Origin of the sequence: Pilimelia columellifera subsp. columellifera (assembly GCF_039532605.1) — a bacterium.
Lineage (GTDB): Bacteria > Actinomycetota > Actinomycetes > Mycobacteriales > Micromonosporaceae > Pilimelia > Pilimelia columellifera.
In genome coordinates, this window is sequence record NZ_BAAARY010000001.1 from 227,755 (window position 1) to 343,097 (window position 115,343).

The 115,343-nt window shown below is 71.2% G+C and carries 96 protein-coding genes, 2 tRNA genes, 1 pseudogene and 1 riboswitch (1 of these 100 running past the window's edge); of the genes and pseudogenes, 47 read left to right on the forward strand and 52 right to left on the reverse strand.

Going from position 1 to position 115,343, the window contains the following annotated elements:
- The first annotated feature begins 1,023 nt into the window (after positions 1 to 1,023).
- From ABD287_RS01120 to ABD287_RS01135, 4 genes are all read left to right on the forward strand, one after another.
- Positions 1,024 to 1,311 (forward strand): hypothetical protein, encoded by a 288-nt coding sequence (locus ABD287_RS01120; protein WP_344166847.1) that lies wholly within the window; start codon positions 1,024 to 1,026, stop codon positions 1,309 to 1,311.
- Between the two features lie 203 nt (positions 1,312 to 1,514).
- Entirely contained in the window at positions 1,515 to 1,949 is a 435-nt protein-coding gene (locus ABD287_RS01125) for a VOC family protein (RefSeq protein ID WP_344166849.1), read from the forward strand.
- Between the two features lie 501 nt (positions 1,950 to 2,450).
- Positions 2,451 to 2,717 (forward strand): LamG-like jellyroll fold domain-containing protein, encoded by a 267-nt coding sequence (locus tag ABD287_RS01130; protein WP_344166851.1) that lies wholly within the window; start codon positions 2,451 to 2,453, stop codon positions 2,715 to 2,717.
- Positions 2,714 to 3,316 carry a hypothetical protein gene (locus ABD287_RS01135; protein ID WP_344166853.1) on the forward strand — a complete coding sequence of 201 codons (603 nt, stop codon included), beginning with the start codon at positions 2,714 to 2,716 and terminating at the stop codon, positions 3,314 to 3,316. Before ABD287_RS01130 ends, ABD287_RS01135 begins: the two co-directional genes overlap by 4 nt.
- Positions 3,317 to 3,383: 67 nt before the next feature.
- Here ABD287_RS01135 and ABD287_RS01140 read toward each other — a convergent pair whose 3' ends face one another.
- Complete coding sequence (locus ABD287_RS01140; protein ID WP_344166855.1) at positions 3,384 to 3,785, reverse strand: cupin domain-containing protein; 402 nt, start codon at positions 3,783 to 3,785, stop codon at positions 3,384 to 3,386.
- Between the two features lie 37 nt (positions 3,786 to 3,822).
- Complete coding sequence (locus ABD287_RS01145) at positions 3,823 to 4,041, reverse strand: hypothetical protein (protein ID WP_344166857.1); 219 nt, start codon at positions 4,039 to 4,041, stop codon at positions 3,823 to 3,825.
- Positions 4,042 to 4,250: 209 nt separating this feature from the next.
- On the opposite strand from ABD287_RS01145, the gene ABD287_RS01150 reads away from it, so the two are divergent.
- Positions 4,251 to 5,765: a DEAD/DEAH box helicase gene (locus ABD287_RS01150; RefSeq protein WP_344166859.1), complete on the forward strand. Its 1,515-nt coding sequence runs from the start codon at positions 4,251 to 4,253 to the stop codon at positions 5,763 to 5,765.
- Between the two features lie 50 nt (positions 5,766 to 5,815).
- On the forward strand, positions 5,816 to 6,040 hold the full coding sequence (locus tag ABD287_RS01155; RefSeq protein ID WP_344166861.1) for a hypothetical protein: 225 nt from the start codon (positions 5,816 to 5,818) through the stop codon (positions 6,038 to 6,040).
- Positions 6,041 to 6,103: 63 nt separating this feature from the next.
- Here ABD287_RS01155 and ABD287_RS01160 read toward each other — a convergent pair whose 3' ends face one another.
- Positions 6,104 to 7,432 (reverse strand): polysaccharide deacetylase family protein, encoded by a 1,329-nt coding sequence (locus ABD287_RS01160; protein WP_344166863.1) that lies wholly within the window; start codon positions 7,430 to 7,432, stop codon positions 6,104 to 6,106.
- Positions 7,433 to 7,864: 432 nt separating this feature from the next.
- Between ABD287_RS01160 and ABD287_RS01165 the strand changes: the two genes are divergently transcribed.
- Positions 7,865 to 8,689 carry a class I SAM-dependent methyltransferase gene (locus ABD287_RS01165; protein WP_344166865.1) on the forward strand — a complete coding sequence of 275 codons (825 nt, stop codon included), beginning with the start codon at positions 7,865 to 7,867 and terminating at the stop codon, positions 8,687 to 8,689.
- Between the two features lie 7 nt (positions 8,690 to 8,696).
- On the opposite strand, the gene ABD287_RS01170 is transcribed toward ABD287_RS01165, so the two are convergent.
- Positions 8,697 to 9,752, reverse strand: a complete 1,056-nt coding sequence (locus ABD287_RS01170; RefSeq protein WP_344166867.1) for an ABC transporter permease — start codon at positions 9,750 to 9,752, stop codon at positions 8,697 to 8,699.
- Positions 9,749 to 10,642 (reverse strand): ABC transporter ATP-binding protein, encoded by an 894-nt coding sequence (locus tag ABD287_RS01175; protein ID WP_344166869.1) that lies wholly within the window; start codon positions 10,640 to 10,642, stop codon positions 9,749 to 9,751. The genes ABD287_RS01170 and ABD287_RS01175 overlap by 4 nt, the downstream gene beginning before the upstream one ends.
- Positions 10,643 to 11,129: 487 nt before the next feature.
- Between ABD287_RS01175 and ABD287_RS01180 the strand changes: the two genes are divergently transcribed.
- Positions 11,130 to 11,774, forward strand: coding sequence for a hypothetical protein (locus ABD287_RS01180; RefSeq protein WP_344166871.1), 645 nt, complete (start codon positions 11,130 to 11,132; stop codon positions 11,772 to 11,774).
- Here the strand turns inward: ABD287_RS01180 and ABD287_RS01185 are convergent.
- Positions 11,767 to 12,777 (reverse strand): YihY/virulence factor BrkB family protein, encoded by a 1,011-nt coding sequence (locus ABD287_RS01185; RefSeq protein ID WP_344166873.1) that lies wholly within the window; start codon positions 12,775 to 12,777, stop codon positions 11,767 to 11,769. The two genes, ABD287_RS01180 and ABD287_RS01185, sit on opposite strands and share 8 nt — an antisense overlap.
- A gap of 125 nt (positions 12,778 to 12,902) precedes the next feature.
- On the opposite strand from ABD287_RS01185, the gene ABD287_RS01190 reads away from it, so the two are divergent.
- Entirely contained in the window at positions 12,903 to 15,689 is a 2,787-nt protein-coding gene (locus ABD287_RS01190; protein WP_344166875.1) for a putative bifunctional diguanylate cyclase/phosphodiesterase, read from the forward strand.
- Position 15,690: 1 nt separating this feature from the next.
- The gene (locus tag ABD287_RS01195) at positions 15,691 to 17,142 is read left to right on the forward strand and encodes a diguanylate cyclase domain-containing protein (RefSeq protein WP_344166877.1); all 1,452 of its coding nucleotides are present in this window, start codon (positions 15,691 to 15,693) and stop codon (positions 17,140 to 17,142) included.
- Here the strand turns inward: ABD287_RS01195 and ABD287_RS01200 are convergent.
- Entirely contained in the window at positions 17,050 to 18,015 is a 966-nt protein-coding gene (locus ABD287_RS01200; protein ID WP_344166879.1) for a phytoene/squalene synthase family protein, read from the reverse strand. The genes ABD287_RS01195 and ABD287_RS01200 overlap by 93 nt on opposite strands.
- Positions 18,016 to 18,159: 144 nt before the next feature.
- On the opposite strand from ABD287_RS01200, the gene crtI reads away from it, so the two are divergent.
- The 6 genes from crtI (at position 18,160) to ABD287_RS01230 (ending at position 22,353) form a co-directional block, all read left to right on the forward strand.
- Positions 18,160 to 19,635 (forward strand): phytoene desaturase family protein, encoded by a 1,476-nt coding sequence (gene crtI, locus ABD287_RS01205; protein ID WP_344166881.1) that lies wholly within the window; start codon positions 18,160 to 18,162, stop codon positions 19,633 to 19,635.
- Entirely contained in the window at positions 19,632 to 20,171 is a 540-nt protein-coding gene (gene idi / locus ABD287_RS01210) for an isopentenyl-diphosphate Delta-isomerase (RefSeq protein WP_344166883.1), read from the forward strand. The genes crtI and idi overlap by 4 nt, the downstream gene beginning before the upstream one ends.
- On the forward strand, positions 20,161 to 21,099 hold the full coding sequence (locus tag ABD287_RS01215; protein WP_344166885.1) for a MerR family transcriptional regulator: 939 nt from the start codon (positions 20,161 to 20,163) through the stop codon (positions 21,097 to 21,099). Before idi ends, ABD287_RS01215 begins: the two co-directional genes overlap by 11 nt.
- Before the next feature lie 54 nt (positions 21,100 to 21,153).
- Positions 21,154 to 22,008: a polysaccharide deacetylase family protein gene (locus tag ABD287_RS01220; protein WP_344166887.1), complete on the forward strand. Its 855-nt coding sequence runs from the start codon at positions 21,154 to 21,156 to the stop codon at positions 22,006 to 22,008.
- Positions 22,009 to 22,177: 169 nt separating this feature from the next.
- A tRNA-Glu gene (locus ABD287_RS01225) sits at positions 22,178 to 22,253 on the forward strand.
- A gap of 23 nt (positions 22,254 to 22,276) precedes the next feature.
- Positions 22,277 to 22,353, forward strand: a tRNA-Asp gene (locus ABD287_RS01230).
- Between the two features lie 161 nt (positions 22,354 to 22,514).
- Here the strand turns inward: ABD287_RS01230 and ABD287_RS01235 are convergent.
- The 7 genes from ABD287_RS01235 to ABD287_RS01265 form a co-directional block, all read right to left on the reverse strand.
- On the reverse strand, positions 22,515 to 23,261 hold the full coding sequence (locus ABD287_RS01235; RefSeq protein WP_344166889.1) for a class I SAM-dependent methyltransferase: 747 nt from the start codon (positions 23,259 to 23,261) through the stop codon (positions 22,515 to 22,517).
- A gap of 5 nt (positions 23,262 to 23,266) precedes the next feature.
- Positions 23,267 to 24,880 (reverse strand): ABC transporter ATP-binding protein, encoded by a 1,614-nt coding sequence (locus tag ABD287_RS01240; RefSeq protein WP_344166891.1) that lies wholly within the window; start codon positions 24,878 to 24,880, stop codon positions 23,267 to 23,269.
- The gene (locus ABD287_RS01245; RefSeq protein WP_344166893.1) at positions 24,877 to 25,725 is read right to left on the reverse strand and encodes an ABC transporter permease; all 849 of its coding nucleotides are present in this window, start codon (positions 25,723 to 25,725) and stop codon (positions 24,877 to 24,879) included. Before ABD287_RS01245 ends, ABD287_RS01240 begins: the two co-directional genes overlap by 4 nt.
- Positions 25,722 to 26,696, reverse strand: a complete 975-nt coding sequence (locus ABD287_RS01250) for an ABC transporter permease (protein WP_344166895.1) — start codon at positions 26,694 to 26,696, stop codon at positions 25,722 to 25,724. Before ABD287_RS01250 ends, ABD287_RS01245 begins: the two co-directional genes overlap by 4 nt.
- Positions 26,693 to 28,267, reverse strand: a complete 1,575-nt coding sequence (locus ABD287_RS01255; protein ID WP_344166897.1) for an ABC transporter substrate-binding protein — start codon at positions 28,265 to 28,267, stop codon at positions 26,693 to 26,695. Before ABD287_RS01255 ends, ABD287_RS01250 begins: the two co-directional genes overlap by 4 nt.
- A gap of 160 nt (positions 28,268 to 28,427) precedes the next feature.
- Positions 28,428 to 28,610, reverse strand: a riboswitch (cobalamin riboswitch).
- An 86-nt stretch (positions 28,611 to 28,696) separates the two neighbouring features.
- Complete coding sequence (locus ABD287_RS01260) at positions 28,697 to 28,924, reverse strand: helix-turn-helix transcriptional regulator (RefSeq protein WP_344166899.1); 228 nt, start codon at positions 28,922 to 28,924, stop codon at positions 28,697 to 28,699.
- A gap of 13 nt (positions 28,925 to 28,937) precedes the next feature.
- Positions 28,938 to 29,345, reverse strand: coding sequence for a hypothetical protein (locus ABD287_RS01265; protein WP_344166901.1), 408 nt, complete (start codon positions 29,343 to 29,345; stop codon positions 28,938 to 28,940).
- Positions 29,346 to 29,478: 133 nt separating this feature from the next.
- Here ABD287_RS01265 and ABD287_RS01270 point away from each other — a divergent pair, with 133 nt between their 5' ends.
- The 8 genes from ABD287_RS01270 (at position 29,479) to ABD287_RS01305 (ending at position 37,475) form a co-directional block, all read left to right on the forward strand.
- Positions 29,479 to 30,198, forward strand: a complete 720-nt coding sequence (locus ABD287_RS01270; RefSeq protein WP_344166903.1) for a maleylpyruvate isomerase N-terminal domain-containing protein — start codon at positions 29,479 to 29,481, stop codon at positions 30,196 to 30,198.
- 84 nt (positions 30,199 to 30,282) lie between these two features.
- Complete coding sequence (locus tag ABD287_RS01275) at positions 30,283 to 31,311, forward strand: hypothetical protein (protein ID WP_344166905.1); 1,029 nt, start codon at positions 30,283 to 30,285, stop codon at positions 31,309 to 31,311.
- A gap of 131 nt (positions 31,312 to 31,442) precedes the next feature.
- Positions 31,443 to 33,035 (forward strand): ABC transporter substrate-binding protein, encoded by a 1,593-nt coding sequence (locus tag ABD287_RS01280; protein WP_425565475.1) that lies wholly within the window; start codon positions 31,443 to 31,445, stop codon positions 33,033 to 33,035.
- A complete protein-coding gene (locus ABD287_RS01285) occupies positions 33,032 to 34,054 on the forward strand; it encodes an ABC transporter permease (protein WP_344166909.1) in 1,023 nt (340 codons plus the stop codon). The genes ABD287_RS01280 and ABD287_RS01285 overlap by 4 nt, the downstream gene beginning before the upstream one ends.
- Positions 34,047 to 34,919 (forward strand): ABC transporter permease, encoded by an 873-nt coding sequence (locus ABD287_RS01290; RefSeq protein ID WP_344166911.1) that lies wholly within the window; start codon positions 34,047 to 34,049, stop codon positions 34,917 to 34,919. Before ABD287_RS01285 ends, ABD287_RS01290 begins: the two co-directional genes overlap by 8 nt.
- Positions 34,916 to 35,929, forward strand: coding sequence for an ABC transporter ATP-binding protein (locus ABD287_RS01295; RefSeq protein WP_344166913.1), 1,014 nt, complete (start codon positions 34,916 to 34,918; stop codon positions 35,927 to 35,929). The genes ABD287_RS01290 and ABD287_RS01295 overlap by 4 nt, the downstream gene beginning before the upstream one ends.
- Positions 35,926 to 36,657, forward strand: coding sequence for an ABC transporter ATP-binding protein (locus ABD287_RS01300; protein ID WP_344166915.1), 732 nt, complete (start codon positions 35,926 to 35,928; stop codon positions 36,655 to 36,657). Before ABD287_RS01295 ends, ABD287_RS01300 begins: the two co-directional genes overlap by 4 nt.
- A 62-nt stretch (positions 36,658 to 36,719) precedes the next feature.
- Positions 36,720 to 37,475: a hypothetical protein gene (locus ABD287_RS01305; RefSeq protein ID WP_344166917.1), complete on the forward strand. Its 756-nt coding sequence runs from the start codon at positions 36,720 to 36,722 to the stop codon at positions 37,473 to 37,475.
- 405 nt (positions 37,476 to 37,880) lie between these two features.
- On the opposite strand, the gene ABD287_RS01310 is transcribed toward ABD287_RS01305, so the two are convergent.
- Together ABD287_RS01310 and ABD287_RS01315 are read right to left on the reverse strand one after the other, a co-directional pair.
- Positions 37,881 to 39,116: a S8 family peptidase gene (locus tag ABD287_RS01310; protein WP_344166919.1), complete on the reverse strand. Its 1,236-nt coding sequence runs from the start codon at positions 39,114 to 39,116 to the stop codon at positions 37,881 to 37,883.
- Positions 39,117 to 39,301: 185 nt separating this feature from the next.
- A pseudogene (locus ABD287_RS01315) lies at positions 39,302 to 39,430 on the reverse strand (sugar transferase); the annotation flags it as partial.
- 227 nt (positions 39,431 to 39,657) lie between these two features.
- Between ABD287_RS01315 and ABD287_RS01320 the strand changes: the two are divergent.
- Entirely contained in the window at positions 39,658 to 40,008 is a 351-nt protein-coding gene (locus ABD287_RS01320; protein WP_344166921.1) for a hypothetical protein, read from the forward strand.
- 202 nt (positions 40,009 to 40,210) lie between these two features.
- Entirely contained in the window at positions 40,211 to 41,236 is a 1,026-nt protein-coding gene (locus tag ABD287_RS01325) for a serine hydrolase domain-containing protein (RefSeq protein ID WP_344166923.1), read from the forward strand.
- On the opposite strand, the gene ABD287_RS01330 is transcribed toward ABD287_RS01325, so the two are convergent.
- Genes ABD287_RS01330 through ABD287_RS01360 form a run of 7 tightly spaced genes read right to left on the reverse strand, consistent with a single transcriptional unit; the run spans position 41,229 to position 48,749 of the window.
- On the reverse strand, positions 41,229 to 42,110 hold the full coding sequence (locus ABD287_RS01330) for a carbon-nitrogen hydrolase family protein (RefSeq protein ID WP_344166925.1): 882 nt from the start codon (positions 42,108 to 42,110) through the stop codon (positions 41,229 to 41,231). The two genes, ABD287_RS01325 and ABD287_RS01330, sit on opposite strands and share 8 nt — an antisense overlap.
- A complete protein-coding gene (locus tag ABD287_RS01335) occupies positions 42,107 to 42,880 on the reverse strand; it encodes a flavin reductase family protein (protein ID WP_344166927.1) in 774 nt (257 codons plus the stop codon). Before ABD287_RS01335 ends, ABD287_RS01330 begins: the two co-directional genes overlap by 4 nt.
- A complete protein-coding gene (locus ABD287_RS01340) occupies positions 42,877 to 43,860 on the reverse strand; it encodes a formylglycine-generating enzyme family protein (RefSeq protein WP_344166929.1) in 984 nt (327 codons plus the stop codon). Before ABD287_RS01340 ends, ABD287_RS01335 begins: the two co-directional genes overlap by 4 nt.
- A complete protein-coding gene (locus ABD287_RS01345) occupies positions 43,857 to 44,522 on the reverse strand; it encodes a GTP cyclohydrolase II (protein WP_344166931.1) in 666 nt (221 codons plus the stop codon). Before ABD287_RS01345 ends, ABD287_RS01340 begins: the two co-directional genes overlap by 4 nt.
- The gene (locus ABD287_RS01350) at positions 44,519 to 46,360 is read right to left on the reverse strand and encodes a WD40 repeat domain-containing protein (RefSeq protein ID WP_344166933.1); all 1,842 of its coding nucleotides are present in this window, start codon (positions 46,358 to 46,360) and stop codon (positions 44,519 to 44,521) included. Before ABD287_RS01350 ends, ABD287_RS01345 begins: the two co-directional genes overlap by 4 nt.
- Positions 46,351 to 48,255, reverse strand: coding sequence for a hypothetical protein (locus tag ABD287_RS01355; RefSeq protein WP_344166935.1), 1,905 nt, complete (start codon positions 48,253 to 48,255; stop codon positions 46,351 to 46,353). Before ABD287_RS01355 ends, ABD287_RS01350 begins: the two co-directional genes overlap by 10 nt.
- Complete coding sequence (locus tag ABD287_RS01360) at positions 48,252 to 48,749, reverse strand: PepSY domain-containing protein (RefSeq protein ID WP_344166937.1); 498 nt, start codon at positions 48,747 to 48,749, stop codon at positions 48,252 to 48,254. Before ABD287_RS01360 ends, ABD287_RS01355 begins: the two co-directional genes overlap by 4 nt.
- Positions 48,750 to 49,071: 322 nt before the next feature.
- Between ABD287_RS01360 and ABD287_RS01365 the strand changes: the two genes are divergently transcribed.
- On the forward strand, positions 49,072 to 49,758 hold the full coding sequence (locus ABD287_RS01365) for a response regulator transcription factor (RefSeq protein WP_344166939.1): 687 nt from the start codon (positions 49,072 to 49,074) through the stop codon (positions 49,756 to 49,758).
- Positions 49,759 to 49,764: 6 nt separating this feature from the next.
- The gene (locus tag ABD287_RS01370) at positions 49,765 to 51,159 is read left to right on the forward strand and encodes a sensor histidine kinase (protein WP_344166941.1); all 1,395 of its coding nucleotides are present in this window, start codon (positions 49,765 to 49,767) and stop codon (positions 51,157 to 51,159) included.
- Here ABD287_RS01370 and ABD287_RS01375 read toward each other — a convergent pair.
- The 4 genes from ABD287_RS01375 to ABD287_RS01390 are packed head-to-tail and all read right to left on the reverse strand — an operon-like array spanning position 51,144 to position 57,523.
- Complete coding sequence (locus ABD287_RS01375; RefSeq protein WP_344166943.1) at positions 51,144 to 52,322, reverse strand: S8 family peptidase; 1,179 nt, start codon at positions 52,320 to 52,322, stop codon at positions 51,144 to 51,146. The two genes, ABD287_RS01370 and ABD287_RS01375, sit on opposite strands and share 16 nt — an antisense overlap.
- A 37-nt stretch (positions 52,323 to 52,359) precedes the next feature.
- Entirely contained in the window at positions 52,360 to 54,678 is a 2,319-nt protein-coding gene (locus tag ABD287_RS01380) for a galactose oxidase early set domain-containing protein (RefSeq protein ID WP_344166945.1), read from the reverse strand.
- Positions 54,679 to 54,686: 8 nt separating this feature from the next.
- Positions 54,687 to 56,288 carry an ArnT family glycosyltransferase gene (locus ABD287_RS01385; protein ID WP_344166947.1) on the reverse strand — a complete coding sequence of 534 codons (1,602 nt, stop codon included), beginning with the start codon at positions 56,286 to 56,288 and terminating at the stop codon, positions 54,687 to 54,689.
- A gap of 11 nt (positions 56,289 to 56,299) precedes the next feature.
- Positions 56,300 to 57,523, reverse strand: a complete 1,224-nt coding sequence (locus tag ABD287_RS01390) for a glycosyltransferase (RefSeq protein ID WP_344166949.1) — start codon at positions 57,521 to 57,523, stop codon at positions 56,300 to 56,302.
- Between the two features lie 623 nt (positions 57,524 to 58,146).
- Between ABD287_RS01390 and ABD287_RS01395 the strand changes: the two genes are divergently transcribed.
- Complete coding sequence (locus ABD287_RS01395) at positions 58,147 to 58,410, forward strand: hypothetical protein (RefSeq protein WP_344166951.1); 264 nt, start codon at positions 58,147 to 58,149, stop codon at positions 58,408 to 58,410.
- 472 nt (positions 58,411 to 58,882) lie between these two features.
- Positions 58,883 to 59,602, forward strand: coding sequence for a S1 family peptidase (locus ABD287_RS01400; RefSeq protein WP_344166953.1), 720 nt, complete (start codon positions 58,883 to 58,885; stop codon positions 59,600 to 59,602).
- Positions 59,603 to 59,710: 108 nt separating this feature from the next.
- On the opposite strand, the gene ABD287_RS01405 is transcribed toward ABD287_RS01400, so the two are convergent.
- The 6 genes from ABD287_RS01405 to ABD287_RS01430 form a co-directional block, all read right to left on the reverse strand.
- Positions 59,711 to 61,486 (reverse strand): DUF2334 domain-containing protein, encoded by a 1,776-nt coding sequence (locus ABD287_RS01405; RefSeq protein ID WP_344166955.1) that lies wholly within the window; start codon positions 61,484 to 61,486, stop codon positions 59,711 to 59,713.
- Entirely contained in the window at positions 61,483 to 62,661 is a 1,179-nt protein-coding gene (wecB, locus tag ABD287_RS01410) for a non-hydrolyzing UDP-N-acetylglucosamine 2-epimerase (protein WP_344166957.1), read from the reverse strand. The genes ABD287_RS01405 and wecB overlap by 4 nt, the downstream gene beginning before the upstream one ends.
- Before the next feature lie 70 nt (positions 62,662 to 62,731).
- A complete protein-coding gene (locus tag ABD287_RS01415) occupies positions 62,732 to 64,087 on the reverse strand; it encodes a glycosyltransferase (RefSeq protein WP_344166959.1) in 1,356 nt (451 codons plus the stop codon).
- Between the two features lie 514 nt (positions 64,088 to 64,601).
- Positions 64,602 to 65,534, reverse strand: a complete 933-nt coding sequence (locus ABD287_RS01420) for a PLP-dependent cysteine synthase family protein (protein WP_344166961.1) — start codon at positions 65,532 to 65,534, stop codon at positions 64,602 to 64,604.
- Between the two features lie 62 nt (positions 65,535 to 65,596).
- Entirely contained in the window at positions 65,597 to 67,066 is a 1,470-nt protein-coding gene (locus ABD287_RS01425) for a sensor histidine kinase (RefSeq protein ID WP_344166963.1), read from the reverse strand.
- 108 nt (positions 67,067 to 67,174) lie between these two features.
- Positions 67,175 to 67,939 carry a response regulator transcription factor gene (locus ABD287_RS01430; RefSeq protein WP_344166965.1) on the reverse strand — a complete coding sequence of 255 codons (765 nt, stop codon included), beginning with the start codon at positions 67,937 to 67,939 and terminating at the stop codon, positions 67,175 to 67,177.
- A gap of 235 nt (positions 67,940 to 68,174) precedes the next feature.
- On the opposite strand from ABD287_RS01430, the gene ABD287_RS01435 reads away from it, so the two are divergent.
- Together ABD287_RS01435 and ABD287_RS01440 are read left to right on the forward strand one after the other, a co-directional pair.
- Positions 68,175 to 72,209 carry a Pls/PosA family non-ribosomal peptide synthetase gene (locus ABD287_RS01435; RefSeq protein WP_344166967.1) on the forward strand — a complete coding sequence of 1,345 codons (4,035 nt, stop codon included), beginning with the start codon at positions 68,175 to 68,177 and terminating at the stop codon, positions 72,207 to 72,209.
- A gap of 25 nt (positions 72,210 to 72,234) precedes the next feature.
- The gene (locus tag ABD287_RS01440) at positions 72,235 to 72,357 is read left to right on the forward strand and encodes a hypothetical protein (protein ID WP_344166969.1); all 123 of its coding nucleotides are present in this window, start codon (positions 72,235 to 72,237) and stop codon (positions 72,355 to 72,357) included.
- A gap of 27 nt (positions 72,358 to 72,384) precedes the next feature.
- Here ABD287_RS01440 and ABD287_RS01445 read toward each other — a convergent pair whose 3' ends face one another.
- On the reverse strand, positions 72,385 to 73,257 hold the full coding sequence (locus tag ABD287_RS01445; RefSeq protein WP_344166971.1) for a cytochrome c biogenesis CcdA family protein: 873 nt from the start codon (positions 73,255 to 73,257) through the stop codon (positions 72,385 to 72,387).
- A gap of 318 nt (positions 73,258 to 73,575) precedes the next feature.
- On the opposite strand from ABD287_RS01445, the gene ABD287_RS01450 reads away from it, so the two are divergent.
- Positions 73,576 to 76,635, forward strand: coding sequence for an AfsR/SARP family transcriptional regulator (locus tag ABD287_RS01450; protein ID WP_344166973.1), 3,060 nt, complete (start codon positions 73,576 to 73,578; stop codon positions 76,633 to 76,635).
- A 15-nt stretch (positions 76,636 to 76,650) separates the two neighbouring features.
- Here the strand turns inward: ABD287_RS01450 and ABD287_RS01455 are convergent, their stop codons facing one another.
- The gene (locus ABD287_RS01455) at positions 76,651 to 77,067 is read right to left on the reverse strand and encodes a hypothetical protein (RefSeq protein WP_344166975.1); all 417 of its coding nucleotides are present in this window, start codon (positions 77,065 to 77,067) and stop codon (positions 76,651 to 76,653) included.
- 197 nt (positions 77,068 to 77,264) lie between these two features.
- On the opposite strand from ABD287_RS01455, the gene ABD287_RS01460 reads away from it, so the two are divergent.
- The 3 genes from ABD287_RS01460 to ABD287_RS01470 all read left to right on the forward strand — a co-directional run bounded on the left by ABD287_RS01460 (position 77,265) and on the right by ABD287_RS01470 (position 81,364).
- Positions 77,265 to 80,309: a TIR domain-containing protein gene (locus ABD287_RS01460; RefSeq protein ID WP_344166977.1), complete on the forward strand. Its 3,045-nt coding sequence runs from the start codon at positions 77,265 to 77,267 to the stop codon at positions 80,307 to 80,309.
- A 107-nt stretch (positions 80,310 to 80,416) separates the two neighbouring features.
- The gene (locus ABD287_RS01465; RefSeq protein WP_344166979.1) at positions 80,417 to 80,905 is read left to right on the forward strand and encodes a hypothetical protein; all 489 of its coding nucleotides are present in this window, start codon (positions 80,417 to 80,419) and stop codon (positions 80,903 to 80,905) included.
- A 15-nt stretch (positions 80,906 to 80,920) separates the two neighbouring features.
- Positions 80,921 to 81,364, forward strand: a complete 444-nt coding sequence (locus ABD287_RS01470; RefSeq protein WP_344166981.1) for a DUF421 domain-containing protein — start codon at positions 80,921 to 80,923, stop codon at positions 81,362 to 81,364.
- On the opposite strand, the gene ABD287_RS01475 is transcribed toward ABD287_RS01470, so the two are convergent.
- From ABD287_RS01475 to ABD287_RS01485, 3 genes are all read right to left on the reverse strand, one after another.
- Positions 81,361 to 82,218, reverse strand: coding sequence for an SDR family oxidoreductase (locus tag ABD287_RS01475; protein ID WP_344166983.1), 858 nt, complete (start codon positions 82,216 to 82,218; stop codon positions 81,361 to 81,363). The two genes, ABD287_RS01470 and ABD287_RS01475, sit on opposite strands and share 4 nt — an antisense overlap.
- A 67-nt stretch (positions 82,219 to 82,285) precedes the next feature.
- On the reverse strand, positions 82,286 to 84,391 hold the full coding sequence (locus ABD287_RS01480; protein WP_344166985.1) for a catalase: 2,106 nt from the start codon (positions 84,389 to 84,391) through the stop codon (positions 82,286 to 82,288).
- Between the two features lie 95 nt (positions 84,392 to 84,486).
- Entirely contained in the window at positions 84,487 to 86,103 is a 1,617-nt protein-coding gene (locus tag ABD287_RS01485; RefSeq protein WP_344166987.1) for a phytoene desaturase family protein, read from the reverse strand.
- Between the two features lie 124 nt (positions 86,104 to 86,227).
- On the opposite strand from ABD287_RS01485, the gene ABD287_RS01490 reads away from it, so the two are divergent.
- Complete coding sequence (locus ABD287_RS01490; RefSeq protein ID WP_344166989.1) at positions 86,228 to 87,112, forward strand: SDR family NAD(P)-dependent oxidoreductase; 885 nt, start codon at positions 86,228 to 86,230, stop codon at positions 87,110 to 87,112.
- Positions 87,113 to 87,161: 49 nt separating this feature from the next.
- Positions 87,162 to 87,572 carry a DUF2795 domain-containing protein gene (locus tag ABD287_RS01495; protein WP_344166991.1) on the forward strand — a complete coding sequence of 137 codons (411 nt, stop codon included), beginning with the start codon at positions 87,162 to 87,164 and terminating at the stop codon, positions 87,570 to 87,572.
- Between the two features lie 16 nt (positions 87,573 to 87,588).
- On the opposite strand, the gene ABD287_RS01500 is transcribed toward ABD287_RS01495, so the two are convergent.
- The 8 genes from ABD287_RS01500 to ABD287_RS01535 all read right to left on the reverse strand — a co-directional run bounded on the left by ABD287_RS01500 (position 87,589) and on the right by ABD287_RS01535 (position 93,668).
- Positions 87,589 to 88,710 (reverse strand): baeRF2 domain-containing protein, encoded by a 1,122-nt coding sequence (locus ABD287_RS01500; RefSeq protein ID WP_344166993.1) that lies wholly within the window; start codon positions 88,708 to 88,710, stop codon positions 87,589 to 87,591.
- Positions 88,711 to 88,856: 146 nt separating this feature from the next.
- On the reverse strand, positions 88,857 to 89,402 hold the full coding sequence (locus tag ABD287_RS01505) for a DUF1360 domain-containing protein (RefSeq protein WP_344166995.1): 546 nt from the start codon (positions 89,400 to 89,402) through the stop codon (positions 88,857 to 88,859).
- Positions 89,403 to 89,409: 7 nt separating this feature from the next.
- Complete coding sequence (locus ABD287_RS01510) at positions 89,410 to 90,006, reverse strand: hemerythrin domain-containing protein (RefSeq protein WP_344166997.1); 597 nt, start codon at positions 90,004 to 90,006, stop codon at positions 89,410 to 89,412.
- Between the two features lie 131 nt (positions 90,007 to 90,137).
- Positions 90,138 to 90,641: an SRPBCC family protein gene (locus tag ABD287_RS01515; RefSeq protein ID WP_344166999.1), complete on the reverse strand. Its 504-nt coding sequence runs from the start codon at positions 90,639 to 90,641 to the stop codon at positions 90,138 to 90,140.
- A gap of 60 nt (positions 90,642 to 90,701) precedes the next feature.
- Positions 90,702 to 91,880, reverse strand: coding sequence for a zinc-dependent alcohol dehydrogenase (locus tag ABD287_RS01520; RefSeq protein ID WP_344167001.1), 1,179 nt, complete (start codon positions 91,878 to 91,880; stop codon positions 90,702 to 90,704).
- Positions 91,881 to 92,017: 137 nt separating this feature from the next.
- Positions 92,018 to 92,656: a DUF3618 domain-containing protein gene (locus ABD287_RS01525; protein WP_344167003.1), complete on the reverse strand. Its 639-nt coding sequence runs from the start codon at positions 92,654 to 92,656 to the stop codon at positions 92,018 to 92,020.
- On the reverse strand, positions 92,656 to 93,093 hold the full coding sequence (locus ABD287_RS01530) for a phage holin family protein (RefSeq protein WP_344167005.1): 438 nt from the start codon (positions 93,091 to 93,093) through the stop codon (positions 92,656 to 92,658). Before ABD287_RS01530 ends, ABD287_RS01525 begins: the two co-directional genes overlap by 1 nt.
- Positions 93,090 to 93,668, reverse strand: a complete 579-nt coding sequence (locus ABD287_RS01535) for a hypothetical protein (protein ID WP_344167007.1) — start codon at positions 93,666 to 93,668, stop codon at positions 93,090 to 93,092. The genes ABD287_RS01530 and ABD287_RS01535 overlap by 4 nt, the downstream gene beginning before the upstream one ends.
- Positions 93,669 to 93,792: 124 nt before the next feature.
- On the opposite strand from ABD287_RS01535, the gene ABD287_RS01540 reads away from it, so the two are divergent.
- Together ABD287_RS01540 and ABD287_RS01545 are read left to right on the forward strand one after the other, a co-directional pair.
- A complete protein-coding gene (locus ABD287_RS01540; RefSeq protein ID WP_344167009.1) occupies positions 93,793 to 96,171 on the forward strand; it encodes an ATP-binding cassette domain-containing protein in 2,379 nt (792 codons plus the stop codon).
- 74 nt (positions 96,172 to 96,245) lie between these two features.
- Entirely contained in the window at positions 96,246 to 98,396 is a 2,151-nt protein-coding gene (locus tag ABD287_RS01545) for a sensor histidine kinase (RefSeq protein ID WP_344167011.1), read from the forward strand.
- Here ABD287_RS01545 and ABD287_RS01550 read toward each other — a convergent pair.
- A complete protein-coding gene (locus ABD287_RS01550; RefSeq protein WP_344167013.1) occupies positions 98,357 to 99,613 on the reverse strand; it encodes a glycosyltransferase family 4 protein in 1,257 nt (418 codons plus the stop codon). The genes ABD287_RS01545 and ABD287_RS01550 overlap by 40 nt on opposite strands.
- A gap of 119 nt (positions 99,614 to 99,732) precedes the next feature.
- Between ABD287_RS01550 and ABD287_RS01555 the strand changes: the two genes are divergently transcribed.
- The 3 genes from ABD287_RS01555 to ABD287_RS01565 are packed head-to-tail and all read left to right on the forward strand — an operon-like array spanning position 99,733 to position 102,947.
- Positions 99,733 to 101,001, forward strand: coding sequence for a lipopolysaccharide biosynthesis protein (locus ABD287_RS01555; protein WP_344167015.1), 1,269 nt, complete (start codon positions 99,733 to 99,735; stop codon positions 100,999 to 101,001).
- A 6-nt stretch (positions 101,002 to 101,007) separates the two neighbouring features.
- On the forward strand, positions 101,008 to 102,315 hold the full coding sequence (locus tag ABD287_RS01560; RefSeq protein WP_344167017.1) for an O-antigen ligase family protein: 1,308 nt from the start codon (positions 101,008 to 101,010) through the stop codon (positions 102,313 to 102,315).
- Complete coding sequence (locus ABD287_RS01565) at positions 102,312 to 102,947, forward strand: acetyltransferase (RefSeq protein WP_344167019.1); 636 nt, start codon at positions 102,312 to 102,314, stop codon at positions 102,945 to 102,947. Before ABD287_RS01560 ends, ABD287_RS01565 begins: the two co-directional genes overlap by 4 nt.
- A gap of 51 nt (positions 102,948 to 102,998) precedes the next feature.
- Here ABD287_RS01565 and ABD287_RS01570 read toward each other — a convergent pair whose 3' ends face one another.
- Positions 102,999 to 104,156: a DegT/DnrJ/EryC1/StrS family aminotransferase gene (locus ABD287_RS01570; protein WP_344167021.1), complete on the reverse strand. Its 1,158-nt coding sequence runs from the start codon at positions 104,154 to 104,156 to the stop codon at positions 102,999 to 103,001.
- 92 nt (positions 104,157 to 104,248) lie between these two features.
- Between ABD287_RS01570 and ABD287_RS01575 the strand changes: the two genes are divergently transcribed.
- Positions 104,249 to 104,824: an arsenate reductase/protein-tyrosine-phosphatase family protein gene (locus ABD287_RS01575; RefSeq protein WP_344167023.1), complete on the forward strand. Its 576-nt coding sequence runs from the start codon at positions 104,249 to 104,251 to the stop codon at positions 104,822 to 104,824.
- Here ABD287_RS01575 and ABD287_RS01580 read toward each other — a convergent pair.
- The 4 genes from ABD287_RS01580 to ABD287_RS01595 form a co-directional block, all read right to left on the reverse strand.
- The gene (locus tag ABD287_RS01580) at positions 104,808 to 106,265 is read right to left on the reverse strand and encodes a tyrosine-protein kinase domain-containing protein (protein WP_344167025.1); all 1,458 of its coding nucleotides are present in this window, start codon (positions 106,263 to 106,265) and stop codon (positions 104,808 to 104,810) included. The genes ABD287_RS01575 and ABD287_RS01580 overlap by 17 nt on opposite strands.
- A gap of 107 nt (positions 106,266 to 106,372) precedes the next feature.
- Positions 106,373 to 108,481 carry a PhoX family protein gene (locus tag ABD287_RS01585; protein ID WP_344167027.1) on the reverse strand — a complete coding sequence of 703 codons (2,109 nt, stop codon included), beginning with the start codon at positions 108,479 to 108,481 and terminating at the stop codon, positions 106,373 to 106,375.
- Positions 108,482 to 108,621: 140 nt separating this feature from the next.
- Complete coding sequence (locus ABD287_RS01590; RefSeq protein WP_344167029.1) at positions 108,622 to 109,629, reverse strand: diguanylate cyclase domain-containing protein; 1,008 nt, start codon at positions 109,627 to 109,629, stop codon at positions 108,622 to 108,624.
- Positions 109,630 to 109,754: 125 nt separating this feature from the next.
- Complete coding sequence (locus ABD287_RS01595; RefSeq protein WP_344167031.1) at positions 109,755 to 109,958, reverse strand: hypothetical protein; 204 nt, start codon at positions 109,956 to 109,958, stop codon at positions 109,755 to 109,757.
- 225 nt (positions 109,959 to 110,183) lie between these two features.
- On the opposite strand from ABD287_RS01595, the gene ABD287_RS01600 reads away from it, so the two are divergent.
- From ABD287_RS01600 to ABD287_RS01610, 3 genes are all read left to right on the forward strand, one after another.
- Positions 110,184 to 110,552 (forward strand): hypothetical protein, encoded by a 369-nt coding sequence (locus ABD287_RS01600; protein WP_344167033.1) that lies wholly within the window; start codon positions 110,184 to 110,186, stop codon positions 110,550 to 110,552.
- A gap of 262 nt (positions 110,553 to 110,814) precedes the next feature.
- Positions 110,815 to 114,702, forward strand: coding sequence for a Pls/PosA family non-ribosomal peptide synthetase (locus ABD287_RS01605; RefSeq protein WP_344167035.1), 3,888 nt, complete (start codon positions 110,815 to 110,817; stop codon positions 114,700 to 114,702).
- Positions 114,672 to 115,343, forward strand: the 5' end (the start) of a protein-coding gene (locus tag ABD287_RS01610) for a M1 family metallopeptidase (RefSeq protein ID WP_344167037.1). It continues 684 nt past the right edge of the window; 672 of the gene's 1,356 nt are visible here — the first part of the coding sequence; its start codon is at positions 114,672 to 114,674; its stop codon lies off the right edge, out of view. The genes ABD287_RS01605 and ABD287_RS01610 overlap by 31 nt, the downstream gene beginning before the upstream one ends.

The window sequence follows — 115,343 nt, forward strand, 5'->3', positions numbered from 1 at the left end:
GCCAAGACGAGGAAATCCGTCTAAAAGATCTCCGTCCTGGCTGGCCAAGCCAACACGCTACTTCGGTTATAGGCCCATAGGCTCAACATGTCGGATACCCGACACAAGAGAACGGCCCCTCCGTACATCAGCGAAGACCAATCTACTGTACGTTGCCGTCCCCGATCGTAGCAACGAGGTGATTCACCGAGTAGCCGCCAACTGGGGTTGAGGCGATCGGCGTGAGATCAGCAGACGACAAATGCCCCGTCGGAGGTCAGCTGGCCGCAGGTTGGTCGAATCGGTCCCCAGTTGACTGCCATGCCTACGGATTCCAATCCCAGAGGAGCCTCGGGGCGGCTCAGGGAGAACCATCAGCTGTCGCTGGCCTGTCGCCATACAGCAGCGGAGTACAGCAACCGTGGCCACCGCAACGTACTCGACCCTGCCAAGCGAAACCGCCTGACCAGGCGCGCGGCCGTGTTGGACCAAACGGCCGGCAATCCATTGGTTCGTGCGGTCGAGCATGCGGGAGCATGCTGTCGTCGACAGGTGCCGCCGCGACGGGATCTCCGTTGAAGATCATCGGGCACAAGTTCGGCACAAATGAGCCCGAACGAGGTCGGCAAACGATGTAAGGCGACACGAACGTTGGCCCAGCTCAGCACGGCGATCCGCCGGATTCAGCCCGACCTCGCAGAAGCGCGAGGCATTTAGGGTTCGAGTCCCTGGCGGCCCACCATTCATAGCCTCTGACCAGGAATACGTCGGCGGTTGGGCATTGCACAACGACGCCTCGCGATGGGCCGCCACGCCGGGGCCTGGTACGCGTCATGACGGACGTGGATGGTGAGACACCGACCGAGTGGGCCGGGCTGCCGGCCGCCGATCCTTCAGGATCCACAACCCGCGGTTTGCCTCAGGCGCGCCGACGCACGGCCGGCTACGGCGTGAGAGCAGAGAGATGGCCGTTCCGAAGCCGTCCTGCTCGCGGCGCCGTTGTCGTGGCGCGGTGGAGCTCCGTCGGGGGTAACCTTGCCGAATATGGCTACCTTTCGCAGCGCCGCAGTGCTTCTATCCACGGACGGCACCAGAACCCCCGGCACCGCCGGGCTGTTCGCCGAACCCGCCCGCAAGGGTGGGCTTCCGTCGTGGGCAGGAGACTTCCGACCCGCTAACAGCGCCGGCAGCGGCCCCAAGGACGCGGTCGGGAAGACCTTCACGTTGGAGCTACCCGACGGCAGCACCGGCAAGGTCGTGGTCCAGAGCCTCAAGAGCGGGAAGGGAGGCGTGGTGTTGGCGTTGATGGGCGAGGACGCACCCCCGTTCTGACCAGGAAGCATATGCCCGCTGGGCCCACCGGCTGGACGGCCGGTACGCGAGCCTGGCAAGTCGCGTAGGTGGACGGCTTGGGGTGAGCGTGCTTGTTCTCTTCCCAGCCCTCGGCGAACCTGCCTCGATCGGGTGACTAACCCATGTCAAGGGAAACCGCGACTCGCGCGGCGACGGTTGGGGTCCGCCTCTATGATGGACTGATGGAGTCGGCAATGCAGTTCCAGGTCACCTTTGACTGCGTAGAGCCTGAGCGCGTCGCTCGTTTCTGGTGCGAGGTGTTGCGGTACGTCGTACCACCGCCGCCGGAGGGCTTCGCTACGTGGGACGATTTCGATCGTGCGCTACCGCCTGAGCGCCAGGGCTCAGCCTTCGCGTGCGTGGATCCCGCGGGCATCGGCCCGCGACTGTTCTTTCAGCGCGTTCCCGAAGGCAAGGTCGTCAAGAATCGGCTGCACCTTGACGTGCGGGTCGGCGCTGGGCTCGTGGGCGAAGAGCGCATCGCCGCGCTTGAGGCCGAATGCGCCCGCCTGGTTGCGCTCGGCGGCGTCCGCGTGCGACTGCTGACTGCCGACGGCTATGACGAGTCATGTCTGGTGATGCAAGACATCGAGGGCAACGAGTTCTGCCTCGACTGAGTGGCTTGACGGCGGATCCTGGCCGGACGGCGAGGGCATGCGCGCCCTCGGTCCAAGGCATCCGGGTGAATCGGCGGCGCCGGGCCGTCGCCTTGGATGAAGTTTGTGCCGGACAGGTCGGCGTACGCGCTGGCGGCGTCAATCGGGCTGACAGCGCCACCACCGTTCCCCCGATGGCGAACCCCAGGACCGTGCGAGCCACCAGCGTCCAGTCGATGTCGCCGGCGGGGAATAAGAAGGGGAAAGCCCACCAGATCGCGACCAGCGCGGTCAGGGTCAGCAGCGTGGTCACGACGTCACCTGCGGCTTCGAGGCAGGATGACGTTCACCGTGGCGCTGATGGAGTACCCGAACCGGCGGACGAGGGACCGGAGCGCCATCGCCATGACCGCCATCGGAGCCCCTCCCTTCGCACCCGTGCGCATGGGACACGCTAGGCCCGCCTGATCCGCGCGGCGAGGGCCGAACGTCCTCGGCGCGATCGGGATTATCCAGTCAGCCGTGGCCGTCAACAACGGCGCCTGGCGCCATGTCGCCGCCAGCCTCGGGCCCGCGGGGATGAAGCTTTACATCGACGGCACGCTCGTGGGGTCGAACCCGACGACCACGACCGCGGCGAACTTCACCGGATACGTCCGCGTCGGCGGAATGAACCTCAGCGGCTTCCCGGACCGCCCCAAGCCAGCGGTGGAGGTCCGACCATGGTCCACTTGCGAGCGCCGCCTACCTTTCGATTGTCAGCTGACATCGAAGAAGGAGCAGCAGTGACCACTATGCCTCGCCGGATGGCGACCGGAGCCGCCATCATCGTGATCGCCGTCGGCGGCCTGGGCCTTTCCGGTCCGGCAGCCGCGGCGCCGACCGACCACACCGTATCCGTGCTCGGCGCGACCGGCAGCGGGTGCGACGGCGACGTCGCCGCCGCCGTGAAGGGCAGTTCCATCGACGTCCGATACGGCAGCCTCGCGGCCCGCGCCCCAGCCGGGCAACGCACGACGGCGGAGTGCATGGCCTCCCTGAAGATCAAGCCCAGGGCGGGTTACGGATACCGCGTCTCCTCCGGCTCGCAGCAGTGGTGGTCGCACCAGCCTGACGGCGCGAAATCCAGGGCGGTCTACCACCTGGCGCACCGGGGGAGCCTGGGGACGATCGACGCGCTCGACTTCGACGGCGCGGCTGATGGCCACGGTGTTCTCCACTGGTTCGAGATGGACAAGAACCTCCACGGCTGCGAGCAGCCGGCGCCGCCGCTGGACCTGGCATACTCGCTTACCGTCTCCGCGTCGTCGAGCCCCGCCCTGCTCAGCCTCAGTCCGGGCGACGGCGCCTGGTCGCACCTGAACGTCGAGTTCGTACGCTGCGCCTGACCACCAGGTGACACCAGCGGGGCGGACGCCGGGTGGGGCGTCCGCCCCGCTGGGCTTGACGCTGACCTCAGGCCGGCGGCGGGACGTCCAGCTCGTCGCGTTCGGCGTCGGCCCGGGTGTGGTGCACCGTGCCGGGCCGGTGATCGGGCGGCCCGTACACGGTGACCAGTCGCAGCGGGCGGTCGCCGGTGTTCACGATGTTGTGCTCAACGCCTTCGGGCACCACGACCGCGTGGCCCTCGCGCATCGGCCGTTTGACACCATCCACGACGGACTCGCCGGCGCCGTCGACAGCGATGAGGATCTGGTCGATGCCATGGTGCACCTCGGCGCCGATCTCGCCGCCTGGCGGCAGGGTCATGATGACGAGCTGGGTGTGTGCGGCGGTGGCCAGGACCTGCCGGAAGTCGTCGCTGGCGCGCGCGGCGCCGAACAGGTCACCGTGGTAGCCGCTGTTCGAGGTAGTCATGGTCCGACGCTATCCCAAGCCCGGGCGACGCGGCGGATCAGACCGCGACCGGCTGCCACCGGGACGGTCCGCCCATCCATGCCTGGGCGAGAATCTCCGCGGACTGCCGGCCCGGGCACTGGTGCACCGTCGACCGACCGGAGTCGCCGCCGACCTGCGCTTCGACCTCCCACCGCTCACCGTCGGTGCGGATAAACACGTCACGACGGCTGCGCGCGCTGCGCTCGCCGTTCCACCACTGCCGTTCGACTCTCATGCGCCGACCGTATAGCACGCATCCGGGCGGGTGTCCGGCGCTCGATCAGCGTGGTGAATGCTCAGGTAGACTAGGGGAAGCGCCGTCTTGCCGTTCTGCCTTGAGGCGCTTTCACGTCGACCACGGCGTCTTCACGTCGACCACCACGCGCCGCAGCCGACATGGGCTGCGCCGGGCAGGACGACCCTTTTCGTGTACGGAGAATCCTTATGGCGGCACGCCGCCCTCATGCCACTGCACCCATTCAAGCCTCTTTCGCATCGTTCGGTGTGAATGCCGCGCTCATCCGGGCGCTTGCCCGCGAGGGCGTTGAGGCCCCGTTCCCCATCCAGGCGGCCACGCTGCCCGACTCCCTGGCCGGACGTGATGTCCTCGGCCGGGGCCGGACGGGATCGGGCAAGACCTACGCGTTCGTGCTGCCGGTGCTCGACCGGCTCGCCGCGAGCGCCTCGCCGCGCCGGCCGGGCCGGCCCCGCGCGCTGATCCTGGCCCCGACGCGCGAGCTGGCGACCCAGATCACCGCGTCGATCCGCCCGTTGGCGGACGCGTTGTCGCTACGCACGCTCACGATCTTCGGCGGGGTCAGCCCGGCCGGTCAGATCCGGGAGCTGCGCGCGGGCGTCGACATCGTCGTGGCCTGCCCAGGGCGGCTCGACGACCACGTCCGGTCCGGTCACGTCCGCCTGGACGCCGTTGAGGTGACGGTCCTGGACGAGGCCGACCACATGGCCGACCTGGGCTTCCTGCCGGTGGTGCGCCGACTGCTCACGCTGACGCCCCGCGGGGGCCAGCGGCTGCTGTTCTCGGCCACCCTCGATGCCGCGGTCGACGCTCTGGTCCGGCAGTTCCTGGTGGACCCGGTCGTGCACAGCGTCGACTCGTCGCTGTCCCCGGTCGCCAAGATGACCCACCACGTGCTACACGTCGACCGGTTGGACCGGCTCCCGGTCCTGGTGGACCTGGTGGCGGCCCCGGGCCGCACGTTGGTCTTCACCCGCACCAAGCGCGGGGCGAAGATGCTGGCCAGGCGGCTCTGCGCCGCCGGGGTGCCGGCCACCGAGCTGCATGGCGACCTGGCCCAGAACGCCCGCACCCGGAACCTGCTCGCCTTCTCCGAGGGCACGGCCCGGACGCTTGTCGCCACCGACATCGCCGCTCGCGGCATCCACGTCGATGACGTGACGCTCGTCGTGCACGCCGACCCGCCGGTCGAACACAAGGCGTACCTGCACCGGTCCGGGCGTACGGCTCGGGCCGGGGCGGAGGGCACCGTGGTGACCCTCATGACCGACGATCAGGTCGCCGACGTGCGGGATCTGGTCCGTAAGGCGGGCATCGCCCCGACGACGACCCGGCTGAGGTCGGGCGACCCGTTGTTGGCCCGGATCGCGCCCGGCCAGCGGTCGTTCGTGGCCCCGTCACCGGAGCCGCAGACCGCTGCCGAGCCGACCGCGCGAACGCGGACCCGTCGGCCGACGCAGCCGAGCCAGTCGCGGGGTTCCCGTGGCTGGTCGGGTTCGGGTCTACCCGCGGTCGCCACCGACCGCGGAGGGGCGGACGGCCGGGCCGGCGCTGGCCGGGCCGGGGCGGCCAGCGGCCGCGGCAGCGCTGGCGGTACCCGGGCCGGGGCGGGGTCCGCTCGCGGCGGGGCTGCGGCGGCGCCGTCGAGCGCCGCGGCGTTCTCGGGGCGGGCCAGGGTGGGGACGCGTCACGGCGGGCGCTGAGCCTGCCTGATCTGCGGTGATTGCGGTGATTCGCGGCTAGGCTGAGGATCATGGCGACCGTGGTGCTCAGGGTTCGGTTGGTCGATGGCGACCGGCTGGATATCACTTACGACGCTCCCGGCCTCGCCGATGCCGACGACGTCGTCGAGCAGGCCGTCACCGCCCTCGCCGACAGCTCCGGCTCGATCCGGGCGTTGCACGGCGAGCGCACATTCATCTTGTACGGGCGCGGGGTGGCGGCCCTTGAGGTCGCCCCCCGCGGCGCCGTTCTGTAGCTCCGGGCCACGGTCCAGGTCGGTTGACCTGGACCGTGGCCCGGAGCTGTGTCGCCTACGCCGTTATCGGGCGTCCATGGCGCTGTAGTCGTCCGTGGTCAGCGTGCCGATGCCGTTGATGGCGACACCGAAGCTGATCGCGGTCGCGCCGGCCGGCAGGGCCGGCGTGGTGAGCCGCGCCTGCTGGTAACGCAGGGACGAGGCGAGCATGGGACCGCTGGTCCAGTCGACCCATTCGCCCGCCTTGTTGCGGTACTGGACGATCATGCGAACCTTCGAGCCCGGCAGCCAGGTGCCCTTGTACCAGACGCTCAGGTCAGTGCGGCGACCCGACACGCCCGGAACCGCGCAGCTGCGGGTCTTGGCGGTGAGGACCATGCTGTCCCGACCAAGGCCGGTGGTGAGGACGGTGACGCCGAAGTCGCCGGTACGCGCGTCGGGAGTCCGCGAGATGCCGAACCGGCTGATGCCGACGGCGGCGTTCTCGAAGCAGGTCGGCAGCCGACCGGCGGCGTTCTCCATGGACGGGTTACGCACCTGGTTGCCGACGGGCGGGGCGGGCGTGCCCGGAACACCCGGCGCGACAGCGCCGTTGATGACGGCGTTCACCGGCCGCACGACGGTCTTGTGGGAGGTTTCCCGGGCGGCGAGCCAGCCCAGGAACTCACTGAACAGCGTCGGGGAGACGGCGAAGGTGTCGTCACAGCTGTTGCAGACGTGGTGGATCGGCAGCTGCACCCACCCGCCCCCGGCGGCCTCGGCCCGGGTCACGTAGCTCTTCATGTCGGCGAGGGTGGTGCTGGCACGCAGCGACGGCGTGGTGGCCGTGTAGTACGGGTCCCGCGGCGGGATCGACTCGGCGACCGGGCAGTCCTTGCAGGTCTCGGTGCTCTTGAGACCGCCGACGCCGCGGGCGCTGCTGTAACCGCACTCCTGGGCGATCTTCCCGGTCACGGCGCTCGCCGATCCGAACGGGAATGCCAGGTTCCGGATCGCGAAACCGCGCTTGAGCAGGGCGGTGCGGTCGTCGCAGATCTCCTTTCGTTGCTCCTCCGGGGTGAGCTTGGGCAGGTCGGGGTGGGTGAGCGTGTGCCCGGCGATCTCGTGGCCGCCAGCGGCCAACGTTTTGAGATTGGCCTCGGTCATCCGGTCGGGCTGGTCGATCCGTTCGCTGTTGATGAAGAAGGTGCCCTTCATGCCATGCCGGTTGAGCACCGGCACCGCCTCGGTCATCTGGTCCATCGTCCCGTCATCGAAGGTGAGGGAGACGACGGTGACGCCGGCGGGGAATGTCGGCGCCGTTGACGCCGACGCGACGGCGGCCGTCGCCACCAACGCGGCGCCGGCAAGGACGGCGCTGGAAAGTCGCAGGAGATGCTTGCGGGTGAACATTATTTCCTTTCGATTAATCCGCTGACGAACGCGGCGAACCACAATTGGACCGCACATTCGCGCTCAATGCGCGCGGCCACGGCGGTTGCTCGTCAGCCTTCACCCGCCTGTGTTCAGCCCAGATCCGGCGCGGTTCAGCCCAGATCCGGCGCGCCGAAGCGCTAACACGCCACACCGTCCGTCCAATATGGAAACAATTGCCGGCGTCTGGCCTGGCTGCGCTGTTGCAATGACGCCGCTCGCGCATTCGCCGCAACCGCGTCGGGAGCCTTCACCAGAGGTCGGACGCGCTCAACAGGCGCTAGGCGGGTCGATCCTCGGCGGCGACGGGGGCGGGGAATTTCCCGGTAACGCTACCCCTGCGCGTCGACGAGCGGATGCTTCTCACAAGGGAGGCCCCTACATACGTCAGACCGACGAGGAGGACTGTCGATGACAGCCGCAGCGATCCACCTTGATTTGTCCCCCATAAAGACGCGCCAACAGATGACCTGGGCCAGCGGCGACTTCTCTGTCGTCGCATCGCGCCTCGTGCTCGTCAGCGAGCTACTGGCCGAGAAAGCGGACCTGCGGGCCGGATGGCACGTTCTCGACGTGGCGTGTGGAAGCGGCAATGCCGCTATCGCGGCTGCCCGATCGGGCGCCGTCGCCGTGGGCGTGGACTACGTCCCGGCGCTCCTCGACCGGGGCCGATCCCGGGCCAGCGCCGAGGGCCTCGAGATCGAGTTCCGCCTCGGGGACGCCGAGCGGCTGCCAGCGGACGACGCGTCGTTCGACGCGGTGCTGAGCGTCTTCGGGACGATGTTCGCCCCGGACCACCGGCGAACCGCCGACGAGCTCGTGCGCGTCGCCAAGCCGGGCGGGGTCGTCGGACTCGCTTCCTGGACCCCCGACGGGTTCATTGGTCAGATGTTCCGGGTCATCAGCCGCCATGTGCCTCCGCCGGCGGACCTGCCGTCGCCGTTGCTGTGGGGAACCCCGGAACACCTGGCCGAACTGTTCGGCGGCGCTGCGGTCGAGATCCGGTCCGTCGAGCGGGCGTGCACCTTCCGGTTCACCTCGCCGGAAGAGTTCGTCGCGTTCTTCCGGCGCTGGTACGGACCTACCATCAAGACGTTCGAGGCGCTCGACGAGCCGGGCCGAGCCGCCCTCGCCTCCGAACTGACCGATCTCGGGCGTCGTTGGGACCGACAGGCCGACGGCGGCAGCGTGGCCATCCCGGCCACCTACCTCGAAACGGTCATCACCCTGCGCTGAGCGGGCGTCAGTCGCCCGACGACCCCCACGCGGCCGCCAGGCGGACGCGGCCACCGTTACGCAGCAACCCGCCCCGGTAGACGCGCGCCCCGGCGAGCAGAAACCCTGCCGCGGTGGCCGCGAGCAGCGCCAACGACAGCACCGGCTCCCACGCCGCGACGTCGCCGGCGAACAACCGTGCCGGCATGACCGTCGGGGACGACAACGGAAAGTACGACAGGACTGTCATGGCGACGGCGTTGTCCCGCATCGTGAGGACCGCCACCAACGGCGCAAGGACGATCATCTGCAACGGCATGGACGCCGCGCCGACGTCCTCCACCCGGGCCACCAGCGCTCCCGCCGCCGCCCACAGGGCGGCCAGCGCCGCGAACCCGAACAGGAAGAACGGGATGAACCAATCGAGCGCCGGGCCGATCAACGGCCAGACCTCGACGCCGACGTCCGTCATGGACAGACCGACCAGTGCCACCGCCACCACCAGCGTGATCTGGGCCAGCGCAAGGATCCCGGTGCCGATGATCTTGCCGGACAGCAGCGCCCGCACCGGGACGCTGGCGACGAGGATCTCCACCACCCGGGTCTGCTTCTCCTCCGTGACGCTCATCGCGATCTGCATCCCGAAGCCCAGCGCGGTCATGTAGAAGAGCATCGCGATGGCGAACGGCGCCAGAAACGCCAGGCCTGGGTCGACGGCGTCCGGGGCGAGCAGGTTGATCGGGGGCGACGAGCTCAGCGCGGTCACCACGTCGGTGGGCGCCTCGTTCATCGCCAGCACCCGGCCATCGACGACGGCGGCGTCCACGTCTCCGGAGCGGACGAGCTTCTCGGCCTCGGAGGCCGAACCGACGACCCGCACGTCGGCCCCGGCCGCCCGCAGCGGCGGGGCGGCCTCCGCTGAGACCACCGCCACGCTGGACGGACCACCGACGAGGCCCGGCAGGATGGTGAGGCCGGCGACCATCAACAGGTAGACCGCGGTGCTGATGAGGTACGCGCGATCGAGGAGCCGGACCCGGATCTCCCGGGCGGCCACCAGCCGGGTGGCTTGGAACGTATTCACTGGCTCACCTTCCGGAAGATCTCGGTCAACGTCGGGATGACCGGCGTGAACTGATGGACCGGCCCCCGGTCGAGGGCGGCCCGCAGCAGTTTCTGGGTGGCGGACGGGTCGGACAACACGACGACTGCCCTCGGCCCGTCCAGACTCACCAGGCGGACCCCGGGCAGCTCGCGCAGCCATCCGGCATCTTCGTCGACGACGATGAGGTGCTGGTCGGCGGCGTGCGCGCGTCGCAGTTGTTCCCGGTCGCCGCTGGCGCGGATCTGCCCGCCGGCGATGATGACCAACTGGTCGCAGAGCCGCTCGACCAGGTCGAGCTGGTGGCTGGAGAACAGCACCGGGACCCCGGTGGCCGCCCGTTCCCGCAGCACGCCGGCCACGTCGTCGACAGCGCCCGGGTCGAGACCGGAGAACGGCTCGTCGAGGACCAGGGCCACCGGGTCGTGGGCGAGGGCGGCGGCGAGCTGGGCCCGCTGCTGGTTGCCGAGCGACAGCTTCTCCAGCGGCTCCTTGGCACGCGCGGCCAGTCCGAGCCGTTCGAGCAGGTCGGCGACGTTTCGGCGGGCCCGCGCCGGGTCGAGCCCATGGAGCCGGGCCAGGTACACGAGCTGATCGGCGACACCCATCTTGGGATACAGGCCGCGCTCCTCCGGCATGTACCCGAACCGGCGCCGTGCCAGCGCGTCGATGTCGGCGCCCTGCCAGCGGACCCGCCCGCCGTGGGCAGCCAAGACGCCCAGGACGATTCGCATCGTGGTGGTCTTGCCGGCGCCGTTGCCGCCGATGAAGCCGGTCAGTCGGCCGGCGGGGACGGTGAAGGACACCTCGTCGAGGGCGAGCCGCTCGCCGAACCGACGGCTGATTCCTTCGATGCGGAGCTCTGGTGTCATGGCCCAGACGTTAGCCGGGCCCCGCTTCGGGCCGGTCCGAGCGTCGATTAATAGGGTTGATACCCGACTAATCGGATTAGCAACATTTACCAGATGACGCGAAGGGGGCCAACTACGTACGGTGATAGCTGATCAACTGGACCTCTCCACCCAAAGGACGGTGGTCACTCAACCGTTCAGGGGAACTCACCCCTGCTGATCTCAACAAATAGGACGACTACCTGATCGAACCGGGCTGCGAAGCAACCGAAAGAGGACCTTCTCGCCGCGCTCTCCACGCTGCCCGGTCGCCGCCATTGGCCGCCAAAAGTCAAGGGGCCACCCGGCACTGACCGAGCGAACCATTGGACACGTCACGGACGGCGCCTAATCTCCTTGCATGCCCCGCGAGCGCCCGACTCCCCTGCGCGTGCGATCTGGGCCAGTGCAGCGCCACAGGCGCGCTGGCCGAGGACGCCACCGCGCTGCCGGTAGCGGACGTTCGGTCGTGATCGGAACCATGATCGGTTGTGTGCTCGGCCTGGTTGCTGCGGTGCTCATCTCCGGAGTTCTGCCGGGCGGGCCGCCGCCCGAACGCGAGCTGGCCATCTCCGCTGAGCTGGAGGCTCGCGAGAGCGCGGCCGGGTCCAACGTCTCCCGCGGCTCCCGCGGCAAAGATCGCTCCGCGCCGAAACCGAACGCCACGCCGAGCGCCGCCCCGCGGTCCGTGGCCGGGCTCAGCCGGGCCCAGACAGCCAACGCGCTGGTCATCATCACGGTCGCCCGCAAGCGCAAACTCCCGGAGCGCGCCGCGCTGGTGGGGATGATGACCGCCATGCAGGAGACCTACCTGCGGAACCTGGCGAACGACCGGATCCCCTCCTCGTTGGCGCTTCCGAACGAAGGCGCCGGCCGCGACTTCGACTCGCTGGGACTCTTCCAGCAGCGGTCCAGCCAGGGCTGGGGCTCCACCGCTGAGCTGATGGACCCCGAGTACGCCACCAACGCCTTCTTCCGCAGCCTGGAACGGGTCGAGGGCTGGGAGCGGATGTCACTGTCGCAGGCGGCTCAGACGGTGCAGAAGTCCGCTTTCCCGGACGCGTACGCCAAGCACGAGCCCCAGGCCAGGAAGATCATCGCCGCGCTCACGTGACGGCGCTGTCGTCGCGCATCTGGAGGAACGGCTCGCGGCTCGGGTGGTATCCGGCCGCCGCGATCCTGGCCCGCTCCAGCCGGGCGTCCAGTTCGACACCGACCAGCAAGGCGATGTTCGACAACCACAGCCAGACCAGGAAGACGATCACACTGGCGACCGCGCCGTAGGTCCTGTTGTACGAACCGAAGTTGGCGACGTACATCGAGAAGCCGGCGGACATCAGCACCCACACCACCACGGCCATCACCCCGCCGGGGCTCACCCAGTGGAAACCGCCCTGCCGGGCGTTCGGCGACGCCCGGTAGAGGGTGGCCACGATGACGCTGACGAGTCCCAGTAGCACCGGCCACTTGGCGATATTCCAGAACGTCACCGCGCCGCCGCCCACCCCCAGGAGCCGGCCTACCCATTCGGCGACCGGTCCGCTGACGATGAGCATGCCGGTGGCCACGACGGCCATCGTCCCGACAACCACGGTGACGACCACCTGGAGGAAGGCCGTCTTCCAGAAGGGCCGGCCCTCGGGCGTCCGGTAGCTCTGGTTCGAGGCCCGGATGAAGGCGCCGACGAACCCCGAGGCCGCCCACAGAGCGCCGAGGACACCGACAACGGCCATGAGGCCGGCGGTCTGGCTGGCCCGTAGCTCGGTGAGGGAGTCGTCGATGAGGCTCTTGACCTCCGCCGGCGCCACCGCCGTCGCCTCCCGGACGACCGCGTCCGCGGCCTGGTCGTCGAGGAGTCCCAGGACCGAGACCAGCACCAGCAGACCCGGAAAGATCGAGAGCACGCCGTAGTAGGTGAGCGCCGCGGCGCGGTCGGTGAGCTTGTCCCGGGGCACCGCCATGAAGGCGTCGCGGGCGGCCGTCCACCAGGCCCGACGGTCCAACCGCGTCGGGGCGTCGGGGCCGATGTCCGGCCCGGGCAGGCCGTCCCGTCCGGGGGTCGGCCTGGGACCGGTCGCGTCCTGACGACTGGTGGCTGCGCTGTGGGTGTCGGTCACTCCCCTGAGCTGCCCGCGCTGGCCGGCCGGCTAAACCTCCCTGCCTCAGATTCGACCCCCGGCTGTCGACAGGTACGACGAACACCCCTTGTTTCTCTGACGCGATTGGCTGGTGCGGCAGGCCCGTGGCGGTATCTCCGGACGAGCGTTCCCGCCTCCTCGTGCTCACGAGCACGCTGGTGGTGGTGCTCGCGCTTGGCCTTCAGGGGCTGCCGGCGTTCCCCGGCGAGATCCGGGTCCTCGGCGGGTGGGGGCTGTCCGCGATCGCCGCCCTGGTCGCGGCCCGCGCTTTCGCCCAGGCAGCACGGCTCGCCGACGGCCCGCTACGGCTACGCAGATTCTGGGGCCGACTCGCCCCGGCCGCCGGACTCCTGGCCGCGGCGCTGGCCGCCCGGGGTGCGCTCGCCTACGGCGTGCCATACGCCGACCTCGCCGCCACCGGGCTGCTGGGAGCGACGATCGTCGCGGCGGGCGTGGCCGTATGGGTGCTGCCGACGACGCCCCGCGCCGGCTACGACTGGCTAACCTTCTGCCTCGACTCGGCCACCGTTCTGGTCGCCGCCGCCGTCTTCGCATGGCACTTCTCGATCCGGTTCCTGGTGAGCGGGCCCGCCCAGGTCGGATCGGTGGGTCTGGTGACGTTGGGCCTCAGCGCCGCGCTGTGCGTCTTCGTGGTGGTGAAGGTGGGCCTGGCCTGGGCCGGTCCGGTGGATCAGCTCGCCGTCTCGTTGCTGGGACTGGGTCTGCTCGGCGGCGTCCTGGCCGGCGCCCTGACCACCCTGCCTTTCCTGGACGGATCGACGCATGTGCTCCAGGTGTCGGTCCCGGTGGCCGCGGTCCTGTGGGTGGCGTCGGCGTACCGGCAGCTCGGGGTGGTCCCGGGCCGGCACCACCGGAAGCACTCCGCGCACCGGCCGTTCAGTCTGCTGCCCTACGCCGGGGCGGTCGCCGTGGGGACGCTGCTCCTGGTGGCGGGGCCGGACTCGTCACGGGAGGGCCGCATCATCGTCACCTGCGCCGTCGTGCTGGTGACCCTCATCCTGGTCCGGCAACTGTCGGCCTTCTACGAGAACGCCCGCCTGCTGCGACAGTTGGACGCCAGCGCCCAGGAGACCCGCAACCACGAGCGTCGGTTCCGTTCGATGGTGCAGCAGGCTTCCGACATCATCGTGATCACGTCGCCGAGCGGCGAGGTCAGCTACGCCTCCCCCGCGCTGCGCCAGCTGCTGGGCGTCGAGCCGGACGCTGAGCTGAACATCGGCCACCACTTCCACCCGGACGACCTGGACGACGTCCGCCAACGGGCCGTCGAGGTGGCCTCCGCCCCGGGCAGCGTGTCGACGTTCCGGGCCCGGCTGGCCGACGCCAGCGGCCAGTACCGTTGGCTGGAGATCGTCTCGACGAACCTGTTGGCCGACCCGAGCGTGCGCGGCATCGTCAGCAACGCCCGCGACATCAGCGACATGCTCCACTACCAGCAGCAACTGGCCCACCAGGCCACCCACGACGAGCTGACCAAACTGCCGAACCGGGCGCTGCTGTTGGACCGCTTGGAGCGGGCGGTCGGCGCCGACGGTGGCCTGGTGAGCCTGGCCCTGGTCGACCTCGACGACTTCAAGGCGTTCAACGACCGGCTCGGCCACCCCGTCGGCGACGGGCTGCTCATCGGCCTGGGTCGCATCCTCACCCGGTGCGCCGGCGAAGGGCACACCGTAGCGCGACTGGGCGGCGACGAGTTCGCGGTGCTCATGCCGGGCAGGACGCCCGAGCAGTCCACCGCGATCATCCAGTCGATCATCACGGCGTTGGAGACCCCGATGGTCGTGGACGGGTACGAGCTGCTCGTGGGCGCCAGCATCGGCCTGGCCCACGGCGCCACCGGCGAGGACCCGTCCGAGCTGATCCGTCGGGCTGACGTGGCGCTGTACGCGGCCAAGGACCACGGCAAGGGTCGCTTCGCCACCTACGACCAGGAGTTGGACCGGCGCAGCGTCCAGCACGCCGAGTTGGGCGCCGAGCTGCGGCAGGCGATGGGCTCGGGCGAGCTGCGGCTCATGTACCAACCGATCGTCTCGCTGCCGGAGGGCCGGGTCAGCGGCGTCGAGGCCCTGGTGCGCTGGCACCACCCGGAGCGCGGAGCCATCCCCCCGACGGAGTTCATCCCGGTGGCCGAGCGCACCGGGCTCATCGTCCCGCTGGGTCGTTGGATCATGCGCGAGGCGGCCAACCAGGCGGCTCGTTGGACGACGAACCCGCTGACGTCGTCGGTGACGATGAGCGTGAACGTCTCAGCCCGACAGCTGCGGGAGCCGGGCTTCCCGGAGGAGTTGGCGGGCGTCCTCGCCGAGACGGGGGTCGAGCCGCGGATGTTCACTGTGGAGGTGACCGAGACAGCGGTCTTCGAGAGCGACGCCGGTTTGGCCGCTCTGCGCGGGGTGCACCAACTGGGCGTCCGGGTCGCCCTGGACGATTTCGGCACCGGACACTCGTCGCTGGGGCTGCTGCGCTCCTGCCCGGTCGATGTGCTCAAGGTAGACAAGTCGTTCGTCGACGGTGTGACCGGCACAGCCGAGCAGGCCGCCATCGCGATCTCACTGGTGCAGATCACCAACACGATGCGGCTGGCGGCCGTGGCCGAGGGGGTTGAGACCCAGGACCAGGCGAATACCCTGTTCGAGCTGGGATACCAGCTGGCGCAGGGCTTCCACTTCGCCCACCCGCTGACGCCCGAAGAGGTCACCGGGCTGCTCATCCGCACCGCTGCCGAGGATGCCAAACGCGCGGCCGGGTACCCACATGGCAACTATCTGCCCGCTGGCGTCCTTCCCGACGTTCCCGGACCCGGCGCGCTGACGCCGGCCGTCGAGCGCGGCGCCCTGCCCACCCGCGGCGCCCGGCACCGGGCGGCCTGACATGGACGAGACGACCAGAGGCAGGGTGCTCGTCGGCTACCTGTCCGTCGCCGCCGTCGCGATGATCGTCCACGCGTTCCTGCCGGCGGGCGTCCGGCCGTGGAGCTATCTGGTCATCAGCGCGACGGCCGTCCCGCCGCTGGTCTACGGGCTGCGCCATCAGCTGCCCGCAGCCCGGCCGGCGACCGGGCTGCTGCTGACGGCGATGTCCACACTGACGCTCGGCAACGCTTTCTCGGTGGGCGCGGCCCAGGGCAGCGCGGTCCTTGGGACCGCCGCGGCGGTGACGATCAGCGTGGCACACGCGTTGGCGTTGGCGTCGGCGTTGAGTGTGGTCGCCATCCGCGGGCGGGACGATCTCGGCGGGCTCATCGACATCGCGGTGCTGGCCTTGGCCGGCGGCGGGTTGTTGTGGACGGCGATGCTGGAGCCGAGGCTGACCGCGGACGGGGTGTCCCGGGCCGCCCAGGTCGGCATGATGATCAACATCTTTGTGGTGACCGGGGTCCTGGGCGCCATCGGACGGCTCGTCCAGACCACTACCGAACGGTTCGTCGCGCTCTGGATGATCCTGGTGGCGCTGATGGTGACGCTGGCGGGCAACATCGCGTTGGCGATGACCACCGGATCGCTCACCGCGAACCGGCCGGCATGGGGCGAGTTGATCTTCCTAGCCGGGTACGCGCTGTTGGGCGGCATCGGACTGCACCCGTCGCTGCGGATGTTCGCCGAGGCGGCCCCGCCGCAGCGGGAGACCCTGGGCGGCCGGCGGCTGGCCATGCTGGGTCTGGCGTTGGCCGCCGGCCCGGTGGCGGGCGGCGCCCGGCAGCTGTTCGGGCTGGAGGTCGACGGCGTGCTGCTGGCCGGCGGCACGCTGGCGACCGTGCCACTGGTGATGCTGCGGATCGGCTACCTGACCAGGCAGCGGGTGCGCGCCGAGCAGACCCTGGTCCGCCAGGCGACGCGCGACCAGCTGACCGGCCTGGCGAACCGCGCCGAGCTGCTGACCCGCCTCGATGCGGCGCTGGCCCGCCGCCGGCAACGTGACGGCGCCGATGTCGTGCTGTTCTTCTGCGATCTCGACGGCTTCAAGGCCGTCAACGACACCCTCGGCCATGCCGTAGGCGACGAGTTGCTCATGGCAGTCGCCGGCCGGCTGCGCCGGACGGTGGCCGCCGACGACCTCCTGGCCCGGTACGGCGGCGACGAGTTCCTCCTGGTCTGTCAGACCCAGAAGGCGGTGGCGGCGCAGGCGAGCCTCGTCCGCCGGCTGAAAGCGGCGGTGGCCGACCCGTTCGAGCTGGCCGGTCAGCAGGTGCGGATCGGCATCAGCATCGGCTGCGCCGTCGCCGACGAGGGGTCAGACGCCGACTCCCTGATCAGCCACGCCGATGCCGCCATGTACGCCGCGAAGGCCCGCTCCGCCGCCGAGCGGCTTGCTGCGAGCGCCTAGGTCCGAGCGCACCGCCCCCCGGACGGCCAGCGCGAGCCGGCGCCGGCGGGACACGACGGCCCGCCGGCTGAAGACGTCGTGGTCGGCCCGCGCGATCTCGTCGAGGATGCCCCCGTAGACCAGGTAGGCGACCCGGACGCAGGGTCGGGACACCCAGTCGAGCATGGCGACGCCCGGGGCGGCGGCCACATAGTGCGCCCGGGCCCGTTCGATGGCGTAGGCGACGAGTTGCCGGGTCGGGGCGCTGGCCGTCCCGGCGGCGGCGTCAGCGGCCATGCTGGCGGCGGTGACACCGAACCGACGCAGGTCCTCGCGGGGCAGGTAGATCCGCCCGCGGTCGAGGTCTTCGCCGATGTCCCGGATGAAGTTGGTGAGCTGGAAGGCTAGGCCGAGCTGGCGGGCCGGCTCCCGGGCGGCGGCCCGGTCCCGGGCGCCGAGGACGGGCAGCATCATCGTGCCGATGACCGCGGCCGAGCCTTCCATGTAGTCGAGCAGGTCGTCGTAGGTCTCATAGCCGGTGACGGTGAGGTCCATGGTCATGCTGCGCAGGAACGAGGCGAAGTCGGCCCGGTCGAGCTGGCACTCGCGGATGGTGTTGATGACGGCCGGCAGCAGCGGGTCGGCGACCGGGGCGCCGTCGAGCCCGGCGAGGAAACGTTCGGACCAGTCGTCTAGGTACGCCGCCCGTTCCTGGGGGCTGCCCACGTCGGCGGCGTCGACGATCTCGTCGGCGTAGCGGGCGAAGCCGTAGAGCGCGTGGACGTGGGGTCGGCGGGCCCGGGGCAGCAGCCGGGTCGCGAGGTAGTAGGTGCGCCCGTGGCGGCGGTGCAGCTCACGGCAGCGCGAGTAGGAGTCGGCGAGGTCGCGGTGCACGATCGTCCCCTTTCCGCAGTGGGGTCCTGCGGCTCGTCGCGCGGGCACGCGCGGCCGGGCCGACGTCCGACCGGGTCAGTCTGCCCCCTGAACGAATTCGACGCAAGAATCGACTCAGTACCCACCCTGCGATAGGGTACCCAGGTGCGAACCGTGAGCGGGCCAACCGACCGGGTGGTGATCGTCGGCGCCGGCCTCGGCGGTCTGGCCACCGCCCTGCATCTCGCCGGCGCCGGCCGGCAGGTCACCATCGTCGAACGCGAGGCTGTCCCCGGCGGCCGCGCCGGCCGACTCAGCCGGGACGGGTACGAGTTCGACACCGGCCCCACCGTCCTCACCATGCCCCAGCTCATCGCCGAAGCCCTCGACGCCGTCGGCGAACGCATCGAGGACTGGCTCGAGCTGACCCAACTGGAGCCCGCCTACCGGGCGCACTACCCCGACGGATCAGCTCTAGACATCCACAGCGACGTCAATCGGATGGCGGCCGAGATCGCCGGACTGTGCGGCCCCCGCGAAGCCGACGGCTACCTGCGCTTCGTCGACTACGCCGGCGAGCTGTGGCGCATCCAGCGCGACGAGTTCATCGGCCGCAACTTCGACTCCCCCGCCGACCTGCTCGGCACCGGGCTGCTACGGCTGGTCGGCATGGGCGCCTTCCGCCGGCTCGACACCAAGATCGGGCAGTTCTTCCGCGACCCCCGGACCCGCCGGATCTTCTCGTTCCAGTCGCTGTACGCCGGCGTAGCCCCGCACCAGGCCCTCGCCGTCTACGCGGTCATCTCGTACCTGGACACCGTCGCCGGGGTGTACCACCCGCGCGGGGGCATGCACGCGGCGCCGAAGGCGCTCGCCGCCGCCGCCGAGAAGCACGGGGTGCAGATCCGCTACTCCACCACCGTCAGCCAGGTCGAGACCCGGTCCGGGCGCGCCACCGCGGTGCTCACCACCGACGGCGACCGGATCCCCGCCGACGTCGTCGTGCTTAACCCCGACCTGCCCGTGGCGTACCGCGACCTCCTGCCGCCCCCCGCCCCCCGGCGTCGCCTCCGGCACTCCCCGTCCTGCGTCGTCGTGCACCTGGGGTCCTCGCAGGAGTACCGGAAGATCGCCCACCACAACATCCATTTCGGTCGGTCCTGGCGCGGCGCCTTCGACGAGGTCATCCGGGACGGCGCCCTCATGAGCGACCCGTCCCTGCTGGTCACCAACCCCAGCCGCACCGACCCCGACGTCGCCCCGACCGGGAAACACACCTACTACGTCCTCGCGCCCACCCCGAACCTGGACCTGGCGCCGCTGGACTGGCGCGGCGGCCTCGGCGAACGGTACGCCGACCAGCTCGTCGCCACTCTTGAGGAGCGTGGCTACCGGGGCCTGGCCGCCAGCGTCGAGACCAGAGAGGTCGTCACCCCCGCCGACTGGGCCGACGCCGGAATGGCCGCCGGCACCCCCTTCGCCGCCGCCCACACCCTGGCCCAGACCGGCCCGTTTCGACCCGGCAATCTGCACCCCGGCCTGGAGAATGTCGTCTTCGTCGGCTCCGGCACCCAACCTGGCGTCGGCGTCCCCATGGTGCTCATCTCCGGCCGGCTCGCCGCCCAGCGGGTGACGGGATGAACGACCGCGAACACCACCTCGTCGAACTGGTCGACGACACCGGTATCGCCGTCGGCGCCGCCACCGTCGCCGACGCCCACGCCGCGCCCGGCCGCGCCCACCGCGCGTTCTCGGTCATCCTCCGCGACGGCGACCGGGTGCTGCTCCAGCAACGCGCCGCCGTGAAGACCCGGTTCCCGCTGCGCTGGGCCAACGCCTGCTGCGGGCACCCCACCCCTGGCCAGACCGTCACCGACGCCGCCCGGGACAGGCTCATCGAGGAGCTGGGCGTCACCGGCGTGCCGCTGCACGAGGTCGGGGTATATGTCTACCGCGCCGTCGACCCCGCCACCGGACGGGTCGAGCACGAACACGACCACGTCGTCGTCGGTGATGTCGCGGCCCTGAACGCGACGCCCGACCCGGCCGAGGTCGCCGCCCTGCGCTGGGTCACGCTCGCCGATCTGCGCGCCGACCTGGAGCGACGACCGGACGAGTACGCCCCGTGGCTGGCCGGCGTCCTGGGCTGCCTGGTGGAGCAGCCAGGTGGCCGATGACGGCCTGAGCGCGGGCGCCGTCGCGCGTCAACTGGGCGTGGCGGTCACCACCCTGCGCACCTGGCACCAGCGCTACGGGCTCGGACCCAGCCGCCACCAGGCCGGGCGCCACCGCCGGTACACCGAGGGCGACGTGGCCCGGTTGAACCTCATGCGCCGTCTGCTCGACCAGGGCCTCGGCGCCGGCGAGGCCGCCGACTGGGCCCAACGAGGCGCCACACCCCCCACCGGGCGCCCCGGCGCCACCGACAGCGGTTCTGCCGCGGCGCCCGCCGCCCGCCCGACCGGCCCGCCGCCACTGGCCGTCCGTGGCCGTTCCCCACTCGCCCGCAGCCTCGCCGACCAGGCGTCGGCCCTCGACGCCGCCGGCGTCCGGGCGACCGTCTGCGCGGCCATCGCCGAACACGGCGTCGTCACCGCATGGGACGACGTCCTCGCCCCGGTCCTGCGCGAGATCGGCCGGCGGCACGCCGTCACCGGCGGCTACGTCGACATCGAACACGTCGTCTCCCGGTCCGCTGGCGAGGCGCTCGCCGCCGTGCCCCGTCCCAACATGCCCCCGACCGCCCTGCTGGCCTGCGTCGCCGAGGAACAACACACCCTGCCATTGGAGGCGTTGGCGGCGGCGCTCGCCGAGGACGGCCTCAACTGCTGGCTGCTTGGCGCCCGGGTCCCGCACCACGCTCTCCAGGCAGCGGTCCGCCGGCTACGACCAGCGGTGGCAGTGCTGTGGGCCCACCATCGGGAGCTGGCTGACCCGGCAGGGTTGCAGGACCTCGGTCCGAAGATGCCGGTGGCGGCCGCCGGCCCCGGCTGGGCCGGCGCCACGCTCTCGCCGACAATCATCAGACCAAATACCCTGGTAGAGGCGTTGGCGCTGGTGAAGGCCTGTTCGGTCGACCCGCACCTGGGCCAAACACCCGCTTAAAATCCGGCCAATATCCGGCTACGGTGGTGCTCCCCTTGATGCTCGGAGCCTCCCGTGACTCGTCGTCTCACGCTAGCGACCGGAGCGATGCTGTCCGTCCTGCTGCTCATCGCCCAGGCTGTCGACGGCTGGGCGAGCCGGCCCGGGCAGACTCCGGTTCCGGCCGCGATCGCCCAGCCGGTCGATACCGGCCAGCCGCAGCAGCCCAGCACCCCCACCACCCCTGCGACGCCGAAACCGCCGAAGAAGCCCGGGACCGTCCGACCGGTGACGCCCAAGGTCCCGGCCGCCAAGCCCGCCGGACGTCCGGCGAGCGGTCCGTTCGCCCGCGGCGTGCAGTTGGCCACCCGCGGCAACGGCGTGGCCCTCACCTATGACGACGGCCCCAGCGCGCACACCCCGCAGGTCCTGGCGCTGCTGCGCGCGAACGGCGTCAAGGCGACCTTCTGTCTGGTCGGGACCGCGGTCCAGGAGCACCCCGACCTGGTCCGGCAGATCGTGCGCGAGGGACACACGTTGTGTAACCACAGCTGGAACCACGAGTTCAAACTCGGCCGGCAGTCCGCGGAGGCCATCCGCGCCAACATGACCCGCACCAACAACGCGATCCGCCAGGTCGTCCCCGGCGCCAAGATTCCGTTCTTCCGTCACCCCGGCGGCAACTTCACCCCCGACGCCATCAGCATCGGCAAGGAGCTGGGAATGGCCTCGGTCGGCTGGACGGTCGACCCACGCGACTGGGAGAAACCCCCTGCCAAGAAGATCCACGCGACGGTCCTGCGGGACTCCCGCCCCGCCGGGATCATCCTGCTGCACGACGGCGGCGGCGACCGCAGCAACACCGTGGCCGCCTCGAAGACCCTCATCCCGGCGCTCAAGAGCAAGCTGCGCATCGTCCCGTTACGGTGATCGCAGGCCGATTGGCCACCGGCACAGCGATCACGTATGCTGGCCGAGCCTCCGGCAGCGCCGGGCGGGAGCAAGGCTGCCAGGAGCAACACAAACCACCGGTTATCCGGTGGGACGTAGACCTCCTGGTGCACATCGCCAAAATCGCATATGCGATGATGACGAAGCCGCCCTCATCGTCTAGCGGCCCAGGACGCCGCCCTTTCAAGGCGGTAGCACGGGTTCGAATCCCGTTGGGGGCACCACCGGTAAAGTATCCGGTCAGCAAGGTCCTGTGGAGCAGTTGGAGTGCTCGCCGCCCTGTCAAGGCGGAGGTCGCGGGTTCAAGTCCCGTCAGGACCGCCAACGTAACACCCCTCTGAGCAGTGCGCTGTCTCGGTCACGGCACTTTGGTAGCCAGTTTGACCTGCGCAAATGTAAATTGCTGCCTCTCGTTCTGACGCCAGCGGTTCTGACGCCAGCGGCAGGGCGCGTGCGCCCTGCCGCCCAGGAGCCGGCTGACGCTGTTACCGAACCGCGGCCAGGACGGTGTCGTTGCCGTACTGCCAGACGACGCCGACCTGGGCGAACCCGGCGGCGCGCAACAGGCGGGCGTGGCCGGCGGCGCTGAGTCTGTTGCCGGTGTGTCCACTGTTGGTGTGCCGCTCCCGCTCGGCGACCAGACCGGCCAGTTCGGGGTCAGCCGCCGCCGCGGCCCACCAGGACTCCCAGTTCTCGTTGGCGGTGACGCCGGCACGCTCGGCGCGGGCCTCGGAGATGGCTTCGGCGAGGTCCCCGACAGTCGACTGCTCGTCGTAGAGGTGGTCGGCATTGACGAAGATCCCGCCGGGGCGGATGAGATCGGCGAGTTCGCGGTAGATGCCGGCTAGGTCGTCCTCGGCGATCCAGTGCAGCGCGGTGGTGGATACGGCGGCGTCGATCGGATCGGCGAGGCCGGCTACGGCCGGCCAGCCGGGGGCGGTCAGATCGGCGTCGACCCAGCGGGCGTCCGGGTGCGCGGAGCGGGCCAGCGCGAGCAGGAGCGGGTCGGTGTCGACGCCGACGATGGTCGCCTTCGGAAGCCGTTCGGCCAACCTGGTCGACAGGGAGCCTGGGCCGCAGCCGAGGTCGACGACGCTGGGCTGGGGCTGGTTCGCTGTGGCGGAGGCGACCAGGTCGGCGATGACGGTGAACCGCTCCTCGCGGTCGGCGATGTAGTGCTCCTGCTGGGCGTCCCAGCGCGCCAGCCAGGCCCGGGCGGTGTTGGTGTCCACTATGGTCAGCTCCGTTCGTCGGTGAGGTGGGGTGTGGCGGCAAGCAGCCGCCGCACCAGAGGGTGCGGATCCTCGTGCAACACCTGCCGGGTCGGGCCGTGTACGGCGATCCGGCCATGGCGCAGCAGGGCGACGGTGTCGGCGACTGCGGCGACCACACCGAGGTCGTGGGTGATCAACAGCAGCGCCAGTCCTCGTTCGCGGCGCAGGTCCCCGAGCAGTTCGAGGACGCCGCCCTGGACGGACACGTCCAGGGCGGAGGTTATCTCGTCGCATACGAGCACTCGCGGCTCGGCGGCCAGGGCCCGGGCGATGGCGGCCCGTTGCAGCTCCCCGCCGGACATCTGCGCCGGGTACCGATCGGCCATGGCCCGCGGCAGGCGGACGCTGTCGAGCAGCTCGCCGATCCGGCCGGGGATCGCGGCGCGGGCGGCGACACGGTGGTGGCGAAGGACCCGGGCGAGTTCGGCGCCGATGGTGCGCCGCGGGTTCATCGACTCGCCGGGCGACTGGCACACCAGCTGGATGTCCCGGCGGTGGGCGGCGGTACGGCGCCGGGCCTCGGCCGCCAACGGCTCGCCGCCGAGCGTCAGGGCGCCGGCGTCGGGGCGGTGCAGGCCGGCCAGGCACCGGCCGATGGTGGTCTTTCCGGAGCCGGATTCACCGACCAGCGCCAGGCAGGAGTGGGCGGGCAGATCGAGGTCGATGTTGTCGGCGGCGACCACGCCCCGCCGGCCGTCCCGGTGACCTGCCGTCAGACCTCGAACCCGGACAAGCGCCGCACCGTCGCCCGCCGGCCGGTCAGGCACGCGGCGCGCGTCAGGCACGGCGGCGAGCAGACCTCGGGTGTACGCGGCAGCGGGCCGCCGCAGGACGGTGGCCGCGTCACCCTGCTCGACGACCCGGCCGGCGTGCATGACCACGACCTGGTCGGCGATGCCGGCGGCGGCCGCGACGTCGTGGGTGACGTAGACCAACGCGGTGTTGGTCTCGGCGCGGAGCCGGTCGAGGTGGGCGACAACCTCCTGCTGGGTCAGCGCGTCCAGGCCGGTGGTCGGCTCGTCCAGCACGATCACCGCCGGGTTGAGCAGGAGCGCCTGGGCGATGACGACGCGCTGCCGCTGTCCGCCGGACAGCTGGTGCGGGTAGCGGCGTAGGAACCGCTTGTCGGTTGGCAGCCGGGCCTGTGCCAGTGCGCGGCCAATCACGGCGCCAGCGTCGGCGCGATGCCCGTGGGCGCGCAGGATCTCCGCGAGCTGCTTGCCGACGCGGCGGGCCGGGTTGAGCGCCTGCGTCGGATCCTGCGGCACGTAGCTGACCAGCGTCGAACGCAGTCGTCGGGTCTCCCGTTCCGGACGGCCCGAAATGACCCGGTCGGCGACGATGACCGTGCCGGCCACCACGACGGTGCCCGGGTTGGCGTAGCCGAGCAGCGCGAGCGCGGTCGTCGTCTTGCCCGAGCCTGATTCGCCAATGACGGCGAGGATGTTCCCGGCGGCCACCGAGAACGACACGTCGGTGACGATCGGCCGGCCGGCGGCGGTCTGCACGCAGAGCCCCTCCACCGCCACAGCGGGCCGGGTATCGACCCGGTCCGGCACGCTTGTCGCGGCCCTCATCGCGCCGCCGCCGGGACGTCGTCGGCGGCGGGCCGGAACCGCCGCCGCCCAGCGGCGCCACGCAGCCGGGCGGCGAGCTGGTCGCCGCCAATGTTGACCGCGATGGTGAGGACGGCGATGGCCGTGGCCGGGGCGAGCACCGCCCACGGCTGCAATGCCAGCCCGGATCGGTTCTCCGCCACCATCAGCGCCCAGTCCGCAGTTGGCGGCTGTAGCCCGAAGCCGAGGAAGTTGGCGCCGGCCACCATCGCGATGGCGGCGCTGACACGCGAGCCGACATCCGACAACATGGTCGCGGCGATGTTAGGCAGGATGTCCCGGCCGGCCACCGACAGCCACGACTCACCGCGCGCCAACGCCACCTCCACGTACCCCCGGGTCCGTGTCTCCAGCACCGCGGCCCGCACGACCCGGGCGATGCCGGGCACGTTCGCCAGCGCGGTCGCGCCGACGACGACCAGCATGCCGCGACCGGAGCCGGCGGCCAGCACCGCCAGGACCAGGAACGGAGGGACGGCCAACAGCACGTCGATCGGACGCATGAGCGCGGCGTCGGCACGGCCGGACAGGCCGGCCGCGACGCCGACGGCGGCGCCGGCGAACAGGCCGAGCGCCGTGGCCGCCAGGGCCAGACCGATGACCGTCCGGCCGCCGTGGAGCAGCCGGCTGGCCACGTCGCCGCCGAGGTAGTCGGTGCCCAGCGGGGCGCCCGGTCCCGGCGGCGCGAAAGGCGCGCCGACGACGTCGGTGGGCGGGTACGGGGCCAGCCATGGGCCGGCGATGGCCGCGGCGACCAGCAGCCCCAGCACGCCGAGCGCGCCCCGGGTCACCCAGGATCGGGTCACCGGCGCCACCCGGGCGTCGTGCGCAACCTCGGCGCCAGCGCCACCACCGCGAGGTCGGCCGCCAGGTAGCCGGTTGCCGTGACCACGGCGAACAGCAGGGTCACCGACTGCACGTACGGCAGGTCGCGCTGTGCGATCGCTCGCACCAGGTCCTGCGAGACGCCCGGGTAGTTGAACACTGTCTCGACGACGACGATTCCGCCGACCAGCCAGGTGATGCTGCCGGCCAGCAGCGGCATCGCCGGGGCGAGCGCGTTGCGCAGGGCGTGCCGGGTGACGATGCGCCGCTCCGGGATGCCGTGCAGGCGGGCCATCCGCACGTACGGCGAGGTCATCGCCTCGGCCATCTGCGCGCGCACCATGCGGATGGTCTGCGGCGCCATCACCGCCAACAGGGTGACGACCGGCAGCACCAGAACCTCCGGCGTGAGCAGCGGGCTCGTTCCCGGCGCGACCAGCGACACCGCCGGCAGCACCGGCCACGCGAACGCGAACACCGCGATCAGCAGCGTCGCGGTGACGAACTCCGGCAACGAGCCGAGCGTCACTGACCCGATGCTGATCACCCGGTCGCGGGCCGCCCCGGCGCGGGCGCCGGCCCACGCGCCGAGAGCGATCGCCAGCGGCGCCAGGCAGACCGCGGCCACGGCGGCCAGCGCCAGCGTGTTGGGTAGGCGGGCGCCGACGATCTCGGTGACCTCCCGACCGGAGAACAGCGACCGGCCGAGGTCGCCGCGCAGCACGCCCGACATCCAGTCGACGTACCGGTCGACGACCGGCCGGTCCAGGCCCAGCTCTGCGCGTAGCTGAGCTTTCTGCTCCGGCGAGACCGTTCCCGACCCGGCGCCCTTGGCGTAGATGACGTCGACGGCGTCGCCGGGAAGCAACTGCATCGCGGCGAAGATGGCCACCGACGCCGCCCAGACCACGCCGGCCGCTGCGGCCAGCCGACCGAGAACGTAGCTGGTCACAGCCACACGCCGCGGTAACTGCACCAGTCGTCAGTGGCCACCGTCGCCGGGACGTACCCGCCGACCCGCGGGCTCACGCCGTCGAGCCACTTGGCGTACGAGTGGATGATGTACCCGCCATCGGTCCACAGCTCCTGCTGGAGCTGGGCGTACCGCTGCCTGCGCAGCGCCGGGTCGAGCGTGCCGCGCGCGGTGGCGAACGCCCTGTCCCAGGCGGGCCGCCGCCACGCGGTCTCGTTGCTCGGGGCGTCGGCCAGCAGCGCCTGACCGTAGAACCACTCGAGCGCGTAGCTGCCCCAGCCGGTCTGGGTGAACGGCTGCTTCCGGTAGACGTCGCTGAAGTACGAATCCGGGGCCGACTTGGCCACCTCGACGGTGATGCCGGCCTTCTTTGCCTGCTCGGCGAACAGCAGCGCCGACTGCACGTACCCAGGGTTGACTTCGGCGGTGTGCAGGGTGACCGTCAGGTTCTCCTTGCCCGCCTCGCGCAGCAGGGCCCGCGCCCGCTCGGGGTCGTACGGGCGCTGCGGAATGCCGTCGGCGTAGTTGGGGGCGCCCTTGCCGTAAAGATCGTTGCCGATTTCGCCGTATCCGAAGAAGACCGAGTCCACGATGGCCTTGCGGTCGACGGCCAGCTTGAGCGCCTCGCGCACCCGCGGGTCGGTGAACGGCTCCCGGTCGATGAGCATGTTGAACGAGTGGAACGTGCCGACCGGCGACGGGTGCAGGGCCATCGCGGAGCTGCCCTGCTGCGCCCTGGCCTGCACGTAGGACAGCTCGTGGACGATGTCGGCCTGCCCGGACAGGAAGACGTTCAGCCGGGCGTCGGCCTCCACCGCCAGCAGGATCTCGACACTGTCCACGTACGGCTGGCCAGGCTCCCAGTAGTGCTCGTTGCGCACCAGGCGGGTCCGCTCGCCCGGCGACCAGCTGTCGAAGCGGAACGGTCCGGTGCCGACCGGGGGGTGCTGCCTGTCGAACCTCCTGGCGCCGTTCTGGACGACGTAGACGTACCAGCCGGCCAACAGCGCGCCGAGGTCTGCCGTCGGCTGCTTCATCCGCAGCTCGACGGTCAGGTCGTCGACCTTGCGGGACTTCGCGATGTCGACCATCTGGAGGTCAGCGGCGGCGGGAAGCTTGTTGGCCGGGTCCAGGATCCGCCGGACGCTCCACAGCACGTCGTCGGCGGTCAACGGCTTCCCGTCGTGCCACCTGACACCCTTGCGCAGGTGGATGGTCCACACCGTGCCGTCGGCGTTGGGCGCCAGCTGCTCGGCCAGCCGCGGCCGCAGCGTCAGCTCGTTGGTGTGGGCGACCAGCCGGTCGAAGACGTTCTTGGCCACCGCGCCGCCGCCCCACGAGCCCGCCAGGTGCGGGTCGAGCACGTCGTCGGTGGTGCTGGCTCCCGAGACGACGACGCGCAGGTTCCCGCCGCGGCGTGGGGGTCCGCCGGCGGGCCCACCCGCGGCGGCGGTCGTGGACCGGCAGCTGGCCAGTCCCGGTGCGCCCAGGATGATGGCGCCGGCGAGGGCGCCCCGCAGGAGGGAGCGGCGGCTGGGTCGGCTTGTCATGGCATCTCCCGGAAGCGTGAGCGGGCGCACGGACGCGGCGCGCCGGCGATGGCGCGACCGGGGCGTGGTGGGCGGCGGGACGGGGGGTGAGGCGGCGAGCTCAGGCGCGGGTAAGCACGGGCAGACTGGCGACCATGTGATCCATCCTTCGTGGAGTCAGCAGCGGCGAATCACGATGGGAGGTTTCCTGACTCCGCATCAACGCGTGCCCCGCCTTCCCGGCCGCGCGGCCAGTGGCGATGGTGGGGCTCACTCCACGGTTACAGTGGCGAGGACCGTGCCGGACTCACACCGGCTTCCCTGCCTCATCGTGGCACTGACCCTAACAGCCACTCCCCGACATTCGGGGACCCCGAGGTGTGTCACCCGCCACCGGGGTGATGATCCCTTCGCCGCGGCATCATCACCCGACGTCTCGTTCCGGCGGTCTTATCCGGACTGTGAGGGATCGCCGGGGGCGCTGGTCCGCTCGGGTTGGAAGACCTCTTCGACGCTCAGGCCGAACACGTCCGCGATGGTGAACGCCAGCGGCAGGCTGGGATCGTGCCGCTCGGTTTCGATGGCGTTGATGGCCTGCCGGGAGACCTGGCATCGGTCGGCCAGGTCCGCCTGGCTCCACCGACGGCCTGCGCGTAGTTCACGTAATCGGTTTCGCACTGGTTAACTCTTCTCAGCGGCGCAGGCGGGTGCGTAGGTCGGCGATGCCCAGCCAGATCGCCAACCCGCCGATGATGATGAGCTGGGTTACCTGGTGGATGGCGACAACGCCAGCGGCGTCGAGCAGAGTCGCCACCTGCAGACTCACGAGGACCGCGGCGAACGCGACGGCCATGCTCTCCAACTGGACCCTGCGTAGGTACTCGTCCGCGCGACGGAACGCCCGCAGCAGAACCCACACCACGGCGAGGCTGAACGCGGCGGTCGTCGTGATCCACCACGCTCGCTGACCGGGGCTCTGGTCGGGGTTGCTGCCAAGCGCCAGGGCCACCGCGCCCAGGGTGGCCACTGGCAGTCCGTCGACGAGGACAGCGCGGCGGGCCGCGCGTGCCACCTGACCTTGTTGTGTCTCTGCCTTCATGGCTTGAATGTAAGGTTCTCCTTCCATTACGTCAAGCACACCTGACACGATCGGAGGAATCCTGACACCGCCACCACTGGAACGGGCAGCGGGGCGCCTTGGCGCGGGCCGCGCGATACGGCAGGCTGGCGCCATGCCCGACGCTAGGCCGACCTCCGTAGACAACCCACTCGGCGACCTGTACCTGAGCTGCGTCGGGCGAGTCGACCGCCTGACGCGCGACCTCGACGACGCACGCGGCGCCGTCGAGGTGCCCGCTCTTCCGGAATGGACGGTGCGGGACACCGTCGCGCACCTCGCCGGAGTGTGCGCCGACGTGCTGGACCGCCGGCTCGACGGGGCGCCCGGACCCACCTGGACCTCCCGGCAGGTAGACGAGCGCCGCAGCCGGTCAATGTCCGAACTGCTGGACGAGTGGCACGGCAGAGCGTCGGCGATGGCGCAGGCCCTGGCCGACGCCCGCTTCGCGCGGGTCGCCATGGACGCCTGGCACCACCTGTACGACCTACACGGCGCGCTCGGCGAGAGCCCCGCCCCGGACCCGCGCGGCGCGGTGGCCGTGGTGGAGGTGCAGGCGCGGGCGCTGACCCGCGGGTGGATCAGCGGCCAGGGCGAAGGCTGGCCGGCGGACCTGCCGGCGCTCGTGGCGCGGGCGACCGACGGCGGAAGCTGGGTGCTCGGCGCCGGTGAGCCCACAGCGGAGGTTCGAGCGCCTGTCTTCGAGTTGGCTCGGGCCCTGATCGGCCGTAGGTCGCTGGAGCAGCTCCGCGCCTACGCCTGGTCCGGTGACCCGGAGCGATTCCTCCAAGCGATGGTGGTGTTCGCCCCACCGGCCCGACCGTTGGCTGTGTGAGACCGGACGTGCGGACCGCTCCACCTCGCCGGGCGAGGTAGCGTCCCGCAGCACTGATGAGGGTCGATGGCTGGGGGTCGGTAGATGACTGGTGTGGATGGCGGCGGCGTTGTGGCGGAAGAAGCCGCGCGTAGCTCGTCCGTCCTCGTCCGAGTTGCCTGTGGGGTGTCGCTCGCTGCGTTGGCGCCGTGGATGGCGGAAGCGTCGTGGGGCGGCTACCCAGTGACCTACTACCCCACCCTCGTCCTCTTTGGCGCCACCTTCTACGGGATGGCCGCGTTGATCATCCGTGAGGTCAGCCGACGGTGGAGCGGCGGGTGGCCGGCGATCATTCTGCTCGCCGCGGCCTTCGGCGTCATCCAGGCGGGGGTGGTCGACCAGAGCCTGTTCAACGTCGACTACCTCGACGACACACAATTCGACGCGACGCAGTCAGAAGCCGCCCGGACCAGCGTTCCGGTGATCGGCGTCAGCCTCTCCCAGGTCCTTGACTATGTGGGCAACCACATCGCGCTCAGCATCGCCGCCCCGATCGCGCTGGTCGAGGCGTTCGCCCCGCCGGCCTACCGTGATCGGCCGTGGCTCAGCCGAGGCGCGCTCGTGGCGATGGCGCCGGTGTACCTCCTCGGCAGCGCCATGATCTTCCTGGACGACGACGGTCGCAAAGGCTTCACTGCCGCCCCGGGTCAACTCGCCGGCGCGTTGGTGATCGCAGCTGTCGTGATCACGCTCGCCCGCCTGCCGCGCTGGCGGCGGTCGCCGGCCGCGCTGCCCGGACGTGTCCCCGCGCCCCTGGTTGTGGGGCTCGTCGCACTGATTCCCTTCTTCAATAGCCTGTCGAGCAACTGGACCGGACAGCTGCTGCGTATCGCCGTCTGGATCGCGTTCGTGATCGCGGTGCTCCGGTACAGCCGCCGAGCAGGATGGAGCAGGCGGCACACCCTGGCAGTGTGGTCGGCTGGGCTGGTGAGCGTTGCCGCCAGCGTCCTGGCCGTGCCCACATACTTTCCCGTTCCCCCGTCGATCGCCCTGCTCAGCGACATCATCGTCATGGCCCTGGCGGCGACGTTGATCAGCGTCGGATTCTGGCGACTGAGGCAGCGACCGGCCTGAACAGAGCCCTACCCGTGGGCTCCCTTATTGCAAAATACTTGCAGTTACGAAAAGATGGCGACGCTGTTTGATCGTGGCGACGCCCCTCATCGGTCCGCGGCTCGCCAGCTATAGGAGGACCTGTGTTCGGGGTGCGTTGCTTGTCGGTTCGTCGGTCGGTCGCGGTTATGGCCGCGGCGGGCGTCGTCGGCGTGGCGGGTTGTTCAGCGGGGTCCACCCCGGCGTCATCGGGTGATGCCGCGACGCTGGTGGTGGCGACCGCGGGTGAGCCGGAGGCGTTGAACCCGCTGCTCAACTACGGGGTGGACGGCGCGTCGCTGATCTTCGACGGCCTCGTCGCCCGGGAGGGGAACAACAACCTCGTCGGGGGCCTGGCACGTGAGACGCCGGCGGTCTCTGCCGATGGCAGGACGGTCACGGCCCGGCTGCGTGAGGGGGTGCGTTTCCACGACGGCGCCCCGTTGACCTCGGCGGATGTGGTGTTCACCTACCAGGCGGTGCTCGACCCGAAGGTCGATTCGACGCTGCGGTCAGATCTGGACATGCTTGCCGCCGTCGAGGCGCCGGACCCGGCGACGGTCGTGTTCCGGCTCAAGCACCCCTACGCCCCGTTCCTGCAACGGCTCACCCTCGGCATCGTCCCGGCCAAGGCCCTCGCCGGGCAGGACATCAACAAGGCTGCCTTCAATCGTGCGCCGGTGGGCACCGGCCCGTACCGGGTGCAGTCGTGGACGCCCGGTGACCGGCTTGTGCTGAAGGCGAACGAGGCGTACCACGGCGGCGAGCCGAGCAACGCCACGGTGGTGGTGGCGTTCGTCGCCGATGACAACGTCCGCGCCCAACGCTTGCGGGCTGGCGAGTTCGACGCGGCCGAGCTGCCGCCGAAGCTCGCGGCGGGGTTCGACGCCGGCGGGCACAGGGTGCAGAAGACGCCCACCGCCGACTACCGGGGTGTGATGCTGCCGATGGGTGGCCCGATCACCGGCGACCTGGCCATACGGCAGGCGCTCAACGTGGCGGTGGATCGGAGCGCGATGGTCGCTGGCGTCCTCGGCGGGGCGGGCGAGCCGGCGTTCGGGCCGGTGCCGCCGTCGTCGCCGTTCGCCGAGCCATCCATAGTGGGTAGGCCCGGAGCCGACCCGGTCGCCGCCGCGGCGGTGCTGGATGCGGCCGGCTGGGCGCCGGGGCCGGACGGCGTACGGGGCAGGGACGGACGCAGGGCGGCGTTCACGCTGATGTATCCGGCCAGCGACAGCCTCCGTAAGGAGTTGGCGCTGGCGTTCACTGCGGACGCGAAGAAAGTCGGTATCGCCGTCACCCCCCAGGGTCTGACCTGGGACGCGATCACTCCGAGGATGCGGAACGACGCGTTGATCATGGGGTGGGGCACCCCGTACGACCCGGATTTCGTCTCCTACAAGCTGTTCGGCTCGGCGTTCGCCGGGAAGGGGTTCTTCAACCCGGGCTTCTACAAGTCGCCCGCGGTCGACCAGGCGTTGCAAACCGGTCGCGGCTCCGTCGACCCGGCCACGCGCAAGGCCGCCTACGCCACCTTCCAGAAGCAGCTCGCCGCCGACGTGCCCTGGGTGTTCCTCACCTACCTTCAACACACCTACGTGGTCCGCGACACGATCGTCGGGGTCGTCCCGCGGGTCGAGCCGCACGAGCACGACGTGGCCAACAGCTTGTGGTGGAACATCAACACCTGGACCAAGAAGCGGTGACCGCCGGCCACGCGAATCCGACACGACCGGTTTCCCGGCGCCGGTTGGCCGGAGCGGGGGTGGTCGTGCGCCGGCGGTTGCTGGTCGCCGGCCCCATCCTGGTGGCCACCAGCATGGGCATGTTCGCCCTCGGCGCGGCCTCGCCGATCGACCCGGCGCAGCAGTACGCCGGAGCGGCCGCGTTCACCGCCACCGAGGAGAACCTTGCCCAGATCCGCGCCAACTGGGGCGTCGACGATCCGTTGCCTGTGCAGTACGCACGCTGGGTCGGCAACCTGTTGCAGGGCGACCTGGGCTGGTCGACCAGCCGCCACGAACCCGTGATCTCCGTGCTGGCTGCCCGTGCCGGTTGGACGCTGCTGCTGGTCGCGACCGCGCTGGCGCTCGTGCTGGTGGTGAGCCTGCTGCTGGGCGTCTTGGCCGCGTACCGGCGTGGCGGCGTCTTCGACCGGACGCTGCGGGCCGCGGCGCACGCCGTGCAGTCGGTGCCGGTGTTCTGGCTCGGACTGGCCGCGATAGCGGTGTTCGCCCTGCACCTGCGCTGGCTGCCGGCCGGTGGGCTGACCGACGTCACCGCCACCACCACGTCCTGGACTGACGTTGCCCACCACCTGGTGCTGCCGGTGGCCGTGCTGGCCGTGGCGCAGGCCCCGTGGTTCGTGCTGTTCGTCCGCGATGCGGTCGCCGACAGCCTGCGCGACGACCACGTCCTGGCCGCCAAGGCCCGCGGCCTGCCCGGCCGCACCGTCCTGGCCGGTCACGCGCTGCGCACCGCGCTGCTGCCGTTCCTCACCCTGATCGGCACCCACCTGCCCGAGCTGGTCGGTGGGGCCGTCCTCGTCGAGACCGTGTTCTCGCTGCCAGGTCTGGGAGCGGTCACCGTGCACGCCGCCCTCGGCAGCGACTTCCCCCTGTTGGCGGCCACGACGCTGCTCACCACCGTCGTGGTGCTGGCCGCGAACCTGGCCACCGACCTCGCCTACGCCATTGCCGACCCCCGGGTGCGACTGCATGACTGACCTCGCCCAGCGCCCCATCCGCCGTGACCGGCCCCAATGGCGGGCAGGACAGGCCGGCGCCGCTGTCGCCGGCGCCGTGTTGCTCGCCGCGCTCGTCGCGTGCCTTCTCGCGCCGCTGCTGTGGCCGCTGGACGAGGCCGCTGTCCACCTCGACCAGACTCGGCAGCCGCCATCGTGGGCGCACCCCGCCGGCACCGACGACCTCGGTCGTGATGTCGCGCACCGCAGCGTCTACGGGCTGCGCGTCTCGCTGCTCGTCGGCGCCGTAGCCGCCCTCGTCGCCACGGTCATCGGCGGCCTGGTGGGCGCCGTCGCCGGCGCCCTCGGCGGCCGTATCGACCGCGCCCTCATGCGGGTCGTGGACACTGTCGCGGCGCTGCCGCACCTGCTGCTGGGAATCTTCATCGTCGCCATGCTGCGACCCAGCCTCGGCGCTGTCATCGCCTCGGTCGGGCTCACCCACTGGCTGTCCACCGCCCGGATCGTGCGCTCCGAAATCCTGAGCCTGCGCACCCGGCCATTCATCGACGCCGCGATCAACGGCGGCGCCAGCCGCGCCCGCGTCCTGCTACGGCACCTGCTGCCGCATGTGCTGCCCCGCCTCGCCCTCGCCACCACCCTGATGGTGCCGCACGCTGTCTGGCACGAGACCGCCCTGTCCTTTCTGGGCCTGGGCCTGCCCCCGCACCTGGCGTCCCTGGGCAACATGATCAACGACGGCCAGCGGTCGCTGCTGACCGGCGCCTGGTGGGCCAGCCTCGCCCCCGGCGTGGTCATCATCGTCGTCACGCTCGCGCTGGCCGCTGTCGCCACCCGCTGGCGGGAGCGCCTCGACCCCCGCGTGCGAGCGGAGCTGCACCTGTGACCACCAACCCGGCGACCACCATCACCGACGCCAGCTCGGGCGCCGGCCGGACCGGCCCGGTGCTCGACATCACCGGACTCACCGTCCGGTTCCAGCTGCGCGACTCTGTCGTCAACGCCGTCACCGACCTCACCATCGCGCTGAGCCGCGGGGAACTGCTCGCGGTCGTCGGCGAATCCGGGTGCGGCAAGTCCGTGCTCGCCCACGCCCTGCTCGGCCTGTTACCGGCGAACGCCACCATCAGCGGCCACGCCCGGCTGACCGACAGCCACGCAGGCCAGCCGGTCGCCCTGCTGGCCTGCGGCGAACGCCAACTCGCCCGCAGCGTCCGGGGACGACGCCTCGGCCTCATCCCGCAAAGCCCCGCTACCGCCCTGACACCGGTACGCACCGGCCGCCGCCTGCTCGAGGAGACCCTACGGGCGCACGGGCACACCCGCGCCAGCGCCCCGGCGGCCGCAGCGCAGGCGGCCACAGACGTCGGCCTCGACCCCGCCGACCTCGACCGGTACCCGTTCGAGCTGTCCGGTGGCATGGCGCAGCGTCTCGCCACCGCCCTGGCCGTGGCCCCCGACCCGGCCATTCTCATCGCTGACGAACCCACCGCCGGCCTTGACCGCCCGCTGGTCGATCACACTCTCGACCTGCTACGCCGCCGCTGCGACAGCGGCGGCGCGGTCCTCCTCATCACCCACGACCTCAGCGCCGCCCGTAGGGTCGCCGACACCGTCGCCGTCATGTACGCCAGCCGCATCGTCGAACACCAGCCCACCGAACAGCTGTTCACCGCGCCGGCCCACCCCTACAGCGTCGCGCTGCTCGACGCCCTGCCCGAACGCGCCTTCACCCCGATCCCCGGACACCCGCCCATGCTCACCAACCTGCCCGCCGGGTGCGCGTTCGCGCCCCGCTGCCCTCGGGCCGACCAGCGCTGTGCCACGGCCCCGGCCACCACACGAGCCGGCCACGGCACGGTGGCCTGCCACCACCGACAGCGTGCAGCCGCATGAACGACACCGCACGCCTGGCCGCCGAGAACGTCACGGTCAGCTTCGGCCAACGACGCGTCCTGTATGAGGTCACCCTGCACGTCGGACGCGGCGAGACCGTAGGACTGCGCGGACCCTCCGGCAGCGGAAAGTCCACCCTGGCCCGCGTCCTTGCCCTGCTGCGCCGACCCGACTCCGGTCAGGTCCACCTCGACGGCGCCCCGGTCACTGCCGCACGCCACCGCGTGCCGGCGCTGGTACGGACCCGCGTCGCCCTGCTGTTCCAGAGCCCCCGCGCCGCAGCCGACCCCCGCCTGAGCCTCGCCGACCTCATCGCCGAACCGCTGCGCGCGACCGGCGCCGACCGGAGCCACACCCGTCGCCAGGTCGCCGAACTCGCCGAGCGTGTCGGGCTCACCGCCGACCTGCTCACCCGCCGTTCGCACGCCGTCAGCGACGGCCAGCTCCAACGCGCCTGCCTCGCCCGCGCTCTCGCCCAGAAACCCGATTACCTGCTCTGCGACGAAGCCACCGCCATGCTTGACGCCTCCACCCAGGCCCAGGTGGCCCACGTCATCACCGACTACCAACGCGAACACAACATCGGGGTCCTGCTCATCACCCACGATCCCGCCCTGATGACTCGATGGGCCGACCGTGTCGACCACCTTCCGACCATCGCCGGCATGCCCGAAGCCCTACCCGTTCAACAGGACCGAAGACTGCTGTCAGAAACCCGACAGCTGTGACCTTCTTCATAGGACTGAGCTCTATCGTAGGTGGCTCGGGCTCCAAAACGGGAGGAACTCTCATGGCGCTTTCTCGTACCGCGTTGGCCACCGCCGCGCTGACCACCGCCGTCCTGGCCGCCAGCCTGCTGGCGCCGACCGCCGCCGCCCATGCCGGTCCGGCCGGACGAGCCGACGTCGGGTCTCCGGCAATGGGTTACCTGCTCGGCGCCGGGTCGGGACTCGCCCACAGTGCTGACAGCACCGCCCGCTGCACGGCAGGTTTCCTGCTGCGGGTGAACGGCGAGCGTCAGGTCCTCGCCTCCGGGCAGTGCGCCGGCCCGGCGGGCGGCGCGGTGCTGAGCCTGGTGGCGCACGCGGGCCTCAACATCGGGACGGTCACCACGAACGGACTTCTCCCCGATGCCGGCGCCAGGCCCCTCGACGCGGCGATCTTCGCACCGCGCCCTGGGATCTACAGCGGCAGAGAGTTCCTCACCCGGGAAGGCCGGGTTTACGGGCTGGTCACCAGCGTGGCATCCGAGGGCGCCCTCGTCGGGTCGCGGTACCTGCGCAGCGGCAAGGGGACCGAACTGACCGAAGGCGTGGTCACCGACAGCCGCCTCATCGACGGCCAACGCCACTTCTGCGGTGACGGGCCGACGATGGCGGCGGGCGACCTGGGCGGGCCGGTCGTCCTGCGTGGACCGCGAGCCGGCTACTTCGCTGCTGCCGGCATGGCCACCACGGTGGGTGACGATGGGCGGATGTGCTTCCTGCCCATGGGCACGCTGCTGACGCGCTTCAACGCCGAACTCGGCCGGCCCGGGAGCGACTGAGCCCGGGCGGCGACGCCCACCGGCAGGTTGGCGTCCGGCTGGGGGCGCCCAAGCCGTCGCAGGCGATCGGACGGTCGGAAGGGGCGAAGCGTCATCCTGGTGCGTGGCGGTCGTCACCGGCTGACCGGCATTTCCCGGCGTGAACACAGGCAAGAGTCGGTCGAATTCGGCGGCACCGGGCAGGAAGCTACGGCCTGGCCGTCGCCGGGGAGCTGATCACCCCCGGGGTCACCGGCCAGTTGTGGACCAACAAGCACGACCTGCTGCGGATCCTCGGCCAACGGCCGCCACTGACCAGACAGCTACCCGACCGCTTCGCAGCGATGAGCGTCCGGCCCCGCGGTGACCGGGCGCCCGGCGTGCGGCGGCGGCCGGCCGGTGCCGGTGTCGCCGCCGCACGGGCCGTCAGCGGGCGGACGGGCCGATGTAGAGCAGCTTGTTCGGCGAGTCGGTGCCCACGCCGGTGATCGCGTCGCTGGTGGCCGCGTCCGTGAGCAGTGTGGACATCTGCGCCGGGGTCGTCTCCGGCTTGTCCGACAGCACGACCGCCATCACGCCGGCCACGTGCGGGGTGGCCATCGACGTGCCGTCGATCGTCCGGGTGGCCGTGTCGCTGCCGATCCACCCCGACTTCACCGACACGCCGGGCGCGAAGATGTCCACGCACTTGCCGTAGTTGGTGAACGACGCCGACCGGTCGCGGCTGGTGCTCGCTGCCACCGTCACGGCCTCGGTGACGCGCGCCGGAGTGTGGTTGCACGCGTCCTGCGGGCGGCCGAGGTCGTCGCCGTTGCCGGCCGCCACCGCGAACGAGATGTTCTTGGTGGCGACGGCCTTGCGGATGGCGTCGTCGATCGGCGAGAACGGGTCGCCGCCGATGCTCATGTTGACCACGGACGGGCCGCTGGCGTTCTCGATGATCCAGTCGATGGCCTTGGCGACGCCCGGGTCCGGCCCGGAACCGTCGCAGTCGATGACGCGGACGCCGACGAGCTTGACGTTCTTCGCCACGCCGTAGGTCTTGCCGCCGACGGTGCCGCCCACGTGGGTGCCGTGCCCGTGGCAGTCGACCGCGCCGCCGCCCTCGGTGATCGCGTCGAGGCCGGCCACGGCGCGGCCGCCGAACTCGGAGTGGGTGTACCGCAGGCCGGTGTCGACGATGTAGGCGGTCACGCCGGTGCCATCGTTGGGGTAGGTGAACTTCCGGTCGGCAGTGACCTTGCGCTGGTCGATGCGGTCCAGGCCCCAGACGGGGTTGTTCTGGGTGCCACCGCCGTCGACGTGGCGCATTCCCGACTGGGCGACGTACCGGACGGCGGGGTCGGCGGCGATCGCGGCGGCGTCCCGCGCGTCGCCCTTGAACTGGAAGCCGTGGAACGCGTGCTGGTAGGTGTAGCCGACGGCGCCGCCGTGCGCGGCTGCCATCGACGCGGCCACGTCGGGCACGGCAGCCGCGCGGACGGCCGCGTCGTGGAACACGACGACGTAGTCGTTCGTGATCGGGTGGCTGGCGGTCGCGAGGAGCTTGCCGGGAGCGGGGGTGGCCGCGGCGGCCGCCGGGGCGGCCTGGGCCGCCAGGGCGGCGGTGGTGGTCAGGGCGGCGATCAGGGGTAGAATCCGGCGCCTGCGCAGCAGCGTCATGTGCCGTACCTCCGGTGTGAGGGGTGGTGGTGGCATCGGCGCCGTCCAGGTTCATCCGATCGACGGTCACCGATCCGTATACACTAGAACGTCACCGTGCGCACCACCAGGGTCACGACGCGCAGACACCCGACACCGGCGCCTCTCCCGAGGCCTCCAGCGGCATGCCAGGAACGCCCGTGCGCTCAGTAGGCGCCGGAGGACCGCAGCACCGCGGTCACGGTCCGCAGCAGAATCACCAGGTCGAGGGTGAGCGACCAGTTCTCGACGTGCCGCAGGTCCAGCCGGACCGCCTCCTCCCACGACAACCCGGAGGCGGACGGCGATTGTCCAACCGAAACCGCAGCGCAGACGATCACTTTCTCCTATGACAGCGTGATCGCATCACCGGCGGCGGCTACACGTCTGACGACCTGAGCCGGACGACCACGGTTCCAGCCAGCGGCCATCCGATGCTGATGACCGTCGCCGCCGACGGCGCACTCTGGTGCGCCCAAACCGACGATCGGCTGAGGCGGCGAGACGCCTCCGGCGGCACACGGTGATCGACCTGGAACCGGGATCGGCGACCTACGGCGTCGCCGCCGCGCCCGACGGTGGAATCTGGTTCACCGCACCGGGGCTCAACCAGATCGGCAGGGTCACCGCAGCGGGCGACCTCGCTCTGGTCGGCCCGATGGTTCCGGATGCGCGCCAGCGCGTGATCCAGATCGACGCGGTTCCACAGCGTGATGTAGTTCAAAGCAAGGCCGAGCGCGTCGGCGGTTGGCGAAACCCGGCAGGCCGGTCGTCCTGCGTGGACCGCGAGCCGGCTATTTCGCGGCTGCTGGCATCGCCGCCGCGGTGGGTGATGACGGGCGGATGTGCTTCCTGCCCATGGGCACGCTGCTGACGCGCTTCAACGCCGTCCTCGGCCGGCCCGGGAGCGACTGAGCCCGGGCGACGACCGCCACCGACAGGGAGGCGTCTGATTTGTCCGAACTGCACGCTAGCGCGGCTTCCCACCCTCAACCGGTATCGTTCACCGGCAGGTTGGCGTCCGGCTGGGGGCGCCCAAGCCGTCGCAGGCGATCGTACGGTCGGAAGGGGCGCTCGTGGCACAGTTCTACGTCAGCAACGAACCCCGGGCGTTCCACGGCGACCCGGACGCAGGCTGGCAGGTCGGCGCCCGGTTCGCCCCCGCCGGCTTGGACGTGGCGTCGCTGGACGAGTCAGCGGATTGGTTCGGTGGCGTCAAGAATTCCCGAAGCCTCATCCTGGTGCGTGGCGGTCGTCTCGTCTACGAACGCTACTTCCACGGCGGCGGCCCGCAGCAGAGCAACAATGTGCACTCGGCATCGAAGAGCGTCCTCCAGGCGGTCTACGGCATCGCGCTGTGCCGCGGCGACATCGCCAGCTACGACACGCCCATCGGCCACTACCTGCCCGCCGCCGTCGCGGCCGGCAGCACGAAGGCCGGCATCACCATCCGGCACCTACTAACGATGCGCTCCGGCCTACAGTGGTCGGAGGACGAGACCGAGTACGCCATCGAGAACGGTAACGACTGGGTCAAGGCGATCCTCGACCAGCCGCTGGCGGCGACGCCCGGCGCCCGATTCCACTACAGCACCGGCGACACCCACCTGCTGTCGGCGGTGCTACAGGCCGCCACCGGCGTCACCCTCGAACGGTACGCGTCCGTCCACCTCTTCGCGCCGCTCGGCATCGGCCACCAGGCCTGGGGCTGCGACCCGCAAGGCGTCGCGTCCGGCGGTTGCAACGTCTTCCTGCCCGCCCGGGCGCTGGCCCGCTTCGGCGAGCTGTACCTACGGAACGGCGTATGGAACGGGCAGCAGGTAGTGCCGGCCGAGGCCATAGCGTTCTCCCGCGCCTACTCCGGGCACAAGGAGCAGGACCCCCGCTACCAGTACGGCGCGCTGTGGTGGCTGGCGACCGTGCGGGGACATCCGGTGCAGTTCGCCTGGGGCTGGGGCGGGCAGTACGTCGCCGTCATCCCCAGCCTGGACCTGGTCTTCAGCTCCACCCAGGACACCACCGGCAAACCCAGGAAGGTGGAGGATCGGGAACTCGACCTCCTCGCCTTCCTCGACGAGGACATCCTGCCCGCAATCAGCTGATGGAGAAGCGGCGCCGTTGCTGGGGACTCTCCGCCACGGACGGGTCAGTCGGCGCCGCGGACTGCCGGCGGTGCTCGGCGAGCATCCGCAGACCCTTTCGGGCGGCTGTCATCTGTCCCGGGTCCAGGTCAGTCAGCAGGACGCGTTCGATGTCGCCGCCGGCATCGGCCAGGCGGGCTCCGCCAGGTCCCCAGACGGCGGTGCCGCCACGACAGGGCCGGTGCTCGGGTCCGCCCACCGGGTTGATGAAGGCGCAGTAGATGGTGTTCTCCAACGCCCGGCTGGCGAGGTAGATGGCGGCGCGGTGCTCGGCCCCAGCGGCGAAGGCGCTGGCGGCCACGTACAGGTGGGCGCCGCGGACGGCGGCGGCGCGGGCGTGTTCGGGGAAGGACATGTCGTAGCAGATGCCGAGTCCGATTCGCCACGGGCCGACGTCGAGGTCGGCGGCTGTGCCGCCCGCAGTGAAGAGCGTGTTCTCGTCGTGCCAGAGGTGCGCCTTGTCGTACACGACCTGGCACCGGCCCTCGACGCTGAGGATCAGCGAGTTCGTCAGTCGACCGTCAGGGCGGCGTACGGCGGCGCCGAGAAGGACCGCCACGTCGGCGCCGCCGGCACGGGCGGTGAGCGGACGTAGCCGCTCGTCGCGGACGTGTCCGTGCTGGTCGGCGGCGACCTCGGCGGTGTGGTCGGTGGCGAGCGCGGCCAGGTGGTAGCCGCACAGGTGCAGCTCGGGGAACACGACGAGTTGGGCGCCGTCGGCGGCCGCGGTGGCGGCGAGCGTCGCGGCGTGGGCGGCGTTGTGGGCGACGTCGCCCGGGACGGCCCGCGCCTGGACGGTGGCCACCCGCAGGGGGATGGACGGCACGGGGCTCATCGACGTGGTCCGGGTCCGCTGACGCGGGCGGTGCCGGTCGCGGCTTCTCCCCGGGCGACAGTGACGGACGAGCCGACCACGTCGGCCGCGGTGAGATGCCTGGGCAGCGCGATGTCGGTGAGCAGGTCACCGTGGCCGCTGGCGTGGTGTTCGCCCAGGTCGACGTTCGTGCCGTCGGGCCGGTTGAGGGTGACCCGCCAGCCGGCGCCGTGGGTCGACGGTGGCGCGGTGGCGCCCACCCGCAGCGCTCCCCGCGGGGTGATCGCGGCGGCCGCGATGACGGCGCGTCGGGCTGCCGGCGGGCCGAGGGTGAACATGCCGCCGTGCTTGACCAGGGGGTGTACCGGCTGGTCGGGTTCGTGCGCGGCGACGACTTCACCGATGTACATGCGGTGTACGGGCATCGGCACGACCTGCCGCAGCACGCACTCGACCGCGAGAACGCCGCCGGTGACCCACGGGACGCCGTCGGGGGTCGGTTCGCCGAAGGCGAGACCCTGGCTGGAGGTCTTGTCGAGGTCGCGGGCGGTGAAGCTGCCGGCGAAGTCGGCGAGGTCTGCCTGGTGTTCGCCGCAGAACGTGACGGCGAAGCGCCCGGCGGTGGCGAGGAGGACGTGGCTGACGGCGCGGGGGCCGAGGACGACAGCGACGTAGAGCGGTTCCTTGTTGACAAAGTAGGACCACTCGGCGGACATGACGTTGAGGCCGTCGCCGTCCGGGACAGTGACGAGCCCGACGGTGCTGGTGAGTTTCTTCCACAGCTGGGTCATGGGCGTTGTCCCGGGTCGTGGCTGGTGGCCAGCCGGAAGCCGATGGGGTACAGGGGGCTGGGGTAGGGGCCGTGGCGGCGGCTGGCCCGGGTGAGGTCGCCGTAGCGGCAGAAGCTGCCGCCGCGCGCGACGCGGTACGTGCCCACAGCGTCGGTGAGGTCGTCGCTGACCGCCTCGGCGCCGGGGTAGGGGCGGTACGTGTCGGCGACGAACTCCTCGACGTTGCCGCCCATGTCCATCGCGCCGCACCAGGAGCGGCCGGCGGGGAACGCGCCGACGGGTGTGGTGGTGTGGACGCCGGTTTCGCGGGTGTTCGCCGCGGCCGGGTCGAAGGCGTCGCCCCAGGGGTGTTCGCGTCGGTCGGGGCCGGCGGCGGCGTGTTCCCACTCGGCTTCGGTGGGCAACCGCCACGGGTGTCCGGTGCGAGCGGTGAGCCAGTCGGCGTAGGCGTCGCCGTCCTGGGGCTCGACGCCCGCCACCGGGTGGTTGGACCGGTCCCACGGGTAGGCGCCCAGCTGCCAGGTGCTCGGCCGCCGTGAACGGCCGGTGTCGTGCAGGAACCGGGCGTACTCGCCGTTGGTGACCGGGTAGCTGGCGATCCAGTAGGGGGCCAGCCGTACGGTGTGCGCCGGGGTCTCCTTGGCGATCCAGGCCGGCTCGACACCGACGTGGCGCCACGCCGCCACTACCGCGGCGACGCCTCCGGGCGCCAGGCCCATTGTCACCGGGCCGCCCGGCACCGGGCACACCGGGGGCGGATCGGTGAGGCGCGGGTCGCCACGCACGGCCAGGATCTGACCGGCGGCCAGCCGCGCGGCCAGCGGGACCCGCGCGTCCTCCACTGTGGCCGCCAGTCGGTCGACGTCGGTGTCGGGCAGCGCGCCGGGCGGCACGGCGAACGCCGCCGGCTGGGCCGGCGCGGCGTGTTCGGCCAGATGCGGGCTCGGGTCCTCGACAAGTGGCGCGCTCGGGTCGATCATGCGGTCCCCTCCGGTGGAAGCGGTAGGTGATGGCCGGCCCGGACCGCTTTGGCGGCCAGGTAACGGGCATTGTGGGTGGTCAGATGCACGGCGGTGGGCAGCACCTCGACAACGTCGATCCCGTGCTCGCGAAGCTGCCGCACCTTGTCGGGGTTGTTGGTCAGCAGTCGCACCCGGGTCATGCCCAGGGCGTGGAGCATGACGGCGGCGACCCGGTAGTCGCGGTGGTCATCGCCGTAGCCGAGCAGCCGGTTGGCGTCGAAGGTGTCCACGCCGCCGTCCTGCAACAGGTAGGCGTCGAGTTTGGGGTAGAGGCCGATACCGCGGCCCTCCTGCCGCAGGTAGAGCACCGCCCCGCCCTCCGCGCCGATCCGGCCCAACGCCTCGGCGAGTTGCGGGCCGCAGTCGCAGCGGGTGGAGCCGAGGACATCGCCGGTGAGGCACTCGCTGTGCAGCCGCACCAACGGCGCCCCGGCCGGACGGACGCCCGGCAGCAGACAGGCCAGGTGCTCGCCCGGGTCTGGCAGGCCGTTGAAGGTCACCAACCGCGCGGCTGGCCCGCCCGGACCGTCCAATGTGACGGGAACGCTGGCACGGACAGCCGCCGACCGGGACGGCGTGCCCGCGCCGGCCGGTCCACCGGGACGGCTGGACCGGCTCATGCCGGCGCCTGACCGATGCGGGCCAGCAGGTCGGCGACCCGGTACCGACGCCCTATGCGGACTCCGCCGTCCGCCCCGGCGTGCAACAGGACGAGCTGGCCGTCCCAGCCGGCGACCACGGCCCGGTCCCGATCCAGGCGGACCATGCACGACACCGCCTGGTCGAGCTGCGTGACAAGATCCCCGCCGCGCAGCGCGCCGGCCGGTTGGGACCAGTCGACCCGCCAGGCGTACACGCCGAAGTCGTAGGAGCCGGCCAGCACCGTGGGGGCGCCCGGGTCGCCGAGCACGGCCACACACTTGACCGACTCGTCCGGCCCCAGCAGGGACAGCACCGGCCCGGTGACCTTGCCGGCCGCGTCCCGGCGGCCGACCTTGACCGTGTGATCGCGGGACGCCGTGGCAACCACCTCCCCACGACGATCGGCGGCGACGGCGTTGACCAGGTTGCCGTGCTCCCACAGTGTGGTCCGCCGGCGCCAGTCGCCGCCGGCGACGGTGCGGTCGGTGGCCGCCGACAGGAAACCTCCGGGCGTCGCGGTCAGCGATTTCACCGAGCCGCCGTGGCGGCGCAGGCGCTCGCGGACGGCCAGGGTGTCAGGATCCAACAGCAGCAGGTCCCCGTCATAGGTGCCGACGACCAGCCCGTCGGCGGTGAGGCACATCGACGGCGCCGGCGACCCCACCTGCGCGCTCGTTCGGGCGCCGGTGTCGGTGACGGCGTGGACACGACCGTCGTAGCTGCCGGCGTACCACTGTTGGCGGCCCGCAGCCACGGACAGCACGGGGCTGTCACCGAGCCGGTGCGCGCCCACGTCGGGCCGGCGGGGGTCGCTGTCGAGATTGAGGGTCAGCACCGTGCCGGAGTCCAGGCCGATCAGCAGTTCGCCGCCGCGGCCGGCCACAGCGTTGGGGCCGTAGGTGGCGGTTGCGGGCTCGGCGAGCGCCACGCCGGAGAGCCGGTCCAGCAGCATCGGGGTGGCTCCGAACGTGCCGGCGGCGACGATGTCGCCGTGGGTCGCCACCGAGCGGGGCCACACCCGCGCATCCCGGAAGGTCGCGAGGAGACGGCCCGCGACGTCGAAGGTGCGCAGCGTCCCGTCGTAGGCGCCGACGACCAGGGTCGACTCGTCGGCGAAGGCGACGGAGCGGGCGGCGCAGTCGGCAGCGCTGATGCTGACCAGGTGGGCGCATCCGGCGGTGAGCAGGTCCACAGCGCCGTCGTCGCGGGCGACGGCGAGGAGGTCCCCGGACGGGGACCAGGCACAACCTTCCACCGAGGAGTCGTAGCGGCGGCTGGCGACCGTGCTGGCGGCGTCCGGGTCGGTGACCACCACCAGCCCGTCCTCGCCGACGGTGGCGATCAGACCCTGCCTGCTGGTGGCGACCATCATGCAGTGGGCGGCGTGGGCGCCGATCTCGCGGCACAGCGCGCCGGTCCCGGCGTCCCACATGGTGGCGCGACCGTCCTCGGAGACACAGACCAGGTGCCGCCCGTCGGGCAGCCACGCGACGGCGTTGACGTCGTCGGTGTGCCGGGCCAGGACCGTCACCGGCACGGGGCCCTCGTCGTCGAGGCGCCACACCGCGACGGTCTTGTCGGCCGAGGCGGTCGCCAGCCGGCGCGGGTCGGTGGGGTGCCAGGCGGCGGCGTTGACGAGCCGCCGGTGCCGCATCGTCGCCAGGCGGGTCGGATCCTTCGGATCGGTGGTGTCCCAGATGATGACGGTCCCGTCATAGGAGCAGGTGGACAGTCGCCGCCCGTCGGGGCGGAACGCCACGTGGGTGATGGGTGCGGCGTGGCCCTCGCGCTCGGGCCCCAGATTGATCACGCGCATGCCGGTTCCTTGAGTGTGAAGGGGAGTTCTTGCAGGGCGATGTGGGCAGGGGTGCGGGCGAGCCAGTGGTCGCGGAGTTTGGTCAGCGGACCGCCGGGCGCCGCGCGGTCGATGTGGTAGGTCGACAGCAGCCCGCCACGGCAACCGACCAGCAGATAGCGCCGGCCGCCGTCGCGCGCCACGGCCAGGGCCTTGGGGTAGTCGGGCAGGTCTTCCACCAACGCGAGCAGCTTGGCGCTGCGATAGTCGTAGACGCCCAGTTGCATGCCGTAGGAACTGGCGACGACCAGGTCGCCGGTCACCACCGCGTTCTCCACCGTGTTCGACATCAGACGACTCCACCGGCACCGGACGCCGCCGCCGATCGCGATCTCCTTGAGCCCGCCGTCGCCGACCACGTACAGGAGCCCGTCCTGCAGCCAGGCCCGTTTGGGGTAGTCGCCCTGGTCGAACCGCCACCGTTCGACGCCGTCGGAGTCGACGACCACGATCACCCCGTTCCGGGTGATCAACAGCCGCTCGCCGGAGGGCAGGTACAGACCGGCCCAGACCGGTAGGCCGCCGACGTCCAGGAGTGCCAGTCGGGCGCCGTCGGCGGTGTTCAGCTCGACGGCGCCGCCGTTGGTCGCCACCAGCGCGCGCCGCCCGTCGCTGTCGACGGCGACGGTGTGCGGCAGGGCCGGCAGCGGGGTCTGCCACAGCACGGCGCCGTCACTGTTCATCCGGAAGGCGTGGCGATCACGACTGATCCCCACGACGCCCCCGGCGAGGGCGGCGACGCGGCGGGTGAATCCGAGCCCGGTGCGGTGCTCGGCGGCGACGACCGGCAGCGGACCCCGCGCGTCGATGCCGATCGCGACCGTGGCGACACCGGTGTCGGTGGCGCAGTAGACCGTCGCGGGGTCGGCGCGGTCGGCCTGGATGTCCCAGACGGCCTGCCTCGGGAATCCCATCGTCGCCGTCAGTTCGCCGTCAGAATCCAGCCGCGTCACCTCACCGTCCTGGCACAGCACGTAGAGGCTGCCGTCGGCGGCTACGGCGCAGTCGATGAGCTGGTGGCTGAACCCGGTCACCGTCCGGTGCAGCCGCAGCTGTCGGTCGGAGTTGTCGAGAACGTGAAGCTCGCCGTCGAACCCGCCGGCGTACGCACGCCGTTGATCCGGCGCGAACACCACGAACTCCACGTCGTCACGGGCGAACAGCAGCCGGTCCTCTACCGTCCCGTCGGCGTCGAGGACGAGCACCCCGTTCGCGATGTCAGCGTCGGCGCCGGCGCCGAAGTCCTGGGTGGCCCAGAACCTGTCGTGGCGCGCGTCGTAACGCACCCGGTGGATGTTGCCCTCGTCGAGCTTGACCGCCGGACCGAACTCCATGGTGGCGAACGACCCGAACCGCAGGTTGCCCTTCTTGTCCGACACCGCGTGGACGCTCGGGTGCTCGGTGCAGGCCCACTCCATCGGCGAGTCCCCGGTGGGGTTCGGCCGCACCTGCAACACCTCGAAGGTGTGCAGGTCGAGCACGAGCATGTGCCGGTGGTAGCCGCTGGAGACGAACACCCGGCCGTCCCAGACCCCGATGCCGCGGGAGCTGGCCGGGGCCGGTTCCTCCCGGGGAAGCAGCAACGCGCGGTCGACGGCCGCGGCGGGATCGAGGCGGTCGGCCAGCTCCAGCGTGTCCAGCCGCCACCGCAGGATCGCGCCGCCCCTGTCCTTGCCGATCACCCAGCCGTCCGCCACGGCAAGCCCGTACACGGGCCGACCGTGGCGCACGAACGGCGAGGACCGGACCACCCGAAGGCCGTCATCCAGGAGGTGGATGCGCCCGTAGACGTCGGCAGCCAGCAGACCGTGACCGTCGACGTGCAGGATGCGGATCAGCCGGTCGGAGACGATCATTTGTTCGGCTCCGTGCCCGGACGAACCGGCCCGTCATCGTCGTCATCGTCGTCATCGTCGTCATCGTCATCGTCATCGTCATCGTCATCGTCGTCATCGTCGTCATCGTCGTCATCGAAGGTCGAGCCGCTAGCGGCGCCAACGCCCCCCTGCCCGTCAGAGCTCTGCCCCCTGCCGGCCGGGGCTCCGAAAACCTGGCCGGTGACCGCATCGACCATCGCCGTGCGCAGCCGGCTGCCAGAGACGAACCGCACCTTGTAGAACGCCTGACCGCCGACCTCAGTCAGCTCCACGCCCACGACCCGGCCCCCGCCGGCCGCCCGTAGAACCTGGTTACCTGCCTGCGCGGACGTCATCGCCGCCGTCGGCTCGCCTGCCCGGGCGGAGCTCACGCCGGTCCCGGTTGCCGGCTGGGTGCTCTGGTCGGCGAACGCCAGGCTGGTGCTACCCAGCACCAAACCCGCGGTCGCCGTGACCAGGACTGCTTTTCGCATCAGTACCTCCACTGTCGCTGTTGCCTAACCACCAGGCAGTACGGACAGCACGAGCCGACAGGTGGGGACATGGCGCAACCCTGACCAACCTTGGGAAGTCCTGGCCGTCTCCTGGCCATGTCCTGGCTTTCGCGCCCGGCCACGCGTTCCGATGGCTGTGTCTGCCGAAGCGGCCAGGCTGGCGAGACGGTCCGGCGCGTACCAACGAACGAGCCTGGTTTGGTTCAGCTGACGTCGTCCGCTGCCGAAGCGGTGGACGATATCCCTAGCCCTCCGGTCGCCTCGGCGAGCTGGTCCGGCCAGTCGAAGGAGCCCGCGTACGATGAAGGTGCTGCTCGTCGAAGACGACGACTCGATCGCCGACCCGCTCATCGACGGGCTGGCCCGCTACGGCATCACCACCCAGTGGGTCACCACGGGCGCGGAGGCCCTGGCCGCCCCACGGCCCGACATGGTGCTACTGGATCTCGGCCTGCCGGACATCGACGGCATCGAGGTATGTCGCGCGATCCGGCGCACCGACGACGTCCCCCTGATCATGCTGACCGCTCGCGGCGACGAGGCCGATCGGGTCGCCGGGCTCGAACTCGGCGCCGACGACTACCTATCCAAGCCGTTCAGCGTCCGGGAGCTCGTGGCACGGATGAACGCGGTTTCTCGCCGCGCCCGATCCGAAACGGCCGCCGCGCCCACCCCGGCCCCTGCCGGCGGGGACACCAGACGGCAGGTCATCGGCGACCTCGTCATCGACACCCGGGTGCGGGAGGTGCGGCTGGCCGGCCGACTGTTGGTCCTGGCGCCAAAGGAGTTCGACCTGTTGGCGTATTTGGCTCGCGACCCTGGCGCAGTCCTCCGGCGGCGGCAGATCCTGGAGACGGTGTGGGAGCCGAACTTTTTCGGCCGGGGCAAAACTCTGGACTTCCACGTCGCGAGCCTCCGCAGGAAGCTCGGCGACCCGGCGTGGATCGAGACCCGCCGCGGCGTCGGTTTCCGACTGGTCCCCCGGTAGACCGCCATGGTCCGGCGGCTGCTCTTCACCTACCTGTCGTTCGCGCTGCTCATCCTGCTCGGCCTGGAAGTACCGTTCGGCTACCTGTACGCCCGCAGCGAGGAGCAGCGCGAGTTCGCCAGGCTGGAACACGACGCCGAGGTGCTGGCCGTGTTCCTCGACGCCGCGCTGCGCGAACGCCAGCTCGGCCAGGTCCACCTCCTGGCGCGGGAGACCGCCAAACGGCTGAAGGGCCAGGTCGACGTCGTCGACGCTCGCGGCGAGATCCTCTCCAGCACCCATCCGGGCCAGCACCGACCCGGAGAGTTGGCCGCCGCGGAGGACATCCGCACCGCCCTGACCGGCCAGGGCCGGGTGAGCACCCGCACCGCCGAGTCCGGCGGCGAGAGGTTCATGTCCGTGGCCGTGCCCGTGCGGCCCGGCGAGCCGGGCCAGGGCGCCATCCGGGTCACCGTCCCCATGGCGACCGTCACGGACCGCATCTACCAGGTGTGGTGGATCCTCACGGCCGCGGGCCTGGTGGTCCTCGCCGCCGCCGCCGCGGTCGCTGTCGCCCTCGCGCGCTGGATCAGCCGCCCCGTACGCGAGTTGGAGACGACCGCGCGGCAGCTCGCCGACGGCGCCCCGCCACCGCCGACCCCCGTCACCGGCCCCCCGGAGCTGCGCCGCCTGGCCGCCACCGTCTACGCCACCGCCGCCCGTCTGCAAGCGCTCACCCAGGCGCAGAGGTCGTTCGCCGGCAACGCCTCCCACCAGCTGAGAACGCCGCTCGCGGCCATCCGGTTGCGTCTGGAAAACCTGGAGAACGACATCGACACGTCGGGCCGCAAACACCTGCACGCCGCAGTCCGGGAGACCGACCGGCTGGCGAGGATGGTCCAGACACTGCTCGACATGGCCCGCTCGGGACACCCCAGTAGCCGACGGGAGGCCATCAACCTCCGCGACGCCGTGACCGAGAGAGTGAGCCTGTGGCAGCCGCTGGCCGTCCAGCGGGGGGTACGCATCCAGCACACCAACATCGCCGACGTCAGCGTCTCGGTCGTGCCCGGAGCGCTCGACCAGATCCTGGACAACCTCCTGTCGAACTCCATCCGACACGCGCCCACCGACTCGCCCATCACGATCAGCACCCGCCCCACGGCCAGCCCCGAGGACGCCGCGGTCGAACTGCACATCGCCGACAGCGGACCCGGGCTGCCTCCTGACCAACGTGATCAGGCTTTCAGTCCGTTCTGGCGCGCGCCGGGCGCGCCGAAGGGCGGCACCGGGCTGGGGCTCTCACTGGTGAAGCAACTCGCCGAGGCGAGCGACGGCGAGGTGCGTCTGGAGCCAGTCGAACCCACCGGCATCGACGCGACAGTGACGCTGCCGACGGGGCCCGTTCAGTCTCCGGTGTAGAGCAGCCGGTTCGGCGTGCTGCTGGTGTTGGTCACGATGCCGGGCGTCGCCGAGGTCTTCAGCCTCTCGGCGATCTGCGCCGGAGTCAGCTGCGGTTGCCGCGACAGGAGCAGCGCCGCGGCGCCGGCCACGTGGGGAGTGGCCATGGAGGTGCCGGTCAGCGTCTTGATCGCGGTGTCGTCGGCGCTGGTGGCCGACACGATGTTGATTCCCGGGGCGAGGATGTCAACACATGACCCGTAGTTGGAGAAGTCGCCCATCCGGTCCTTGTGGTCGGTGGCCCCCACGGTGATCGCGTCTGGCACTCGCGCGGGCGAGAACTTGCAGGCCACGTCCATGATTCCGCGGGGACCCCCGTTGCCGGCGGCCACCGCGGCGGTGACCCCGGCGGCGATGAGCTTCTTGACGGCGTCGTCGACGGTCGTGGAGGCGGGCCCGCCGAGGCTCATGTTCGCCACGGCCGGCTTCTTGGCGTTGGCGATGACCCAGTCGATGCCGGCGACGAACTGCGACGTGGTGCCCTTGCCTTCGCAGTCGAGTGTTCGCACCCCTACCAGCGTCGTGGTCTTCGCCACGCCGTAGGCGGCGCCGCCCAGGGTTCCGGCGACATGCGTGCCGTGACCATGGCAGTCCGCGGCGTCGCCGTCGTTGTCGACGACGTCCGTGCCGCTGACCGCCCGGCCGCCGAAGTCGGTGTGGGTGGTACGGATCCCGGTGTCGACCACGTAGGCATGGACACCGTTGCCGCCCGGGGTCTGCTGATACCGCTTGTCCAACGGCAGCCGGCGTTGGTCGATCCGGTCGAGCCCCCAGGACGCCGGGTCGCTACGGGCCCCGGACACCTGGAACAGCTGGTCCTGCTCGACGTAGGCCACCGTCGGGTCGGCGGCCAGCCGGCGCGCCTGGGCGGGCGTGGCGGAGATCGTGAAGCCGTTCAGGGCATGCTGATAGGTGCGGGTGACCTGTCCGCCGAAGCTCCGGACGAGGGTGGCGGCTTGCTCGGCGCCGGCGCCGGGCGACCACGCGACAATGTAGCTGCCGGCGACGGCGAGCGGGCTGTCGGCGTGGCGGATCGGTGCTGTCGCCGCCCCAGCGGGCGCCGCGGGGGCCGAGACCACTGCCAGCAGGGCGCTGAGAGTCACAGCCAGCGGGAATCGTGTCATGGTGGCCTCCGGATCAGGGTCAGCGGTGGAGCGGTGGTCAGTCGCCCTGGCCGCAGGCGACGCCGTCGCGGTTGCGGTCGAGAGCGTGCGGGTCGCCGGCCCGCACCGGCAGGCTGGTCAGGCCCCGCTCGCGCAGGTACCCGCACCGGTCGACGACCATCGACGGGAACGTCCGCGGGACGCACTGACTGCCGTCGCCGTAGCTGCGGACGCAGCCGTCCACCCCGGCCGGCACCGTCACCGCGCGCGGGCGGGGTGCGGCGTCACGCCGGGCCGGCGGCACCCGCGTGGCCGGCGCCTCGATCCGCACCCACTGGGCCGCCGACGGCACGCCGCGCTTGTCGGCGGCGTACAGCATGTACCAGCCCGGCGGCGCCAGGTTCGGGTTCGGGGTCAACGCCACATCGATGTTGCCGTCGTCGTCATCATCGACGATCGGCAGTCGGACGTACCGCTGGTTCGGGTCCGAGGAGTGGGTGACCGCGGCCGGCCGGATGAGCGCCACCTCGGCGATGTCACCCTCGACCGTCAGCCGCTGCGTGCTGCCCACCTTCCACGTTCGCGACGCGACCGAGGTGATGGCGGGCCGGTTCTTCTCGAACAGGTACCAGGGTGAGTACACCGAGATCCGGTTGTCGAACGAGCCGTCGCCCGGGTTGTCGCCGACCGCCATCACCCGACCGTCCGGGAGCAGGAACGCCGACGAGTGGTACCCGCGCGGCACCGGGTCACGCGCCATGCCGTCGGTGAACCGGTTGGTCTCCGGGTTGTACATCGAGGCCTCGAACACCGGGTCGGCACGGTTGTGCACAGCGCCGCCGGTCTCGAAGACCTTCCCGTCGGGCAGGATCACAGTCGAGACGTACATCTTGCCCTCGTGGGCCTTCTGCCGTGCCCCGTCCTCGCGGAAGCCGGTGGGCAGCTTCGGCCCGGCCCGGTACCGGGGCCGGTTAGCGCTCAGGTCGACGACGTCGGTGTGGCGGACGGCGTCCAAGTTGGACACCACGTTCCCGCCGCCGACAGTCAACACCCGCTGGTCCTGGGCCGGCGGCAGCAGGACGCTCATGGACTGGTCACGCCGGTCCTTGTCCTGGAGGCCCGGAACGTCGGTGATCTTGCCGGTGGTGTGGTCGTAGAGGGACGCGCCGGCGCCGGGCAGACCGTCGCCGAAGACGTGGCTGCCGGAGTAGAACAGCCTGCCGTCAGCGGTCAGGATCATCGCGGGGTACAGGCCCCAGAACCGGTAGGTCTGGGTGACCTCGTTCGGCGCGAGCCAACGCCGCTGGGTCGACGAGAAGTACTCGGTGCCCACCGCGCCCTCGGACCGCTCGTTCAAACCGCCGACGGACAGCACGTCGCCGTTGCCGAGCACGGTCGCCGACGGGTACCAGTGCCCCTCGTTCATGTCGTTCATGCGGGTGTAGGCGTTGGTCTCCGGGTCGAAGATGTACGACGCCCGCAAACCCTTGTAGCCGTGCGATCCGTCAGCCGCCGGGTACGAGGCATTGCCGCCGAGAACGAGCAGCCGCCCGTCGGGAAGTTGGGCGTGACCGCCGCAGAACAGGTCGTCCGGCGTCGGGACCGGCGTGAACGAGCCGGCCTCCGGGTCGTACAGGGTCGTGCTGAACTGGCCCTTGGCGAACTCGCCCGGGTCGTTGCCGGAACCGGCGATCAGGAGCACCTTGCCGGTGCGCAGCACCGCCGCGTGGATGCCGCGGACCGGCGACTGGTACGGCATGACCTCCCAGGCGCCGCTCGGGCACCGTTCGCCAGGCGCGCAGATCGGATTCGCCGGGGGCTTGCCGGCCTCCTTCATCCGGTAATCGTCGGTGGTCACCACGCCGGCCCCGGCGAGGCTGACGCCCCACTGGATCCGGGTCGTGCCCGCCGGGACGACCGGCGTCCGTGCGGTGGCCTCGGTGTACGTGGCGGCGGCGGGCAGGTTGGCCAGGTCAGTCCAGTAGTGCCACCCGGCGCCGTCGTGCCGGAACAACGTGATGGAGCCGCCTGGCGCGTTGCTGCGGTACCAGACCGACAGGTCGTAACGAAGCCCCGGAGTGACCGCCGGGGCGCAGCCGGCCCGTTCGGCCATCATCGCCTTGGCGTCGCCATCGGTGTACGCCGTCACCCGCAGCGTCATCCCGCGTCTGCCGGAGTGCTCGTCCGAGGTGCTGACGAGCGCCGCCGTGTTGGCGCCGCGCTGGTAGAGCTGCCAGCACGCCGGTCGCCCGTCGTCCAGCTCCTCCACGCCTGGATTGACCACCAGGTTGGAGGGTGGCGCCGACGAGGCGGGTGGAGGAACGCCCTCGGCGAGAGCCAGAGTGAGACAGAGCAGGCCCAGTGTCAGGCCTGCCATTCGACGGATCATGGCGTCGCCTCTCTCAGATCGGCGTGGACGCGGCGGACCTCGATCCGCTCCTCTCCTTCGCCGAATGCGGCCACCACGTCGGAGCGCGTGATGGCCTCGGTCAGGGTCGGCAGGCCGGCGGGCCGCTGCCGCATCATCGGGGTGACCACGACGTAGTGCAGGTCCCGCCAGCCGCCGGGCAGGTGGATCATCACCGCGGGGTCGAGGTCGAGCTTGTAGAACCAGATCGCCCCCGTCCCGGGGTTGAAGCCGGCGCGGACCATGTCCGGCCACAGGGCGTCATCGACGACGATCCGCGTCCCGTCCGCGTGCACGTGGTCGCGGACCCACCGACCGGCGGCGGCGTACTCGGCGTTGGCGTCGTCGCGCCACAGTCGTCGATTGCCGTCGTGCCAGCTGACCCCGACGGCCAGCGCCAGCGCGCCGGCCAGCGCCAGCGCCGCGAGCCGCACCGGAAGGCGCAGCCGCGGCGGTGCCCAGGCGCCGCGGCGGAACAACACCACCGCGGTGTGCGCGAGGCCGGCGAGGCACAGCGCGTAGAAGGGCAGCGCCTGCGCGATGTGCATGGCCGGCAGGTAGCCGCCCGGGCGAAGCCCCATCAACGAGATCACCATCGCCGCGACCGCCGGCGCCCGCAGCCGCCGTACGGTCAGGGCGAGGGCTGACGCCGCAGCGCCGGCCAGCACGATCACCGGGTCCTGGTACAGCCAGGCGTCGACCGTGCGATAGGAGTCGCTACCCACGTCGAAGACGCTGCCGGAGGAGTGCCGCCCCGCGACCTGGTGGAACGCGGCGCCCAGCAGCGACACGTGCCCGTCGCCGGGCATCAACTCGCCCTTCAGCGCGGCGTACAGCGGGTACACCGACAGGGTCAGCACGAACGCCGCCACGAACCCCGTCAGGCAGAACGCCCGGGTGCTGCGGTGGCTGCACCGCCAGATCGCCAGCGCGACGGCCGGCACGGCCAGGAGGATGGTCTCCTTCGACAGCACCGCGCCCGCCGCGCAGCCCCCGGCGCCGATGTAGTGCCACAGGTGCCGGCGCCGCGACAGGGCCAGCAGCAGAGCGCCGAGCAGCCAGGTCACCGCGATGTTGTCCAGATAGACCTGCCGGTGCAGGGCCAACGCCAGGGGCGACAGAACGAACAGCGCCACGGCCGTCGCCGCCGCCCAGGGCGCCAGCCGCAGCCGCCGCGCCACCAGATACAGCAGGACGACGCTGGTCAGCGCGAACACCATCATCGCCGCCCGTCCGGCCACGAGCGCCGGACTCCCCGACAGCACCAGGTCCGGCAGCCAGCCGAGCGCCGCGAGCTGGATCCAACCGAATGGCGGGTGGTCGTACCAGTAGGTGTAGTGGGCGAGTCCGATCCCCTCGCGGACCGCCCACGCCTGCGCCAGGTAGGTGCCCTCATCGGCGCCGAACACGGGTCCGGCGCCGAAGTTCACGCCGTGGGCGAGCGCGGCGAAGGCGGTCAGGCCCAACAGCAACGGGCGGTCAGCGCGGACGCGGCGGCGGGCGAGCACGGCGGGCGCGGTCGGTGGCTCCGGCCGGGCGGGCGGAACTGCGGCAGCCGGCGCCTCGGTGACTACAGTCATCAGGCGTTCCTTCAGGCGTCCGCGGCGGCGGGTGTGGGCACGTCAGGCAGCAGGTGGGCGCCGACGTGCCTGGTCAGCTCCCAGTCGCGCCGGCCACGCCACTCACGGAAGACCGCACGGGTCGCGGCCCCGGCCAGCAACAGCATGTAGACGGGGGCGCCGGCGATCAGCTTGGCGTAGTCGACGGCGCGGATGCGTAGGCCGTACTGGCGTCCGAAGTCGTGTAGCCCGATGACCTCGAAGAACAGGTTGCCGACGGTGGGCAGCAGCGGCAGGTAGGACAGCAACGCGATGCCCGCGGGCAGGTTGAACAGAACGGCCATCGTGAACCCGGCAAGCGTCGTCACCCCGGTGAACGCCTGTACGAACGGGGAGGCGAGCGTGTACCGGGCCAGCAGCCGCTGACGGCGGCTGGGCAGCTGCCGCCAGTCGCCCTTGCGCAGCACCTGGAGAAAACCCTGGTTCCACCGTGTCCGCTGCTTGAACAACGCCGTCGCCGTGTCGGGCGTCTCTTCCCGGGTGACAAGCAAGGCGTCGTAGGCGACGACGACCTTGCAGCCGATACTGGACAGGCGCACGCCCAGGTCGCAGTCCTCCGCGAGGCATTGCGGGTCCCAGCCGCCGACCTCGCGCAGCGTGTTCGCCCGGACGAAGACGGTATTACCGCCAAGCGGGATGAATCCGCGTTGGGCCTGAAGGTGTAGTCGGCTGCGGAACCAGAAGAAGTACTCCAGGCAGTTGCGGACGCTGAACCAGTTCGAATGGAAGTTGATGAGTTGCACGCCGCCCTGGACGACAGTCGCGTCGGTCGTGCGGAACGCGTAGTCAACGTGGGTGAGCAGGTCGGGGTGGACCTGGTCCTCGGCGTCGAAGACCCCGACGATGTCGCCGGTGCAGCTCGGCAACGCGGTGTTGAGCGCCTTGGGCTTGTTCTTCACCGCGTGGTGATCGACGATCACGCTGACCTGCGAGTGCTCGGCGGCCAGTTCGTGGGCGACCGTTGCGGTGGCCGGATCGTCATGGCCCACGATCAGAATCAGCTCGAAGCCCTGGTGCCGGGACTGGAGCAGTTTCCGCACGGTCTGGGCGAGCACGGCCTCCTCGTGCCGGGCCGGCAGAAGCAGGGAAAAAGTGTGCCCATGACTACCGTCGGGCGGCGCGAACCGGGTCGCGTACAGCGTCTGCGGGGTTCGCCAGGCGTGCAGCGTCCACCAGAGCGTGATTGTCGCCGCCATAAATAGGATTCCCGACATTGCTACGGCAAGGCCAGTTAGAACCACCGTGCACCCACCCGTTCGCGGACTAAGGACGGATACGGCCCCACACCGTCCCGCCATCGAGCGCGTCCGCCGTCGCTACGAAATGCGCAGCGTCACATTCCCCGAATGCCGCGCGGACCCGCACGTCGATGGCATCCCCAGTCACCGACGTGTGAGGCCATCCTTGTGGACCGGCCCGACCGCTGGCAACAGCCATCGATGGGTAGAGGAGCGCGCTCGCGACGCGATTTCCTACACATTGGCCGGAGGGGTCGAACCACTGTGGCGTCACTACCTGGCCCGACGTCCGCGCGCCTGACTATCGGGCCGACGTTCCACTGTGGCGTAAAACACAGTTTAGCCAGCGACCCACGACCACCCCAGCTACCGGGCGATCACCGAGTAGTGGGCCCGCAAGGTCCGCCTCCTTGAAACGGATGTCGGGGACGACTCAGGACTTTCTGCAGGTAAGACCGTCGGTGTCGGCAGGCAACGGGGTGAACCCGCAGCGCCGCAGCGTAGGACGGCAGGCAGGTGTCCAGAACGTTGTAGACCTCACGCGTCGCGGGGAACGCCCCGGTGATCACCGTGGCATCCGGGTGATACGCGCCGACGCCATCCGGGCCCGAGACCGGCTGCTGGCCGTCGATGGCGCCTACGACCGCGCCACCTCGGCGGTCGACCCCTGCCCAGTTGGCCTGAGCCACCCATGCGGCCACCGAGTACGGCAACACCGCGTTGGGCCGGTCGGCGGCCGGCACGCCTGCCCCGTCGTTCTCGGTGGTCGCCCTGATCTCACCGCAGCTGGTGGCGGGCTCGGCGCCGAGGACAGCGCCGCCGAAGAGACGTTGGCGCCAGGCTGAGCACCAACGCCACAGCAACGGTTCGGGAGTCGTGTCGCATGACAGGTCAACCCTTTCGACAGGCACCCCATTCAGGCGTGCGCCCCCAGTTACGCCGGCTCAGGTGTCCACAGCCGAGGCTGAAGATGAAGGCGTAGTGACGCTACGGCGGGCGGGACACCGGCGGAAGGCTGGTGGCCCGTCCGGTGGTTCGCGTCCCTGGTTCCTTGCGGTGACCGAGTACGTGGGTCGCGTGATTCTTTGACAGATTCGTCGCGACCCACCCTGACAAGCGGCCGCGACGGAGCGCACGGACCACTTGTGGGCGCGTCAAGGGGAGTCATATATTGATGCCCATCACTGCTTGGTGAAGGTTGCCGCGGAAGGCCCGCTGTCCCGGCTCCCGCTGCGCAGCGTGCGACGCATCCCGGCGCCCGGGCTGGCCCCACGGCGCCGCCCCCCCCACCCACGCCAACCGATCGGAGCGCCGTCGATGAATCGCAAGCACAGCGCCGTGGCAGTCGCCGTCCTGGCCGCTCTCAGCATCCCCGCACCGGCCCAGGCCGTACCGGACCCGCATTCGGGCGGTGAGCGGATCGTGGACGGCAAGGTCACCGAGAGCGCTCCGTGGGCGGCGCAGTTCTACCGGGGCAACGGCAGCTCCGGCGGGCCGTCCTGCTCCGCGTCGGTCATCGCGGTGGACTGGGTGCTGGTGGCCGACCACTGTCTGACCTACGGCCACAGCGGCAAGGTCTTCTCTGTGAAGGTCGGCAGCCTCAAGCGGGGCGAAGGGACGGCCTACCAGGTCGAGCGGTACCTCAGCAAGTACGACGTGACCCTGCTGAAGCTCGCCACGCCGATCCAGGACCCCGTGATCGCCCCACTCGCCGACGCCATCCCGGCGAAGGGGTCCCAGGTGGAGATCTACGGATGGGGTAAGACCTGCATCGTCAGCGCGCAGTGCCCCCCGTCGCCGGTGCTCAAGCAGGCGACCCTGCGGGTCGACGGGACCACCAGGGACCACAAGGGTGGGCCGGCGCTCCAACTCACCCACGTCACCGGAAACGCCTCCAACGGCGACTCCGGCGGCCCGGCGTGGTTCGACGGCAAGGTCGTGGGGGTCGCGTCGACCGCCGGCGCGCGCAACGCGCAGTACTCGAGTGTCGCGGTCGCCGGAACCCGCGAGTGGATCCGGACCAACGCCGGCGTTTGAGCCGCTGTCCCACGGAGCCAGGCACGCACTCCAAGGCAAGGTCAAACGGCGGGCGGCGGTGGGGCGCGTGAATGCGCCCCACCGCCGCCCGCGCGGCTAGCTCCCCCGTCAGCCAGAGATCATCGACTGCGCGGAGACGAAGCTGTACCCCTTGGACCTGACCCCCTCGACGACCTGGTCCAGGTAGCCGGTGCCGAGGTACGGGTGGTAGAAGAAGCTCGCCACGCCGTCGCGGATCACCAGGTTACGGTCGGCTGAGGCCACCAGGTCCGCCGGAAGCCGCGCCGGGTGGTTGTTGAACGCGTCCGGCTCGACGTTGCCGATGTTCTCCGGAACGATCACCGTGCCGTACACGTCGCGGACGGTGTAGGGGAAGAACTGTCCCGTCGCGCGGGTGTAGTCCGGCTTGCCTCCGGTCAGCAGGCCCGGGAAGTACAGGGTCCGGTCGTACCGCTTGCCGAAGATGTCGTCGATCGCCTTGTAGTCGACCGCGCTACCAGCGTAGTGCGGGAACTCGAAGATCGTCGGCTGCTTGAGCCCGGAGAACGCGAACTGCAGTTTCGCCGCGTTCACCCGGCTCGCCACCATCGTCGCCGAGTCGCCGGGCACGGGCCCGTCGTAGATCACCGAGTCGTTGGCGTCGACGTGGGCCTGGTAGAACTCGAAGTCGTTTCCGCTGGTGCCGTCGTACGGGTTGATCAGGCTGGCGAACTGGTGGGTGTAGCCGTGCATGATCATCGTGCCGCCGCGGGCCTCCATGTACTTCAGCGCCTTGATCACCTCGGGCCGCTGGAGCAGCGTGTAGTCCTGCGCCTTGCCGTTGTTCTGCTTGCCCAACGGGTCGCGGTACCGGGTGTAGACAGCCACGCTGAACGGGACCTTCTTCGCGTACAGCAGGTCGGCGATCGCCCTCAGCTCGCCCGGGTCGGAGTCCGGGCCGGCGTCCTCGATCCGGACCAGCGCCCGCTTGCGGTCGTTGCCGCCGGGCGGCGTGCCGAGCGAGTCGAACAGCAGGTCGGCGTAGGCCAGGTAACGGTCGTCGTGGGTGACGTACGAGAACGGGATCTCGCCGAGGTAGGTGAAGTTGCCGGAGCGGACCCCCCACGGGAACCGGCTGCCGTCAGCGCGCACGGCCTCGGCGATCGCCTTGGTCTTGGCCGCGTCGGTGATCTCCACATCCATGATGCCGCCGCCGTTGCGGGTGTCGCGGGTCAGCTCGCGACCCTTGTAGTCCACCTGGGCGACCGGCGAGACGTCGAACTGGCGGTAGGTGAAGCCGCGCTTGGCCGCGAAGTCGGCGTCGCTGGCGGCCAGTTGCCAGATGTTGTTGTACATCCAGGTCACCGACTTGGTGGTCTTGGTCACGTCGTCAAGGAAGGCCACCGGCAGCGGCTCGTCGTAGGTCGAGCCGACGTAGATCACCGCGGTGTAGGCGTTCAGGTCGCCAGCTTTGTACCCGGTCACCGGAGCGGCGGCCCAGGAGCCGAAGTGGGAAGCCAGGTTCACGGCCTCGATCGCGTAGACCTCGCCGAGCCAGCCGAACGGCCCGGTGCTGTCGTACAGGACCAGGGTCTTGGCGGTCCCGCCGCCCGGCGCGGCAGCGCCGGTGCGCTTGGTCGTGGTCGTGGTCGTGGTGGTGCGGCTAGTGGTAGTGGACCCCGTCACGCTGGCCTTCACCGCGCTGAGGATCTGCTGGATCGGCCGCAGCCGGGTCGGCGCCGGCGGGGCCGGCAGGTTCGAGCTTTCCGGGGTGGCGGCGGTGGTGGTGCTGCCGACCAGGCTGATGCCCGATGTGACGGTGGTGAGCCCGATAGTCGAGGTCAGGCCCAGACTGAGAGCGGCGGCGAGGACGACCGCGCCGCGGGACAACTTCTTGCGGATCATTGGGCAGCTCCGGGGGTGAGGACGAACGGGGGCAGGGCGACGGGGCGGGTGTCGAGGCCGAGCAGTGCGGCCGTGGCGCGGGCGGTGCGGGCGGCGGCGTGGCCGTCGCCGTACGGGTTGCCGGCGGCGGTCATGGCGTCGCGTCGGCCGCGGTCGTCGAGCAGCGCCGCGGCCTCCTTGACGATCAGGTCCTCGTCGGCCCCGACAAGCAGGGCGCAACCCGCGTGCAGCGACTCGACCCGCTCGGTGACCTCGCGAAGGACCAGCGCGGGGACGCCGAACGAGGGCGCCTCTTCCTGGATGCCGCCGGAGTCGGTGAGCACGAGGTACGCCTCGGACAGCAGCCGGGACAGGTCCGGGTACGACACCGGGTCGGTGATCGTCACCCGCGGCAGTCCGGCCAGCGCCGCGTCGACCTGCGCGCGGACGGCCGGGTTCGGGTGGCTGGGCAGGACGACCTCGATGTCCTCGTACCGCTGCACCAGCGTCCGGACGGCGGAGAGGATGCGGTCCAGCGGCTCGCCCCAGGACTCACGGCGGTGCGCGGTGACCAACACCAGCCGACGGCCGGCGACCGCCGGCCGGGCGGCGAGCGCCGGGTCGGCGAACGGCAGCCGGCGCCCGGCCACAGCGAGCGTGGCGTCGACGACGGTATTGCCGGTGACCAGCACGTCGGCGGCCGGGATGCCCTCGTCGAGCAGGTTCTGCTCGGCCAACGGGGTCGGAGCCAGGTGCAGAGCGGCGACCTGCGCGACGAGCCGCCGGTTAGCCTCCTCCGGGAACGGCGAGTCAAGGTCGCCGGAGCGCAGGCCGGCTTCGAGGTGCACGACCGGGATACGCCGCCAGAACGCGGCGAGCGCACCGGCAAGGCTGGTCGTGGTGTCGCCCTGGACGATCACCGCGGCCGGCGGGCGCTCGGCGAACAGGGCGTCGAGCTGCGCGACCATCGCGGTCAGCAGCTCGGCCTGGGCGCCGCTCTGCCGGCTGACGGTGAGGATGACGTCCGGGGTGAGGTCGAAGGCCGCCAGGGCCTGACCGACCATCGTGGGGTGCTGGCCGCTGGCGACCAGGACCGGCGTCAGCAGACCGGCGGCCCGCATGGCGGCGACGACCGGGGCGAGCTTGACCGCCTCGGGCCGGGTACCGGCGATGAGGTGAATCTCGGGGAGCGACATGTGTCCTTCACTTTCTCCGTCTGCTGTGCGGGGGCACGGCCGGCGGTCCGGGGCGCGGGGTGAGTGCAGGTCAGGCGGCGATTGCCAGGGGCGTTGCGACGCCGATGACCTGCGGTGTCAGCTCCTCCGTGAGCCTTTCGGTCTTGGCCCAGGTCTGGCGCCCGGCGGCGTGACGGAACACGGCGCGGTAGGTGGCGACCAGACCCAGCAGTAGGAATGCGGGGTAGGCGAAGGCGGCGACGATGAGCCGGATGAGCGACTCGTCGCCGAGGCGGCGGCGGTGCACCAGCGCCCAGACGAAGCCGGGGAACAGGGTGGCGGCCAGCCACACGCCGGCCATGCTGGCCAGGGACCCCCAGGTCGGCAGGAAGCTCATCGGCTGGTCGGCGAGCAGGCCCGCGACACCGGCGCTGGTCATCACCGCGAGGACCAGCGAGATGACGGCGTTGGCCCACGGCGACAGCAGGTAGTGCAGCATCTCGGCCAGCGCGCGCGCCCGGATGACCGGCGAGGTGACCAGTTGCGGCAGGTACCGGGCGCACTGGATGTTGCCCTGCGCCCAGCGGGTCCGCTGCCGGGTGAGCCGGCGGACGTCCACGACGGCCTGCTGGGTGACCGAGGCGCGGGTGGTGTACCGGATGCTGAGGCCGGACAGGTGCATCCGGATACCCAGTTCGAGGTCCTCGACCAGGCATGCCGACCACGGCGAGTGGCCGAGGGTGAGCAGGGCGCCGAGCCGGGTGAACTGGCCGTTGCCACCGAGGCCGACGGTGTCCAGGTCATCGCGGACCCGCTGGAACGCGTTGACGACCGCGCCGAACTCCAGATCCTGGACGGCGCCGAGCAGCCGGGACCGGTTGCGGATACGGACCTGGCACTGGAGCGCGCCCACCTTCGGATCGCGCATCCGGCGGCTCACCTCGATGAGCAGGTTGGGGCTGCCCTGGCCGTCGCCGTCGATGATGCCGATGACCACGCGCTCGGGGTCGATGCCCTCCTCGGCCGCCCTGGCGGCGATCAGGCGGTACGCGGCGTTCAGCGCCTCGCCCTTGCCCTGACGGGCCAGCGGCAGGTCACGGCGCAGGATGTGCAGACGGGGGTGCCCGATGGAGGCGAGGATCTCCGGGGTGCGGTCGTCGGAGCCGTCGTCGATTACCAGCACCCGGACCTGAGTGTTGACCGGTCCGCGCAGGCCGAGGGCGGCGCCGACTGTGGCGGCGACGACCACTTCCTCGTTGAGGGCTGGGATGACGATCCAGAACTGGCTCGGCGATGCGCCGCCGGCGGGCAGTTCGTTGACCGCGGTGACGCCACGGACCGCGGTGTACCGACCGGCTACGCCGGCGAGGATCACGGTGAGGGCGGGCCACGCCAGCAGGATGGCGTGGCTGACGACGATGAGCAGCCAACCTTGTGATGCCGACATCCGGTCCTCCCCCACTGGTTGCGGTGACTGTTCGTAGTTCGGTACGCCCGAATTGCCCGTATGAGCGGCGCAAGTTCGACGTTAGGGAGTCACCGAGCGTCACACAATGGGGGCTAACCGACCGCCGTCGAAGACCGACTCGATGGGCGACGTGGAACCGGACGCCGGGCACATCCGGCCACCCTGCTGGAAACGAGCTGGGTCTACGTTCCGTACAGGTCAGCACCGAAAATAAGGAATAGAGGCCCGAAACCGGGCACGATTCTCACCACGAGTGAGGTTCGAGGCTGGCTCTTCGCCAGCGCCTACCCGACTGTCGGGCGATGGCCGGCGGACAGGCTCTCTCGACTACTAAAAGTGACGAAAGAATGACCCTAGTTGCAATCACTACGAGTGACCAACTGAGGTCGTTAGGTAAGGGGTTTGCGGAAGGCTGCGCCAGCGATGGCGCCCGCCGGGCAGCTCAGCCCGTGGCCATGACCTCGAAGGCCCGCGCGTGGCAGCGGGCTGACCGTCACGGGGTAAACAGCCGACCAGAGAGGTACTTCAGGCCGCTGTCCACCTGGACGGTCACCACCCGCCGGCCGGGGCCGAGGCGTTCCGCCAGGCGCAGCGCCGCCACGAGGTTCGCCCCCGTCGAGGGACCGGACAAAATGCCCTCCGTGCGCGCCGCGGCCCGTGCCATCGCGAACGCATCCGCCTCCGACACGGTCACGACCTCGTCATAGTCCGCGGCCGTCAGGAGCGGCGGCTCGTGCCCCACGCCGCCGCCCTCGATGTTGTGGCTGCCCGCCGGGCCGCCGGAGAGTACGGCCGACTCCACCGGCTCCACCACCACCCGCAGCAGCTCCGGGTGCTCCTTGCGCAGCGCACGCGACGTCCCCAGGAAGCAGCCCGCCGTGCCTACATAGCTGCAGAACGCCGCCACCGGCAGCCGCCCGTCGAGCTGATCGAGCAGCTCCTCGCCCAGTCGTTCGTACCCCGTGACCATGTCGACGTTGTGGAACTGGTCCACCAGGAACGCCCCGGTCTCCGCGACGATGTCCCGCGCCCGGCCCAGCATCGTGGGGATCAGGTCCGGAGTCATCCCGTGCGGGCTCGGCACCAGCTCCACCTCGGCGCCGAACGCCCGCATGGTCCGGATCTTCTCCTCGGCCGCGGCCGAGGAGGAGACGATGCGCAACGGGTACCCCTTCACCGCGCACACGAACGCCAACGCCGATCCGGTGCTACCGACACTGGCCTCGACTACGAGCTGCCCCGGGCGCAGGCGCCCGTCGGCCTCGGCCGCCTCGATCATGGACAGGGCCATGCGGTCCTTGTACGAGCCGGTCGGGTTGGCGCCTTCCAGCTTCACCCACACCTGCGCGCTACGGGCATCCGCCAACCGCGCTAGCCGGACCACCGACGTTCCGCCGACGGCGGCCAACCCACCAGGACGTTCCACGGCGCTCCCCCTCCGCATGCTCGCACAGGACGAGCACATCATCGCACCGCCACCCGGCGCCCTCAGGCCCGCCCGGCGGTCACCCGCGGATCAGGCGGTGAGCCGGGTTGGGTCGGCACCAGGACCCGGAAGGAGGCGCCGCCATCGGCCGGACCGCGCAGCTCCACCCGACCGCCGTGCGCGGTCACGATCGCCGCGACGATCGCCAGGCCGAGTCCCGTGCCGCCGCCGGAGCCGCGGCCGCGGCTGGCGTCGGCCCGGTAGAACCGCTCGAAGACCCGCGCCGCCTGCCCCTCGGGCACGCCGGGCCCGGTGTCACTGACTTCCAGAACCGCCCACGGGCCGTCAACGCGCCGATCGTTCGCCGGAATTCGCGCCTGCGGGGCGCCGATCGCCGCCCGCTGGACCTGACCGACGCGGACCGTGACGGTGGCCGGAGCCGGCGCATGGTGCAGGGCGTTGGCGACAAGATTCGCCGCGACCTGCCGCAGGCCCGATTCGTCGCCGGAAACGGTCACCGGCTCCAGGGTGGCGTCGTCGTCACGAAGCGCTGTCAGGCGGATGCTCCGCCGCGGCGCCCGGACGTGGGCGTCCCGCACGGTGTCCGCGGCGATCTGCAGCAGATCGACCGGGCCGCGCAGCGGCTCCAGGCGCTGGTCAAGGCGGGCCAACAGCAGCATCTCGTCGGCGAGCACCGCCAGCCGGGTGGCCTCCTGCTCGATGCGGGCCATCGTGTCGTCCAGCGTCGGGCCCGGTGGCGCGCCGCCACGACGGTACAGCTCGGCGAAACCGCGGATCGAGGTCAGCGGGGTACGCAGCTCGTGCGAGGCGTCGGCCACGAACCGGCGTAGTCGTTCCTCCGAGGCCCGCCGCGCGGTGATCTCGGACTGGATCCTGGCGAGCATCGAGTTCAGCGCGTCGCCGAGCTGGCCGGCTTCGGTACGTGGGTGGAGGTGGTCGACCCGGCGATCAAGGTCGCCGTGGGTGATCGCCTCGGCGACCTCGACCATCCTGGTCAACGGTCGAAGGCCCAGCTTGACCACCGTCCGGCTGACCAGGCCGAGCCCCAGCAGGATGACCAGGGTCACGCCGATATCGATGCTCAGCAGCTGGTCGGCGGTTTGGTCGACCTCGTCGAGCGGTGTGCCGAGGACCACCACGCCGCCGGTGGAGGGGACCCGTACCGCGACCACCCGCCAGCGGGTGTCACCGTGGGTGGCTGGGGCGGTGTACGGCTCGCCACGGTTCGCCCGCCCGGCGAGCGCGTCGAACGGCTCCAGAGCCGGCGGCGACACGCCGCTGGCTCCGTTCTCGGCCGCCCGGCGTTGCCCGTCGGGTCCGAAAGCCACGACGATGCGATTCGTCCCGAGCCGCTTGGCGAATCGGCGCCCGCCGTTGCGTGGCGGCGCATCGGCGTGTCGGGATCCGCGGGCGTAGCTCTGGCCCAGACCGATGAGCTGTTCGTCAATCTTGTCGGTGAGGGAGTCGCGTAACAGGACGAGGCCGACGATGTTGGCGATCAGCAACGCCATCGCCGTTAACACGACGGTGACCAGGACAAGCCGTCCGCGCAGGGTCCACTGTCTCCAGCGCCGGCTGGCCGACACAGCGCGCCAGGCCGGCCAACGTTGCGGCACCTCTCAGCCCCCGTCGCGGGGCAGCCGCAGGGTGTATCCGACGCCCCGGACGGTGTGGATCAACGCTGGGCCCTCGACGTCGACCTTGCGGCGGAGGTAGTAGACGTACGATTCCACGATCCTGCCGTCGCCGCCGAAGTCGTAATGCCAGACACGGTCCAGGATCTGCGCCTTGCTCACCACCCGCCCGGCGTTGAGCAACAGGTAACGCAGCAACTTGAACTCGGTGGGGGACAGGTCGATCCGACGGCCGCCGCGGTGGACCTCGTGCGCGCCGTCGTCGAGCTCCAGATCGGCGAAGGTCAGCCCGGACGCAGCGGGAGCGCCGCCAGCGGGTTGGCTGCGGCGCAGGACCGCCCGGATACGCAGCACCACCTCCTCCAGGCTGAACGGCTTGGCGACATAGTCGTCGGCGCCGACATGCAGGCCGCTGATGCGGTCCTCCACGGCGTCCCGCGCGGTGAGGAAGATGATCGGCAGGCGCCGACCGTCGGCCCGGATCCGGTCGGCGACCTCGAAGCCGTTCAGGTCAGGCAGCATCACATCCAGGACGACGAGGTCGGCGGGGAAGGTCTCCAGGGCCGCCAGCGCCGCTGCGCCGCTCGCGACGGTGCGGACGTCGAAGTCGGTGAGCCGCAGCGTGGCTGACAGCAGCGCGCAGATGTTCGGCTCGTCATCGACGACGAGCACCCGGGCGCCTCGGGCGAACGGCGCGGTCCGGTCGGCCGCCAGTGCAGTGAAGTCTGTCCCGTTCGTCGCGAGGCGCATCCGTCTTCCCGTAGCGATCGTCATGAATGTCTGCCACTGGAACTCTACCGTTCGCTCCACACGTCACGCCCCTATCGATATATGCCCTTCAATGCTGATTAGGTGGCCAGGAAACTGTTCCGAGGTTTCTCCTAGGTTGCTTTGAGGTTTCCCGGAGAGTGGCTCGGTTAGATATTCAGCACATCCATCCCGCCTCCCCGCGGCAGCGTGATCCACAATGGAGGAAGGCTCGCCGATGACGGATCTCTGCCTGCACGAGATGTTCGAGACAACCGCGTGGAAGACCCCCGACGCGCCCGCGGTCGTCTGTGGCCCCCGCACGACGACCTACGCCCAGCTGGATGCCGCAGCCAACCGGCTGGCCCGACGCCTACGCTTCCTCGGCGTCGGCCGGGGTGACTATGTGGCGCTATTTCTCACCCGCTCCGACCTTGCGATAGCGGCCATTCTGGCCTGCCACAAGGCCGGCGCCTGTTACGTGCCGATCGATCCCGGCTATCCCGACGACCGCATCCGTTACATCACCGGCGAGCTGGGCGTCGCGTTGGCCCTGACCGACGTCCACCTGGCCGCGCGAGCGCCGCAGGCGTACCCGCTCACGCCGGTCGAGGTGCTCACGGCGGAGGACGACCATGTGGCGCTCGACGCGCCGGCGCCGGCGTTGGCCGACCGGGAGCCGTCGATCGGTTACGTCTCTCCGCACGACCTGGCGTACGTCATCTACACCTCCGGCACCACTGGCCGGCCCAAGGGCATCATGACCGAGCACCGCATGGTGACCCGGTTCGTGAACGCGTTCAACGAGGTCTGCGCCACCGGTCCGGCCGACCGGGTGTACCAGGGCTTCTCGCTGTGCTTCGACGGGAGCATCGAGGAGATCTGGATGGCGTTCTCGAACGGCTCCACGTTGGTGGTGCCGGAGCCGCACGCGCCGAAGTTCGGCGACGACCTCGCCGCGCACCTCGGCGAGCTGGGCGTCACGTACTTCTCGACCGTCCCGACCGTGCTGGCCACCTTCGGCGAACCGACGCCGAGCCTGCGCACCGTCGTCCTGTCCGGCGAGGTGTGCCCGCCGGACCTGGTCGCGCGCTGGGACCGGCCCGGGGTGGCGCTGTGGAACGTCTACGGGCCGACCGAGGCCACCGTCAACACGACCGCGCTGCGGTGCCGCGCCGGCGAGCCGATCACCATCGGACGGCCGCTGCGCGGCTACCACCTGGAAGTGGTCGACGATGACCTCCAGCCGGTCGACGACGGCGAGTGCGGCGAGCTGGTCATCCGTTCCGAGACGCTGGCCCGCGGCTACGTCGGCCAGCCCGAGCTGACCGCGCGAACCTTCGTCAAGGCCGGCTGCGACGACTCCCGGCGGGTGTACCGCACCGGGGATCTGGCCCGGCGCACCTCCGCTGGTGACTACGAGTTCCTCGGCCGGATCGACGGCCAGGTGAAGATCCGCGGCAACCGGGTCGAACTGGGCGAGATCGAGTCGGTGCTGACCGAATGGCCACAGATCCGGACGGCCGCGGTCCGGGTTCTGGAGATCGACGGCATCCAGCAGATCGCCGCATACGTGGTAGCCGACGTCGCGCCCGACGAACTGGACCGTGACGGCGTCCTGCGACTGGCCCAGGACCGGCTGATGCCCTACATGCTGCCGGCCTACCTGGACGTGCTGCCGGAGATGCCGCGCACCACCAGCGGCAAGGTCGACCGCAAGCAGCTTCCGGCGCCCGCCATCCCGCTCACCCGGGAGCTGACCGACGTCGTCCCGCCGGCAACCGCCATGGAGGCGCGGCTGGTGGAGGTCTACGCCGAGGTGCTCGGCCTGCCGGCGGTGAGTGTGACCGCCGACTTCTTCACCGACCTGGGCGGTCACTCGCTGCTGGCCGCGCGGGCGGCCACCCGACTGCGCGACGTCGCCGGGCACCCGGTGACGGTCCGGGAGATGTACGTGCACCCCAGCGTCCGGGCGTTGGCCACGCACCTGGACTCGCTTGGCCCGGTCGACCCGGGCGGCCCGGGCGGCCCGACGGCCGGCCCATCGGCGGGTGAGGTCTACGCCGGACAGTCCCGTTGGACGCGTGGAACGACCTGGGCGTTGCAGGCGCTCTCGCTGTACGTGTTCGGCGCCCTGTCCTCGATCGTGCCGGTGCTGCTGTTCTTCGTCACCGTCGGGTGGGTGCTCGGCTCGACGAGCACCGGCCGGTACCTGGCCATCATCGGACTCGGCGCGGTCGCCATCTGGCCGTCGCTGATCCTCCTGTCGATCGCGGCCAAGTGGGTCCTCGTCGGCCGGTACCGGGCGGGCGAGTACCCCCTGTGGAGCTTCTACTATCTGCGGCACTGGCTGGTCGGCCGGTTCGTCGCGACCAGCGGGATCGGATCGCTGTCCGGGACCCCGGTTCTGCCGCTGTACCTGCGGCTGATGGGGGCCAAGGTCGGGCGCGGGTGTCACCTGATGACCACCGAGATCGGCGCCTACGACCTGCTGACCATCGGCGATGACACCAGCGTCGGCGCCTCCACCCACCTGCTCGGCTTCCGGGTCGAGAACGGCCTCCTCAAGGTCGGACGGATCGACATCGGTGACCGCTGCTTCGTCGGCGTCCACTCGGTGCTCGGCCTGAACGCCGCCATGGAGGACGACAGCGCGCTCGACGACCAGTCCCTGCTCCCCGACGGCGCGGTCATCGCCGCGGGGCAGGCCCGCCGGGGCGCGCCCGCGGTCGTCGCGCCGGTCGAGCTGCCCGCGACGACGACGCACGCCGGCGCCGCGCGCCGGTTCTGGTACGGGTGCCTCCACGTGGCGACGATCTACTTCATGTTCTCCGTGGGCGTCGCCTCCTTCGTCGGCCTGGCCTTCGGGTTCCGGCGGGTGCTGCTGGAGCAGGGGCTGCCGTTCGCATTGGGCGTGCTGGCCGCGACCATCCCAGCGCTGATCGTGCTGGGAGCGCTGATCGGCGCCGGCGGCAAGCGGCTAGTCCTGTCGCGCATCGCTCCTGGCGAGTACCCCACGGAGAGCCTCATCTACCTGCGCAAATGGCTGTCGGACGGGTGGATGGCAGGGGTGAAGCAGGCCTTCCTGCCGATCTACACCACGATCTACCTGCCGCCGTTCCTGCGCCTGTTCGGGGCCCGGATCGGCCGGCGGGCCGAAATCTCCACGATCCTGAGTATGCAGCCGGAGCTGACCGAGATCGGGCCGGAGAGTTTCTTCGCCGACGGCTCGATCATCGGCGGCAAACGGGTGCACCGCGGCGTCTTCGCCGTCGGCTGGAACCGCATCGGCGCGCGCAGCTTCGTCGGCAACTCGGCGATCCTGCCGATGGGCAAGAGCATGGGCGACAACAGCCTGCTCGGGGTCCAGTCGCTGCCCCCGGCCGGCGTAGACACCACCCCGGACGGCTGGGAGGGCCTGGGCTCAGAGGCGTTCACCCTGACCCACCGGGTGAAGGTGGAGTCGTTCGACCCGACCGTCATCTACCGACCCACCTTCTCGCTATACCTCCAGCGGTGCCTCATCGACGGACTGCGGGTGCTGATTCCCTACTACATCGCCCTGGGCGCTCTGGTCGCGTACCTGCACGGCGTGTGGTGGGCGTACACCACCGGCGGTCTTCTTCGCGTGGTGCTCGTCGTGCCGCTGATGGCGTTCGCGGTGGCGACCGCGGCGATGCTCCTGGTGGCGTTCCTCAAGAAGACCATCATGGGAACCTTCCAACCGACCGTCAGGCCACTGTGGTGCCGCTACGTCTGGCTCAACGAGATGATCAACGGAATCTACGAGTCGGTCTTCGCGCCGGCGGTGGCGTCGCTGCTCGGCACCCCGTTCTGCGCGCCGTTCTTCCGCCTCATGGGTGTGCGCATCGGACGCCGTACGTACCTGGCCACGACGCTGTTCTCCGAGTTCGACCTCGTGGAGATCGGCGACCATGCGGCGCTCAACCATGGCGCGGTCCTTCAGAACCACCTGTTCGAGGACCGGGTCTTCAAGTCGTCCAGCCTGCGGATCGAGGCCGAGTCCGCGGTGGGGAACATGGCGATCGTCCTCTACGACTCGGTGCTGTCACGGGGCGCGTCGCTGGGGCCGCTGTCGCTGCTCATGAAGGGCGAGACGCTACCGGAGCGCACGACCTGGCACGGCATCCCCTGCGAGCGCGTCGGCACGCCCGTCGTCGCGACCCGGCCTGGTCTGAGCCGCCCCGTCCCCAGCGCTCGCACGCCCGAGCCTGGGCCCTTTGACCGGGCACTGGCCAGCGCCGGCCGCTGACGGGGCAGCTCCACGCTGCGCACATGTGCCTGACCGCGTCCACATCTCCCTGGCCCACCAGGGCGCCGCCAAGTGGATCACTGACACGACCGGGATCGCGCCGACGCGGGCCGGCAGCGCCACCAACGTGGCCCGCGCCAGCCGGTAGACCCACCTGGCGTGAGGGCGCCACGACTCAGCCGGACCCGTCGCGGGGATTCCCCGACCCGCTACGACGCCTCAGCGCGGTCGCGGTGGCCACGGCGCTCGCCGCGGCCACCACCGCCACGAACACCGCCGGACCGGCGCCGCCGACGACCGTCGCCAGCCACCGCTGGGCCGACGAGGCGGCGTCGATGACGGGGTCCTGTGGCTGGTCGCCGCGCAGCAGTCGAACCTCGTGCCAGCCGTAGTAGGTGACATAACCGCCGACCAACGCCAGCAGACCACCGCTGAACCGTCCCAGCACCGGCCCGATTCGGCGCAGGCGGGCCACCGACGCCGGCCGGGCCAACGCCACCGCCACCGCCGCCGCCCCGACGACCAGCCCCATCCCGACCGCGTACCCCAGGAACGCGCCGCCGGCGGTCAACCAGGACGACGACCGTCCGGCGGCCACCACGATCGCCAGGAACGGAGCGATCGTGCAGCTCAATGACGCCAGCGCGTAACCGGCGCCGTAGCCGAACATTGAAACAGCCGTCTGACGCACCGGCGCCGTGCTCACCGCGCCGGTCGTGGGCAGACCGGGCAGGGACCGGCCGGCGAGCACCCAACCACCGGCAGCCACCAACGCCACCCCCAGCCCGACGGTCACCCACGGCAGGTGGCGTTGGATGCCGCTGGCGGCCGGACCGAGCACGAGTCCGAAGGCGCCGAACACGGCCACGAACCCGCCGGTCATCGCGGCGGTGGTCGCCACCGCCCGGCCCACCGCCCGGGCCCGCGCGGTCGGCTCGTCGCCGAGGACCAGCAGCGACAGGTAGGCCGGCAGCAAAGCGAATCCGCACGGGTTCACGGCCGCGAGCATGCCCGCCGCCAACGCCAGCCCCCAGGTGCCGGGCTCCATCAGATGACGAACACGTCGGCTGTGCGAACAAGCATGGCGGGGCCTCCTGAACGAACCAGCGGCGAGGTGATCCTCCCGGCCGGCAACCAGCGCGACAGCGACTGCGCCGCTCACCCATGGTGGCACTACTGCCGGTCGGCTGACGCCCGCCCACCTCGAAACGAGGCCCCATGGCGCCCGTCGCTCACTACCGCATCCAGAGTCGTCGTTGGAGTTCGAACGAAGCGTGGGAGACTCGTACCGAACCTTGAGAGCTCCTTGAATGCGCTGGTACGGGAGCGGCAGATCCGATGGCGGAGCCAGGCGGCGGAGGCTGGATTGACGGCGGAGTTCGGTGTGCTCGGCGTGGTGGCGGCCCAGGTCAGCGGCCGGTCCGTCGACCTGGGGCATGCCCGGCAACGGTCCGTCCTCGGCGTGCTGCTCGTGGAGGCCGGCCGCCCGGTTCCGGTCGACCAGCTCATCGACAGGGTGTGGGGAGAGAGCGTCCCCCAGCGGGTGACCAACGCGCTCTACAGCTACATTTCCCGACTGCGCCGTGCGCTCGCCGACGCCCCGACGGTGGCGATCCAGCGACAGCCGGGCGGTTACCGGGTGACCGCCGATCCCCAGACGGTGGACCTGCACCGGTTCCGTCGACTCGTCGCCCAGGCCCGCAACGAGGCATTGGACCAGCGGGCCACCGAGCAGTACGCGCAGGCGCTCGGCCTGTGGCGCGGCGAGCCCCTGGCTGGCCTCGAATCCCCATGGCTGACCTCGATGCGACATGTGCTGCTCCGCGAGCGGTTCGCCGCTGAGCTGGACCGCAACGACGTCCTGCTCCGACTGGGCCGGCACGCCGAGCTGCTCCCGGACCTCGCCGCCGCCGTCACCGACCATCCGCTGGACGAGCGCCTGGCCGAACAGTCGATGCTCGCTCTCTACCGGTGCGGTCGCCAGGCTGACGCCGACGAGCAGTATCGGCGGATTCGCCGTTGCCTCGCCGACGAGCTCGGCAGCGACCCCGGCCTCGCCCTGCGCAGCCTGCACGAGCGGATCCTCGCCGCCGACCCGGGCCTCATGGCCCCGCCGGCCGGCGCCAACGCCAGCGGGGCGCGGCTCGCCGCCGTCGCCGCCGCAGCGCCCGCGCAGCTCCCGGCCGACGTGCGCGCGTTCACCGGACGGGCCGAGGAGTTGGCGGTCCTGGACCGGCTGCTGCCGACGGCCGGCGGCTCTGACACGACCACGTCGACGGGCACGGCCCCGACGATCGCGCTCCTCTCCGGCACCGCCGGGGTCGGCAAGTCCGCCCTGGCCGTGCGGTGGGCGCACCACGCCCGACCGGCGTTCCCGGACGGGCAGCTGTACGTGGACCTACGCGGCTACGACGCCGAGCAGCCCGTGGCCGCTGCCGATGCGCTGGCGTGGTTCCTGAACTCGCTCGGTATCCGGGGGCCGGAGATTCCGCTGGAGGTCGAGGAGCGGGCGGCCAGGTACCGGTCCGCGTTGGCCGGTCGACAGATGCTCATCCTGCTCGACAACGCGTCCTCGGTGGAGCAGATCCGTCCGCTGCTGCCCGGCAGCGGTTCGTGCCTGGTGCTGATCACCAGCCGGGACTCGCTGCCCGGCATGGTCGCGGTGCACGGGGCTGAACGGGTCAACCTCGATCTGCTGCCGTTGGCCGAGGCGGTCGGGCTGCTACGCCGGTTGATCGGCGCCCGGGTGGACCGCGAGCCGTCCGCCGCCGCCGAACTGGCTGCCGCGTGCGCACGCCTGCCGCTGGCGCTGCGGATCGGCGCCGAGCTGGCCGCGACGCGCACCGACGCCACGCTCGCCGAGCTGGTTGTCGAGCTGGGCGACCACAGCCGGCTCGATCTGCTCGACGCCGGCGGCGATCCGCGCGCTGAGGTCCGCGCCGTCTTCTCCTGGTCGTACCAGAACCTGCCCGCGGACGCGGCGCGGGTGTTCCGGCTGTTCGGGCTACAGCCGGGGGTCGACGCGCACGTCGATGCGGTGGCTGCGCTGACCGGCGTCCGCGCCGCCGAGGCGCGGCGGCTGCTCGGACTGCTGGCCCGGGCCAGCCTCATCAACGCCTGCGGCCCGGGGCGGTACGGCATGCATGACCTGCTACGCGCCTACGCCGGCGAACTCGCCGCCGAGCACGACCCCGCGCCGGACCGGCGGACAGCCCTGACCACCCTTTTCGACCACTACCTGGCCAGATCCGTCGCAGCGATGGCCGCGCTGTACCCGACGCCGACGGCCGAGGTCGGCGACCCCGATGCCGCCCGGCGGTGGATCGCAGCCGAGTGGCCCAATCTGGCCGCCATCTGCCTTCACGGCGCCGCCCACGGCTGGCGCCGGCACGCCATCGCGCTCGCCGAGACCCTCTTCCGCTACCTCGACGAGGGCGGCCCGGTCGCGGAGGCGGTGACCGTCACCAGCGCAGCGGTGACGGCTGCCAGGGCCGAAGGCGACCTGCGCGCGCAGGCCCAGGCGCTGAGCAACCTCGGCCGACTGCACCGACGGCACGGCCAGCTGGACCGGGCGGCCGAGACCTACCGGCAGGCGCTGGCCCGCTACGTGGGCCTCGGCGACCGGGCGGCTGAGGCCGGGGCGCTCCGCAACCTCGGCAGCGTCCGCTGGCGGCAGGGCCACTACCGGCAGGCGGCCGAGCACTACCAGCAGGCGTTAGCGCTGTACCAGGGGGCCGGCGACGAAGCGGGCCAGGCCGACGCGCTGGTCAGGCTGGCTCTGGTCGACGAGCGGCTCGGCGACCAGGAACAGGCGGTGGAGCGGCTCCAGCCGGCCCTCGAACTCTTCGCCCAGCTCGACGATGAGTACAGCGAGGCCTACGTCTTCTCCCTCATCGCCCGGCTGCGCCGCCGGGAGGACCAGCTTGAGCTGTCCGCGGCCCGACTCGAGCTGAGCCTGGCCGCGGTCCGCGAGATGGGCGGCCGCACCGGGGAGGCATACGTCCTGACCGACCTGGCCGCGGTGTACGCGTGCCTGGGCCGGCCCACCGACGCCGCCGGTCACCTGCGGCAGGCCCTGCTGCTGCATCGACGGATCGGCGACCGCGCCAGCGAGGCCGAGGTCCTCAACGACCTCGGCCGCGTCCTCGGCGCGGCGGGTAATCCGGCGGGCGCCCGCGCCCAGCACGCCGAGGCCCTCGCCCTGGCCAGCGAGATCGGTGACCGGTACGAGCTGGCCAGGGCCCACGACGGCATCGCCGCCACGTACGAGAACACCGACGAGCCGGACCTCGCCCGTCCCCACCACGAGCACGCCCGCGAGCTTTTCTCGGCCCTGTCGGTGCCAAACGTGCCGGGCCACGCCGGTCCGGGCGACACCGGGGCCGTGAACCGGCAGCCCACCGACCAGAGCCAGCATGCCCCGTAGCCCCGCCCCGGACGGTCAGGCCCGGAGCACGCCGTCCACCCACAGCACGGTCACCGGGCGGCCGCAGGAGCGGGCGTACGCGACAACGTCCGCGGTGCCGCCCTGGCCGCGGGCTGGCTGGCCGTCCCAGACGGCGAGGAGGTGGTCGCATCGGTCGACCAACACCTGGCCGGCCGTCAGAAACGCCTGCCCGTCAGGCTTCGAGGACGGCAGCGTGATCACGGTCGCGGCCGCGCGACGCAGCTCCTCAAGCCGGGCGCGGCCGCCGTCGCTGCTCAGCGAGCTGGCGTAGCCGGCGGACGGCAGGATCGCCTCCAGGGCGCCGCCGACAGCCAGGACGTGCGCGGCGAACAACTGATCGGCGCCCTCGGCGAGGCTGGATACCCCGTACAGCTGCGGACCCGTCGGTAATTCCCTGCGCCAATGCTCCATCGCGTGGTCCACAATCCTTAGTGGGAGGACCCGATGACCTGTGATGCCGAATCGCACTGTAACCCCCGTACAACGTCACGAAACTCTTGAAACACGATATTCCCGTCGCCGTCCGGGGCAATGGTCCCACCACTATTCGGGTTGGTGACGGTGTGGAGAATCGGTTGACCGACCATACCGACTTCGGAGGCCGTGGCATGACCTTCAATGGGTTCATTTCGTACAGTCATGCCGCCGATGGGCGGTTGGCGCCCGCGCTACAACGTGGTCTACACCGGTTAGCGAAACCCTGGCATCGACGCCGCGCGTTGTGGATCTTCCGGGATCAGACCGGGTTGGCGGTGACCCCGGGCCTGTGGTCATCCATCCAGAACGCTCTAGACAACTCCGACCACTTCGTGTTGTTGGCCTCACCAGCGGCGGCCCGCTCACAGTGGGTGAACCGGGAGATCGAACACTGGGTAGCCACCAAACCCCACAACAGGATCCTGCCGGTAGTCACCGACGGGCACTGGCAATGGGACCCCACCCGGGCCGACTTCGCCGACGACTGCACCGCCGTGCCCGCCGCCCTACGTGGGGTGTTCGTCGAAGAGCCGCTGTTCCTGGACCTACGGTGGGCCCGCCAGGAACAGCAGCTGAGCCTGCGCCACCCCAGGTTCAGGGACGCGGTCGCCCAACTGGCCGCCCCGATGCACGGAGTCAGCAAAGACGACCTCGAAGGCGAAGACGTACACCAACAACGACGCGCCCGACGCCTACGGTCGGTAGCCGTCGCCGGCTTGCTGTTCCTGTCAGCGCTCGCCTCCCTAGCCGGCCTGCTGGCCGACCGCAACGCCGACCGGGCCGACCTCAACGCCCAGGAAGCCCAACGGCAGCAACACGCCGCCTCCCAGGAACGCGACAGCGCCGAACGCTTCGCCCAGGAAGCACAAGCCCAACAACACCACGCCCGAACCCAGGAAACCAAAGCCAGGAACGCCGCCGCCGAAACCCAACGCCAGGAACAACTCGCCCGCACCCAACAAACACTCGCCACACAAGCCGCAGCCGAAGCCACCCGCCAACAAGCCAACGCCCGACGCCAGCAAACCATCGCCACCCAAGCCGCAACCCAAGCACACAGACAACAACAACTCGCCACCAAAGCAACCACCGAAGCCCGCCGCCAAGAACACCTCGCCAGACAACACCAACAACGAGCCGAGAAAGCGCGGGAACAGCAACGGCTCGCCGAACAGCAGCATCGCCTGGCGATCAGCCGGCGGCTGATCGGCCAGGCCAAGGCCGCCGCCGTCCAGGACCCCAGAATGGCGCTCATGCTCGGCCTGGCCGCCCAGAAAATCCAACCCGACGCCCAAACCCGGAGCGAACTGGTCGGCGTCATGACCTCCACGCACTACACCCGCACCCTCAGCGGAGCCTACGGATTCGCGTACGGCAAGAACGGTATTGTGGCGGTCTGCGACAGCCGCATGCGCGCCACCTTGTGGGACATGACCGACCCGGCCAAACCGGTCCGACTCCCCCGTCTCGACAGCGAGTGCCGGGCGGCCGGTTCCCTGACCTTCAGACCTGACGGGCGTATTCTCGTCGTTATCACCGACGGCGGACCCGTGCTCTGGAACGTGTCCGTTCCGCGCAGCCCGGTCCGCCTCGCCCCGCTATCCGAAGGTAGCGAGGTCTGGCAGGCCATGTTCAGCCCTGATGGGCGCACCTTGGCCACGATCACCGCGGATTTCAAGGCGACCCTGTGGGACGTAGCCAACCCGAGTCAACCGATGCGTCTCGCCACGCCCGCGCTCGATGGTGCCACTGTGGAACACTTCGTGTTCAGCCCTGATGGACGGACAGCGGTGACGCAAGGCCTTGGGACGATTCAGGTTTGGAGGATCACTGATCAGCGGGGTCTGGTCCGTCTCAAGACACCGGAGATTGCGGCTCAAGCGGTGGCCTTCAGCCCAACCGAAACCATCCTGGCCGCCGGGGAAGGGGACGGAGCGATGACCGTCTGGGACTTGACCAACCCAGCACAGCCGCAGCGGCGCGCCAATCTGACAGGCGCCGCCGAAGCCATCCGATCAGTCGCGTTCAGCCCCGACGGCCGGTTCGTGGCCGGCGGTGGTGTAGAAGGAGCCGTCATGCTGTGGGACACAGCCGACCCTTCGCAACGACGGCGACTTACGACCGGGCACGGTACATCTGTCGATTCCTTGGCGTTCAGCCCCGATGGTCGGAACTTGGGCACTCAGGACAGCTATGGAACGGTGACGATGTGGAACGTGGGCGGACTTCGTGGCACCCCCCAATCGCTCAGCGAGCTCACCGGCGGTTCCAGCAAGGTGTGGGCGGCGGCCTACAGCGCCGACGGACGCTGGTTGATCACAGCCGACGCTAAGGGGTGGGTGACATTCTGGGACGTCACCAACCCAACCCGACCCGTTCGCGACGCGATATCGCCCACCACCAACACCCCGATCACCTCAGTTGCGTTAAGCCAGGACGGACAGCGCCTGGCCAGCGGAAACTCAGCCGGAGAGATCATGCTGTGGGATTTGAGCGACCGGGCACGCCCCAAGCAGCTCGCCACGTTCAGAGGGTTCCTCGGGCGGGTGGTGAAGCTCGCGTTCAGCCTCGACCGAAGAACCCTCGCCATCGGCGACGAGGGCGGCCAGAGGGTAGGGCTGTGGGAGTTGAGTGGCGCCTCCACCCCTCGCCGGCTCGCCCCCTTGGCCGGCTACACCGGGCAGTTGAAATCGGTGGCATTCAGCCCTGACGGACGCACCTTGGCAACGATGAACCTCGTCGGCACAGCGACTCTGTGGGACGTCGCCGATCGGTCCAGACCCGTCCGGCTCGCCACCCTGGTTCGCTGCAGCATCTGGGGAAAGTTGGTGGCGTTCAGTCATGACGGGCGCACCCTGGTGACAGGGTCCTCAGGTCACATCTTAGTTCTCTGGGACATCACCAACCGCGCCAAGCCGATCCGACTGGCCAGCGTCAACCACAGCAAGCTCCAGACCGACGCAGTCGCGTTCAGCCCCGACGGACGCACGCTGGCAGCTGGCGGGGATAACCGGATTGGGCGCCCCGATGTCGCGCTCTGGGACTACACGGAGTTGAACGGCCTACGCGCCGACCCCACCAGGCAGGCATGTGCAGCGACGAGCCGTGGCCTCACCCCCGCCGAGTGGGCTTTCCACATTCCGGAACTCACCCACCAACCGACCTGCGGCCACTGACTGGTCCGTCTGCGGGCTAACCACCACAGGCCCGGCGTTTTCGGACTGCCACCAATGGGCATCAGGGCACGAGGGGCGGAGTGGCGAGGCTAGCCAGGAGGTGCGGCGTGGGGCTTGAAGCGCACCGAGACCGCAGGTTCCGACATCGCGAGCGCCGGGCGCAGCTCGTCGGCATCTGGCTGGTAGCGGCGCTCCTGGTGGCAGGCGTCCTGGGCCTGTTCGGGGCCACCGGGCCGCTGAGCGCCCGCGTCGTCGGCTCCGCTGACCGAATGCTCTCCGTGGAGTATCAGCGATTCCCGCATCAGCACGCTGAGACGTCGATCCGGGTGACAGTCCCGGACGAGGCGGTCCGTTCAGATCGGACGGCCGTCGGTTTGAGCGCGTCGTGGATGGACGCGACGCAGGTGTCATCCGTCAGCCCGGAGGCGGTGGAGCAGATCGTCGGCGCCGACGGCATCTGGCTGGCTCTGGCGACCACGCCCGGCGCGTCGCTCACCCTGACCATCAACTACCGCCCGACGGACGCTGGATCGCGGCCCGGATGGGTCCAGGTCGGGACTTCCCGGGCAGCGTTTCACCAGTTCGTGTATCTGTGACGAGGGGGTGCCGCAATGGACGCTGTGCTGCGGGCAGTGGTGGTCTTCGGCATCCTGCTGGTCGTCTTCCGGATCTTCGGAAAGCGGACGCTCGCCGAAATGTCGCCGTTCGACTTCGTGCTCATCCTGGTGGTCAGCGAGGCCACCCAGCAGGCCCTCCTCGGCGAGGACTTCTCGATCACCCAGGCCGCCCTGGTCGTCGCCACGCTGGTCTTTCTCGACAAGGCTCTCGACTACCTGTCCTGGCGGTTCGCCTGGTTCCGGGCCGTCGCCGAGAGCCGTCCGGAGATCATGATGTGGGACGGCGAGCTGGACCGGGACGCGATGCGCGCCGCCCGGGTCACCGACGAGGAGATCCTTCAGGCGGCGCGCAGGACGCAGGGTCTGGAGCGGATGGAACAGATCAAGCATGTGGTGCTAGAGACCTCCGGCGGTCTCAGCGTCATCCCCCGCGGTTAGCCGGGATGGGTCTCCCCGCCGACGGGCGCCAGCACCTCGCCGCTGTAGTACGACGACATCCGCTCCGCGGCGAAGAACACGTACGACGGAGCGATCTCATCCGGCTGGGCGGCCCGTCCCATCGGGGCCTGCTCGCCGAACGAGGCCACCTTGTCGGCCTCGAAGGTGGCCGGGATCAGCGGCGTCCAGACCGGGCCGGGCGCGACGCAGTTGACCCGGATTCCCTTGTCGACCAGGGACTGGGCCAACGAGAAGGTGAGGACGTGCACGGCGCCCTTGGTGGCCGAGTAGTCGATGAGGTGGGCGTTGCCTCGGATGCCGTTCACCGACCCGGTGTTGATGATCGCGTCGCCGCGGCCCAGGTGCGGCAGGGCCGCCTTCGTCACATGGAAGTAGCTGCCGACGTTGACGGCGAAGGTGTGCTCCCACTGTTTGCCGGAGATCTCCTCCAGCTGCTGCGCCGGCTGCTGGTAGGCGACGTTGTTGACCAGGACGTTGAGCCCGCCCAGCTCGGCGACGGTCCGCTCCACCACCTCGGCGCAGTGGTGCTCCTCGGCCAGGTTCCCCGGCAGCAGCAGGCAGCGCCGGCCCTGGGCTTCCACGAGGTCGGCGGTGTGCCGGGCGTCGTCGTGTTCTGACAGGTACGCGATCGCGACGTCGGCGCCTTCCTTGGCGAAGGCCACAGCGACCGCACGGCCGATCCCGGAGTCGCCTCCGGTGATCAGCGCGATCTTGCCTTTCAACAGGTCTCGACCCTGATAGTCGGCCATCTCGTCACGGGGCTTCGGAGTCATCGCATCAGTGCGGCCCGGGTACTCCTGCGTCTGGGGCGGTTGCTCGCTCTGCTCAGTCATGGCCTGGCCGTTACCCTGCTGCCACCCCGACAAACCCATCGCCTGGGCTGACCTGCCGGATCGGGCGTCACGCGACGACCTGGTCCAGCGGGCGGCCGTGGAACCGTGGTCCAGCGAGCGCCGTCAGCACACTCTCGATCCAGCCGGGGCCGGGGGCGCCGTCGCCATCGTGCCTGAGCACGCCCAGAGCGACATCGCCGCCGTTGGGTAGGTGGGCAGCCGCCAGCAGCAGCTCGCCGGCGCCTGCGACGGCGATCGGCTTGCCGTGCTTGTACGCCTCGGCGACGAAGTGGACCGCGTGGCCATCCGCGGCGAGATCCGGCACGCCCTTGCCCCCCGGCAGCACCACCGCGTCGTACAGGACCGAAGCCGTGGTGAACAGCGCCCGGGTGGCCGGCAGCTCACCGCCGCCGGCGACCGCGACCGGCCCGTCCACCGGGGCGAGCAGCTCGACTACGGCTTGCTGGCCGTGCAACGCCTCGGTGAGCGGGGCCAGGAACGCGGCGTCGACCCCGTCCGCCGCCAGGACGGCGATCCGCATGCCCGCGATGCCGCTGCCGGTCAGGGCAGTCTGGCTCAGCCGCGGGGAGATCCGGGGCTTGTCCGTCTTCGTCGCCGCGGGGGCGGGCACGCCGATTCCGGCCGCGACCTGGGCCGCCAACTGGTGGTCAATCTTGTTGAGCTGTTCGACTGTCCGGGACCGGATCTCGGGCCGGACGACCTTGCCCAGCTCGAACCGGTACGCGGCGACGATGTGCTCGCGCTCCCACGGGGACATGCTGTGCAGGAACATCCGGGCCTGGGTGTGGTGGTCGCCGAAGCTCTCCGGACGTTTGCGCAGCTTGGGGCCCTCGACCGGCTCGGGGAAGTGCCGGTAGGCGTTCGCGCCGTCGGCCAGGACCGGGCAGCCGCCGGAGATCGAATTCGGGTGGTAGTTGGCCTGGGCGGCCGGGACGCTGACGTTGTGGAAGCCGTCCTGCTGGTGGTTGTTCACCTCGGCCAGCGGGCGGTTGATCGGGATCTGGGCGAAGTTCGGGCCGCCGAGCCGGGTGAGCTGGGTGTCCAGGTAGGAGAAGAGTCGGGCCTGGAGCATCGGATCGTCGGTGAACCCGATGCCCGGGACGACGTTCTGGACGCAGAACGCCACCTGTTCCGTCTCGGCGAAGAAGTTGGTGGGGTTGCGGTCAAGCACCATCCGGCCAACGGCGGTGACCGGGACCAGCTCCTCAGGGACGATCTTGGTGGCGTCGAGCAGGTCCAGCTCGGGGGCCTCGGTGGCGAGCCGGGCCACGTCCGCCTCAGTGATGAGTTGCAGGCCCAGCTCGTACTCGGGGAAGATCCCAGCCTCGATCGACTCCCACAGGTCGCGCCGGTTGAAGTCGGGGTCCTTGCCGGCGATCTTCTGGGCCTCGTCCCACACCAGGGACCGCACGCCGCGCCTGGGCGTCCAGTGGAACTTCACCAGGGTCGACTCGCCGGCGGCGTTGACTAGCCGGAAGGTGTGCACGCCGAAGCCCTGCATGGTGGCGTAGGAGCGGGGCAGGGCGCGGTCGGACATCAGCCACATGACGTGGTGCATCGTTTCGGGCTGCAACGAGACGAAGTCCCAGAACGAGTCGTGCGCCGACGCGCCGGTCGGCATCTCGTGATGGGGCTCCGGTTTCACCGCGTGCACGACGTCCGGGAACTTGATGCCGTCCTGGATGAAGAAGACCGGCATGTTGTTGCCGACCAGGTCGAAGTTGCCGGCCCGGGTGTAGAACTTGGTGGCGAAACCGCGCACGTCCCGGACGGTGTCGGCGGAGCCGCGCGAGCCCTGCACGGTGGAGAACCGGACGAACACCGGGGTCCTGGCGGCTGGGTCGCAGAGGAAGTCGGCGCTGGTGTAGCGCGCCAGGGACTCGTACACCTGGAAGTAGCCGTGAGCGCCAGAGCCGCGGGCGTGCACCACCCGCTCGGGGATCCGCTCGTGATCAAAGCGGGTGAGCTTCTCGCGCAGGTGGAAGTCCTCCAACAGGGACGGACCCCGCTCGCCCACGGTCAGCGAGTTGTCGGTGTCGTCGACCAGGACGCCCTGGTCGGTGGTCAGCGCGGATCCGCCGTTGTCGACGCCGTGCGCGGCGAGCTGACGGTCCTTGTCGGTGCCCGGACGCTGGGCGGAGTCATGGGTCATGACGGGCCTTTCGGTCGCTACGGCATGGCCGGTGGCCAGGCGCGCCGGCCCGGGCCACCGTCATCTGCGTTACCCGCGCCGGCCCGGGCTAACCGTCAGCCGACCACCTCGCCGGGGGTGGGTTCGGAGGAGCGGGCGTAGACGCGGCGGTGCGCGGCCCCGATCAGCCCCTGGTAGGCCAGGCCCAGACCCGGCCGGGCCCGCAGCAGCGCCGCCCGGGCGGCGTTGGCGCCCGGCGCCCCGTGCACCCCGCCGCCGGGATGGGCGGAGGCGCTGGCCAGGAACAGCCCGTCCACGACGGTGTCGGCGCGGCCGAGGCCGGGCGTCGGGCGCAGGAACAGCTGCTGGTACGCCGCCGCGGTGCCGCCGCCCAGCGCCCCGCCGACCAGGCTCGGGTTCTGCGCCTCCAGATCCGCCGGCCCGGCCACGTGCCGGCCCACGACCAGCTGCCGGAAGCCCGGCGCGTGCCGCTCCAACGCCTGCTCCATCAGCTCCACATGGCCGGCGATCTCCTCCGCCCGCCACCGGCGACGGAACGGCAGGTGGGTGTATGCCCACAGCGACTCGGTCCCCGGCGGCGAGTGCGCCGGCTCCGCCACCGACATCTGACCGACCAGCAGGAACGGCTGCGATGGCAGGTCGCCGGCGGCCAGCTCGCCGGCGTACCGGGCCAGCCCGCCGACGTCCGCGCCCAGGTGCACGGTGCCCGCGCCGGCCGCCGCCGGGTTGCGCCAGGGCACCGGCGCCGACAACGCCCAGTCGACCTTCACGGTGCTGCCGTCCCAGCGGAAGTGCCGCAGGTCCTGGACGAGCCGCGGCGGCAGCGCATCCTCCCCCACCAGGTCCAGGTAGAGAGCGGGCGCCGGCACGTCGGCCATGACCGCCCGCCGGGCCCGCCAGGCCCGACCGTCGGCGGTGATAACGCCCAACGCACGACCGTGCGACACCGGGACCCGCACCGCCCGGGCGTCGTAGACGATCTGTCCGCCGCGCTCGCGCAGCCGGGCCACCAGGGCGTCGGTGATGGACTGGGCCCCGCCGGCCGGCACCGGCCAGCCGATCTGCTGGCCCAGCATCGCCAGCAGCCAGCCGTAGGCGCCCGAGGCGGCCTCGTCCGGGGACAGATCGGTGTGCAGGGCGCAGCCGGCCAGCAGCGCCTGACCGCCGTCGCCGGCGAACAGCTCCTGGCCCAGCTTGCGCGCCGGCAGCAGCAGGCTGCGGGCCAGCCGCAGCGCCCCGCCGACGCCGGTGCGGCGCAGCAGCCCCACGGCGTGCCGCACCGGCGGGAACGGGGTCAGCAGCAGCGGCACGAACCGATCGGCGACCCGGGTCCACTGCTCGTACGCGGTCCGCCAGCGCTCGCCGTCGCCGTCGGCGAACGCCTCCAACGACGCGGCAGTCCGCTCCACTTCGCGGTTCAGCACCGCGACCCGGTCGTCCGGCAGGAGGTGCGCCACCACGTCCGGGGCGTGCCGCCAGCTGAGGCCGTGCCGGTCCAGGCTCAGCGCCCGCAGCGCCGGCGAGGCGTAGCCCAGGGGGTAGAACGAGCTGTACAGGTCCGACAGGTACCCGGGCGCGGTGACCTCGGCGGACCGCACCGCCCCGCCCGGCAGCCCGGTGGCTTCCAGCACCACCACCTCCCAGCCCGCGTCGGCCAGCAGGTTCGCCGCCACCAGACCGTTGTGCCCCGCTCCGATCACCACCGCGTCCACCGCGTCACCTCCACCGGCGTTCCTACCCCGCCGGCCCGGCCGTACCCGCCGAGCGGCCAACCTGAATTCCAACGGCCCGACCAACGGACGGGGTAGCCGCGCCGGGACGGGGTAGTAGCGGTCCATGCGACCTGTGGTGGTGGTGACCGGCGCCTCGGCCGGAGTGGGACTGGCGACCTCGTTGGCGTTCGCCCGCAGAGGTTGGGCGGTGACGCTGGCGGCCCGCGACCCCGCCCCGCTGGCGGTGGCGGCCCGACGATGCGGGCCGACAGCGCTGGTCGTGCCCACCGACGTCGCCAGCGAGACGGCCGTGAACGAGCTGGCCGACGCGGTGATGACCCGGTACGGCCGGATGGATGCCTGGATCAACAACGCGGCCGTTGCCTCGTTCGGCCCGGTCGAGGCGACACCGGTGAGCGAGGTCCGGGCGATCCTGGAGACAAACGTGATCGGCTACCTGAACGGGGTGCGCGCCGCGCTGCCGTGCCTGCGCCTGAGCGGCGGCGGTGTGATCGTCAACGTCTCGTCCGCGGTCGGCGCGATCGGGCACCCCAGCGGCATGGGTTACGCGATGAGCAAGTTCGCAGTTCGTGGTCTGGCGCGCAGCCTCCGGCAGGAGCTGCTGCTGGCCGGCGAGGACAACATCAAGGTATGCACGGTGCTGCCGTCAAGCGTGGACACCCCGCTGTACGGCAACGCGGCCAACTACTCCGGGCTACGGCTGCGGCCCATTCCACCGGCCTACCCGGCTGAGCGGGTCGCCCGGGCGATCCTGCGGATGGTCGGCCATCCGCGCCGGGAGGTGTACGTCGGAGCGGCGGGACGGCTGACGGCGGGGGCGTACCCGTGGGCGCCGGGGCTGATCGACCGCCTCTACGCCAAGATGGTGGCCCGCACCCAGCTGGGCCCCGAGCCGGCCCCGCCCACCAGTGGGAACCTACGCCGCCCCTGGCACAGCGAGCTTCCCGCGAAGCTGATCCGCTCGGCAGCCGAGCTGATGCCGGTGTGAACGGCGGCCGGAACGTTTTCGGCCCTCGGGGCCCGGGTACCCCACCGACATGACACGCGAAAGCACCAAACACGGACCCCGGCTCGATGACGAGATGACCAAGGAGACCGAGGGCTACGTCCGCGGCGCTCCCACCGGCGGACGGGCCCAGGAATGGCGTCATCCGGAGCCGCCGGGAGAGGACCAGCCAGATGTGACTGCCTTTCCGGAGGGCCCCCGGCCCGGTGGCGCCAGCGGCGGCCTGACCGCCGAGGAGCTGGAGCGGCGTTCGCAGTTCGGCACCTACATCCGGCGTTCGATCCTGCCCGCGGACGCCGTGGCGTTGCGCGCCGACGCGCGGGACAACGAGGCGCCCGACTGGGTCCTCACCGAGCTGGACCGGCTACCGGAGGGCCAGCCCTTCGCCACCATCAGTGACGTTTGGGTGGCCCTGGGGCACCACGCCGAGACCCGCACCTGAGGGGCCCGGTCGCCGGTCAGCTGGAGGTGGGCACGTCCGCGTAGCGCAGCACCACGGCCAGCGGCGCGCCGCCGGGCGCGTCGTCTTGGTCGAGCATGACCAGTTGCGCGTCCGTGCCCGCCATTGCCCGCGCCAGCGCTGCGTCGGCCCGGTCCCGCTGCGGATTCTCCACTCCCATCGCGGTGAGGTCCTCGGCGCTCAGTGCCAGGTGGGTGGCCTCCGGACCGATCCAGATCGGCTCGGCCAGAAGGTGTGGCGCGGCCGAGAGCACGGTCTCCGCCTGGCCCCGTTGCAGGGCGGCGACCACCGCCGGCAGGCCGGTGCCCTCAAGCTCCGGTTGGCCAAGCTGGACGCCGAACCGGTCCAACACCTGGTCGGTGTGCCGGCGGGCAGCGTCGGTGATCGCGGCGGCGGTGGCCTCGTCGATCGCCTCCGGGTCCGCGCCCGGCGCCCGGGAGCCGGCCTCGGTGCGCACCACCCGGCCCTGCCAGTAGGCCGGCAGCTGCTCCATGAACTGCTGAACGGCGCGCACGTCCCCGCCGACCACCAGGATCTCCGCCCCGATCTCCCGACCGAGGGCGTCCGCGGCGGCGGCCACGTCGCCGGCGTTACGCTGCCAGGTCACCTCCGCCGCCTGCTGGTAGCGGCGACTGGACCAGCCCCCAGGCTTGACCTTGCGGATCGGGAAGTCCTCCTGCCCGATCACCTCGTCCCGGCGGGCCACCCCGCCTGTTGAAACGCCCTCCAGGTCCGCGCCGGTGCGGTCCGCGACCACCCGGAGCCAGGAGATCTCCTCGCCGCGCGCCGCCAACAGCGGCATGACGTCCGGAAGCGGGGCCCACCGTGCGGAGTCAGCGGGCGGCGGCGCCGGCAGCGTCTCGTCCATGACGACGAGGCCGTCGCTGGCGAACACGACCAGCCCGTGGCGGCCCGGCGTAGGCTCGCGGCCCAGGATCGCGTCGTCGAGCGCCGCCACCGTGCCCGGGTCGGCCCCGTCGCTCACCAGCTGCTCGCGCAGCCTGCGCCAGCGCAGCTCCCGCTCCGCGGGCGCGGTCGGCACGTCGGCGGTGATGTCCAGGTACGCCGAGGCCCACGGCCCCGGGCGGTCGTAGAGCGGGCGCAGAAAAGACAGATCCATCGTCAACACCTCGACGGGTCGCAGGGCCAGGTACCCGCGTCGGCTACCCCGAAGCCGCCGGGCTAACCGGGTTCCAGCGCCGGGGATCCTGCTCACCGGGCCCCCTCCGCTTCCGTCGGCTGCGTCGGGAACGAGGTACTACAGCGTCAGCTCTGCTCCGGCGGCTCCGCGGCCCGCTGGGCAGCCGTGTATGCGAACTGGAGGAAGTCCGAGCCGGTGACTGCTGCCGCGCCCGTCATCACCATGCGGGTCGCCCGCGGCGCCAGCACCAACCCGCCGGCCAGCGCCGTGCACACCCAGACGCCCAGGCAGAACGGGCAGGTCAGCAGCTCGCCGACGGCGTGCCGGACTACCTGGTGATCGCGGACCTCCTCCATCACCTCGCCGTGGCCGATCGGTTCCTTGAACCGGGTGAACGGCGCCCGCAGCGGGCTGGTCACCGAATCCTTGGCGATGAGGCGCGCGAGCTTGTGGGTGGCGACTGTCAGCAGGGCCAGGTCCGCCGGCCCCACCCGGTCGGGGAGTCGCCGCCCGGTGAGGCGGGCCGCGCCTGCCAGCGCCGCCAGCAGGACGCCGTAGCCGGCGAGTTCGGCCACGTAGCCGCCCAACGGGCGGCGTTCGGTCGGGGCGTATTCGGCGCTCAACTTCCTGAGCCGCTGGGAGAAACGCCGGGTCAAGGTTCCAGTAGTCATCGGCGTGTCAGCTCAGGTCGTCACGCGAGGTGGGGCGACTGGAGATCGCGTCGCGCACCCGGTCGATCAGCCCGGCGCCCGGTGCCAACAGCATGTTCCAGGGGGGCGTGTCCGGCGCGGAAGGGTGTGGCCGAGTAGGGGCGGACGTTTTGGCCATCTCCGCCGCGCCGGCCAGCCGTCCGAGCTGTTGATGCGAGCACGCTTCCCGCAACCGGGGAAAGAGCGTCCTCTCCTCGTCCCGAACGTGCTCGCGGACGGTCGCCATCAGCTCAGCAAGAAGCTGTTCGAACTCCACGTGCTCGGGTTCCATCGACTCCAGGCGCTTCATCAGGCGCTCCATCTCGGCGTGCTCGCCCAGCTCCCGGTCGGCGAGCGCCTCGCCGTCGGAGAACACCTCCCGGGCCGTCGGGTACAGGTACTCCTCCTCGGCGACCGCGTGCCGCACCAGCTCGGCAATCGCCACGTCCAGCAATCGGCGCCGATCCTGCGGACTGCGACCGACCGCCTCGATGTCCGCGAACAGCGACTCCACCTCGGCGTGGTCTGCGGTGAGAATGTCCACCAGATCGCGGTCGGTGGTTGGACCTTCGGTGCCACCGAACATAACTGCCTCCTCGGTCGCCGGAATCATTCCAGCCGCCGGGTTACCCGTCGGGGCACCGGAGAAACCGCCGCCCGGAGGGCTGGCGATCGGCGGGAAGTTTGTGAAACACCGTCCAAGGGCGGGCCAGGTGGTCAGGACCTGGGCGCGGTGGCGGTGGCCGGGGCGTCGAGCTGGTCGCGGGCGGCCCTGCCCAACGCCGCCGGGCGGCGCTCGACGATGTCGGCCAGCCGGCGCAGCCCCTCGACGTTGCGCCGGTGCATCACCAAGTCGTTGATCTTGTTCTGGACCCACTGCAACGGCCCGGCGACGAAGTGTTCGCTGATGACCACCAGGGTCCGGCCGTCGGGGAGCGGTTCGAGCCGGATCGTCACCGTGGCCTCTCCCATCGGCCACAGTCTCGGCCGAAGCACCAGCTCGGCGTTCGGGACCGCGGACTCGCAGACGGTGCTGTCGTGCAACGACAGCGGCCACGGGCCGGCCTTGTGGTAGATCTTGGCGCCCGGCGCCGGCCAGTGCCGGTCCACGCCCCGGATGTGGGCGGTGCCGACGACCCAGTCGCTGTAGGTCCAGCCGTCGGCGAGCACCGCGTAGACCTGCTCCGGCGAGGCGTCGATGATGCGGTTGGTGATGGCCATGGCCGTGTTCTACCCGCAGCACGGCAGGCGTAACGCCGCCGTGGCAACGGAATCGCTCGGCTATGGCTGAAGGAGCACCTTGACGGTGCCGTCGGTCTTCTTCTGGAACGCCTCGTACGCGTCGGCGGCCCGTTCCAGCGGAATCCGGTGGGTGGCGAAGTCCTCGACGCCCAGCGGGTCGGCGTCGGTCAGCAGGGGCAAAATCTCGGGGACCCACCGCCGGACGTTCGCCTGCCCCATCCGGATCTGGACCTGCTTGTCGAACAGAGTGAGCATCGGCAGGGGGTCGCTCTGGCCCCCGTAGACACCCGAGATCGAGATGGTGCCGCCGCGCCGGACGGACGCGATGGCCAGGTGCAGCGCGGCCAGCCGGTCCACCCCGGTGGTCTTCATGAGCGGCTGCGCCACCGCGTCGGGAAGCAGGTTGGTCGCCTTCTGGGCGAGGCTCCCGGCTGGCGATCCGTGCGCCTCCATGCCGACCGCGTCGACCACGGCGTCGGGGCCGCGTCCGCCGGTCAGCTCGCGTAGGGCCGCCGACACGTCGTCGTGCTCGGAGAGGTCGACGACCGTGATCCCCCGAGCCCGGACGCGGGCCAGGCGCTCGGGCACCAGATCAACCCCGATCACCCGGACCCCGCGGTGGTGGGCGATCCGGGCGGCCATGTCACCGATCGGGCCCAGGCCCAGCACCGCGAGCGTGCCCTCGGGCGGGACGTCAGCGTAGGCGACCGCCTGCCAGGCCGTGGGCAGGACGTCGGACAGGTAGACGTACCGGTCGTCCGGGCCCTCCCTTGGCACCTTGATCGGGTTGTAGCCGGCGTGCATGACCCGCAGGTACTCGGCCTGGCCGCCCGGGACTTCCCCGTAGAGCTTGGTGTATCCGTACAGGGCGGCGCCCATGCCGTGCTCGCGGACCTGGGTGGTCTCGCACTGGGTCTGTAGCCCCTGCCCGCACATGAAACAGTCGCCGCAGGCGATCTGGAACGGGATGACCACCCGGTCGCCGGGGCTCAGGTTCCGGACCGCCGCGCCGACCTCGACCACCTGCCCCATCGGTTCGTGGCCGAGGATGTCGCCCTCGGTCATGAACGCCCCGAGCACCTCGTACAGGTGCAGGTCAGAGCCGCAGACGCCCGTCGAGGTGACTTTGATGATCGCGTCGGTGGGCTCCTTCATGATCGGATCCGGGACGGTGTCGACGCGCACGTCCCGCCGGCCGTGCCAGGTGACTGCTCGCATGCCATTCTCCTTCCTCGTCTGGAACCGTGCGCCGATCGCCGGAGGCGCCTTCGGGGGCCGGGATCAGGGCCGGCGGTGAAAGCTCGGCCCGGGCAACGTTGTCCCGCCAACCCGGGCCGAAAACCCGCTGGTGGCGGTCAGGGGCTGACGTTCCTGGCCGACTGGGTCGCCTTCCCGCGGATCTCCCCGGCGGCATCGGCGACATCCTGCTTCGCCGCGGCAGCCGCGTCGGTCGCGGTGGTCGTCACCGCCTCCATCGCCTCCCTGGCCGGCTGCTCCAGGTTGCCCTTGAGGTCCTGGGCGACGTGGGTCAGCTCTTCCCTGAGCTGGCCCGCGTGCTCCTGGGCGACGTCCTTGAGCTGGCCCACAGCGCGCCGCTCGGTCGCGCTGGCCGGGATCAGCGAGGACACCAGCCAGCCGGCGCCGAAGGCGATGAGGCCCACGGCCAACGGATTGCCCTCAGTCTGACGCCGGATGGTCTCAGGCGCGTGCGCCGCGGCCTCGCCAGCCGACCGCATCGCCTCGGACGCCTTGTCGCCGAGCTCGCTGGCTCTGTCTCCGAGGTGGCCGCCGGCGGCGCTCACCGAGCTGCCGGCGCCTTCGGCGGTACCCATGACGTTGTCGCGGATACCGCGCAGCGCCCCGGTGACCCGCTGCTTGCGCTCCTGCACCATGCGGCTCGGGCTGGCTTTGTAAGCCAGCGCATCCACGTCGTAGCTGAGGTTGGCGCGGGTGCGCTCGATGTCACGACGGATCTGGTCCGGTTCGGCGGTCATCAGTTGGCTCCTCGGTTCGGCTTGAGCGCGGCAGGGATCTTCTCCACGGTCTCGGCGGTGCGGGGCAGGCCCTTGAGCTTGCTCAGTTGGGCGCGGCCGCTCACGTACGACAACGCGCCGATGACCCCCCAGATGGTCGCGACGATGAGGCCGGCCCAGCCGCCGCCCGTGACGTCGGACAGGCCCCACCACAGGGCGATGGAGAGGAACAGCAGGACCATGTGCCCAGCGACGCCGGCGGTGGCGAACAGGCCGCTGGCCTTGCCCGCCTTGACCGCGTCCTCTTTGAGTTCCGCCTTGGCCAGCGCCATCTCCTGGCGCACCAGGGTGGACAGGTCGTCGGCCACGTTGCCGAGCATGTCCCCGAAACTGCGCTGGGCGACGTCGCCCAGTCGGCTGGCGGTCGTCGGCGGCGCGTCGTCGATGAACTGGCTCACGACCGGTACCCCCCAGTCGGCTCGCCAATGCTGGAACCGGTGCTGTCGGCCGGGCGCGGGCCGGCGCCTTCGGTCGGGTTGAGGTTGCGGGTCAACCGGCCGGCGGCGACGCCGAGGACCGCGGCGCCCAGCAGGAAGGCGCCGGGTTTACGGCGGGCGTAGTCCTTGACCTCGGCCAGGACCGCCCCGGGCTCGCGGTGCTCCAACCAACCGGCCAGCTCGGTGAGCTTGTCCGACGCCTGTCGGACCAGGTCGGTGGCGGCGCCGCCGGACTCGGCGTTCTGGGTCAATGACTTCAGCTCGTCGCCCATCGCCCGCAGTCCGCCGGCTGCGCGCTGCTGCTGCTGTTGCGCCTGGGCGCTGAGCTGTGATGTGGCCTCGCTGGCGAGGCTGCGTGCCTGCCGGCCCGCCTCTGCTGTCACCTCGCCGGCCTGCTCCTTGACGGCGCCCAGCGCCTGTGCGCCTTCGGCCTTCGCGGTTTCGGTGACCTTGCGGGCCTCGGCGCCGGCGCCGCCGGCCGTCGTTGACGGCCCGGCGCCAGCACCGGGAGAACGTGATGTGACGACCTCCGTCATCGCTGACTCCTCGTCTGCTTGGGATGGTCGCGCAAGTCGCGGCCGACCTCAGACCTACCCGCGTGACCCGCCGCTCATGCGCCACGGCGACGAATTACCGACGAGGGCCGTTTAGGCTGGCACGATGCCGACCAATCCGCAGTCGTCAGCGCCACGCGTCGCCGACAGCCACGACCTGATCCGGGTGCACGGCGCGCGGGTGAACAACCTCAAGGACGTCAGCGTCGAGATTCCCAAACGCCGGCTGACGGTGTTCACCGGCGTCTCCGGCTCGGGCAAGAGCTCGCTGGTGTTCGGCACGATCGCGGCGGAGTCGCAGCGGCTGATCAACGAGACGTACAGCGCGTTCCTTCAGGGTTTCATGCCGAGCCTGGCCCGGCCCGACGTCGATGTTCTGGACAACCTGACGACGGCGATCATCGTCGATCAGGAGCGGCTGGGCGCCAACGCCCGTTCGACCGTCGGCACCGCGACCGACGCGAACGCGCTGCTGCGCATCCTGTTCAGCCGGCTCGGGCAGCCGCACATCGGCTCGCCGCAGGCGTTCGCGTTCAATGTGCCGTCGGTGCGGGCCAGTGGCGCGATCACGGTCGAGCGTGGGGACAGGACGAAGACCGAGAAGGCGGTCTTCAACCGTCTGGGCGGGATGTGTCCGCGCTGCGAGGGCATGGGCTCGGTGAACGACATCGAGCTGTCCGCCCTGTACGACGACAGCAAGTCGCTCAACGAGGGCGCGCTGACGATCCCGGGCTACAGCATGGACGGCTGGTACGGCCGGATCTTCCGGGGCTGCGGTTTCTTCGACCCGGACAAACCGATCAGCAGGTTCACCAGGAAGGAGCTGCACGCCCTCCTCTACCAGGAACCAACCAAGATCAAAATTGACGGGATCAACCTGACGTACGAGGGCCTGATCCCGAGGCTGCGGAAATCGTTCCTGTCCAAGGACGTCGATGCGCTGCAACCGCACATCCGCGCCTTCGTGGAGCGGGCGGTCACCTTCGCCGCCTGCCCCGAGTGCGGCGGCACCCGGCTCAGCGAGGCCGCCCGATCCTCGAAGATCAAGAAGATCAACATCGCGGACGCCTGCGCGATGCAGATCAGCGACCTGGCCGACTGGGCCGACGGCCTCAGCGAGCCGTCAGTGGCGCCGTTGCTCGCGACGATCCGACGCACTCTCGACTCGTTCGTCGAGATCGGGCTGGGATACCTCTCCCTCGACCGGCCATCCGGCACCCTGTCCGGCGGCGAGGCGCAGCGGGTCAAGATGATCCGCCACCTCGGGTCCTCGCTCACCGACATCACGTACGTCTTCGACGAGCCCACCGCGGGCCTGCATCCCCACGACATCCAGCGGATGAACGGCCTGCTGCTGCGGCTACGGGACAAGGGCAACACGGTGCTGGTGGTGGAGCACAAGCCGGAGACGATCGCGATCGCCGACCACGTCGTCGACCTCGGGCCCGGCGCCGGAGCGGCCGGCGGCGCCGTCTGCTTCGAGGGAAGCCTCGACGGGCTGCGGTCCAGCGGCACGGTCACCGGCCGCCACCTCGACGACCGGGCGGCGCTGAAGGAGTCGACCAGGACGCCCACCGGTCAGCTGGAGATCCGCGGGGCGACCGAGCACAACCTGTGCGACGTCGACGTCGACATCCCGCTCGGGGTGCTGTGCGTCATCACCGGTGTCGCCGGGTCCGGAAAGAGCTCCCTCGTCCACGGCTCGGTGACGGGGCGTGACGGGGTGGTCTCGGTCGACCAGGGCGCGATCCGCGGCTCGCGGCGCAGCAACCCGGCGACGTACACCGGCCTGCTGGAACCGGTCCGTAAGGCGTTCGCGAAGGCCAACGGCGTGAAGCCGGCGCTGTTCAGCGCCAACTCCGAGGGCGCCTGCCCGGAGTGCAACGGCGCCGGCGTCGTCTACACGGACCTGGCGATGATGGCCGGCGTCGCCACCCCCTGCGACGTCTGCGAGGGCAAGCGCTACCAGGCGGCGGTGCTGGAGTACCACCTCGGCGGCCGTGACATCAGCGAGGTGCTGGCGATGGCGGTGACCGAGGCCGCGGAGTTCTTCGGCGCCGGGGAGGCGCGCACGCCGGCCGCGCACGCCATCCTCGACCGGCTCGCCGACGTCGGCCTCGGCTACCTGCGGCTCGGTCAGCCGCTGACGACGCTGTCCGGAGGCGAGCGGCAGCGGCTCAAGCTGGCCACCCAGATGGCCGACAAGGGCAGCGTCTACGTCCTCGACGAGCCGACCACGGGCCTGCACCTGGCCGACGTCGCGCAGCTGCTGGGCCTGCTCGACCGGCTCGTCGACTCCGGCCGCTCGGTGATCGTCATCGAGCACCACCAGGCGGTCATGGCGCACGCCGACTGGATCGTCGACCTCGGCCCCGGCGCCGGCCACGACGGCGGCCGAGTCGTCTTCGAGGGGACGCCCGCGGATCTGGTCGCCGCCCGCGCCACCCTCACGGGCGACCACCTGGCGGCCTACGTCGGTGCGTGAGCGCCAGGCTGACCAGCGCGGCGAATGCGCCTGATCGCGGTGGCCCGGGCTGCCCGATGGACCATGCTGTGGCTGTGGTCAGCACACCGGCAGAGCGGCCCGCCATCCGGGCAGCGCTCGGTCGCACGGCGGCGTTCAGCGCGATATACGCCGCCGCCGTCGTCGCTGGTCGGCTGGCGCTGCTGGATCTCACAACGTTGGGCCTGATCGGGCCCGCGGCCGGCGTCGGCGCCATCTGGTTCTGTGTACAGCGCCGGGCGCCGACATTCTGGGTCGATATGCTCGCTTTGTCTGGTTTTCAGTACTTTCTCAACCTGACCATGGGCGCCAGCATCAACGAGGCGGTGGTGGTCGCCGCCGCCAACCTCAGCCAGGCGCTCGTGATCGTGGCACTGATGGCGCGCTGGCTGCCGCACGCGTGGGGCGGTGGTGGCCGCGATCCGCTGCGGCGGCCACGGGACCTGTGGCTGCTCGTGGCCGCCGCGGTCGCCAGCGCCACGGTCGGCGCCGTGGTCCGGTCGACGGGCGCCTGGCTGCTCGGCGACGACTCCGAGGTGGTTGGGGCCGGCATCTGGCTCACCCGCAATGTCGTCAGCATCGTCATCATCGTCGCCTTCGCGATGTCCGTCGGGAACCTGATCGCCGTCCAACACGCCAGAAGGGCCACCGTCGCCGGTTGGCTCCGGGGCCTGGCGGCGGAGCTTGCCGCCACCCCGGGTTGGCGGATCGCGGAGCACGTCGCCCTGGTCGCCGCCGCCATCGCCTCGTACGTCCTCGTCTTCGCCAACCGGGACGGCCTACCCCTGCTGTTCCTGCTGTTCGGGCCGACGATCTGGGTGGCGGTGCGGCTCTCCACCGCCTTCGTCACCTTCCACAACCTCGTCGTCACGACGATCGTGGTCCTGTTCACCCTGAACGGCTCAGGCCCGCTGGCGGCCATCGAGGACCACGCGAGCCGGGTGGTCGTCACCCAACTCTTCGTCGGCATGATCGCCGTCGTCGGGCTCGTCCTGGCGCTCAGCCGGGACGAACGTGCCGCGCTCGCCGACGAGCTGGTCCGCGACAAGGGCGCCCTGGCCAGTCAGACCGCGGACACGTCGCGCCATGCGGAGCTGATGAGGGCCGTCATCGACTCGATGGCCGACGGGCTGGCCGTGGTGGCCGACGACGGCCGCGTCATCCTGGGCAACCCGGCCGCCAGACGGCTGCTCGGGCAGCCCCGCCTGGACCAGGCGACCGTGGCCAACATCCATTCCGGCCTCACACACCCCGACGGCCGGCCCGTCGACAAGCATGAGATGCCGCACATGCGGGCGCTCGCCGGCGAACCCGTGCAGGCCATGGACGTTGTGGTCCGCAACCCGGGAATCCCGCACGACCGGGTGCTGCGCGCAAACGCCACCACCGTCGCCAACGGGGAGGGCGGACGCGTCGCGGTGGTGCTGTTCCACGAGGTCACCGCGGAGCGACGGCACCGGGACGAGTTGGCCAACTTCGCCGGCGTCGTCGCCCACGACCTGCTCAATCCGCTCGGCGCCATGGTCGCCTGGGCGGACGACGCCGACACGGTGCTCGCCGCCGCGCCGCCGGGCGAGGCCGTCGCGGAGGCGCGGCGCAGTCTGGCGCAGATGCAGCGGGTGGCCGGGCGGATGCACCTGCTCATCAACGATCTGCTCACGTACACCACCGCCCGCGACGCCACCCTGCGCCCGGCCGACATGGACCTTGCGGCGATGATCCGCGACGTGGTGACCGCCCGGACCGACATCGCGCCCGACCAGGCGGCTGGCGCCCCACGCATCACCGTCGGGACGATCCTGCCGGTCCACGGAGACCCGATTCTGGTCCGGCAGCTCCTGGACAACCTCATCGGCAACGCCATCAAGTACACGGCGCCGGGCGCGCCCGCGCGCCTGACGGTCAGCTCCACGGTGGACGGGCCCCTGGTCCGGGTCGCCATCGCCGATCGGGGCCTCGGTATCCGGCCCGGCCAACACGCGGCGATCTTCGAGAACTTCTACCGGGCGCCCGGGACCGACGACTACAGCGGCACCGGTCTCGGCCTGGCGATCTGCAAGCGGATCGTCGAACGCCACGGCGGGACGATCACCGCCGCCGACAATCCTGGTGGCGGCGCGGTGTTCGCGTTCACCCTGCCCGGCGCGGCGGGGCCGGTCGGCGCCCCTCAGCGGGCTCCACGGGATGCGGCTAGAGCGCTGCGCTGACCGCTATCGGGCGACCCGGCCGCGGCCAGCAGCACCGCGTGGAACTGTTCGAACAGGTAGTCCCGGTTGAACCGCTCGCCGCCCAGCCGCGCGGCCGCGGCTCTGGCCGAACGGAGCCGGTCCGGCGCGCCGATCAGCTCGGCCAGCCGGCGCGCGCCCTCAGCGGGGTCGTGCGGCGGCAGGTGGATGCCGGCGCCGGCATCCACGAGCTGGTCGGTCAGCCAGCCGCCGTAGTTGACGGCCACCGGCCGGCCGGCCGCCAGGGCGTCGAAGACCTTGTTCGGGGCGCTGCCCTGAAGCGACGGCAGGTCGCGTAGGCAGGAGACCGCCATTGACGCGGTGGACAGCCAGGCCGGCACCTCCTGCTTGCTCACCTGACCGACGACGAAAAGGTTCCGGTCCAGCACCCCGCTGGCAGCGGCCTGGCGGCGTACCGCGTCCAGCTCGCCGCCGCCTCCAACGATCACCACAGCGGCCCGGTGGTCGTGGCGCCCGAGCTGTTCGGCGACGCGGACCAGGTAGTCGACGCCGTTGGCCAGGCCCACCGTCCCGGCGTAGAGGATGACGGGCCGGTCCCCGAGCCAGCTGTGCCGCTGCCGCAACGCGGCGGTCTGGCCGGCGTCGACGTCGAACAGCTCCAGGTCGGCGCCGTTGGGGACCAGGTGCACCTGGCTGCCGGGGAACCTGTCCCGGATGCTGTCGACGATTCCCGGCGTCAGCGCGATCACCGACGCCGCGTTGCGGTAGGCCCAGGACTCCAGCGCGAACGCGGCCCGGCGGCTGACCGGTGACCGTAGCGCCCCGAAGTCGATCGGCAGTTGCGGCCACAGGTCGCGCACCTCCAGCACCATCGGCGCACCTCGACGCCGGGCGGCGACGACGCCCGGCACGGCGATGGTCAGCGGCGTGCTGGTGGCGAACACCAGGTCGTGTCGTAGGCGGGCGGCGACGGAGCTGGCACGAGTGGCGAAGCTGGCGAAGGCGCGCATCCGGGCCTGAAAGGACATCTGGTTGTCACACAGGACCGGCAGCCACCGCACCGTGACGCCGTCCTCGTCGGTGGTGGTGTCGCCGTCCAAGAGGTCGGCGCCGGGCGATCCGGAGACGACGGTCACCTCGTGACCACGGTCGACGAGCCGACGGGCCATCTCGTAGGCGCGGGTGCCGCCAACCATGCGAGGCGTCCGGAAGTACTGGGTGAGGTAGGTAACTCGCATCCATGTATCGACCCATATAAGACAAGTTTTATGGCCCCAAAAGCCCTTAACCAGTCGATCGATGATTCCAATTTCAAATAGTTATTTTTTCTATCTTATCTTGCTAAAGTGGGCCGCGGATGAAGCCTGAACGCCCGCCCTCGCTGCAGCGGTCTGACCCGGCGCCGCACGCCGCGACCGCTGGTCAGACCGCCCTACGGCTCGCCGCGGGGCACGGGACCATCCTGGTCGCCAGTCTGATCGTCACTACCGCGTCCGCCCACGCCCTCGGTCCCAGTGGCCGCGGGGAACTGACAGCCGCCCTCCTCATCACGTACATCGGCGCTATCGTCGCGCTGGGCGGGACCGACCGCGCCTATCCCGTGGTGATGGCGCACGAGCCGGTCACCTTCGGGCAGGCGCGCGCCGACCTGCACCGCTGCGCCGCGCCGGTCACCGGCGCCCTGATCGCCAGCGGCGTGGCGATCAACCTCGTGCCGGCCGGCCCGGACAGCCCGGCCCGCTTCGGCCTGGTGGTCGCCGCGGCGGTCGCCGGCGGCGTCCTCACCACCGCGGTCCGGACCGCGGCGGCGGCGACCCGGCGCGGCGGCGCCTACCTGGTCACGACCACGGCCACCCAGGGACTGCTGGTCGCTGCGGCGCTCACCCTCACCTTCACCGGCCAGGACGAGCCGGCGGTCTGGTTGTGGGCGTACGCGGCGGCCCCCATAGTCGTCGCAGCGGCGACGTGGCCCTTCCTGCGCGACCGGACCAGGCGACCTCGCTCCCGGCAGCAGCTGAGGGACCTGCGGCGCAACGGCCGACGACTCCTTCCCGCCACGCTGGCCGCCTACGCCACCCAACGCGGTGACCGCCTGCTCATCCCGGTCCTGGCATCGACGGAAACCCTCGGGCTCTACGTCGTGGCGGCCAGCTTCGCCGAGATCTGCGCGATCCCGGTGCAGAACGTCGTCGACGCCCACCTCACCACCTGGCGCCGGCAGGCCAAGACCGGCCAGCTGCGCATCCGGCGGATTCTCGGGCTGGCGCTCGGCTACGCCGTCGTCGCGGCAGTGGTGGTCGCCGTGGTCGGCGTCTGGTGCGTCAACCGCCTGTTCCCGCCGGAGTTCGCCGTCAGCGCCGAGGTGCTGCCGCTGCTGAGCGTCGCCTGCGCGGCCTGGGCCTTCGCCCGGGTCGCCGCCGGACTCGCCCTCGTACGGCGGCCCCCCGGACAGATCTCTCAGGCGGACGTGGCGACCGCCGTGCTGACCGCGGTGGGCCTGCTGGCCCTGGCGCCGCCGTTCGGGCTGTGGGGCGCGGCCGGCGCGGTGGCGCTCGGCTACGGGACGAACGCCGTGCTGATGGCCTGGCTGGCGACGGCGCGCGTGCCGATCGAGGAGAGCAGGTGAGCGTCGGTGTCGACGACAAGTGACTCAACAAAGCTCGTCACGTTGACCGTTCTGGTCGGCGGATTGTTCGCGGTGACGCTGGCCGGCCGCTTCTCCTTCGCGGCCGAATCAATGAGCGAGCTGGGGTTGGACCCGCGCGTGCCGCTGGTCAGCCTGCTGCTCTGCCTGGCGTTGCTCGCCTGGGGCGCCCAACCGCCGCCACGGCCCGCCCCACAGCTGACGCTCGGCGCCCTGATGCTCCTCGGATACCTGCTGATCAGCTCGCTGTGGGCCCACCCGGCCGCCCGCGTCGCCGAGGTGGGGCTGGACCTCGTCCTGCTCGCCGGACTCATTACGACCGCCGTGCTGGTGGCCGCCCTGGATCCCCAACGCGTCATGCGCCTGTTCTTCCAGCTCAGTCTCGTGGCCGCGGGGATCTTCGCGTTGGCCGCGATGGTGTCCACCTCCGACCAGCAGGGCCGGTACGCGGCCTTCGGCGGCGGTCCGAACGTCTTCGTGCGCATCCAGTGCCTGGGGATCATCGCCGCCTTCGCCCTGTACGCGTGGCGCCGTCGCTGGGTGTACCTGCTCCCCGTGCCGCTGCTGCTGCACGCCGCGGTGGCGTCGGGCTCACGCGGCGGGCTCGCCGCGCTGGTGGCCGCGGTAGCGCTCGCGATCGTGCTGGCTGGTCGGCTCCGCACGGCGCACACCGTCGGGGTGCTGGTGACCGGCGGAGGATTCGCGCTGTTCGTCTACGCGTTCGGCAACAACCTCAACGAACAGGTGTACCGCAGGTTCAGCCTCAGCCAGTTACAGGACACCGACTTCTCGACCCGGCCCGAACTCCTACGCCACGCGTGGGTGGTCTTCACCGAGCACAAGACCGCCGGCGCCGGACTGGATGGTTTCTTCGCCCACATCGGCCAGTACATCGGCATCACCTACCCGCACAACCTCGTGGCCCAGGTCGCCGCGGACGGCGGGCTCATCGGCCTGGCCTTGCTCGCCGCCGCGGCGGTCGGTCCGCTGTGGCGGTCCCGGCACGCCTCCTGGCAGCGCTGGGACACCTGCGGCGCGCTCGTCTCCGCCGCATACATCGCGACCGCCAGCATGTTCTCGGGCAGCTACTACGACGCCCGCCAGGGCTGGATCTACCTGGCTTTCCTCGCGGCGCTGGCCGCACGGGCCGGGGCCCAGACGGACGTCGCCGCCGGGGCCGGGCCGGGCACGCTCCCGGCCGCGTCCGTCCGGACCACGCCCAGAACCAGGCGGCTTACGGCGCCCGACCGCTCGCGTCGGCGCCCGGTGACCAGCGGACGGGGAGGACCTGGATGACAGAAAAGCTGGTCATCGTGGGCGCGGGGGCGCTCGGCCGTGAGGTGTTCCAGTACGTCGGCCAGGCATTCCCGGACGGGGCGTTGACCGTCGCCGGGTTCCTCGACGACCGGCCCGGACCAGCGACGCTGCCGGCGCCGCTGCTCGGACCTGTCAGCGCCGTGCGCCCCGACTGCCGGACCGCTTTCCTCGTCGCGGTCGGCCAAGCCGGGGCCCGCGCCGCCCTGGCCGCGACGGTCACCCGACGGGGCGGTGTCCTCGCCACGCTCATTCACCCGAAGGCACACGTCGCTCCAGACGCCCGGATCGGGCCCGGCAGTCTGCTGTGCCCGTTCAGCTTCGTCGGCGCCGGCGCCCGTGTCGGCGCGAACACGGTGCTCAACACGTTCGCGTCCGTCGCGCACGACTCAATCACCGGGGCGCACTGCGTGTTCTCCCCCTACGCGACGGTCAACGGTTCGGTCACTCTCGGCGAGGCCGTCTTCCTAGGCACCCACGCCACCGTCGTTCCCGGACGTCGCATCGGCCCCGGGGCCCGGATCAGCGCCGGGGCAGTCGTGTTCTCCGATGTCCCAGCCGGCCACACCGTGGCCGGGAACCCGGCTCTGGAGCGGATCACGACAGCGGTCTGAGCGCCGTCATGATCGGCGCCCCTCGGCGAGACGACCCCTACCCGGCCCGGTTCAGCCTTCCTTTCTGGACCGGCTGCGCGCCGCGCGGTCCGGCCGCGGGGACGCCAGGAACCGGCGCAGCTCGGCGAACAGGTGCTCGACCGCGTCGTCCGTCGCGGCTGAGCCGTTGGGGAGCACCAGCCCGGACGCGTCGATCCGGTCGGCCGCCCCGGTGAGCGCGGTCGGCGCGTCGGTGTAGGCGGGCTGCCGGTGCATCGGCCGCCACATCGGTCTGGTCTCGACGCCGGCGGCGGCGAGCGCGTCGGCGAGCTGCCCGGCCCGCCAGCCGGCGGCGGGGTCGACGGTGATCGCGGTGAGCCAGCAGTTTCCGCCGGGGTCGTCGCCGCCGAGGACGGCGATCTCGGGACGGTCGGCGAAGGCGTCCAGGTACCGCTCACGGATCGTCCGTCGGCGTTTCATCATCCCCGGCAGCCGTTGGAGCTGGGCCCGGCCGAGCGCGGCGAGGACCGCGCTGAGGCGGTAGTTGTAGCCGACGGCGTCGTGCTCGAAGTGGGCCACCGGCAGCCGGGCCTGGTTGGCCAGGCGTCGGCACTGTGCGGCCAGGTCGCGGTCGTCGGTGGCGACCGCGCCGCCACCGCTGGTGGTGAGGATCTTGTTGCCGTTGAAGGAGAAGATCCCGGCCCGTCCGACGGCCCCGGCCGCCCGGCCGGCCAGGCTCGCGCCGAGCGCCTCGGCGGCGTCGCAGACCACGGCGACCCCGTGGCGCCGGGCCAGCGGCAGCAGCCGGGGGTAGTCGGCGCAGTGCCCGAACAGGTCGACCGGGATGACGGCGGTGACGCCCCGGTTCGCGTCGAGCACGTCGCCGAGCAGGTCGACGTCGATGGTCCCGTCGCCGGGGGCGACGTCGACGATGAGCGGCTGTGCCCCCACGTAGTGGACGGCGTTGACGGTGGCGGCGAAGGTGAGCGCGGGCACGGCGACCACGTCCCCGGGCCCGATGCCGGCGGCCAGCAGCGACAGGTGCAGGGCGGCGGTGCCGGAGCTGACGGCGACGACCTCGGCGACGCCGACGAACGCGGCGAGCTCCCGCTCGAACCGCTCGACCTCGGGGCCGCCGGGCGCCGGCCAGGACGAGCGCAGCGCCCGGATCACGTAGCTCTCTTCGAGGTCGGTGATGTCAGGCGGCGACAGGAGCATCGAGTTAGTCATGGTTTGCCCGCCTGTATCGAGATATGACGTGTATCGGGTCAGTCACAGTGACACGATGCTCACGAGATCGCCCACCGGAAGGAGAAGCCGCTTTGCGGACGAAGGTGCAGATCCTGCTGGTGTGCCGGGCCAACCTGTGCCGGTCGCCGATGGCCGAGCGGCTGACCCTCCAGCTGTTGTCCGATCGAGGCGTGCTGGACGTCGCCGTCCACAGTGCCGGCGTCCACGGGCGCGACGGGATGCCGATGCACCCGTACGCCAAGGAGGCGCTGCGCTGGAACGGCCTGCTCGACGGCGACTTCCGCAGCCGTCGCCTCCGGGCTGGGATGATCACCGATGCCGATCTGGTGCTCACCGCGTCGCGGGCCCACCGCGCCGAGTGCGCCCGGCTGGCCCCGGCGGCCGTGCGGTACACCTTCACCATGTTCCAGTTCGCCCGGCTGGCCGCCGCGACGCCGCGGGCCGTGCTCGGCGGCATCGAACCGGCCGAACGCCTGGGGCAGATGATCAAGGCGGTGCCGCAGGTGCGGGCGCTGACCCCGCCGTACACCCTCGCCGACGAGGATCTCCAGGACCCGGTCAACGGGCCGGTGACCGGCTTCCGCCACTGCGCTGACCAGATCCAGCAGGCGATGGAGCGGATCACCGCCCTCATCGCCCCGCGCTGACCGGCGCCTCCGGACGGTCAGCTGCCGCGTCGAGCAGCTCCCGCACCGACGCGTCGGTGTCGGCGCGTCCGCTGGCGTGCCGTCCGCTGCTGGGGCTCACGCTGCCGTATCCGTAGTAGCTGTACGGGCCGCCGTCGGCCGGCTTCACCATGTTGAAGACGCAGCCCAGGAGGCGGGCGTCCACCGAGCCCAACGCGGCGGCCGCCGCCGCCACCTCGGCCTGGGTGGTCTTGCGGGCGCGGGTGACCAGCAACGCGCCGTCCGCGCGGGCCGCCACGATGGCGCCGTCGGTCACCGGCAGCAGCGGCGGGCAGTCCACAATGACGATGTCGTACTGGGACCGGAAGTGCTCCAACAGGTCGGCCATGTGCTCAGAGCCGAGCAGCTCGCTCGGGTTCGGCGGTTGGAAGCCGCTGGGCAGCACCCACATCCCCGACCCCCACGGCTGCGCCACGTCCTCGATCGCCGCCTGGCCGGCCAGGATCGTGGTGAGGCCGACCGCGCCCTCGATGCCCAGGTACTCGGCCACCTTCGGCCGACGCAGGTCGGCATCAACGAGCAGCACCCGCCGGCCGGCCTCGGCGAACAGGGTGGCCAGGTTGCAGGCCGTCGACGACTTGCCCTCCCCGGCGACGGCGCTGGTCACCACGACGGTGCGGATCGGGTGGTCGACGTCGACGAACTGGAGGTTGGTGCGCAGCTGCCGTAGCGCCTCGGCCCGGGGAGAGTGCGCCATCGTGGTCACGAGCCGGTGCGGGGCGTCCTTGAGGCCGGAGTCGACCGGCACGACCGCCAGCACCGGGGCGCCCGCGGAGGCGGTCAACGACTCGGTGGTCTTGACGGTGGTGTCGAGCACCTCACGCAGGATGGACAGCCCGGCGCCGGCGAGCAGCCCGAACAGGCCGGCGAGCAGGAGGTTGCGCACCGGGCGCGGCGAGACCGGGGTCGGGTCGGTGGTCGGTCCGGCCACCACCTCGACCTTCACCGAGGACAGCTTCTGGTCCGGCGGGGTCTCCAGTGTCTCGACGAGCGCTTTGAACTCGGTGGCGAGCAGGCCGGCCAGCTGCCGTGAGCGGTCGACCGACTCGTCGGTCACCGTCGCGTTGAGCAGCACCGTCTCGGGCGTCGGGCTGGCGTCGATCCGGACCCTGATCTGGTCCGGGGTGAGTCCGGTGTCCGCGCGCCTGGCCATCGCCGCGGTGAGGCGGTCGCTGGTCAGCAGGCTGGTGTACGACTTGACCCGCTGTTGGGAGAAAAGACCACCCTGGTAGACCTCGTTGATGCCGCTGTTCGGGGTGGTGATGAAGAACGTCACGGAGGTGGCGTAGGTCGGCGTGGTGCGCGCGTTCACCGCCGCGGCCGCGCCGAGCCCGATGGCCACCATGCCGAGCACCAGCCACCACCGTTTGCGGAGCACCCGCAGCACTTCTCGCACGCCCACCGGCTCAACCCCACTCATCAGAATGCGCTGAACCGACTATATTGGCGATCTTTCGGTCATATGCCTTATCACGGCAAATTCATGTCGGTAGAGGTAGCCGGGCCCGGTCAGCGACCGATCTCACCGCCGTCGAGCCGCCACACCGTGACCACCGCGGGCTGGGCGAACGTGCCGTGCGGCCAGGTCGAGGCGGGGTCGTCGACCGTGGCGCCGTCGATCTCGCCAGGGTGCTGCACCGAGACGAACGCCGTCCGGTTGTCCGGCGGCAGGTACGCCGACGCCTGCTCCGCGCCCCTGGGCACCGTCAGGAACTGCTTGACATGCCCACGCCCGGGGCCCTCGACCGGGACGGCGAACAGGCCGTCGTTGGCGCCCAGGGCGTTGCCGTCGGTGGAGATCCACAGGTTGCCGTGCACGTCGAACTCCAGGTTGTCCGGGCAGGAGATCGGCGACACCTGCGACTTGTCGAACCCGGCGAAGTAGCTCGACGGGTCGGCCGGATCGCCGCAGACGATCGGGACCGACCAGCCGAACGTCTCGGCCGCGCTGTCCCCACCGGCCTCCACGATCTCCAGGATGTGCCCGTGCCGGTTGTCGCTGCGCGGGTTGGGCTCGTCCGGGCCGGGCTGCCCGGCGGCGCCGCGCCGGGTGTTGTTCGTCAGCGCGACGTACACCTTGCCGGTGCGTGGGTTCGGCTGCACGTCCTCGGGCCGGTCCATCTTGGTCGCCCCGACGGCGTCCGCGGCGAGCCTGGTGTGCACCAGCACCGCGTCGACGCTCATGCCCGCCACCAGCGACCGGTTGCCGCGCGCCAGCGGAATCCACCGGCCGCCGCCGTCGAACGCCCCGTCGGACGGCAACGCGCCGCTGCCGTCGATCTCCCCCGCGGACGTCGCGTCGAACTTGGCGACGTACAGCGTGCCGGATTCCAGCAAGGTCAGGTTGTGCGCCTTGTCGGCCGCCGAGTCACCCCGCCGGATCCGCTTGTCGGAGACGAACTTGTACAGGTAGTCGAAACGCTCGTCGTCGCCCATGTACGCCACGATCCGCCCGTCCGGGGCCAGCATGATCTCGGCGCCCTCGTGCTTGAAGCGGCCCAGAGCGGTGTGCTTACGCGGCGTCGAGCGGGCGTCGTACGGGTCCACCTCGACGATCCAACCGAACCGGTTGGCCTCGTTCGGGTTGACGGCCAGGTCGAAACGGGCGTCCGCCCGCTCCCACCTGCGGGAGCCGGCCGGGTACCGGGCGGTGGTGGTGATGCCGTACCGGTTGAGCGCCGGCTTCGCCGCCGCCGGGACGCCGTCGCCGCCGACGAAGTACTGGTTGAAGTTCTCCTCGCCGGAAAGGACGGTGCCCCACGGCGTGAGCCCGCCCGCGCAGTTGTTCAGGCTGCCCAGCACGGTGACGCCCCGCGGGTCGGCCGCGGTGCGCAGCAGCGAGCTGCCGGCCGCAGGCCCGGTGAGCCGCATCGGCGTGCGCGCGGTGATCCGGCGGTTATGACGGCGTGGGCCGGTGCGGACCGGCCGCCACTGCCCGGTGGCGCCGACCCGCTCGATCTCCACCACGCTCAACCCGTGTGCGGCCATGGCGATCCGCAGCTGCTCGACAGAGAGCGCCTCCACGCTGGTGAAGCCACGGAACATGAGGTCCTCATTGGTGTACTCGTGATTGACGACCAATAGCGCCCGGCGACCGCCGCGGCCCAGTGGCGCCGTCGCGAGCCAGTCGTTGTTGAACCCGAACTGCCGGGCCTGGGCGGCGGCGCTCTGCCGGTCGACGCTCCACGCCGGAGCGCCCGGCTCGACCGGATCACCCCAGGTCATCAGGACGGCGTGGTCGTAGCCGTTGGGGACGACGACGGCGTCCAGCGTGTTCGGAGGGACCGCCCGGAAAGTCAGCGCTCCACGGCCGGTTGGGCCCGGCTGCGCCGGCGGGGCCACTGGCGGAGCGACGGCCTCGGCGGCCCCGCCCTTGCCCAGCCCGGATCCGAGCGTGACACCCGCGCCGATGACCAGGGCGCCCAGCGAGCCCACCCGCAGCAACCCCCGCCGGGAGACCGCCGCGGCCGCTACCTCGCCGAAGTACTCGTTACCCGAAGTGTTCGGCGCCGGGTGGGCGCAGGCGTTGCCGCACCGGTACAGGCAGGTCATGGCGCTGCGACCGCCGTGGCCCGGCAGCAGCGGCAGCGAACGTGGCGGGGGGAGCGGGGCCGTCATCGGGGCCTCCCGGCGGATGGATCGTCGACTGTCGACCCGACGCTAGGCGCCGCAGGTGCACCGGGCGCCGACCTCCGGCGTCAACCGCCCGACCAGCAGATGAACTGCGGACACCCGCCCCTCGTGCCGTCCCGGGACCGTCAGCGACCTGGGCGCTCGACCCCGGCGCCCAGGTCCGGGGTGCTGTTGTCGTAGACCGCGTACCGCCCCTTGCCGGTCTGTTTCGCGTAGCGCATCGTGGTGTCGGCCGCCCGTAGGACGCTGTCCGCCGTGAGGCCGGTGGACCCAGCGATCCCCACGCTCACGCTGACGGTCAGCTCCCGCCCGCCTACCAGAACGGGTTGACGGAGCATCTCCAGGAGCCGCTGGGCGACCAGGGTCGCCTCGCCAGCGGTGGTGCGCGGCAGCAGGGCGACGAAGTCGTCGCCGCCGAGCCTGCCCGCCACGTCCGACCCGCGCAGGCAACTGAGCAGGCGGTCGGACAGCGCCATCAGCGCCTCGTCACCGGCCTGGCGGCCAAACGTCTCGTTGATGGCCGTGAAGTCGTCGATGTCGACGGCGAGCACCGAGACGTACGGGGCCTCCCGCCCGGAGCGGCTCTCCAGCGCCTCGCTGAGTTTCTCGGCGAACAGCGTCCGGTTGGCGAGTTGGGTGAGCGGATCGTGCGTGGCCTTGTGGCGCAGCAGCTCGTGAACCTCGCCGGCCGAGGTGACCTCGCGGCTGTTGCTGACCAGACCACCCACCTGCGGGTCCGCGAGACGATTAGTGCTGACCACCTCAAGCCACCGCCACGAGCCGTCGGCGTGGCGGTAGCGGGCCTGGTGGCTCTGAAGCTGGCCCGGGTTGGCGAGCAGCTTCCGTAGCTGCGCCTCCGCGACCGCCCGGTCCTCGGGGTGGACCAGGGTCGCCGGGGACCGGCCGACGAGCGCTCCCGGCCGGTAGCCGAGGACCCGCTCGGCGGCCGGGCTCACGTACCTGAGCCGCACGTCGGCGTCGACGATGGTGGCGATGTCGGAGGCGTTGGCCAGGAGCGCGTCCGCCAGCGCCTGTTGTCCGCCCGGGCCACCGTGGCGGAACCGCCCGACGATGCCCGCCCAGCGACGCGACGCGACCGGCGACGGTCGTGGCTGATCAGTTGGCGTCGTCATTCGGCACCATTGCCTTCCGGTTGGTCCGCGCTCCCAGTCGGCCGACCTCTTCTGGGAACCTAGGTCAAAGCCGGGACGCGGGCCTGCGTTTTCGCCAACGACCGGCCGAGGCATGGCGGGCCGTCCTACTGCTCGATGAGCGTCCGCACGCCGCCGACCCCGACGCGGCAAACCCGCGCTCCTATCCATTTTTTCGATGCTGAAACGTGCTTATCGGCCATTCTTTGATGCCAGATAGCCCGACCGCCGCGCATGCCGGAATCGACAGTTTCGTGCAGTGGAATGGGCAGCCCACCAGCAGATAGTTCTGACTTTTCACGCAGAGTCATAGTCTCACCTCACAGCGGGCCTGAAACCCTTGCTGAGCAGTGCTTTTGACCAACCGGCAAGCCGGAGGAGACTAACCGCCGACAGCTCCCGACACATCGGGTACCGACGGGTATCACCACTGCCGAATAACATCAGACATATTGCCGATAATCATCGTGAAACAATTTCTTCGCGTTCTCGAGAATCGACGCACGGCCCGCAGGTCCGTAGCTACTGTCGGCGGCATGAGAAAACACATCGCAGCCATGGCAATGGCTCTCGCAGCATTCGGAACTAGCGTCGCGGTCTCCGCGCCCGCCTCCGCGGCGCCGCAGGCCGACCTGACCGTCGCTGGCGACCCGTATCCCGGGCACCGCGGTGACTGGCGAGGCGACTGGCGGGGCGACTGGCGAGGAGACTGGCGGGGTGACTGGGACCGCCGGGGGGACCGGTGGCCGGGACACGGCTACCACTGCCGTCCGGGTCAGCGCTGGGACCACTGGAACCGCGGCCCCGGCCGCTGGAACCAGGGCTGGAACAACTGGCGCTGGGACGGTAACCGGCACTGCCGCAACTGGCAGGGCCACTGGCGCCCGGGCCCCTGGAACGGCTGACAGCCGTAACCAGGCGGTCGCCTGACCCGAGCGCCACCTGACCAGAAGAGATCAGCGGGTCCGCGCCCGAGGGCGCCCCACGATGACCAGGCTTCCTGCCTGGTCATCGTGGTCTTTCCGACCTCTGCGCGAACGCCCGGGAACCGATCCGTCGGCTGCCGTTAACCCCGGTCGGGTAGGTTCCGGCCCCGACATGCCCGGTCCGAGCGCCGCGTCACCGGCCCGCACCGGCGCGACGGGACGTCGGGTTGGGGGATGCGCGTTGACCGGCAACGTCGAGCTGGACCCGAGACCGGCGCCGGCGGGCGGGCGGGCGGTCTTCACCGCTGGTCGGGCCGCGCCCGCCCGGACTCTGCTGCACATTCTGGATGACACCGTGCTGCTGCACGGCCACGAGGCGGCCATCGACGACGGATCGGTGACGCTCACCTACAGCGAGCTGCGCGCGCTGGTGACGGCCTTCGCCGGCCGACTCCGCGAGGCCGGGGTCGGCCGGGGCAGCCGGGTCGGGGTGCGGGCGCCGTCGGGGACCGTCGACCTGTACGTGGCGATCCTCGGGGTGCTGTCCGCCGGGGCCGCGTACGTGCCGGTCGACGCCGAGGACCCGGACGAGCGGGCTGAGCTGGTCTTCTCCGAGGCGCGGGTCGGGGTGGTCGTCGGCGCGGACCGGACCCTTACGCACCGCGCCGACCACACCCACGCCGCGGCGGCGCCGCCCGGACCCGACGACGACGCCTGGATCATCTTCACGTCCGGGTCCACCGGGAAGCCCAAGGGGGTGGCGGTCACCCACCGGGCGGCAGCGGCGTTCGTCGACGCCGAGGCGCGGCTGTTCCTGACCGAGGACCCGATCGGCCCGGATGACCGGGTGCTCGCCGGCCTGTCGGTGGCGTTCGACGCCTCCTGCGAGGAGATGTGGTTGGCCTGGCGGCACGGCGCGTGTCTGGTCCCGGCGCCCCGGTCGGTGGTGCGCTCCGGGGTCGATCTGGGCCAGTGGCTGGTGGATCGGGAAATCACCGTCGTGTCGACGGTGCCGACGCTGGCCTCGCTGTGGCCGACCGACGCCCTGGACGACGTCCGGCTGCTCATCTTCGGCGGTGAGGCGTGCCCGCCGGAGCTGGCCGAGCGGCTCGCCGTCGACGGGCGCGAGGTGTGGAACACCTACGGGCCGACCGAGGCGACGGTGGTGGCCTGCGCGGCGCCGCTGACCGGCGCGCCACCGGTGCGGATCGGCCTGCCGCTCGACGGCTGGGACCTGGCCGTCGTCAACGAGCGCGGCGAGGTCGTCGCCATGGGCGGGCAGGGCGAGCTGGTCATCGGTGGGGTCGGCCTGGCCCGCTACCTGGACCAGGAGAAGGACGCCGAAAAGTACGCGCCGTTGCCGTCGCTGGGTTGGCAGCGGGCGTACCGCAGCGGCGACCTGGTCCGCGCCGAGCCCGAGGGCCTGATCTTCCTGGGTCGGGCCGACGAGCAGGTGAAGCTGGGCGGCCGACGGATCGAGCTGGGCGAGGTGGACGCCGCGTTGCAGGCGCTGCCCGAGGTCGCCGGAGGGGCCGCCGCGGTGCGGACCACCCCGAGCGGCCGGCAAATCCTGGTCGGCTACGTCGTGCCGACGGCTGAGCCGTTCGACCTGGAGCACGCCGTGGACGCGCTGCGGGCGGCGCTGCCGGCGGCGCTGGTGCCGCTGCTCACGGTCGTGAACGCGCTCCCGACACGCACGTCCGGCAAGGTCGACCGGGCCGCGTTGCCCTGGCCGCTGCCCGCCTCAGCTGACGACGCCACCTGCCCGGACCTGGACGGGGTCGAGGGTTGGCTCGCTCAGCTGTGGCTCCAGGTGCTCGGCGCCCCGGTCGGCGGCGCCGACGACGACTTCTTCCGTCACGGCGGATCCAGTCTGGCGGCCGCGCAGCTGGTGTCGCTCATCCGCGAGCGCTACCCGCAGGCCGCAGTCGGCGATGTCTACCAGCATCCGACAGTCGGCCTGCTGGCCAAGCGCCTCGAGCTGTTGGAGACCGCGCACGCCGGCCAGCGCATGGTGGCGCCGACCCCACGGGTCGCGGGGGTGGCCCAAACCCTGCTCATGCTGCCGATGCTCACCCTGACCGGGCTGCGTTGGGCGCCGCCGCTGGCCGCGGTGGGCAACGTCCTGGCGTGGCAGACCGGTCAACCGTGGGCGCCGACGGTCCCGTGGTGGCTGGTCGGGGTGTCCTGGCTGCTGCTGTGCAGCCCGCCGGCCCGGCTGGCTGTCGCCGCGGTCGGCGCCCGGCTGCTGCTGCGCGGGGTCCGACCCGGTCGGCACCCCCGCGGCGGGGCCGTGCACCTGCGGTTGTGGACGGCGGAACGGCTGGCGGCGGCGGTCGGGGCGACGCACCTCACCGGCGGTTGGTTGACCTGGTACGCCCGCGCGTTGGGCGCCCGGCTCGGCGACGACACCGACCTGCACTCGCCGCCGCCGGTGACCGGGTGGCTGCGGCTGGGCCGGGGCGCGGCCGTCGAGCCGGAGGTGGACCTGTCCGGGCACTGGCTCGACGGGGACGTCCTGAATCTCGGTCGGGTCCGGATCGGGGCCGGGGCGAGCGTCGGGGCGCGCAGCACGCTGCTGCCCGGGTCGCGGGTCGGCAAGGGCACGCGGGTCGCCCCAGGGTCGTGCGTGGTGGGCTCGGTCCCGGCCGGGCAGCGCTGGTCGGGCGCGCCGGCGAGCCGGGTCGGCCGGGTCCGTCGCGGCGGTGGGGAACGGCCCCGGCGCAGCCGCGCCTGGACGCTCGGCTACGGCGTCACCGCGTCCGCGCTGGACCTGCTGCCCGCGGTGGCGCTTCTGCCCGGCCTGGCCGTGCTGAGCTGGTTCGTGCGGGACGCCACGACCGCCGGGGACGCCCTCGGCCGGGCGCTGCTGGCCGTGCCTGCGGCGACGGTCGCGGCGGCCGCCACGTACGCCGGGCTGATCCTGGCCGGGGTGCGGCTGCTGAGCATCGGCCTGCGTGAGGGCCGGCACCCGGTGCACGGGCGGGTGGCCTGGCAGGCGTGGGCCACCGAGCGGCTGATGAGCGCCGCCCGGGTGGGCCTGTTCCCGCTGTACGCCAGCCTGTTCACGCCATGGTGGCTGCGGGCCCTGGGGATGCGGGTGGGCCGCGGCGTGGAGGCCTCGACGGTGTTGGCGTTGCCGAGCATGACCACCGTCGGCGACGGCGCGTTCCTGGCCGACGACACCATGGTCGCCTCGTACGAGCTGCGCGGCGGCTGGCTACGGATCGCCGCCGCCCGGATCGGCAAACGGGCCTTCCTGGGCAACTCCGGGATGACCGCCCCGGGCCGGCGGGTACCTGCCCGGGGACTGGTCGGCGTGCTGTCCGCCGCACCGAAGCGGGCCAAGCCGGGCAGCTCCTGGCTGGGCATGCCGCCGATGAGACTGCCGCGCGCCGTCGAGGAGACCGACGCGAGCCGCACCTTCGACCCGCCCCGACGGCTGGTCGCCGCCCGGGCGGCGGTGGAGCTGTGCCGGCTCGTGCCGGTGATGTGCTCGGCGGCGCTGGTCGTCGGCGTCGCCGCCGGCTTCGGGTGGCTCGCCGCCCGGCACGGCGCGGTCGCGTTGGCGTTCGGCGGGTTGCTCCTCGGCGCCGCCGGGATCGTCGCCTGCCTGCTGGCGGTGCTGGCCAAGTGGCTGCTCGTGGGCCGGTTCACCGTCACCGAGCGGCCGTTGTGGAGTGGGTTCGTCTGGCGTAACGAGCTGGCCGACACGTTCGTCGAGGTCCTGGCAGCGCCGTGGCTGGTCAACGGGCTCGGCGGCACCCCGCTGATGAGCCTGTGGCTGCGGGCGCTCGGCGCCCGGATCGGCCGGGGCGCGTGGTGCGAAACGTACTGGCTTCCGGAAGCGGACCTGGCGCGCCTCGGCGACGGGGCGACCGTCAACCGGGGCTGCGTCGTCCAGACCCACCTGTTCCATGATCGGATCATGCGCATGGACACGGTGACCCTGGAGGACGGCGCGACCCTTGGCCCGCACGGCATCGTGCTGCCCGGCTCGACCATCGGCGCGCACGCCACCGTCGGACCGGCGTCGCTGGTGATGCGCGGCGAGAGCGTGCCGGCGCGCAGCCGCTGGCTCGGCAACCCGATCGCCCCGTGGCGCGGACGCCGGGGCCGGGGCCGGTGACCCCGGACCAGGGCGTCACCGGCGCGCCCCGGTCCGCCGACCCGTACCTGCCCGGCCACGGCAACGGCGGCTACCGGGTCCAGCACTACGACCTGGCGTTGGAGTACCGGGTCAGCTCAGGGCGGCTCAGCGGTCGGGCCCGGATCACCGCCGTGGCGGAGCAGGCGCTCGTCGGGCTCAGCCTGGACCTCGGCGGGTTCCGGGTCGAGCGGGTGAGCGTTGACGACCGGCCCGCCCGGCACCGGCACGCCGCCGCCAAACTGACCGTCCGACCAGGGGCGCCGCTGGCGGCGGGGCAGCCGTTCACCGTCGAGGTCCGGTATGTCGGAATTCCCAAGGCGATCCGCAGCCACTGGGGCGACCTCGGCTGGGAACACCTCGACGACGGGGCGATGGTCGCCAGCCAGCCGATCGGCGCGCCATCCTGGTTCCCGTGCAACGACCACCCCGCCGACAAGGCCAGCTACCGGATCGCCGTGACGACCGCCGCCCCGCTGACCGTCGTGGCCAACGGCCGCCTCATCTCCCGACGGGTCGGCGCCGGCAGCGCCACCTGGGTCTACGAGCAGATCGCGCCGACCCCTACCTACCTGGCGACCGTCCAGATCGGCCAGTACGAGCTGGTCAACGGCGCGGCCGGG

What these genes read in the sequence shown, in the direction of transcription:
- ABD287_RS01120 (WP_344166847.1), top strand. Translation starts at nt 1,024, where the DNA reads ATGGCTACCTTTCGCAGCGCCGCAGTGCTTCTATCCACGGACGGCACC.
- ABD287_RS01125 (WP_344166849.1), top strand. Translation starts at nt 1,515, where the DNA reads ATGGAGTCGGCAATGCAGTTCCAGGTCACCTTTGACTGCGTAGAGCCT.
- ABD287_RS01140 (WP_344166855.1), bottom strand. Translation starts at nt 3,785, where the DNA reads ATGACTACCTCGAACAGCGGCTACCACGGTGACCTGTTCGGCGCCGCG.
- ABD287_RS01145 (WP_344166857.1), bottom strand. Translation starts at nt 4,041, where the DNA reads ATGAGAGTCGAACGGCAGTGGTGGAACGGCGAGCGCAGCGCGCGCAGC.
- ABD287_RS01150 (WP_344166859.1), top strand. Translation starts at nt 4,251, where the DNA reads ATGGCGGCACGCCGCCCTCATGCCACTGCACCCATTCAAGCCTCTTTC.
- ABD287_RS01155 (WP_344166861.1), top strand. Translation starts at nt 5,816, where the DNA reads ATGGCGACCGTGGTGCTCAGGGTTCGGTTGGTCGATGGCGACCGGCTG.
- ABD287_RS01160 (WP_344166863.1), bottom strand. Translation starts at nt 7,432, where the DNA reads ATGTTCACCCGCAAGCATCTCCTGCGACTTTCCAGCGCCGTCCTTGCC.
- ABD287_RS01165 (WP_344166865.1), top strand. Translation starts at nt 7,865, where the DNA reads ATGACAGCCGCAGCGATCCACCTTGATTTGTCCCCCATAAAGACGCGC.
- ABD287_RS01175 (WP_344166869.1), bottom strand. Translation starts at nt 10,642, where the DNA reads ATGACACCAGAGCTCCGCATCGAAGGAATCAGCCGTCGGTTCGGCGAG.
- ABD287_RS01195 (WP_344166877.1), top strand. Translation starts at nt 15,691, where the DNA reads ATGGACGAGACGACCAGAGGCAGGGTGCTCGTCGGCTACCTGTCCGTC.
- idi (WP_344166883.1), top strand. Translation starts at nt 19,632, where the DNA reads ATGAACGACCGCGAACACCACCTCGTCGAACTGGTCGACGACACCGGT.
- ABD287_RS01240 (WP_344166891.1), bottom strand. Translation starts at nt 24,880, where the DNA reads ATGAGGGCCGCGACAAGCGTGCCGGACCGGGTCGATACCCGGCCCGCT.
- ABD287_RS01255 (WP_344166897.1), bottom strand. Translation starts at nt 28,267, where the DNA reads ATGACAAGCCGACCCAGCCGCCGCTCCCTCCTGCGGGGCGCCCTCGCC.
- ABD287_RS01265 (WP_344166901.1), bottom strand. Translation starts at nt 29,345, where the DNA reads ATGAAGGCAGAGACACAACAAGGTCAGGTGGCACGCGCGGCCCGCCGC.
- ABD287_RS01270 (WP_344166903.1), top strand. Translation starts at nt 29,479, where the DNA reads ATGCCCGACGCTAGGCCGACCTCCGTAGACAACCCACTCGGCGACCTG.
- ABD287_RS01275 (WP_344166905.1), top strand. Translation starts at nt 30,283, where the DNA reads ATGACTGGTGTGGATGGCGGCGGCGTTGTGGCGGAAGAAGCCGCGCGT.
- ABD287_RS01290 (WP_344166911.1), top strand. Translation starts at nt 34,047, where the DNA reads ATGACTGACCTCGCCCAGCGCCCCATCCGCCGTGACCGGCCCCAATGG.
- ABD287_RS01300 (WP_344166915.1), top strand. Translation starts at nt 35,926, where the DNA reads ATGAACGACACCGCACGCCTGGCCGCCGAGAACGTCACGGTCAGCTTC.
- ABD287_RS01305 (WP_344166917.1), top strand. Translation starts at nt 36,720, where the DNA reads ATGGCGCTTTCTCGTACCGCGTTGGCCACCGCCGCGCTGACCACCGCC.
- ABD287_RS01310 (WP_344166919.1), bottom strand. Translation starts at nt 39,116, where the DNA reads ATGACGCTGCTGCGCAGGCGCCGGATTCTACCCCTGATCGCCGCCCTG.
- ABD287_RS01330 (WP_344166925.1), bottom strand. Translation starts at nt 42,110, where the DNA reads ATGAGCCCCGTGCCGTCCATCCCCCTGCGGGTGGCCACCGTCCAGGCG.
- ABD287_RS01335 (WP_344166927.1), bottom strand. Translation starts at nt 42,880, where the DNA reads ATGACCCAGCTGTGGAAGAAACTCACCAGCACCGTCGGGCTCGTCACT.
- ABD287_RS01340 (WP_344166929.1), bottom strand. Translation starts at nt 43,860, where the DNA reads ATGATCGACCCGAGCGCGCCACTTGTCGAGGACCCGAGCCCGCATCTG.
- ABD287_RS01345 (WP_344166931.1), bottom strand. Translation starts at nt 44,522, where the DNA reads ATGAGCCGGTCCAGCCGTCCCGGTGGACCGGCCGGCGCGGGCACGCCG.
- ABD287_RS01350 (WP_344166933.1), bottom strand. Translation starts at nt 46,360, where the DNA reads ATGCGCGTGATCAATCTGGGGCCCGAGCGCGAGGGCCACGCCGCACCC.
- ABD287_RS01355 (WP_344166935.1), bottom strand. Translation starts at nt 48,255, where the DNA reads ATGATCGTCTCCGACCGGCTGATCCGCATCCTGCACGTCGACGGTCAC.
- ABD287_RS01360 (WP_344166937.1), bottom strand. Translation starts at nt 48,749, where the DNA reads ATGCGAAAAGCAGTCCTGGTCACGGCGACCGCGGGTTTGGTGCTGGGT.
- ABD287_RS01365 (WP_344166939.1), top strand. Translation starts at nt 49,072, where the DNA reads ATGAAGGTGCTGCTCGTCGAAGACGACGACTCGATCGCCGACCCGCTC.
- ABD287_RS01370 (WP_344166941.1), top strand. Translation starts at nt 49,765, where the DNA reads ATGGTCCGGCGGCTGCTCTTCACCTACCTGTCGTTCGCGCTGCTCATC.
- ABD287_RS01375 (WP_344166943.1), bottom strand. Translation starts at nt 52,322, where the DNA reads ATGACACGATTCCCGCTGGCTGTGACTCTCAGCGCCCTGCTGGCAGTG.
- ABD287_RS01380 (WP_344166945.1), bottom strand. Translation starts at nt 54,678, where the DNA reads ATGGCAGGCCTGACACTGGGCCTGCTCTGTCTCACTCTGGCTCTCGCC.
- ABD287_RS01385 (WP_344166947.1), bottom strand. Translation starts at nt 56,288, where the DNA reads ATGACTGTAGTCACCGAGGCGCCGGCTGCCGCAGTTCCGCCCGCCCGG.
- ABD287_RS01390 (WP_344166949.1), bottom strand. Translation starts at nt 57,523, where the DNA reads ATGGCGGCGACAATCACGCTCTGGTGGACGCTGCACGCCTGGCGAACC.
- ABD287_RS01400 (WP_344166953.1), top strand. Translation starts at nt 58,883, where the DNA reads ATGAATCGCAAGCACAGCGCCGTGGCAGTCGCCGTCCTGGCCGCTCTC.
- ABD287_RS01405 (WP_344166955.1), bottom strand. Translation starts at nt 61,486, where the DNA reads ATGATCCGCAAGAAGTTGTCCCGCGGCGCGGTCGTCCTCGCCGCCGCT.
- wecB (WP_344166957.1), bottom strand. Translation starts at nt 62,661, where the DNA reads ATGTCGCTCCCCGAGATTCACCTCATCGCCGGTACCCGGCCCGAGGCG.
- ABD287_RS01415 (WP_344166959.1), bottom strand. Translation starts at nt 64,087, where the DNA reads ATGTCGGCATCACAAGGTTGGCTGCTCATCGTCGTCAGCCACGCCATC.
- ABD287_RS01425 (WP_344166963.1), bottom strand. Translation starts at nt 67,066, where the DNA reads ATGGCGTTGCTGATCGCCAACATCGTCGGCCTCGTCCTGTTACGCGAC.
- ABD287_RS01430 (WP_344166965.1), bottom strand. Translation starts at nt 67,939, where the DNA reads ATGCGCCTCGCGACGAACGGGACAGACTTCACTGCACTGGCGGCCGAC.
- ABD287_RS01435 (WP_344166967.1), top strand. Translation starts at nt 68,175, where the DNA reads ATGACGGATCTCTGCCTGCACGAGATGTTCGAGACAACCGCGTGGAAG.
- ABD287_RS01445 (WP_344166971.1), bottom strand. Translation starts at nt 73,257, where the DNA reads ATGGAGCCCGGCACCTGGGGGCTGGCGTTGGCGGCGGGCATGCTCGCG.
- ABD287_RS01455 (WP_344166975.1), bottom strand. Translation starts at nt 77,067, where the DNA reads ATGGAGCATTGGCGCAGGGAATTACCGACGGGTCCGCAGCTGTACGGG.
- ABD287_RS01460 (WP_344166977.1), top strand. Translation starts at nt 77,265, where the DNA reads ATGACCTTCAATGGGTTCATTTCGTACAGTCATGCCGCCGATGGGCGG.
- ABD287_RS01470 (WP_344166981.1), top strand. Translation starts at nt 80,921, where the DNA reads ATGGACGCTGTGCTGCGGGCAGTGGTGGTCTTCGGCATCCTGCTGGTC.
- ABD287_RS01475 (WP_344166983.1), bottom strand. Translation starts at nt 82,218, where the DNA reads ATGACTGAGCAGAGCGAGCAACCGCCCCAGACGCAGGAGTACCCGGGC.
- ABD287_RS01480 (WP_344166985.1), bottom strand. Translation starts at nt 84,391, where the DNA reads ATGACCCATGACTCCGCCCAGCGTCCGGGCACCGACAAGGACCGTCAG.
- ABD287_RS01490 (WP_344166989.1), top strand. Translation starts at nt 86,228, where the DNA reads ATGCGACCTGTGGTGGTGGTGACCGGCGCCTCGGCCGGAGTGGGACTG.
- ABD287_RS01495 (WP_344166991.1), top strand. Translation starts at nt 87,162, where the DNA reads ATGACACGCGAAAGCACCAAACACGGACCCCGGCTCGATGACGAGATG.
- ABD287_RS01500 (WP_344166993.1), bottom strand. Translation starts at nt 88,710, where the DNA reads ATGGATCTGTCTTTTCTGCGCCCGCTCTACGACCGCCCGGGGCCGTGG.
- ABD287_RS01505 (WP_344166995.1), bottom strand. Translation starts at nt 89,402, where the DNA reads ATGACTACTGGAACCTTGACCCGGCGTTTCTCCCAGCGGCTCAGGAAG.
- ABD287_RS01510 (WP_344166997.1), bottom strand. Translation starts at nt 90,006, where the DNA reads ATGTTCGGTGGCACCGAAGGTCCAACCACCGACCGCGATCTGGTGGAC.
- ABD287_RS01515 (WP_344166999.1), bottom strand. Translation starts at nt 90,641, where the DNA reads ATGGCCATCACCAACCGCATCATCGACGCCTCGCCGGAGCAGGTCTAC.
- ABD287_RS01520 (WP_344167001.1), bottom strand. Translation starts at nt 91,880, where the DNA reads ATGCGAGCAGTCACCTGGCACGGCCGGCGGGACGTGCGCGTCGACACC.
- ABD287_RS01525 (WP_344167003.1), bottom strand. Translation starts at nt 92,656, where the DNA reads ATGACCGCCGAACCGGACCAGATCCGTCGTGACATCGAGCGCACCCGC.
- ABD287_RS01535 (WP_344167007.1), bottom strand. Translation starts at nt 93,668, where the DNA reads ATGACGGAGGTCGTCACATCACGTTCTCCCGGTGCTGGCGCCGGGCCG.
- ABD287_RS01540 (WP_344167009.1), top strand. Translation starts at nt 93,793, where the DNA reads ATGCCGACCAATCCGCAGTCGTCAGCGCCACGCGTCGCCGACAGCCAC.
- ABD287_RS01550 (WP_344167013.1), bottom strand. Translation starts at nt 99,613, where the DNA reads ATGCGAGTTACCTACCTCACCCAGTACTTCCGGACGCCTCGCATGGTT.
- ABD287_RS01555 (WP_344167015.1), top strand. Translation starts at nt 99,733, where the DNA reads ATGAAGCCTGAACGCCCGCCCTCGCTGCAGCGGTCTGACCCGGCGCCG.
- ABD287_RS01565 (WP_344167019.1), top strand. Translation starts at nt 102,312, where the DNA reads ATGACAGAAAAGCTGGTCATCGTGGGCGCGGGGGCGCTCGGCCGTGAG.
- ABD287_RS01570 (WP_344167021.1), bottom strand. Translation starts at nt 104,156, where the DNA reads ATGACTAACTCGATGCTCCTGTCGCCGCCTGACATCACCGACCTCGAA.
- ABD287_RS01585 (WP_344167027.1), bottom strand. Translation starts at nt 108,481, where the DNA reads ATGACGGCCCCGCTCCCCCCGCCACGTTCGCTGCCGCTGCTGCCGGGC.
- ABD287_RS01590 (WP_344167029.1), bottom strand. Translation starts at nt 109,629, where the DNA reads ATGACGACGCCAACTGATCAGCCACGACCGTCGCCGGTCGCGTCGCGT.
- ABD287_RS01595 (WP_344167031.1), bottom strand. Translation starts at nt 109,958, where the DNA reads ATGACTCTGCGTGAAAAGTCAGAACTATCTGCTGGTGGGCTGCCCATT.
- ABD287_RS01600 (WP_344167033.1), top strand. Translation starts at nt 110,184, where the DNA reads ATGAGAAAACACATCGCAGCCATGGCAATGGCTCTCGCAGCATTCGGA.